The sequence below is a fragment of the Orbaceae bacterium lpD04 genome (assembly GCA_036251935.1).
Taxonomy (GTDB): domain Bacteria; phylum Pseudomonadota; class Gammaproteobacteria; order Enterobacterales; family Orbaceae; genus Orbus; species Orbus wheelerorum.
This window is the reverse complement of sequence record CP133967.1, coordinates 346,029-461,371: the sequence shown is the minus strand read 5'-3', so window position 1 is coordinate 461,371 and position 115,343 is coordinate 346,029. Positions and strand designations below refer to the sequence as shown.

The following is a 115,343-nucleotide window of genomic DNA, read 5'->3' as shown; positions in this document are numbered from 1 at the left end:
TCGCTATTTCACGCTCTAAGCTACGAACACCTGCTTCCCTTGTATAGTACCGAATAATCGCCATAAGTGCAGAGTCATCAATGATAATTTCTCCCGCTTTAAGTCCATTATTATCAATCTGTTTTTGCAATAGATGCTGTTTAGCAATATTCAGTTTTTCATCCTCGGTATAACCCGATAAACGAATAACTTCCATTCGATCAAGTAATGGGGCTGGAATATTCATTGAATTGGCTGTTGCAACAAACATGACATCAGAGAGATCATAGTCCACTTCTAGGTAATGATCATTAAAAGCATTATTTTGCTCAGGATCAAGAACCTCTAATAATGCAGAAGCCGGATCACCTCTCATATCTGATGACATCTTATCAATTTCATCAAGCAAGAATAATGGATTTTTAACCCCAACTTTAGCCATACGTTGAATCAATTTGCCAGGCATCGAGCCAATATATGTTCTACGATGCCCACGAATTTCAGCTTCATCACGCACGCCACCAAGCGCCATGCGAACATATTCACGCCCAGTTGCTTTAGCAATCGATTGACCTAACGATGTTTTACCAACACCAGGAGGACCAACTAGGCAAAGAATAGGGCCTTTAATTTTATTAACGCGGCCTTGAACTGCTAAGTATTCTAAAATTCGATCTTTAACTCTCTCAAGACCATAATGATCATGATCGAGTACTTTTTGTGCTTCTTTAATACCTTTTTTAACTTTCGATTTTTTCGCCCATGGAACTTGCAACATCCAATCAATATAACCGCGAACAACCGTTGCTTCAGCCGACATGGCTGGCATCATCTTAAGTTTATTTAGCTCTGCTAAAACTTTATCTAGAGCCTCTTGAGGCATCTTAGCTTGTTCAATTTTAATTTTGAGATCTTCATACTCATCGGGTTTATTTTCAATGTCACCGAGTTCTTTATGAATTGCTTTGATTTGCTCATTCAGATAGTATTCTTTTTGAGCTTTTTCCATTTGTTGTTTTACGCGTTGACGAATATTCTTTTCAACTTGTAGCAAGTCAATTTCAGACGCCATCATAGAAACTAAAAACTCAAATCGTTTTTCTAAATCTAAACAACCTAAAATTTCTTGTTTTTGCTCAACTTTAATAAATAAAGTAGCAGCAATAGAGTCAGCTAATTGTGCCGGCTCTTTAATTAGTCTAATTGAATCAACAACTTCTTGTGTGATTTTTTTATTTAGTTTTGAATACTCTTCAAAATTAGATAATACAACCCTAACTAATGCTTCATTATCTAAATCACTATTAGGCTCTTTTACTTGAGAAATATTACCGATAAAAAATTCATCATCATCTTGCTCAACTATATTGACCAGTTTTGCTCTTTCAATACCTTCAACGAGCACTTTTATTGTACCGTCAGGTAATTTTAATAATTGTAATATATTAGCTATTGTACCAATAGAAAATAGATCATTTTCTTGTGGATCATCTTGAGTTGCATCTTTTTGGGTAACCAAGAAAACTTGCTTATCCATCTCCATTGCTCTTTCTAAACAACGAATAGATTTGTCTCGACCAACAAACAATGGAATAACCATGTGAGGAAACACCACAACATCTCGTAGTGGTAGAACTGGCATTACCTGTTTTGGTTGTTTTGTTCTCATATCGCGCTCTCTGACAGTATCAATTTCATATTCAATCTATATAGGGTCTAATTATTAATATTCAACCCTACTTATATTTACAGTATTAACGCAGTGCATATTGTGGTTGAAAATAGGGAAGTAAATAGAGTATTTATACTTACTTTTTAGTAATAACGATTAACAGTAAGAGCAAATAACTTAGTGCTACGTTATTAAATTGAATAGCTTTATTTATAATTTAGATTAGTTAATCATATTTTTTTGTGACAAAATCGCATTTAAGATTAAGAACCTGCATTCTTATTATAAAAAGAATGCAGGTTAGGATTATTTTTTATAAAGAATCTCAGGAAGCATTTGTTTTTCAATTGTATCTTTTGTCACGAGAACTTTATCGACATTTTTTAATGACGGTAAATCATACATAATGTCCAACAAGATATTCTCAACAATTGAACGTAAGCCCCTAGCACCTGTTTTTCGTTTCATCGCTTTGTCAGCAATCGCTTCTAATCCATCTTTAGTAAATTCTAAATTAGCATTCTCTAAATCAAATAATGCCTGATACTGCTTAGTTAATGCATTTTTGGGTTCTGTCAAAATTTGGATTAAAGCCGCTTTATCAAGCTCAGTAAGCGAAGCAATAACAGGGAGTCGACCAATAAACTCCGGGATCAAACCAAATTTAATTAGATCCGTTGGCTCTATTTGAGCTAAAAGCTCTGATTCAGTGGCTTTTTGTTTTTCAACTTTAACTTCCGCACCAAAACCAATACCTGAGTTAATCGAAACTCGGTTAGCAACCACTTTATCAAGCCCTGCAAACGCACCACCACAAATAAATAATATTTTAGATGTATCAACTTGCAAAAACTCTTGTTGTGGATGTTTTCTTCCACCTTTAGGTGGAACAGATGCAACCGTTCCCTCGATTATTTTCAATAATGCCTGTTGAACACCTTCACCTGAAACATCTCGAGTAATTGAAGGGTTATCTGATTTACGAGAAATTTTATCGATCTCATCAACGTAGATAATACCGCGCTGTGCTTTTTCAACATCATAATCACAATTTTGTAATAACTTTTGGATAATATTTTCAACATCTTCACCAACATAACCAGCTTCAGTTAATGTGGTTGCATCAGCCATCGCAAAAGGGACATCAAGGAAGCGCGCAAGCGTTTCAGCGAGTAATGTTTTACCACTACCGGTAGGTCCGATAAGTAATATATTACTTTTTCCTAACTCCACACCATCTTGAGATTTAGTCGCACGTAAACGTTTATAATGATTATACACGGCGACAGAAAGAACTTTTTTCGCTCGCTCTTGCCCAATAACATACTCATCTAAGTGCGCTCTAATTTCATGTGGAGTTGGCAGTGGCTTCGTCGATATTTGCTCTTGATGAGTAAATTCGGTCTCATCACTTTTTAGCATTTCATTTAAAGAGTTAATACACTCATCACAAATATAGATTGATGATGAACATTCAATTAATCTCTTTGTTTCATGCTGGCTTCTACCACAAAAAGTACAGTAAAGTAATTTTCCTGACTTCTCTTTATTCATTTCACTCACCTGTTATTAGAATATACTTAAAATAACTGAAATAGCCTGTTCAAGCGCTAATAATATTATGGTCTTTTATCAAAAATAGCGTCAACTAATCCATAGTCAACAGCTTGCTGTGCTGACATAAAATTATCGCGGTCAGTATCTTTCTCAATAATTTCTAATTTTTGACCTGTATGTAATGCCATTAATTCATTCATTCTATTTTTTACTTTTAAAACTTCTTTAGCATGAATTTGTATATCAGAAGCTTGCCCCTGATATCCACCTAATGGCTGATGAATCATTACTCTTGCATTAGGCAAACAATAACGCTTACCTTTAGCCCCAGCCGTTAGTAAAAATGCCCCCATAGAACACGCTTGACCAAGGCAAATCGTACTGACATCTGGTTTAATAAACTGCATCGTATCATAAATAGACATACCTGAAGTTATCACGCCACCAGGAGAATTTATATAAAGATAAATATCTTTTTCAGGGTTTTCTGCTTCTAAAAATAGCATTTGAGCAACGATCAAATTTGCCATATGATCTTCAACTTGCCCTGTCATAAAAATAATACGTTCTTTTAAAAGCCGAGAATAGATGTCATATGCCCTTTCACCTCTAGAACTTTGTTCTACAACCATTGGTACAACGCTCATTCTTTCCTCAAATGAATTATTGTTATAAGACATTTTTCCTCCTAACTAAATAAAACAGCCCAAAAAAGAGAACTCTTATTTTGGGCTATAATTTGATTAAAAAATCAACTCACATTATGCTGGTTGTTGATTCATTAATTCCGAAAATGAATATGACTTATCGGTTACTTTAGCTTTTTCAAGTAGTAAATCAACAACTTGATCTTCTAATGCGACTGATTTTAAGTTATCTAACGCTTTTTTATCTTTACTATAATAGGCAACAACTTCTTTTGGATCTTCGTATGCTGTTGCTATTTCATCGATAAGTTCTTTCACTCGGCTGTCATCAGCTGTTAGTTTATTACTTTCAATGATTTCACTAAATAGTAATCCAATAACTACACGGCGCTTAGCTTCAACTTCAAATAACTCTTTCGGTAATTCCATCGCTTGAGGAGCGTTGTTACCAAAACGTGTCATAGCTTGTTGACGTAAGACATCAATTTCACGATCAATAAGTGGCGATGGAACATCAATTTCATTATGTTTGACAAGTCCATCAATCACTTGTGCTTTGATTTTATTACGTACAGTCGCTTTCAACTCTCTTTGCATATTTTTGCTTACTTCAGCTTTTAAGCTATCAAGCGTACCATCAGCAATACCAAAACGTTTAATCACATCAGTCGTTAATTCTGGTAATTCTAACTCTTCAACTTTTTTCAAGGTTGATGCAAATTTTGCAGGTTTACCTTTTAAGTTTTCAGCGTGATAATCATCAGGGAACGTTACATTAATATCAAAGCTATCGCCCGCTTTATGACCTAAAATAGCGTCTTCAAACCCAGGGATCATTCGTCCTTGACCTAATACAAGCGCAAAATCAGTCGCTTTTCCGCCTTCAAACTCTTCACCGTCAACAGTACCTAAAAAGTCAAAAACAACACGCATTTGATCTTGGGCATCTTTGGCTACTTCTTTCCAAGTTCCTTGTTGTTTACGTAATGTCTCAAGCATTGTTTCGATATCAGCATCAACAACTTCAACAACTGGTTTTTCGACTTCAATCTTATCAAGATCTTTAATTTCTACTTGAGGATAGACTTCAAATTCAACAGTAAATGGATAATCTTCACCTTCTTTATATTGTGTTGGAATATAATTTGGAGAACCTGCTGGATTGATTTTTTCTTGAATAATCGCTTCGATAAAATTACGTTGCATTAATTCACTCAAGGCATCTTGTAAAATCGATGCTCCATAGCGCTGCTCAACAATTTTTAATGGAACTTTACCTTTACGAAATCCGTCAATACGGACTTTTTTCGCAGTATTAGTTAGCTCTTTACTAATCGCTTTTTGGATATCTTCTGATGGAATAGTTATCGTTAAACGTCGCCCTAATCCTTGTGTTGTTTCCACCGAAACTTGCATCTTTGAACCTCAGAATCATGAGTTAAATTGTGTTTTTGCAATCAAAAGGACTTGCCCCTACAAGGTAAACACAAAAAAGTTTATAAAATAGCCATGCATTATACAGGCCGATATAGCTTACGTCGAGAATTTTAATAGCTTCTTCTCTAACGATTTTAATCGTTTATTCATCTCATCAATATGTAATACTAATGAGGCTGTTTTACGCCATACTTTGTTTTCTTGCAAAGGAATTCCTGAAGAATAAATCCCCGGTGTGGTAATGGGCCGCATCACCATACCCATTCCCGTGACAGTAACTTTGTCACAAATTTCCATATGACCATTGATGACACTTGCACCACCAATCAAACAATATTTACCAATTTTTAGACTACCGGCCATAATCACACCACCAGCGACAGCAGTATGTTCACCAATATAATCGTTGTGGGCAATCTGGCATTGATTATCAATAATAACACCATCACGAATAATCGTATCATCAAGTGCTCCGCGATCAATTGTCGTCGATGCACCAATTTCAACGTTATTACCAATAATAACTCGGCCTAATTGAGGAATTTTGATCCAGTTTCCACGATCATTTGCATACCCAAACCCATCAGAACCAATTACTGCGCCAGATTGAATTAGGCAATTATCACCAATTTGAATATTATGATAAACGGAAACATTAGCCCATAGTTTGGTATTTCTACCAATCTTACTATTTTGACCAATAAAGCAGCCGGCACCAATAATCGTATTATCACCAAGCTCTACACCACTATCAATAACTGCATTAGCACCGATAGCAACATTTTGTCCTAAAATAACATCATTTGCGATCACCGCAGATGATGCAATTTCTTTTGCTGGCAATGGCGTAGTATCAAGTAACTGAGCAAGCCTTGCATATGTTAAGTAAGGATTACTCACGACCAACGCTGCGCCATTCCAATAAGGTAAACTCTCTTCAGTCAAAACAACAGCGGTCGCCTGACAAGTTTGTAACTGATCTTGATATTTTTTATCAGATAAAAAAGTAATCTGGCTTTGCTCTGCATTAGCCATAGACGCAATACTAGTAATAATCGTATTTTCATCACCAACTAAAACAGCATCTAATTTTTCCGCTAATTCCTTTAACTTATACACATGCATTATTTTTTGACCTGTGCCAAAACTTGACTTGTTATATCAACAGAGTCAGTTGCATAAAAAGCAGCTTCAGCTTTTAAAACTAAATCATACTTTTGTTCAGCTGCAACTTTTTTCACGGCTTCGCCAATTTTTGCTAATAGTTTGCCTGCTTCTTCATTTTCGCGTTTACGATAGTCAGCAGAAAAACCTTTTGCTTTATCTTCAAATGCTTTAATAAGATTAGCTAGTTTCGTTTTTTCTGAAGCCGATAACGTCATGCCTTCTTTTTGTAATTTTTGGTTAGCATCATAGGCCTTTTTCTCTTCTTCTTTCAAAACCTTAGCTCGTGATTCAAACTCTGCATCAAGCGCTTTGCCAACAGATTCTCTTTGTGGCATTTGTTGTAAAATTGAAACCACATCAACAACCGCTACTTTTGTGTCAGCAAAAGCCATACCACTTAATAATACTAAACCTAATCCCATAACTGATATAAATTTTTTCACTCTAATCACCTTTTATATTAAATACTAACAATTTACCAAGTAGAACCAATATTAAACTGGAACTGCTGCGAAGAATCACCATCAAATTTCTTGATTGGCTGAGCATAAGAGAACACTAATGGGCCTAATGGTGACATCCATTGTACGGCAAGCCCGGCTGAAACACGAATATCAGATGGCGAACTATAATCAGGCATATTATTTCCTTTCATATCCCATTCGGTATCCCATACAGTACCGGCGTCAACAAATAGCGATGTTCGAATACTATTTGAATATTTTTCACTAGCAAATGGTGTTGGTACAATTAACTCACCACTAACAAAGGCTAATGCGTTACCACCAACGGCATCTGATGATACTCTACATTGGCTCTGATTGGATAAATTACAATTCGGGTTATTAAAGTAGATAGCTTTTGGCCCTACGGTATTTGATTTAAAGCCCCTTAATATAGATGAGCCACCGGCATAAAAGTTTTCATAAAATGGTAACTCTTTACCACCAAATCCAGTACCATAGCCTAAACGGCCACGCGCTAATGCAACCCATTGATGGTCAGTATCTAAAGGATAATAATAAGAACTATCAGCAACAAACTTGATATATCGATTATCAAATACTGGTGTCGTCACTTTTGCATTAGCACTGACTTTTAATCCTTCGGTTGGGAAGAAACCTCGGTCTAATGTATTGTAGCTCCAGTAAGCATTTATTAATAGGTCGTTGGTATCATAACTTGCATCAGATGTTTTACCCCTGACATTTTCACCCATTGATTCTAAATAACGCCACATACCATATTGCGCTTTCATATCACTTAACGAGTGATTAGCAAATTCAGTCCCAAAACGGATAAAGTTGGTCTCACTAATAGGGAAACCTAAGTTGGCTGTAGCTCCCCATGTTTTACTTGAGTATTCTGATACATCGCCATTCTCTTTATCTGCTTGATATGTATTATAATAAAGACTACCACCTAAGCTAACTCCATCAATGGTAAAATAAGGGTTAGTAGCAGAAAGAGACGCCGTTTTATCTGAATCAGTGGTATTTACATCAAATGAAACGCTATTACCTGTACCTAGCCAATTTTCCTGTGAAATACCAGCATTAAAGCTAAGCCCACTATCAGAACCGATACCGACACCAAATTTTATGCTACCCGTATTTCGTTCAGCAACCTTATAGGTAATATCAACTTGGTCATCAACGCCTGGTACTTTTTGTGTATCCGTTTCAACTGTATCGAAAAATCCTAAACGATTTAGCCTTGTTTTGCCTAGCTCAACTAAGTTATTACTTAACCAAGCAGCTTCCATTTGGCGTAGTTCTCGGCGAATAACTTTTTCACTAGTAACTGAATTACCAACAATATTAATTTTTCGAACATAGTAACGAGGGCCAGATTCAACAAATACGATTAAGTTAACCGTGTGGTCAGTATCGTTAATTTCTGGATGAGTTATCACTCTAGGGTATGCATAACCATAATCGGCAAGCATTTTTTTGATTTTATCTTCAACCAGCGTAATTTTTTTACCATTATAAAGCTGACCTTGATGAATTTGCTCAGTCAGAATTTGATCAATTTTATCTTTATAACCAGCATAGCTACCTTTAAGCTCTACTCCAGAAAAATTATATTGTTCACCTTCATGGACATTAATAGTGACATAAATCCCTTTTTTATCTGGAGTTAAACTAACTTGTGTCGATTCAATATTAAAACGAGCATAACCTTTATCAAGATAGAAACCCTGTAGCTCATCTAAATCCGCGGCTAATTTTTGTTTTTGATATTTTCTATCGCCTAGCATATTCCACCAAGGAACTTCATCTCTTAGTGAGAAACGAGAGATTAGTTCATCTGAAGAATAAGCCTTAGCCCCTACAATATTAATCTGATCTATTTGTGCAGATACGCCTTCAGCGATATCTAACTTTAAATCAACACGATTACGAGACAATGGCGTTACAACCGCTTTAACTTTAGCGTTATATTTACCAATACTGTAGTAAAAGTCTTCAAGGCCTTTTTCAATAGCGGATAAGGTTGTGCGATCTAATGACTCACCAACTCTCACTCCAGAGCTATCTAAATTTGATGTTAACATGTCATCTTTTACTGACTTGTTACCTGAGAATGTGATGCTTGCAATAGTAGGACGTTCTTGTACATTGATAATTAATATATTACCATCACGAGAAACCGTAATATTTTCAAAATTGCCACTGGTATATAGCGATTTAATAATATTACCCAGATCCGACTCGTTTACATAATCACCCACTTGTACGGGCATTTTTAATAACGCAGCACCAAGTGTTACGCGTTGCAATCCTTCGAATTTTATATCTTTTACCTGAAAATCATCAGCAGCAAATGCCACTTGGCTATACGTAAAAGAACTAAAAAACAAAGACGCTATGAGCAATTTACTAATTCTCATTTGTGAGGCTCACCTTTCATTATATGTTACTCCATTTAATCACAATCATAAGCGTACAAAATCGTTAAATAACGCAGTACCCATTATAATCATCAATAAAATAAAACCTACCCGATAAAACACTTCTTGTACTTTATTTGACACTGGCGACCCTTTTATTTTTTCAATTAACAAAAATAAAAGATGCCCACCATCTAACATCGGCAAAGGAACAAGATTAATTACACCTAAACTAATACTAATAAATGCTAAAAAAAATAAATATGGAACAATACCATAACTCGCTGTTTGTCCTGCGCCTTTAGCAATCGAAATAGGACCAGATAAATTCTTAATGCTAATAACACCCGTCACTAACTGATAAAATGACCTTGTTACCTGCTTTATTGTTAATCCTGTTTGCTCAAATCCTTTAACAAATGCGCTTACTATATCATACTGTTTTACGATTGTGTTATTGCTTGGATAAATTCCTGCAATTCCAACCGTTTCTCCTTTTTCATTAACACTAAGTTTTGGCTGTAAATTGAGTGTGAAAATCTCATTTTTACGCTTTATTGTTAGTGTTATCAGATCCCCTTTTTTTATTAATTGAGAAAAATTATTCCAATTATCATAATCTTGGTTATTATAACGAATAATTTCATCGTTAACTTCAAGGCCTGCGGCAATTGCGGCTGAATTATCAACAATTGCGCTAATAATTGGATAAATTGCAACCTGCTCGGGTATCAACCCAAATGCCGTAATAGGAGATTCTTTTTCTATATCAAATTGCCAATTTTTAATATTAACTATTTTATTGTGTAATTTATCACTATTTGTTGTATAGCTGAGATCAATATCACTATTGCCCATTTCACTAATAAGCGCAGAATTAACATCTGCCCAACTTTCTATTTTGATGCCTGCAATAGATTTTAGTTCCGCACCTTGCGGAATATTTACAATTGATGCTGGAGTATTGATTATAGTTCCAGCAATTTTCACAGGATAAGTCATAATACCGATTTGAAAAATGACCCAGTATACAATAATCGCTAGAATAAAATTAGCGATTGGTCCCGCACTAATAATTGCAGTTCGTTTAATAATTGATTTATGGTTAAAAGCAAATTTTTTTTGCTCTTCATTTAATGGTTGGTTACGGCCATCGAGCATCTTAACATAACCGCCTAACGGAATAGCCGAAAGTGTATATTCTGTTCCTTTTTTACTGGTATGTGACCAAAGTTTTTTACCAAAACCAACAGAAAAATACTCTACTTTGACCCCACAAAATCTAGCGATAATGAAATGCCCAAACTCATGTACGGTAACAAGTATACTGATAGTGATTAAAAATATTATCGTAGACCAAATCACATTAAGGCCCTACAAAACATAAAGAGAAATCGCAGCAAAAACAGGAATTGCAGCAGTAAGGCTATCAATACGATCTAAAATCCCACCATGACCAGGAATTAAATGCCCGCTATCTTTGATATTGGCTTCACGTTTAAACATACTTTCAGTTAGATCACCTAATACTGATACTAATATCGCAAATATAGAGCTAACCATCAAATTATATAAAGAGATAGTAAAATAATTACTTAGATAAACAATTACGCTAATCAGTAATGACAAAATAACACCGCCAAGTAGCCCCTCTATAGTCTTACCCGGTGAAACTTTTGGCGCTAACTTATGTTTACCAAATGCCCTTCCAGCAAAATAAGCACCTGAATCTGTTGCCCACACTAAAACTAATACATAAAGTAACCAAAATGCACCTTGAAATGAATCATGGCTATAATTAATCTGCCTTAACTCAACCATGCCGATGAAAAAAGGCACTAATGTGAAACAAGCAAATAGCGTCTTAATACACTTATTTTTCCAGATCCGAACTGAATTGGGATAACTAATTACTAGCAGTAAAGCAACTAACCACCAAATTAAAGACGCCAGCAAAATATATTTAAATATGCTAGCTTGGCTACTAATAAGAGTCGATAAGTAATAAATAATAGCGATAAAAAGTGTAAATATCAGCGCAAATAGAAGCCGATTTTTAATCGTTTTTATTTGTAAAAACTGAGCCCATTCCCATGCACAAAGACCACAAATAATTACCATAATAGAGATAAACCCCATCAATGGTAAGAAAAACAAACATAAGATAACGAGAGGAATTAATACAATAGCTGCCAATATACGCTGAATTAACATTATGAGTCCTATTTTTTAACAATCAATAACTTGACCAAAACGTCGCTCTCTTTTATTGAAGATCGAAATAGCTTCGTCAAGTGAATCTAAACCAAAATCAGGCCATAGTATATCAGTAAAATAAAATTCAGAATAAGCAATTTGCCACAGTAAAAAATTACTAATTCGATGTTCACCGCCAGTTCTTATCACCAAATCAATCGCCGGTAAATCATGTAATGAAAGTTGTTCATTTACGATATCTTCATTAATTTCATCGATCGATAATAAATTGTTATCAACTTTACTAATAATTTGTTTAATTGCTTGGGTAATGTCCCATCGTCCACCATAATTCGCTGCAATATTTAATACTAAGCCCGTATTATTACGCGTCATATTTTGAACATCAGCAATCATTGCCTGTAATTGAGCTGAGAAACGCGAAATATCGCCAATAATATTTAAACGAATATTATTTTTATTGAGTGTTTTTGCTTCTCGATTCAAAGCATAGACAAATAAGGACATCAATGAGGAAACTTCTTGCTCTGGTCTTTTCCAGTTTTCACTACTAAAAGCATACAGGGTTAACGCCTTTATACCGATAAAACTAGCATGGCGAACAACTTTTCTTACTGCTTTTAACCCTGCTCTATGCCCAACAACTCTTAGTTGATTTCGATTTTTGGCCCACCGCCCATTTCCATCCATAATAATTGCGACATGATTGGGAATATGTTTTTGTTGCGACATGCCTTTCCTATTTATATCATTATAAAATGATTATCGAGTACCATAAACAACAATAGTTTTGCCATGGGCAGAAATTAAATGTTGTTCTTCTAGCATTTTCAGAATTCGTCCAACTGTTTCTCTTGAACAGCCCACAATCTGACCAATTTCTTGACGAGTGATTTTAATTTGCATCCCATCTGGATGGGTCATTGCATCAGACTGCTTAGCGAGATTTAATAAAGTTTGGGCAATTCTACCTGCAACATCAAGAAATGCTAGATTGCTTACTTTTTCTGAAGTTATTTGCAAACGACTAGCCATCTGTGCGGCAAGTTTCATTAAAATATCGGGGTTGACTTGAATAAGCTGTTTAAATTTTTTATATGATATTTCAGCAACTTCACAACTGGTTCTAGCCTTAACCCAAGCACTTCGTTCCATTCCATCTTCAAATAAACCAAGTTCACCAATAAACTCACCTTGATTTAAATAAGATAAAATCATCTCTTTACCTTCATCATCCTTAATTAAAACTGCAGCAGCGCCTTTTACGATATAGTATAACGTTTCGGCTTTTTCACCTTGATGAATTAATGTACTTTTAGCGGGATATTTGTGAATATGGCAATGAGATAAAAACCATTCTAACGTTGTATCGGATTGTTGTTTACTAATAATCATTAGGTCCTACTCCAGTTATACAATTTCTAGTTATTATGCGGTACTACTATACCAAATTTATCTACTGAATAATATATCAAAATTAATTTTACTCATGATAATGCTTACTTCTCATTGTGTTACACTAATTCATTAGCCTGTTTTAAATCAATGGTTTCATGTAACTCTGACCAAATAATAACGATTTTACCTTGCTGCAGTTGTTTACTAACATCATCAACTTTTTCAGCTAATGTTTTTTCTGCAAAGCCGTAATCCGTACCTTCACGCAAAACGAAACTTTCAATAATGTTGAGTAATGTATCTTGTTCTAAATCTTGCCAAGGAATGATCATTATATAGGCCAACAAATTCAAGTAGTCTATTATTATTAGCATTAAAATGAAGAAATGCAACTATTCCATCAATGATGTTTCCTGCATTAACAAAATATCAGTATAATCAAATTGGCGATATTTTATACTATAATGGCACCTTACAACAAAAAAATAACGAAAAACTCAAAAAAAAACCACTCAAGAGAGTGGTTTTTATATACGGTTAAAGCTTATGCTTCATCAGTTGAATTAAGTAATTCAGCTAAATTAGCTGTTGCTTCTTCAGCAGTCACAATCGAATCTGGTGTAACATGAGTATCAGTGACTAATGCGCGTTTACGTGCACGCTCTTTATGGTATGCATAACCTGTTCCTGCTGGAATTAATCGTCCAACAATAACATTTTCTTTCAGACCACGAAGTTCGTCATTTTTACCTGCGACTGCGGCTTCAGTTAACACTCGTGTTGTTTCCTGGAATGACGCTGCAGAAATAAATGATTCAGTCGTTAATGACGCTTTAGTAATACCTAATAAATCATGCATATAAGATGCAGGCTCTTTACCTTGCGCTTCAAGTTCACGGTTCATTATCTTAATGCGAGAAACTTCTAGTTGCTCACCTTCTAATAAACGAGAATTACCTGTATGACCGATAGTTGCTTTACGTAGCATTTGGCGAACAATTACTTCAATGTGTTTATCATTGATTTTTACGCCTTGTAAGCGGTAAACTTCCTGAACTTCGTTCACAATATAACGTGTTACCGCATTAACGCCTCTTAAGCGTAAAATATCATGAGGAGATTCTGGTCCATCAGAGATTACATCACCGCGTTCTACATGCTCACCTTCAAATACGTTAAGTTGACGCCATTTAGGGATCATCTCTTCATATGGCTCACTACCATCGGCAGGCGAAATAACCAAACGTCGTTTACCTTTTGTTTCCTTACCAAATGAAACAATACCATCAACTTCAGCAAGAATAGCTGGCTCTTTTGGTTTACGCGCTTCAAATAGGTCTGCAACGCGTGGTAAACCACCGGTGATATCTTTAGTACCAACAGAAGCTTGAGGAATACGCGCTAAAACATCACCGATATTAATTTGAGCACCATCTTCTAATTGCACTAATGCTTTTCCTGGTAGGAAGTATTGTGCAGGCATTTCAGAGCCAGTAACAATTACATCTTTACCCTTAGCATTGACAATTTTAATTGCTGGACGCAAATCTTTACCAACAGTTGCCCTTTCAGCAACATCAAGTACCACAATTGAAGATAAGCCAGTTAAATCATCTGTTTGACGTGTAATTGATTGACCATCAACCATATCAACAAATTTGATAAAGCCTTGTACTTCAGATACGACTGGCATCGTATGCGGATCCCAGTTTGCAACTGTTTCACCAGCTTTAACTGTACTACCAGTACCTTTAGTTAAAATCGCACCGTAAGGAACCTTATAGGTTTCTTTCATTCGACCTAACTCATCGATAATCGTTAATGCAGTATTACGCGAGGTAATAACAAGTTTCTTCTCTGGATTGATAACAAATTTCGCATTAGATAATTTGATAATACCGTTATTTTTAACTTGGACACTTGACTCAGCTGCGGCTCTCGATGCGGCCCCACCGATATGGAACGTACGCATCGTTAACTGCGTACCTGGTTCACCAATCGATTGCGCTGCAATTACACCAATTGCCTCACCTTTATTAACTAAGTGACCACGGGCTAAATCACGACCATAACAGTTAGCACAAACACCGAAATCAGTATTACAAGAAACCACTGAACGAACTTTAACACTATCAATCAATTCTGCTTCTAATAAATCACAGAAACTTTCATCAAGTAATGTATTACGTGGAATTAAAATATCAGCAGATCCTGGTTTTAACACATCTTCAGCAGTAACTCGTCCTAGCACACGCTCACGAAGTGGCTCTTTAACATCACCACCTTCAATAACTGGAGTCATTACAACGCCTTCATGAGTACCACAATCGTCTTGAATAACGACAAGATCTTGCGCAACGTCAACTAAACGACGAGTTAGGTAACCTGAGTTAGCTGTTTTTAATGCAGTATCGGCTAAACCTTTACGTGCACCATGGGTAGAGATAAAGTACTGAAGTACGTTCAACCCTTCACGGAAATTTGCAGTAATTGGCGTTTCAATAATCGAGCCATCTGGTTTTGCCATTAAACCACGCATACCAGCAAGCTGACGAATCTGCGCAGCAGAACCTCGAGCACCAGAATCGGCCATCATATAGATACTATTGAAAGATGGTTGTGACTCTTCCTTACCTTCTCTATTGATAACTTTCTCTGTTGATAAATTATCCATCATCGCTTTAGCTACGCGTTCGTTAGCCGCAGCCCAAATATCGATAACTTTATTATAACGCTCACCAGCGGTAACTAAACCAGACTGGAACTGCTCTTGGATCTCAGCAACTTCCGCTTCAGCTTCGGTAATAATTTCAACTTTCTTAGCTGGAATGACCATATCATCAATACCAACAGATACACCCGAACGAGCAGCATATGCAAAACCAGTATACATAACCTGATCAGCTAAAATAACAGTTTCTTTCATACCTAATTGGCGATAGCAAACATTTAGAATTTTTGAAATCGCTTTTTTACCTAACGGCTGATTGACAACAGAGAATGGCAATCCTTTTGGCATAATTAACCATAAAATGGCACGGCCAACAGTCGTATCGACTAATGAAATAGAAGGAACCCATTCATCAGCGTCATTACGACTATATTCAGTAATACGAACTTTAACACGAGCATGAAGTTCAGCTAATCCAAGTCGATAAAGTTTTTCAGCTTCTTTTGGCCCAGTTAAAACCATGCCTTCGCCTTTAGCATTGACTCTATCACGAGTCATATAGTAAAGACCCAATACAACGTCTTGTGATGGGACAATAATTGGCTCACCACTCGCTGGAGATAGGATATTGTTCGTCGACATCATTAACGCACGAGCTTCAATTTGAGCTTCTATCGTTAATGGAACGTGAACAGCCATTTGGTCACCATCGAAGTCAGCATTGAATGCCGCACAAACTAATGGATGCAACTGAATTGCTTTACCTTCAATTAATATTGGCTCAAAGGCTTGAATACCCAATCTATGAAGTGTTGGCGCTCGGTTTAATAAAACGGGATGTTCACGAATAACTTCATCTAAAATATCCCAAACAATAGCATCTTCACGCTCAACCATTTTCTTAGCAGCTTTGATGGTTGTAGCATAACCACGACGCTCTAATTTGCCGTAAATAAATGGTTTAAAAAGTTCAAGTGCCATTTTTTTCGGTAAACCGCATTGGTGTAGACGTAAATAAGGACCTACTGTAATTACAGAACGACCAGAATAGTCAACACGTTTACCTAACAAGTTTTGACGGAAACGACCTTGCTTACCTTTAATCATATCAGCAAGTGATTTTAATGGGCGCTTGTTTGAACCAGTAATTGCACGTCCACGACGGCCATTATCTAATAGCGCATCCACAGATTCTTGTAACATACGTTTTTCATTACGTACAATAATATCTGGCGCAGCTAAGTCTAATAAACGTTTTAAACGGTTATTACGGTTGATCACTCGACGATATAAATCATTAAGATCAGACGTTGCAAAACGACCACCATCTAACGGCACTAATGGACGTAAGTCAGGTGGAAGAACAGGTAATACATTTAAGATCATCCATTCAGGCTTATTCTCAGAAAGAATAAATGCCTCTAGGATCTTAATACGTTTTGTTAGTTTTTTACGTTTCGTTTCAGAATTCGTTGTGGTTAACTCATCACGTAATAGTTCACATTCCGCATTCAAATCTAAATTACGTAATAATTCTTGAATAGCTTCAGCACCCATACGTGCATCGAATTCATCACCGAACTCTTCAAGTGCATCTAAATATTGCTCTTCAGTTAGAATTTGACCACGATCAAGATTAGTCATTCCACCATCAAGAACCATAAATGATTCAAAATAAAGTACTCGCTCAATATCACGTAGTGGCATATCAAGTAATAAACCAATACGAGATGGTAACGATTTTAAAAACCAAATATGCGCAGTTGGTGAAGCAAGCTCAATATGGCCCATACGCTCACGACGGACTTTAGCTTGAGTAACTTCAACACCACATTTTTCACAGATCACACCACGGTGTTTCAAACGCTTATATTTACCACATAAGCATTCATAATCTTTAACTGGCCCAAAAATTCTTGCACAAAATAAACCATCACGCTCAGGTTTAAATGTACGGTAATTAATGGTTTCTGGTTTTTTAACCTCACCAAATGACCACGAACGGATCATGTCTGGTGACGCTAACCCAATTTTAATAGCATCAAACTCTTCAGTTTTAGTTTGTGCTTTTAGAAACTTTAATAAGTCTTTCACGAATTGGCTCCTATGGAGTTAAACCAACGGGGTAATCGTTATATAGCTAACGATTACCCGTATAAATAGCAAATCTTTAAATTAGATAAAATTACTCTTCATCTAATTCAATATTGATACCAAGCGAACGAATCTCTTTTAACAATACGTTAAATGATTCAGGGATCGCAGGTTCCATACTATGATCGCCATCTACGATATTTTTATACATCTTCGTACGGCCGTTTACATCATCTGATTTTACTGTCAACATTTCTTGTAATGTATATGCAGCACCATAAGCTTCAAGTGCCCACACTTCCATCTCACCAAATCGCTGACCACCAAACTGAGCTTTACCACCAAGAGGTTGCTGAGTAACTAAACTATATGAACCTGTTGAACGTGCATGCATTTTATCATCAACAAGGTGATTTAGTTTGAGCATATACATGTAACCAACCGTTACTGGACGCTCAAATTTTTCACCTGTTCGACCATCATATAAATTAATTTGGCCTGATGTTGGAATATCACCTAATTCAAGTAATGCTTTGATTTCCGACTCTTTAGCACCATCAAATACAGGTGTTGCAAGTGGCATACCATTACGAAGATTTTGTGCAAGCGTCATCACTTCTCGATCAGAAAAATCTGCAACATTGACTTCTTGAGCAGCACCAAGTCCAAGGTCGTAAGCTTTTTGAATAAATTCACGAAGCTTAGCAAGTTCTTGTTGCTCTTTAAGCATAGTATCAATTTTATTACCGATACCTTTAGCAGCCATCCCTAAGTGAGTTTCCAAAACCTGACCGATATTCATACGTGATGGAACACCTAATGGATTTAGAACTAAATCGACAGGGCATCCATCTTCATCATATGGCATATCTTCAATTGGATTAATTTTTGAGATAACCCCTTTATTACCATGACGACCGGCCATTTTATCACCAGGTTGAATTTGGCGTTTAACAGCTAAATACACCTTAACGATTTTTAATACACCAGGCTGCAGATCATCACCTTGAGTGATTTTCATGCGTTTAGCGTCAAGTCGTTTATTGAAATCAACTTTAATCTCATCGTGCTGAGCTGCTAACTCTTCTAGCTTAGCTTGCTTATCTTCTTTAGATAAACCGATAGTCAACCATTTTTCACGAGGTAATGCGTCAAGTTTACTTGCTTCAATGCCACCTGAAACTAAAACATCTTTGATTTGCGCAAACAATGCGGCTTCTAAGATTTTCAACTCTTCAGTTAAATCTTTTTTCGCTTGTTTTAGCTGCATATCTTCAATTTCAAGTGCACGTTTGTCTTTAACAACACCATCACGTGTAAATACTTGAACATCAATAACCGTACCGGAAACACCGTTTGGTACACGTAATGAAGTATCTTTAACATCAGACGCTTTTTCACCAAAGATAGCTCTAAGTAATTTCTCTTCAGGTGTTAGCTGTGTTTCACCTTTTGGCGTTACTTTACCAACTAAGATGTCACCGCCTTTAACTTCTGCCCCGATATAAACGATACCTGATTCATCAAGTTTAGAAAGCGCTGACTCGCCTACATTTGGAATATCAGCAGTAATTTCTTCAGCACCTAATTTAGTATCGCGAGAAACACATGATAATTCTTGAATATGAATAGAGGTAAAACGGTCATCTTGAACCACTTTTTCAGAAACTAAAATAGAATCCTCAAAGTTATAACCATTCCATGGCATAAATGCCACTCTCATATTTTGACCTAATGCAAGTTCACCTAAATCCGTTGACGGACCATCGGCTAACACGTCACCACGATCAACTTTTTCGCCTAATTCAACACATGGAATTTGGTTAATACATGTATTTTGGTTTGAACGAGTATATTTAGTTAAATTATAGATATCAATGCCAGCTTCGCCTGAATACATTTCATCTGAATTAACATTAATTACGATTCGTGATGCATCAACGTATTGTACCGTACCGCCACGACGTGCAACGGCAGTAACACCGGAGTCAACAGCAACAGCTCGCTCCATACCTGTACCTACAAACGGTTTTTCCGCTTTCAAAGTAGGCACTGCCTGACGTTGCATGTTCGCACCCATTAAGGCACGGTTAGCATCATCATGCTCAAGGAATGGAATTAATGATGCACCAACAGAAACGATCTGTTGAGTTGAGACATCCATATAATGAACTTGATCAGCATTATACAAACCTGACTCACCGTTTAAGCGACAAGTAACTAAATCTTCTTTAAAACGACCATCATCATCTAGATTTGAGTTAGCCTGAGCTATAACATAAGTGCTTTCATCAATAGCAGATAGGTAGTTGATTTCATCAGTAACTACACCATCAATAACTCGACGGTAAGGTGTTTCTAAGAAACCGTATTCATTAGTTCTTGCATAAACCGCTAATGAGTTAATTAAACCGATATTTGGACCTTCTGGCGTCTCAATTGGACAAACACGTCCATAATGAGTTGGATGTACGTCACGCACCTCAAATCCAGCACGTTCACGTGTTAAACCACCAGGACCTAATGCAGAAATACGACGTTTATGCGTAATTTCAGATAATGGGTTATTTTGATCCATAAACTGAGATAATTGGCTTGAACCAAAAAATTCACGAATCGCTGCTGAAATAGGTTTAGCATTGATCATATCTTGTGGCATTAAAGCATCAAGATCACCTAATGATAAACGTTCTTTAACTGCGCGCTCTACACGAACCAAACCAATTCTAAATTGGTTTTCCGCCATCTCACCAACGCTACGAATTCGACGATTACCTAAGTGGTCAATATCATCGACATCACCATGACCATTACGAATAGCAATAAGTTTTCTCATTACTTCAATAATGTCTTCATTACTTAAAACGCCGCTACCTTCAATTTCTTCACGATTTAATGAGCGGTTAAATTTCATACGACCAACAGCCGATAAATCATAACGCTCTTCAGAGAAGAAAAGATTAGCAAATAATGACTCAGCAGCTTCTTTTGTTGGTGGCTCACCAGGACGCATCATTCGATAAATTTCAACAAGTGCGCCTAACTGATCATGAGTAGGATCTACATTTAAAGTTTCAGAAATAAACGCACCATGATCAAGATCATTAGTGAATAATGTTTCTATCTTTTTATAACCAGCTTGAGTTAACTCAGCAAGTAGCTCTAATGAAATTGGCGTATTAGCTGGAGCAATTATATCGCCCGTACTTTCATTAATATAATTTTTCGCCAGAACTTTACCGATGATATATTCAACAGGTACATCTATTTTTGTAATATTATCTTTTTCTAATTGTCGAATGTGTCTTGCTGTGATACGACGACCTTTCTCTATATAGATTTGGTCTTTTGACTCGATATCAAACAGGGCTGTCTCACCACGAAGACGCTCAGGAATAAGTTCTAATTTTAATTTAGATTTAGCTACTTCAAAGATACTTTTTTCAAAGAAAATATCTAAAATTTGCTCAGTTTCAAAACCTAACGCTCTTAAAATGATCGTTGCTGGTAATTTACGACGGCGATCGATACGAGCAAATAAGTTATCTTTAGGGTCAAACTCAAAGTCTAACCATGAACCACGATAAGGAATAATTCTAGCATTATATAGAACTTTACCAGATGAATGTGTTTTACCTTTATCACTATCAAAGAACACACCTGGACTACGATGCAACTGAGAAACAATTACTCGTTCAGTACCATTAATAACAAATGTCCCATTATCAGTCATAAGAGGGATTTCACCCATATAGACATCTTGTTCTTTAATATCTTTTACAGTCCCTTCTGGAGCATCTCTGTCATAAATAACTAAACGTAATTTAACACGTAATGGCGCAGAATAAGTGATCCCTCGGATTTGACACTCTTTAACATCAAAAACAGGCTCGCCCATTTTAAATGAAACATACTGAAGCTCTGCACTGCCACTATAACTCTTTATAGGAAAGATTGAACGAAAAGCGGCTTCTAAACCATATTGACCTTCAGGATCTTGGTCAATAAACTTTTGGAACGAATCAAGTTGAATAGAAAGAAGATAGGGTATATCCAACACTTGTGGACGCTTACCAAAATTCTTACGAATTCGTTTTTTCTCGGTATAAGAGTAAACCATTAGTTCCTCAACTTGCTGATCAGCCTCGATATATAATTTAATATCATATCGGCTTTATTAAATATTCATCAGATCTTAATTATTCAATTAAATCTGACACCTGCTCGAAATATTTATAAATATCAATTGATTAGGTTTTTAATTATATACTATTTCATTTGTAGCTAAGTAATAATTTTTTTCACATCTATACAGACGCAAAAAGGCTGGAGATATAAACCACCAGCCATCAGCCCTAATAGGGCTGTATATAATTGTATCAAACTTATTTAAGTTCGACAGTCGCACCAGCTTCTTCAAGCGCTTTCTTAAGTGCTTCTGAATCATCTTTGCTAGCAGCTTCTTTAACTGTAGCTGGAGCTGATTCAACAAGGTCTTTAGCTTCTTTTAAGCCTAAACCAGTTGCACCACGAACGGCTTTGATAACGGCAACTTTGTTAGCACCGATGTCTTTTAAGATAACATCAAATTCAGTTTTTTCTTCTGCTGCTTCAGCTGGACCAGCTGCTGCAACTGCTACAGCTGCTGCTGCAGAAACACCGAATTTTTCTTCCATCATTGATACTAGTTCAACAACGTCCATTACAGACATTTCAGCAACTGCATCTAAAATTTGTTCTTTAGTGATAGACATAATATAGTTTCCTAAATATAGAATTTTTTAAAATTAGTAAATTGTTCAACAATTAAAATAATCTGCACTTTTGCTAAAAGCAAAATTAAGCAGCTTCTTTTTGATCGCGAACCGCTGCAAGTGTACGAACCAATTTGCCAGCTGCGGCTTCTTTCATGGTCGACATCAAGCGAGCTAATGCTTCTTCGTAAGTCGGTAATGTTGCTAAACGGTCAATATTAGCCGCAGTAATTAACTCACCTTCAAAGGCTGCTGCTTTAATCTCAAATTTATCATTTTCTTTGGCAAACGCTTTAAAAATTCGCGCTGCAGCACCTGGGTGCTCATGAGAAAAGGCAATTAGAGTTGGACCAACAAACGTATCTTTTAAGCACTCATAAGGAGTACCTTCAACTACGCGACGCAATAACGTGTTACGAACAACACGCATATAAACGCCAGCTTCGCGAGCTGTTTTACGTAATGCAGTCATTTTTTCTACAGTAACGCCACGAGAATCCGCGACAACTGCAGACAGCGCACCTTTGGCAACTTCGTTAACTTCAGCAACAATCGCTTGTTTATCTTGAAGATTTAATGCCATTAGTTTTGCTCCTGAATTAAACTAGGTTTTCACCTAGACTCTCACTATACCAACTATTGCAAGCAATAATTAGCCTATTTACGGTGAGCAGAGTCCTGTTAATTCAACTATATTTATCTAATTAAAATAACGTTTAGGTTCTGTCACCGTCTACGTAGGAATATTAAGTAATGACTTTAAATAGTCATCACACCTACGGTCTTGGACGGGGTCTGGATTAGGCCAGACACCAACCGATTCTTTCTTACCTGTAAGGCAAGTTAGAAAATTAAACTGTTGCGCTCAAACTTGTTTGATCGACAGCAACACCTGCACCCATAGTAGTTGACAGACTAACTTTCTTAATAAAGATACCTTTAGATGACGCTGGTTTTGCACGTTTTAATGCAACAAGTAACGCTTCTAAGTTTTCTTTTAATTTGTCAGTATCAAAGTCTACTTTACCAAGAGTAGTATGAATAATACCATTTTTGTCGTTACGGTAACGAACCTGACCAGCTTTAGCATTTTTAACTGCCTCAGCGACGTTCGGTGTTACTGTGCCAACTTTAGGATTTGGCATTAAACCACGAGGGCCTAAAATTTGACCTAATTGACCAACGATACGCATAGCATCTGGAGAGGCAATAACAACGTCAAAATTCATTTCGCCTTTCTTGATTTGCTCAGCAAGATCTTCCATACCGACAAGTTCTGCACCAGCAGCTTTAGCAGCTTCTGCATTAGGACCTTGAGTAAATACAGCAACACGTACGCTACGGCCAGTACCATTTGGAAGTACAATTGCACCGCGAACATTTTGGTCAGATTTACGAGCATCAATACCTAGGTTAACAGCAACGTCAACACTTTCAGTAAATTTAGCTGTAGCTAACTCTTTTAATAAAGTGATAGCTTCATTGATTTCATATTGTTTAGTAGCATTAACTTTTTCACGGATAAGTTTAGCTTTCTTAGATAGTTTAGCCATTGATTAACCCTCCACTTCCAGACCCATTGAGCGAGCTGTTCCTTCAATAGAACGCATTTTCGTCTCAATAGTTGCACCATTCATATCCGCAGCTTTTAATTCAGCGATTTCGCGAATCTGCGCACTTGTAACTTTACCTACTTTTTTCTTGTTTGGTTCGCCAGAACCAGACTTGATTTTAGCAGCTTTCTTCAATAGAACTGCTGCAGGTGGAGTTTTAGTAACAAATGTAAATGAACGGTCAGAGTATACGGTAATAACAACTGGTGTTGGTAAACCTTTTTCTAAACCTTCTGTTTTAGCATTAAACGCTTTACAGAATTCCATAATATTAACACCATGTTGACCAAGTGCTGGACCAACCGGTGGACTAGGATTTGCCGCACCAGCTGCAACTTGCAACTTGATATAGGCTTGTACTTTCTTTGCCATGTTAGCTTCCTTCTTTGGGTACTAGCGCCCTGTTAACCCGATAACAGACAGCTCCCCTAAGTTAAATAAGGGCAACATTTTCCTATAAATATAAAAAAATTGCAATAATTATTTCAAGTACTACCGAACATTTTATTTAATATTTATAAATAAAATTTATCAAAAAAGTATCTAATGGCTAATTTATAGCATATATTCACTTGATACGATGATTAATCGAACTTCGTTCATGCAATAAATTAGATTACAAGCACTAAAATGGTGTTTTATATTTAATGCAAGTAACCTATCTTTATTTTATAAAATCGTTACATTATGAATTTAGTATTTAACGCACATAGCATATGCACTATCAAATTCAACAATCACATTACCTTCAGCAGTACCAACACTATAATTCATCCCTGCTGTTTTAGATGGTTCGTTGGTAAAATAGAAGTCATAATCAAATAATCTTCGTAAGTTCTTAACATCTTTCATCATATCTCGCGCATTACCATCCCCTGGTGCATAATAGAAAATCTTACCCCATTCAGCCATCACTCCTTCACCTATAGCGCGGCTAAATCCATTATTTCTTAAATACCAATTACCATGACTTAACGAGTCAGCAAAATCAATAAAAGTATAAGGTGAGTTGCTGAGTTCTTTTCGACTTGGCAGCCGATCACCTTTGCTAGCACAAAGATATTTTGCCTGAGTAAGGGTTATCCAATTCCCCTTTTTAGATGCGACATAAACCCAGTTACTGATAGAAAAACGATAATAAAATTGCCCCTTTGTACGACTATTTTTTACCAAAAAAACATAATCAGCATTTTGTGTTGGCGTGATATCTCTAAATTTAAACTCACTTTTAGAACTTGCATTAGATGATCTCACATCACTCACTAAAGCAGAATTTGGATTTTTTACTATCTGGTATGTATAGTTAGATATGTTACCAAAGGGAATGATTCTAAAGCGAGCATCAGGAAAAGCCGTTGTAGGAAAAGATTTTCCATTACTATTTTTTGCCCACGCATTAAATCCTTTACTTCGAGTAAACTGCTCAGCATTGTATGGATCGGCACTTCTATTTACCCAATCACTCCCTGCCGAAGCATTATTGCCGCCTTCAGGCCAGCCATTTGGAATATTTAAAGCCAAAACACCTGGTTGTATATAACAGATGCCATCATTCGCATTCACTTTAAATGTTTTAGATATTACTCTTTCACCTAAACGTGGTAGGCCATACTCAGTATTAGCTTGTATCGTAAAAGAAACAGTTATGCTCGAGTCGCCTTTATAAGAAGACTTACAAATATTACCGCCTAGCCAATCTGTTGAGCTTGTTGATATGATATTATTGTTAAAGTCCTTCCACTCATAGCTAATATTTTTGACCTCAAGGCCATTTACCGCAGCTAAATAATCTTCGTCAATATCATGGATATCACTAATATCTAATCCAGAAAAATCAATCGTTGCAGACAACGAACTTGGTGTATTTGTGTAAGACACATAAATTGTATCATCTGAACCGGGTATAAACTCATAAGATTCACCCACATCTGATAAAATATTAAATTTAATTGTGTTTAATATTTTATTATCAACGGTTGGTAGAATTTCAGGCGAATTTCCATATATATAACTGGCAGTAGACGCAGACAAAGCAGCATAAGTTACAAATGGAATAACAAGAATTATGGTAATTAAAGACTGTGCTATAAACAAAAATAACGGGAGCAGTTTAGACAAAATAACTTTATCATATATTAATGTCACAATGAAACTGTGACAAGTAGAATAATTTTTCATCAGTTTTTATTTCCTTGTTAATATTATTTTTATAATAATTTATATCCTAACTAGTTGATTAATTTAACCTAACTTAAAGCCAACTCCTTTTTTGACATTTTTGCCACATTCTATTATTGATATGGCCGATCAGTCAAATAACCTTCAATAGTCAATAGTTATCAAATAACATGATTTTTATAGGTTTATTCGATAACCGATATAGGTAATCGATCGAGTTAACTATTTAACAAGCTGTTTAATGTAGATGAAACAAATATAACAATATGATTTTAAATTAATTATTTTGTAATTATAAAAGTATTTTACCTTTTATTTGAATGGTTCTTTATCAAAAATAAAGATAAAAATTATTAAATATAAATATGATATTTTTGTTAAGAAATGTAAATTTTAACTTCAAGAATCGACTAAATTGATATCACTTTACCTAGATAAAATAGAATTTTTGATCGAGTATTCTTCATTAGAAGAAACTCATAACGAATAAAACTAATCGGAACAATCTTAAAATTAGGTATAATTCTACCTATCTAATTTTAAGATTATTTAATAAAAGCGATTAAATCTTGATAAAAAATCTTAGCACTTTCAATATAGCCTTGTTTTGTTAAATGGACTAAATCTGGGCGAGCTAAATCTAAAAGTAACCACTTTTCTATAATGCCTTCTCCTCCCATGGCGGTCTGCCAATCCCAATATAACGTTTTTTCTTGTTTTGCTACATCTTGCTGTATTTGCCGAATTTGATAATAATTAGCCGGCCTACGATCGACAAGATTATCACTTTGAACTGTTCTTAACAGTGTGTCAGGTGAACTCATCAACAATACGGCTGCATGAGGAAGCGTTTCTCTTATTCTTTTTATATTTTCGACAAGATTTTTACGATACTCAGTTAAATCTAAAAGGGGATCAAAAGCTTCGTTAGTACCATATTCTAAAATCACCATATTACTTTCAGTTATTGTCAGCTGAGGATACCAATTTGGAGACCATTTTTGCCAAATAGACTGCTTCGCGCCATTAGTTCCAATCATCGAAACTATCACACCTGATTGCTGAGCCCGTTGCAACCAAATACCACCGAGTTCAGCCTCACCTTTATTGGTGCTAATCGTAAATGGTGCATCAATTTTTATTGGTGAAACCTGCCATTGACCAATTTTATTTTTTTGATTAAATACAATTTGATGAACTTTTTGCTTAGCGTCTAATAATTTTACCTTAGTTAATTTTTTGAGTGGTTTAATAATTAATTTAGCTAACCATATATTATTAGTGTCAATATTTTTGGGTATCACTTCGATATAACCATTATTTTTATTTGGTTCAGCGATATAACCTCCCATTGGAAAATCACGATCACTGGTATTTCGGCTACTGAAAAGTTGCCAATTACGACTTTTCCATGTCACACAAGAATGATATTGACCCGAGGCATACATTGGCGTTACCCAACCGATCCCTGCATCACCATATTTTGCTTGCAATAATGTTCTTAGCTCTCCAGTAAAAAAATCTGCTGCAGAATGTGAGTCACCAAACTGAGTTATTGTTACCACATGCATAGTGCGGTTTGGCTTATCCAATTGGTTGAGTGCATTTTTAAACGTTTTAACGTTTGAATCACCAAAATCAATAATTCCATGAAAAGAATCACCTTGCTTTGCTAAAGCTATATTGACTGTACTTAATAATATAGCGATGACTAATATCATAATATTGATTATAAATTTATCTATATTAAAGACTTTCATTATTCTATAGCCTTATTTTGGTTAGGCGCTTCGATGATCATTTCATTAATAATTCTATTGGCAAGAATTCGCTGACCAGAAACCGTAAAATGGATACCATCATCAATACGGACTTTAGTATTTCCATTACCATTCGTAACAAAGTTGGCATAATTGTTATCACTGCATCCTAACAATTCACTGGTAGGAACATAGTGCCCATTCATTTTTTCCACTTCAGATTGATATAGCGTGTTCAAGTACAACATATCATTGTGTAACTTTGTTTTTCGCATACAAGGCGCACCAAGCCAAATAACATTAGTGTGATTTAATTGTGCCGCGCTAAGAATACGATTAATTCGATAGCGATAAGTTGCTTCCCATTGTGATGATTTAAATTGCAAATATTTTGTATGCCCTTTAACGGGATAATCCCAAGGATCATTTGGCCCAAGAAAAACTACTAATACTTTTATTGAGGGATCTTGCTCTAACGTATCTTCAACAGTCTTTGGCCAATTAAACGCACCGGGATATGATAATCCTGTACTTTGTTTACTCAAATCAAGGCTTTCAATATTATATTTTTGATATAATGCACGTTTAACTCTTGGTGCAACGCCCTGCATCAAAGAGTCACCAATAAATAAAATTTTATCTGTTGGTTGAACCATAATTGGGGATGCTTTTTTAACTGCCTCTAACTGATTTATTGATGATTTTTTTTCATTTTCGGCATCAGCTAACGCTTCATTTTCAGTTTTAATTTTATTGCTAACTTCATCACTCGTTTTTGATGAAGTGTTAGTTGTACTACCTTTCTGTGTTTGAATAAAAGTAGATTGTGATGGTATTTCTTGCTGCTTAACAGCAGGGATCTCTTTTATTTCATCTTCAAGGCTAAGGTCATTGTTTGATTCATTATTATTAACAACTTCACTATGATTTTGTGATAAATCATCTGTTATTATCAGATGATTGTACTGTTCAACCATTTGAATATTAATATGTTCAACGGCTGAAAAATAGACGTCCTCTTTATTTAAGAGCCATTGATTTAATTTAGCAATTGATAAGAAAAATGGCTTTTCTTGCCAGCTTGATAATGGCATAGCTTGATGGTAAGTTTGTTGCCAATATACCGCAATTGATTGCTGGTATAGCAAGAGTAACCCTATTAATGTGGCGAAAAAAACATAACAAATTCTAAAAATATTCATCATACTGCCTAAAATCCTGCATAAATAAAATTAGGAATTCCCGATGGGGCAAAACTAATTACTATCCATAAAATGAGAATAAAGATAATTGGCAGAAATAACCAATGTACTCTACGCATATATTTGATTGTATTATTTTGTAAATTAGTAGCTAATGGGTATAAGTAATATCCCACAAGTAACAATAATATATAAACTAAAGAGTTAAAATGTAGTGAAACATCCGAAAAGTTATTCATTATTGCCGAGAGGTATTCTATTGACTCAGAAAAGCTACTACTTCGAAAGAAAATCCAAGCGAAACAGACATATTGGAATGTAATAAGTTTAGCCAAGAAAGCAAATCGATTAGCTAAAAAATTGCGCCCAAAATATTTATCGCCGATATTAAGTAGCACCATACCAACGCCATGCACGCCTCCCCAAATTAAAAAATTTAAGCTAGCGCCATGCCATAATCCTGATAGTAACATTGCTATCAACAAGTTAACTTGTGTTCTAAAAAAACCGCAACGACTTCCGCCTAAAGGAATATAAACATAATCACGGATCCAACAAGATAAACTAATATGCCAACGTTGCCAAAAATCTCGCAAATTAATGGCTAAATATGGCAAATTAAAGTTAATTGGCAATTTAAATCCAAGCAACAAGGCAATTGCGGTTACTAAATCAGTATAACCTGAAAAATTTAGATACAATTGGATCGCATAAGCGTATAAAGCGAAAATGAGATCTAATGAATTATATTCAGCTGGGCTTGAAAAAACAGGGTTAACCCATGTATCAGCTATTGCAGAACTTAACCAATAAACTTTCACAACTGCAAATAAAATTAATGTAAATGCGCGGTAAGGCTCTAATAATTCACGGCAAGTTTTAACTTTAATTTGCGGTAAAAAATCACGAGCCCGATTAATCGGACCTGCAACAATACTCGGGAAAAAAGATAAGAAGAGCATAAACGATATAAAATCAGTCTGTTTAATTTCCCTTCGTTTCACTGAAACAATATAACTAATCGAATGAAAGGTATAAAATGAGATCCCTATCGGCATAATAATTTCGGTGCTTGGAATTAACACACCTAAGCCTAGATCATTGATAACCGCTTGTAATGCATTACTAAAAAAGTCAAAATACTTGAAAATAGCAAGATTTACCATTGCCGCAATAATTGAAATACTAAACCAAAACCGCTGATATTTTGTCTTTTCAATCAAAAGAGATAAAACGAAGATTACCGTTGAGTAGCCCGCTAAAATTAATGCAAAGGTATAGTTAAATGAAGCTACAATGCCATAACTTGCAATTAGTAGCATATAATTTTGTAATACTGGCCATTTTCGGCAAGACCAATACAAACACAAAAAAATTAAAAACAGAACCGAAAATTCAATCGATAAATAACTCACACGAACCCTACTTAATATATTGCTGACTAACTCAGCTAAAATTAACGATTACATTATTAGAATATAAAAATTAAGATATAAAAACTAAATCCCTAATTTATCCCAGATTTCATCAATATGAGCGACAACTTTAACATCTTTTTTAATAATCGTCCCCCACTCGCGCATCGTCTCTCCTGACCATTTATTCGTCGCATCTAAGCCAACTTTGGAGCCTAATCCTGAAACAGGCGAAGCAAAATCTAAATAATCAATGGGTGTATTTTCAACAAAAGTAATATCTCGTTTAGGATCCATTCGAGTTGAAACCGCCCACATCACATCCTTCCAATTTCTTGCATTAATATCATCATCGCAAATAATGACAAATTTTGTATACATAAATTGACGTAAGTAAGACCATACCCCCATCATGATGCGTTTAGCGTGCCCTGCATACTGTTTTTTTATTGTTACAACAGCAATTCGATATGAGCATCCTTCTGGTGGTAGGTAAAAATCAACAATTTCTGGAAACTGCTTTTGTAAAATAGGAATAAAGACCTCATTAAGTGCAAGCCCCATAACTGAAGGTTCATCTGGTGGTCGACCAGTATAGGTAGAATGGTATATCGCATCTTTACGGCGAGTCAAATGAGTAATGGTAAAAACAGGGAACCGCTCAACTTCATTATAATAACCAGTATGATCACCATATGGCCCTTCTAACGCGGTTTCATCTGGGTCAATATAGCCTTCTAATACTATTTCAGCGCTGGCTGGAATTTGAAGATCACATGAAAGTGCTTTAACAACCTCCGTGCGATGACCTCGAAGTAACCCAGCAAATGCATATTCAGATAATGTATCTGGCACTGGTGTTACTGCACCTAAAATTGTAGCTGGATCTGCACCTAGCACCACAACCACTGGGAATTTCTCGCCTGGATGCGCTTTTTTCCACTCTTGAAAATCAAGCGCGCCGCCGCGATGTGACAACCAACGCATAATCAATTTATTTTTAGTAAGGCGTTGCAGACGGTAAACACCAATATTTTGTCGTTCTTTATAAGGCCCCTTCGTGATGGTTAAGCCCCACGTCACTAATGGTGCCACATCATCAGGCCAACAATGCATAATTGGAACTTGCATTAAATCAACCTCATCATCCTTTAACACCACATCTTGACAAGGTACTGAAGAACGCTGCTTTACAGGCATATTTAATACTTGCTTATATTTTGGTAGCTCAGAAAAAAATCCTCTGATACCTTTTGGTGGATCTGGCTCACGTAAAAATGCTAATAGATGCCCTACGTCTCGTAGTGCTGTGACATCTTGTTCTCCCATCCCCATAGCAACTCGCTTTGGTGTCCCAAATAAATTACACAATACTGGCATATCATAACCAATCGGGTTTTCAAATAACAAGGCAGGACCTTCTTTACGTAAAACACGATCAGCTATCTCGGTGATCTCTAAATGGGGATCGACTGGATAACTAATTCGCTTTAATTCACCCTGTTTTTCTAATTGGGCAATAAAATCTCTTAAATCTGTATATTTCACGTTTTATCTCAAAAGATGGATTCGAACTTACTTTAATTTATCTCACAACTAACATCAACTTATAAATAAAAACTATAAGTATATATAAATATATTATTTAACCTATTTTTGTCTACCTTATATTATAATACCAAGCTTTATACAATAAATATGATAACTAAATTATGCATAAACTTGCTGACAGGCTTGACCATTTTTCAGACTCTATTATTCGTCGCATGACTCGCATTGCAAATCAGTACGATGCAATCAATTTATCACAAGGATTTCCTGACTTTGACCCACCACCTGAACTCATTACGGCATTAAAACAGACTGCTGATAGTGGCCCTCATCAATATGAGGTCACTTGGGGTTCTGCTGAATTTAGACAGCTTTTAGCTAAAAAGCAGCAAAAACTGATGAATATCGCTGTCGATCCGAATGAAAACATACTTGTCACATGTGGCAGTACCGAAGCGATGATGTGCGCGGTTATGACCGTATGCAATCCAAAAGATAAAGTCATTATTTTTTCGCCATTTTATGAAAACTATGGTGCAGATGCGATCTTATCAGATGCGACACCAATTTATGTGCCTTTGATCCCACCTACATTTGAATTTAATAAAGAGCAGTTACGCCAAGCGTTTGCACAAGGTGCTAAAGCGCTCATATTATGTAACCCCAGTAACCCGTGTGGTAAAGTGTTCACTCGTCAAGAATTAGAATATATTAGTGAGCTTGCCATTGAATTTGATACTTATATTATCACTGATGAAGTTTATGAACATATAGTTTATGAGCCTTATCAGCATCTTTATTTAGCTAGTTTTCCGGGTATGAAAGAACGTACAATTACCTGCAGTTCATTATCAAAAACATATTCAATTACAGGTTGGCGCCTTGGGCACATTATTGCTGATAAAGCGATTATAGATGGTTGTAAAATGATTCATGATTTCTTAACTGTTGGCGCCGCTGCCCCACTACAAAAAGCAGCTTGTGCAGGCCTTGCTTTCAATGAAAACTATTATCATCAATTAACTAAAACATACAGCCAAAAGCGTCAACTTTTTTTAGATGGGCTTGATAAACTAGGTCTTACCTATTATCCGCCGCAAGGAGCCTACTATGTACTAGTTGATATATCAGCATTTAATCCATTTGCAACCGATCTTGAATTTTGCGAATGGTTAATAAAAGAAATTGGCGTCGCCGCAGTACCTGGTTCAGCATTTTTTAAAGAGCCCGAATATCGTTATATTCGTTTTCATTTTGCTAAAAAAGAATCGACATTACTCGCAGCATTAGGAAAATTATCAAAATTAAAGGAAAAATTACCATGTTAAAAAAAATCATTAGCTTATGCTGCGTGGTTATTCTAGCTACTCTCACTCTTACGGGCTGTGATAGTCATAAAAATGAAAATAAATTAGTTGTCGGCGTTGCAGCAGGCCCTTACGGTGATATGTTTAAAAAAGCGATTGCGCCTAGTTTAGAGAAGAAAGGTTATCAAATTGAAATTCGTGAATTTAGCGACTATGTTCAGCCCAACATCGCTTTAGACAATAAAGATATTGATATTAATCTATTTCAGCACTTAAATTATCTAAATAATTTCAAACAATCGCATAATCTAAATCTAACGGCGATTGCATTTGTACCGACAGCGGGTGCTGGTATTTTCTCCAACAAAATTAGTGATTTTTCACAACTAAAAGCTGGCGATCAAGTCACGATAGCTAATGATCTTACTAATGAAGCCCGTGCGTTAAGAATTTTACAAGAAGCAAGATTAATTAAATTAGACCCAGCAGTAAACCCTGCTGATGTAACACCTAAAAATATTATTGAAAATCCTTATCAGCTCGTTATTGTACCGATTGAAGCACCACAAACACCTCGTTCACTTGATAGCGCTGTTTTATCTGTCGTAAACGGCAATTATGCCATTGGTGCCGGTTTAGATTTAGCAAAAGCACTTTATACTGAAACACTTGATAAAAATTATAAAAATGTAATTGCAATTAGAACTGATTCTGTTGACACGTTAGGTAAAGATATTATTGATGTCCTTAATTCAGATGCGTTTACTCAAGTCATTGATGATAAAAATGGAATTTTCTACACATTTCAAAAACCAGATTATCAACTATATTAACTTATAATATAATTATCAATAGCATAACATCACTCAAACCTATAATTATTAATGGTTATAGGTTTTTTACCAATAAATTATTATAATAAATATAGAGTTATTATGAACAAACCACTTATTCAAGTCGACAATGTGTCGGTCTCTTTTCAAGTTAAAGATCACATTGTTGATGCAGTTAAAAACGTCTCATTCAATGTCTATGAAGGGGATATTTTTGGCATAATAGGTTCGAGCGGCGCAGGTAAATCGACTTTAGTTAGAACACTAAATCGTTTAGCATCCCCCACCTCAGGTCAAATTTACGTTAATGACACAAATATCGCGAGCTTATCAGGCAAATCATTGCAACATTTTCGGTTCAATGTTGGTATGATTTTTCAAAACTTCAATCTCGCATACTCAAAAACAGTTTACGAAAATATTGCTTTTGTACTAAAAGCAGCCGGAAAACGAGGCGCGGTAGTAAAAGAGCGCACCACGGAATTATTAAATTTAGTTGGCTTAAGTGATAAAGCATTCGCTTACCCAACCGAGCTAAGTGGTGGGCAAAAACAGCGCGTTGGCATTGCTAGAGCACTAGCAAACGATGCAAAAATATTATTATGTGATGAAGCAACTAGTGCCCTTGATCCACAGACAACAGCAGCAATTCTTGAACTTTTAAAACAACTGAATCGGGAGTTCAAATTAACGATTGTATTAATCACTCATGAAATTGATGTGATCAAAAAAATTTGCAATCGAGTTGCTGTTATGTCACAAGGTGAAATAGTAGAACTCAATAATACATTCGACCTTTTTGCCTCTCCCAAAAAAGATTTCACTCAATCATTTTTAGATATTGATAAAAACACAGATTTGCCTGAAAAAATAAAAAATAGCGTAAAAGGTAAATTAGTCCGATTACGTTATATCAATGAAAATGCAACAGAACCGGTATTATATCAATCGGCAAAACAAGCCAATGTAGCTTTTAACATTTTACATGGATTTATTGAATATTTTAATGACCAAGCATTAGGAAATCTTGTCGTAGAATTAATTGGAAATAATCAAAATATTAATGAGTTAATTCAGTCATTAAAAAATCATGATGTCATTGTTGAGGATATATACTAATGGGCAAATTAACCTATATAGAATTTATTGAATTATTATGGAACGCAGCAAAGGAAACCTTTGTAATGGTAGGTTGGTCACTACTAGCGGCAATCATTTTTGGTACTTTAATTGGTTTATTCCTCTACTTAACATCGAATCGATTATTTTTCAAAAATAAAATAATTAATCAAATATCGGGTTTTATTATCAATGCTACTCGCTCAATTCCTTTCTTAATTTTACTCGTTGCAATACTACCTGTAGGTGTTTATTTAGTTGGCACATCGATTGGACCCAAGGCGGTCATATTTCCTTTATCTATTGCGGCCATTGCGTTTTACGCACGGCTTGCTGAAAATGCGTTTAGCCAAGTAGATAACGGTGTTATTGAGGCTGCAATATCAAGTGGTGCCGCCTATTGGCGAATTATTACGGGGATCTTATTTCCCGAAGCATTTGCACAATTAATTCGACATGCAACAGTTACAGTCATATCCTTAATTGGTTACAGTGCTATGGCGGGAATTGTTGGGGGTGGCGGAATTGGTGATTTAGCTATTCGTTATGGATATCAACGTTACTATACCGAAATGCTAATCGTATGCATTGTGATATTAATATTAGTGGTACAATTGTTACAATTTTTAGGTGATACTATCGCAAATAAACTCGACAGACATCACAAATAAGAACTATCAATAGTGAAAGCTTAATATTTTCTATAATTTATGGCTGTTACTTGCTACACTACCAACGTTTTTAATTGATACTAAATTCATGTTTAGTATCAAAAAATAAATTAGGTACGTACAAAATACATTTTCACTGTATCAATACGTTTTACTAAGGTAAAAAATGGACGCAAAGAATCGCAATAAACTACTGCAATATGGCCGAGAATTGCTTGAACTAGAGCTACACGAAGCCCAAAAACTGCCAAATCGCCTTGGTGATGATTTTGTTAAAGCCTGTGAATTAATATTAGCAATAAAAGGCAAAGTCATTGTATCTGGGATTGGCAAATCAGGTCATATTGGTAAAAAAATTGCAGCATCACTCGCAAGCACAGGGACACCATCATTTTTTATGCACCCATCGGAAGCATTGCATGGTGATTTAGGGATGGTAACGGCAAATGATATCGTGATTCTAATCTCTTATTCTGGCAGAGCAAAAGAATTTAATCTAATCTTACCACTGCTAAAAGAGATGAAAGTACCTGTGATCGCAATTACCGGAGGTATTAACTCTCCTTTAGCTTCTGCTGCTGATTCTGTTCTAGACATTAGTGTAGAAAAAGAAGCCTGTCCAATGGGGCTAGCACCAACATCAAGTTCGACTAATACGCTACTAATGGGCGATGCTCTTGCGATTGCCTTGATGCGAATAAAAGAATTTAAAGAAGAGGACTTTGCTCGTTCGCATCCAGCAGGAAGCCTTGGGGCAAAATTACTTAACCATGTAAAAGATGTCATGCGAACAGGAACAATTGTTCCGCGTATCAATCATGATGCAACTGTTTTTGATGCTATGTTAGAATTAAGCCGCACAGGTTTAGGGCTTGTTGCTGTATGTGATTTGAGTGATAGTATCATAGGTGTATTTACGGATGGTGACTTACGTAGATTATTACTCAACAATGGGACGCTACAAGACTCAATTATTCAAGTAATGACAAAGCCTGGCTACCGTCTACCTGAAGAGTGGAAAGCTATCGAAGCACTAAAATCATTTAACGATCATAATATTACTGCAGCACCGGTCGTAAATAATGAGGGTAAATTGGTTGGTGCATTAAATATTCACGATTTACATCAAGCTGGGATTTATTGATAATTTGAAACAATTGAAAATCAAATTTTCATTGGCTATTTTAACAAATATGTTATCATTTTTTGATATAAAGCAATATCAGAAAATTCCTATTGCAAAATAGTACAATCTCCTGCGATAATCATCGCCCTAAATTTTTGTCGTTAGACGGAGACTATGACTAACTATTACAGTTAATCTTAATTTTTAAAAGATAAATTGTATATTTTTTAACCAATACAGATGATGAAATTATAATGGCAGAGAAGCGTAATATCTTTTTAATTGGCCCAATGGGCGCAGGTAAAAGTACTATTGGTAGGCAGATCGCTCAGCAACTTGGGATGGACTTTTTTGATTCAGATCAAGAGATTGAAAAACGAACCGGTGCAGACATTGCATGGATTTTTGATCTGGAAGGCGAAGATGGATTCCGCGCAAGAGAAGAAAAAGTCATTAATGAGCTAACCGAAAAGCAAGGTGTTGTTCTTGCAACTGGTGGTGGTTCTGTGTTATCAAAAGAAACAAGAAATCGTTTATCTGCTCGTGGGATTGTTGTTTATCTAGAAACGACTATCGAAAAACAGATGGCTCGTACGCAAAAAGATAAGCGCCGCCCATTACTTCAAGGTAGCGAAACACCTAAAACGCTTTATCAAGAGCTAGCAGAAGAACGCGTTCCTTTATATGAAGAAATTGCAGATATCACAATAAAAACTGATGAGCAAAGTGCTAAAGGTGTAGCAAGCTACATTATTGAAAAAATAGAGCAAATATAATATATCAAGTAATTGAAAACGATTATACTTGCTAAACTGAGCACTTGGGGTGACAAGGAGAAAATGTGAACGAATCAATCCGTCCTGAAAAGGAAGATCGCTATACTGTGGATAGTTCAGTAAAAAAAACCTTATCGCCTAAGCTCAATGGTCCTATACTATCAAAAAAGAAATGGATTATTCTGATTTTAGCATTGTGCGTTATTTTAATGCTATTAAGTTTTGCAATATTTAGCCCAGCATCCAAAGAACAGTTACAAACGACATCAGATGTAACTGATTCTACGGCTAGCAATACTTCAGTTCAATCCAATGAATACCAATCGCTAACACCACCTAAAATATCACGATCAGCAACAGAAACAAAACAAGAGAATTCAGCGACTAAAGAACGGTTAGAAGTTCCAGGTGAAGTTACTGATATTTTGGCTGATAAAATTTCAGAACTTAATGATAAAAATCAAGCATCTGATTCTATATTGCTAGAAGGTAAAAATAATAATATTGATAAAGAAATCAATGAGCAACCTTTGCAAAAAAAATTAGCGAATGATCACTATACAATTCAAATCAATTCTTCATCATCCCTTGAAAGTATGATGGCATTTGTGAAACAACATAAATTAACTAATTACCAAATTTATGAAACTCGTCGCTCACAAAAACCATGGTACGTGCTTATCAAAGGCGACTATGCGACCATTAAAGATGCAAAAAATGCCGCAAAATTATTACCCCAGGAATTACAGAAAAGTAAGCCATGGATTAAATCAGGTGAAATAGTTAATAAAGAGAAATCATCAAAATGATGATTTTTTCATCTAAATTTAATACCGATATGCGAGGTCTTATTTGAAAAAGCAACGCGCTTTTCTTAAATGGGCCGGTGGAAAATATACGCTTATTGAGAACATTATCAAACATTTACCTGAAGGCGACTTATTAATAGAGCCTTTTGTTGGTGCAGGTTCAGTATTTCTTAATACCAATTATGAACGTTATATCTTAGCTGATATCAACCAAGATCTTATTTCATTATTCAATATCATAAAAAAACAACCTGCTCAATTTATAGAAGATGCAAAGTTGCTATTTACTGAACATAATAATCAAACCACCGCATACTATGAATTGCGTGAATTATTTAATAGCAGTAAGGTTCCCTACCAAAGAGCACTACTTTTCCTCTATTTAAATCGTCATTGTTACAATGGACTATGTCGTTATAATAATAGTGGTCAATTTAACGTCCCATTTGGTCAATACAAAACTGTCTACTTCCCCGAAAAAGAGATAATTGCTTTTTCACAAAAAGCACAAAGAGCAGAGTTTATCTGCGCGCCTTATAACAAAGTCATGGCCAAAGCGAAACAGGGCGCGGTGATTTATTGCGATCCACCTTATGTACCGCTGTCACAAAGCGCTAATTTTACGGCCTACTATTCAATAAATTTTAGTATGAAAGATCAAAAACGTCTCGCAACATTAGCTGAAAAATTGGCAAAAAAAGACGTGCCAGTCTTAATTTCTAATCATGATACAACACATACTCGAGATTGGTATCAAAAAGCAGATCTTTATTTAGTTGAAACAAGGCGTTCAATTAGCTGCAATCAACAAGGCCGTAAAAAAATTGATGAATTATTAGCACTTTATTTATAATATTTACACCATATTTAATAGTCGTTATAACTTGAATATAATATAATTATTTCCCATTTTACCGATTATTCAATATGAATCTTTAAGAGGCTACAAATAATGAAAAAATTTTTAATTGCACCCTCAATACTATCGGCAGATTTTGCTCGGCTAGGAGAAGATACTCAAAAAGTATTAGAATGTGGTGCTGATGTCATCCATTTTGATGTCATGGATAATCACTATGTACCCAATTTAACTATGGGGCCAATGTTTTGCAAAGGTTTACGTGATTACGGCATTAGTGCACCGATTGATGTACATTTAATGGCCTCCCCTGTTGATGAATTAATTCTATCTTTTGCTAAAGCTGGCGCAAACAATATATCAATCCATGTAGATTCAACAAGACACCTTGATCGCTCAATACAACTAATTAAAGAGCAAGGCTGCACAGCTGGGATCGTATTAAATCCTGCTGTTTCACTTGATTGCCTTGAGTATATTATTGATAAGATTGATTTAATTCTTATTATGAGCGTTAATCCTGGTTTTGGCGGGCAATCGTTTATTCCCTATATTTTGAAAAAAATCACACAAACTCGAGAGCTCATTAATAAGAGTGGACGAAATATTCGCCTTGAAGTTGACGGCGGGGTAAAAATTGAAAATATAGCCGAAATAGCTAAAGCCGGCGCTGACATGTTTGTTGCTGGTTCAGCCATTTTTAGCCAGCCAAATTATCAAGTCGTTATTGATGCAATGCGTAAACAACTCGCGACAGTAGAGTAATTAAAATGAATAAAATAACCGATATTCAAGCAATCGCTTTCGATCTCGATGGCACCTTAGTTGATAGCCTTCCAGGTCTGTCACTAGCAATACAAAGAATGTTAACCGATTTATCCCTGCCGACGGTGAGCGCTGAACAAGTAAAGAACTGGATTGGTAATGGCGTTGATATCATGATAAAACGTACGTTCAATTGCGTCGGGGCACCTGACTCACTATTTGAACAAGCAAAGTTACTATTCAACCGTCATTATGATCAAGTCATCAATGATGGAACTAAAGTATTTCCAAATGTTATATCGACACTTGAGATCTTAAAAAAAAATAACTATCCAATGGCGCTAGTTACAAATAAACCTGCTCAATTTTTACCAGCACTATTAAAAGAACTCAAGCTTGATAGCTACTTTTCATTAATCTTAGGTGGTGGAGATGTCGTCAAACTCAAACCACATCCAACACCTTTATATCAAGTAATGGCAACATTTGGTTTATATCATGACCAATTACTATTCATTGGGGATTCAAAAAATGATATCTCCGCTGCTAAAAATGCGCAATGCCTAACCGTTGGCTTAACCTATGGTTATAATTATGGTGAATCAATTGCAACAAGTGAACCAGATTATATTTTTGATCACTTTGAACAAATATTAACATTATTACCGTGCCCGAAAGCTGAGCCAAAAAAATAATAAATTGAATTAAAATTAAATAGGGAAATATTATGAGTAAACCAATTGTATTCAGTGGCGCACAACCTTCAGGAGAATTATCACTAGGTAACTACCTAGGAGCATTAAAAAATTGGGTTAGCCTACAAAATGATTATGATTGTATCTATTGTATTGTTAATCAACATGCAATAACAGTGCGCCAAGATGCCGAAAAACTAAAAAAAGCAACACTAGACACATTAGCACTTTATTTAGCGTGTGGAATAGATCCAAATAAAAGCACGATTTTTGTTCAATCTCATGTACCGGCTCATGCTGAACTTGCGTGGGTACTCAATTGCTATACCTACTTTGGTGAACTTAGCCGCATGACACAGTTCAAAGATAAATCAGCAAGACATGCCGAAAATATTAATGCAGGTTTATTTGATTACCCTGTGCTCATGGCTGCTGATATTTTAATTTATCAAACTAATTTAGTTCCAGTTGGTGAAGATCAAAAACAGCACTTAGAACTTTCACGTGATATCGCATCTCGTTTTAATGCTCTATATGGAAATATATTTAAAGTACCAGAGCCTTTTATCCCTAAAGCAGGTGCAAGAGTAATGTCATTACAAGATCCGACTAAAAAAATGTCTAAGTCTGATGATAATCGTAATAACGTGATTGGATTACTTGAAAACCCAAAAGATGTTGAGAAAAAAATCAAACGCGCTGTTACGGACTCTGATGAGCCACCGGTCGTTCGTTATGACATTAAAAATAAGGCTGGAGTATCAAATCTACTCGATATCCTAACTGGGATCACAGGCAAATCGATTGCGACCTTAGAACAAGAGTTTGAAGGCAAAATGTACGGTCACTTAAAAACAGAGGTTGCCACGCAAGTTTCTAAGATGCTTAGTGAATTACAAGAGCGATATGCTCACTATCGTAATGATGAAAAAGCACTCTATGAAATTATGCGAGAAGGTGCGAAAAAAGCGGACATAAGAGCAAGAGAAACACTGAATCATGTTTATGATGCAATTGGGTTTGTTAGATAAAATGTTGGTTATATAAAAGTGGTTAAATTATGAAAATCATTATTCTTGGTGCAGGTCAAACAGGTAGTGCGCTTGCTGAATATCTTGTTACTGAACACGAAAATGATGTAACCGTTGTTGATGAAGCGGCTGATCAGTTACAGTCGCTACAAGAGCGCTTTGACTTAAGAGTGATTCAAGGTAAAGTTTGTCATCCACAAGTATTAGAAAGTGCTGGGGCCGAAAATGCAGATATGCTTGTTGCAGTAACTAACTCAGATGAGTCAAATATACTTGCATGCCAAATCGCACATTCACTTTTTAATATCGAACAAAAAGTGGCTCGCATCAGGGCTGTTGAATATAGTGATGATAAATATCAACTTTTCTCTATTGACAATGGTATTCCAATTAACCATATCATTTCACCAGAAAAATTAATTACCCAGCACATTAGTCAATTAATTCAATATCCAGGTGCATTACAAATTGCCTCATTTTGTGATGACAGAGTCTATTTAGTTGCGGCAACAGCTTACTACGGTGGAGCACTGGTCGGCAGTGAGCTCTCTGAGCTTAATGAACATCTACCTCATGTTGAGGTTAAAATTGTGGCCATTTATCGTCAACATAAATTTATCAGACCAATTGATTCAACAATTATTGAAGCGGGTGATTTGGTTTATTTTATCACTGAGCCTTCAAACATAAAGGCAGTAATTAGCGAGCTACAAAGGTTAGAAAAGCCATATAAACGAATTATGATAAGTGGTGGTGGTAGCGTAGCTGTGGCACTGGCTAAACGATTAGAAAATGATTATCAAGTTAAATTAATTGAACGTAATGCACAAAAGGCAGAGCTAATTGCCGATAAGCTAATAAATACGACTGTTTTACATGGTGAATCAGCAGACCAAGAACTACTCTCTCAGGAACAAGTTGAGCTAACAGACCTGTTTATTGCTGTCACCAGTGATGATGAGTCAAATATCATGTCATCAATGCTTGCTAAAAGAATGGGGGCTAAAAAAGTGATTGTCCTAATTCAGCGTCAAGCCTATTTGGAACTCATTAATGATAGCGTGATTGATATTGCAATCTCGCCACAATTAGCAACTATTTCTGAGTTATTAAGTCACGTAAGGCAATCAGGTATTGCCAAAGTGGTATCCTTGCGTCAAGGTTCATCGGAAGTAATTGAAATTATTGCGCATGGTGATAAACAAACCTCAAAACTAGTAGGTCGTTCGATTAATGAAATTAAACTACCATCAGGAATAACCATCGGCGCAGTAGTTAGAGGCGATGATGATGTTATTATTTCTCAAAATGAGTTAGTTATAGAAGATAATGATCATTTAATTATCTTTTTGCCAGATAGAAAAGCTATCAGTGAAGTAGAAAAATTACTCTGCACTTAGTAACTAAGTGCATTACTCCGTACCAATATGAATAAATACTAATTAAATATTATGCCTTATATACAATACCTACTCTTTATTTTATGTTCTATTTTCCCTTCCTTCTGTTTCGCTGATACTGTCTGGATGAAAAACGGTGATCAAATAACAGGTTCAGTAAAAGTCATTGATAGTAATAAAATGGTCATGGAAACAAAATATGCCGGAACGATTACAATTAAAGCAACAGAAGTAAAAACGTTTACTATTGATAAGCCAGCTGTTGTCAAAAATGATCTTTATGCAGAGAAATTTTTTATAAATGAGATAAAAGCATCAGAAGAAACTGGCGCAATTATTATCGTCGATAAAAAAAATGAAGAACAAACGGTATCAATCACAAATAATCTGATTTTATATAAGCAAAAAATAAATGAATTTATGGATGAAACAACCTTTAACGGCAATATTAAAGGTGGATTTTTCTTCGATAAAGGAACTAAAAAAACCGAACAATATATGCTTGATACGAATATTGTTGTTAAACATAATTTATGGCGACACAATGCTTCAACTAACTTTCGCCGCAGTTTAAAAAATGATAGCGTGAGTACTTATTATTATGTCGGACAATATAATTTAGACAAATTTATTACACCTGAGTTTTTCTGGCAATCAAGCGTTCAATATCGTCATGACTGGATTGAAGATATCTCGTCTAAAAAAAGCTTTGGTTCGGGTCCTGGTTATCAACTTTGGGACAACGAATTAGGATCATTTTCAGTTGCTCTACTTTTAAACTACCAAGAAATGCACTACCAAAATGGTGAACAATCTCGTCATCCCCTTAGCAATATGCGTTGGGACTATCAGCGCTTTTTTAACGGTAAAGCGATTCGCTTATTTACAAATGGCTCAATCGGTAGAAGTTTTAATGACTCAGTATCATTAGATCTTAGCGCCGCAATAGGCGCATCATATAAGGTCACTGATTGGTTTATTGTCAGTACTACTGTAAATAAAGATAGAGATAAAACCAAAGATGGTGATAGTAAAAATATTAATTACAATTTAGGCTTTGGTGTAACTTGGTAATGTTTATCAGCTAAGCAATTTAGCTGATAAAATCATCAATTTTATTTTGAATATCAAACCACTCTATTTCACTTTCATCAAGTGCAGCTTTAGTTTGGCTCTGCTTTAATAATAGCTGCGTCAGCATTTCTTTTTGTGCTTGTTCATAAATTGTGGGATCAGCAAGCTTTTCTTCAATATCTTTAAGCTCACAAGCTAGCTTATCCATCATTGCTTCAGCTTTTTGTAACAATTTTTTTAACGGTTGTAACTGAGCTCTTAACTCTGCTTCACGTCTTTTTTGTTCTTTCTTATCTTGAGCCGAAAGATTAGTCGTCGTTTCGTTTACAACACTGACTGATGTTATTTTTTGATCTTCCGCAAGCCACTTTTGATAATCATCTAAATCACCATCAAACTGCTCAACAAGTTGGTTATCAACTAAATAAAATTCATCTGTCGTTGAGCGCAGTAAATGCCTATCATGAGATACTACAACCAATGCTCCCTCAAAATCCATCAATGCCTCGGTTAAAGCTTGACGCATATCAAGATCTAAATGGTTCGTTGGTTCATCTAAAAGTAATAAATTAGGTCGCTGCCACACAATTAGTGCTAATACCAAACGTGCTTTTTCACCGCCAGAAAAAGTCCTTACTGGCTCAGTTACTTTATCGCCGCGAAAATCAAAACCACCAAGGTAGTTACGTAGAGCCTGCTCAGTATTTTTAACATCAGCAATTTGAGTTAAATGCCAAAGTGGTGATTCATCAACTCGTAAATACTCTAATTGATGTTGAGCAAAGTAACCCAATTGTATCCCTTTAGCTAATTGCATCTTACCTGATAATGGCGCTAACTCTCCAGCAAGTAACTTAATTAATGTTGACTTTCCGGCGCCATTTCGACCAAGTAAACCAATACGAGATCCTGGTACAAGATTTAATTTAATTTTATCTAATATAATTTTATCACCATAACCGGCAACGACTTTTTCCATCGTCAACAATGGGCTTGGTAATGAATCTGGTGCTCGAAATGAAAAATGAAAAGGATTATCGACGTGAGCAGGCGCAATTTGCTCCATTCGCTCCAACATCTTAATTCGACTTTGTGCCTGTTTAGCTTTGGTTGCCTTGGCTCTAAAGCGATCAATATAATGTTGTAAGTGAGCGACTTTTTGCTGTTGATGCTCATAAAGTGATTGTTGCTGAGCGAGTTTTGTTGCACGCTGGAGTTCAAATGAAGAATAGTTACCCGAATATTCAAATAGCGATTGCTGCTCAATATGAATAATTTTATCGACTAAAGGGTCTAAAAAATCGCGATCATGCGAAATCAGTAACAGGGTTCCGTTATAACTTTTTAGCCACTTTTCAAGCCACATAACTGCATCAAGATCTAAATGGTTAGTTGGTTCATCTAGCAATAATAAATTGGAACGGCACATCAGTGCCTGCGCCAAGTTAAGCCTCATTCGCCAACCACCCGAAAAAGACTTAACAGCCTCAGTAAGTTGTTCTTGAGAAAAGCCTAATCCATTAAGTAAAGCAGACGCTCTTGCTTGAATCGTCCAAGCATCAATAACATCAAGTTTACTATGAATTAAGGCGATTTGATTACCATCATTTTTTTCATTAGCTATAGCAAGTTCATTTTCTAAGCGGCGATACTCCCTATCTCCATCAATCGTATACTCAATAGCGGGAATATCAATTGCTGGCGTTTCTTGATTCACCCATGCAAGTTCCCAATGATTCGGGATCGAAAGCTCGCCAGCATCAGCGACAATTTCACCTTTTATTAATGCAAATAAAGTTGACTTACCAGAACCATTTTTACCTACAAGCCCGACTTTCTGACCTGGGTTAATTTTTGCTGATGCATTATCCAATAGTAAATTAATACCACGGCGGATTTGTATTGAAGAAAGGGTAATCATATTCTTATTTCTAACTTAGCTTTTTAGCTGTCTATCCTAACAAAAAAACAGTTAAATAACGACTAACTTCACACTCTTTTATCAACAATCTTGTGATGAACACCCAGAGGTATATGATATTAAAATTAAAACTAAAGTGGTGATCTTTAAAGATTATAGATAGCCGCCACGACAAAAATTAACTAACATTGAGATATTTTGTAATGCATAGTTATAATCTAACAAGCCAATTAGCCCAAGAAATTGTTGACAGAACCATGAAAATAATTGATTGCAATATTAATGTAATGGACGGTGATGGTCGCATTATTGGCAGTGGTGATTTAGAACGAATCGGTGAAATTCACGAAGGCGCAATGCTTGCCATTTCGCAAAAAAGGGTTGTATCAATCGATAGTGCCACCGCACAGCAGTTACACGGGGTTAAACCAGGCGTAAATCTTCCCTTACATTTAAATGAACGGGTAGTGGGTGTTATTGGCTTGACAGGTAAACCAGAAAATATTACTCAATTTGGTAAGCTTGTTTGTATGTCAGCTGAAATGATGATGGAGCAAGCTCAGTTATTACATGAAATATCACAAGATAATCGTATAAAAGAAGAGCTTATCTTATCTTTAATCCAATCAGATAATTTAAGCGCAAATCTCTCAGAATGGGGAAGAAAACTCAACATCGATCTAGCATTACCCCGCGTTGTTGCTATCGTTGAAATAGAAAGTGGCCAATTGGGCATTGAAAGTGCAATAAGTGAGCTACAAAACTTACAAAATGCATTACAATCGGTTACTAAAAATAGCTTAGTAGCAATTAAATCGTTAACAGAAATTGTCGTGTTAATCCCAGCCTTAAATCGATTTAATCGTTGGGAGCTCAATGAGCATCAAAAAAAATTAGAAAACCTAATAATACAAATTAAAAACTCTATTCCTCTTGAGATCCGTATTGCACTAGGTAATTTTTTTCCTCAAGGGATCGATAACATTGCAAAGTCCTATCAAACAGCGAAAGCAACAATGCTAATTGGTAAGCAAAGAATGCCAGAACTGCGTAATTATTACTATCAAGAACTTATTCTACCCGTATTATTACATGGTTTAAGCTATGATTGGCAAGCAGATGAGCTTTTGCTTCCCCTAAAAAAATTGAAACAATCAGATCGAAATGGCGTACTACAAAAAACATTACTAACATGGTTTAATCACAATTTACAAAATAGTGAAACCGCTGATAAGTTATTTATTCACCGTAATACGCTGGAATATCGCTTAAATAAAATTGCTAAATTGACTGATCTTAATCTAACCAAATTTGATGATAGAATGTTACTTTATATCGCACTACAATTAGATAAATAGCTATTTTTTATACCATAATAGGCCGTTACAACAAAAAAATAACGAAAGTATTGTGAGTTCATACGCCAACAATGCTATGTTGCCAAATAATCATCCTAAGAAAAAAGATAATTATTTGGCAACATCAATGCTTACGTTATTGGCGCGGGATTGAAGATAGCAAGAGGATTATGTAATCCCCAATGATCAGACCACGGTTTTTTACCGCTTGCGGTGGCTAAAATAAGATGGAAAAGCCGCCACCCGATATCTTCAATCGTCGCCTTACCAATAGCAATATCACCAGCACTAATATCGATTAGATCAAACCACTGCTCTGCGACAACATTACGACTAGACATTTTAATGACAGGAACCATTGCAAGCCCATAAGGCGTACCTCGCCCAGTTGTAAACACTTGTACAGTAATACCAGATGCAACTTGCTGAGTGCCACAAACAAAATCGCTGGCAGGTGTTGCTGCAAAAATCAAACCTTTCTTAGTTGGTTTTTGACCAGGAGAAAGTACTTCAACAATAGCGCTTTTACCTGATTTAGCAATCGATCCCATTGCTTTTTCAACAATATTATTAAGGCCGCCTTTTTTGTTACCTGGCGTAGTATTTGCACTTCTATCAACCTTCCCTGCGGCTAAATAATCATCATACCACTGCATCTCACGAATAAGCGCTTTACCCACTTCCTCATTAGCAGCTCTTGGCGTCAAAAGATGAATACCATCACGCACTTCTGTCACTTCTGAAAACATCACCGTAGCCCCTGCTCGAACAAGTAAATCTGAGGCAAAACCTACCGATGGATTTGACGTAACACCAGAAAACGCATCACTACCGCCACATTGCATTCCGACAACCAGTTCTGATGCTGAGACCGTTTCACGATGACGAAGATTTAATCGCTTTAAATGTTTTTCGGCAACAGCTAATATACGTTCAACCATTGACTTAAAACCATGTTCATCTTGTAAAGTAATTACATCATCACTACTTTGTAATCGAATGGGAATCGTATCGGCAGTGCCTTTTAATAACCTTGCTGGTTGAAATTTTTCACAGCCAAGGCTGACAACCATAATTTCACCGCCAAAATTAGGGTTTTTAGCAAGATTATGAATAGTACGAATCGGAACTATGGCAGCCGGCGCATCAATAGCCACGCCGCAACCATATAAATGAGTTAAAGCAACTACACCATCAACATTAGGATATTTAGGTAATAATTCCCGTTCAATAATTTTAGCAACATACTCAACAACGCCAGACACACAATTAACACTCATTGTGATCCCTAGTATATTACGCGTACCAACTGATCCATCAGCATTACGATACCCCTCAAAAGTATAACCATCTAAAGGGGGAAGAGAAGCAGGCACTTTAGTTGCAATAGGGAGTTCATGTAATTCTGGCGCTGTTGGCATTTTAGTTATTGACTCATTAATCCAACTGCCCTTTGCAATATCGACCATTGCATAACCAATAATTTCACCATAACGAATGATTGCTTGATCTCGATTAATATCACTTAATGCAACTTTATGTCCTTGTGGGATATCGTCGATCAATGTTAATCCATCTGCAAAGGTCGTTCCTTTTGTTAACCCATTATCATTGACAATAATAGCAACATTATCTAATTCATTTATCTTAATATAAAGTGGCTTGTCTAAACGATTACCCATTACATGCTCCAAATATTATTTATAAGGCTTTGACTATCCACTGCTTATTTATTAACTGATCGATTATGTGATAATTAAATTAGTGCCAACTACAATATATTTGTTCATAGCAAAAATGCCCTATCGTAAAATTTAGTGCAATATCACAAATCGTAAGCAATGAAAGACGTTTATTACGCTATATTAGGTAAAAATAGATAAAATAGCATTGTCAGAAAGCCAGTTTTTCAGAGCAAAATGAAGCTAATTTTGTGAGATTGACTATATGTAAGTGATAGATGTCACATAAAACAACTTATGAAATTATTTTATGTGAAGAAGTTAACATTATTTTGTAACTTACCACATAAATAATCATTTAAACCCTCGTTATTTTATACATTTGCCCAATGACCTTTATTAATTATCTCTCCATACTAATTCCCCAATAGGATTTAGATTAGAGTTATTAATTCATTTATTTTCTAGCTCATCGATACCCAATAAAAAATTTTAAAGTTAATAAGTTTAGGGGTTAAAAATGGAAATAAGCAACAAAATAAAGCTACAGAAAAAAAGCAATGCTCGTTGGATGATAGTCGTATTTTTATTTATTGTTACAGCTGTTAATTATGGCGATAGAGCAACTCTTGGCATTGCAGGAAAAGCAATGCAAGGTGAGCTTGGTTTTAATGCTGCAGATATGGGCTGGGTGATGTCTTCATTTGGTATTGCCTATGTTATTGGGCAATTACCAGGAGGTTGGTTACTTGACCGATTTGGATCTAAACGAGTCTACTTTTTAAGTATTGCATTTTGGTCTATCTTTACGCTATTACAAGGTACTGTTCACTTTTTTATTGGTGCTTGGGCAATTATTATGTTGTTCACTTTTCGTTTTCTAATGGGGTTTGCCGAAGCGCCTTCATTTCCGGGAAATAGTCGGATCACCGCGGCATGGTTTCCAGCTAAAGAAAGAGCAACAGCTGTCGCTATTTTCAACTCGGCACAATACTTCGCTACCGTTATTTTTGCACCAATTATGGGATGGCTTACCCATGAATATGGCTGGCAGTCAGTTTTCTTTTTTATGGGAGGCGTTGGCATCATTGTAAGCGTTGCAACATTATTAGTTATTCGTAATCCCAAAGATCACCCTTGGGCAAATGAAGCCGAAGTGCAATACATCAAGGAAGGCGGCGCACTAATTGATATGGACCAGAAAAAAGATAATGGTAAAAAACAAGGTCCAAAATTGAGCTACCTAACTCAGCTCGTCACTAACCGTATGTTATTAGGGGTATATTTAGGTCAATATTGTATTAACTGCTTAACATTTTTCTTTATTTCATGGTTTCCCATTTACTTAGCAACAGAAAGAGGAATGAACATTAAAGCAGTCGGCTTTGCAGCGGCAGTCCCTGCCATCGCTGGATTTATTGGCGGTATAAGTGGCGGCGTATTTTCTGATTACTTAATGAGAAAAACCAATTCACTTTCAATTGCACGAAAAACACCAATTGTTATGGGTATGTTACTTTCAATGACAATGATCTTTTGCAACTATGTTGATTCAATCGCATTAGTTATTTTCTTCATGTCTTTAGCTTTCTTTGGTAAAGGTGTCGGTGCATTAGGCTGGGCAGTTATGGCCGATACGGCACCAAAAGAAATGAGTGGGCTTGCTGGTGGGTTATTTAATATGTTTGGTAACGCATCCAGTATTATTTCACCTATCGTCATTGGGTATATTGTTGCATGGACTGGCCGTTTTGAATGGGCATTAGTCTTTGTTGCAGCGCATGCTTTAATTGCCGCATTTAGCTACTTAGTTTTGGTTGGTCCGATTAAACGTATGGAACTTAAAAAATAGCCATCATTAATGATAATTATGATAAGAGGTAATTTACTATGAATACACAATCGGTACCAACTATCACCTCTATGCAAGTCATTCCTGTTGCAGGTTATGACAGTATGCTAATGAATATTGGCGGCGCTCATGGCCCTTATTTTACTCGAAATATTGTTATATTAAAAGACAATGCAGGCCATACTGGTGTTGGCGAAGCCCCCGGTGGGGCAACAATAGAAAATGCATTAAACGCGGCAGTTTCTCGAGTGCAAGGGCAGCCAATATCACTACTTAATCGTATAGTTAATGATATGCACCAAGGCTACCTTGATGATGATTATGATAGTTTTGGCAAAGGGGCATGGACATTTGAATTAAGAGTTAATGCGGTAGCCGCCTTAGAAGCTGCCCTACTTGATCTTGTAGGACAATTTTTAAATGTCCCTGTCGCAGAATTACTCGGCCCAGGTAAACAAAGAGATGAAGTAACCGTACTCGGCTATCTATTTTATATCGGTGATAATACAAAAACAAATTTAGCCTATGACAAACCCAAATCAGACAGTCATGACTGGTATAAAATTCGCAGACAACAAGCGATGAATACACAAGCAGTTATTGAACTTGCTGCTGCAGCTAAAGATCGTTATGGGTTTAAAGATTTTAAAATGAAAGGAGGCGTTCTCGCTGGTGAACAGGAAATAGCAACCGTTAGCGCTCTCAAAAAGCATTTTCCTGATGCTCGAATTACACTTGACCCAAATGGCGGGTGGCGACTTGATGAAGCTATCGAGCTTTGTAAAGGTATGCAAGAAGTACTCACTTACGCAGAAGATCCTTGCGGTGCGGAAGATGGCTACAGTGGCCGCGAAATCATAGCTGAATTTCGAAGGGCAACGGGTATACCAACTGCAACTAATATGATCGCAACCAACTGGCGAGAAATGAGTCACGCAATTATGCTTCAAGCGATCGATATTCCACTTGCCGATCCCCACTTTTGGACATTAACAGGTGCGAGCCGCGTCGCCCAACTTTGTAATGAATGGGGATTAACATGGGGCTGTCATTCAAATAACCATTTTGATATTTCACTCGCTATGTTTAGCCATGTCGGCGCATCAGCACCGGGAAATCCAACCGCACTAGATACACATTGGATCTGGCAAGAAGGCCAAAACCACTTAACCAAAGAACCACTACAAATAATTAATGGCAAAATTAAATTACATAATAAACCAGGGCTCGGAATTGAACTTGATATGCAACAAGTTGAAAAAGCACACCAATTACACCAAAAACTGGCTAATGGTAGCCGTAATGATGCAGTGGCAATGCAATACTTAATACCGGGCTGGCAGTTCGACAAAAAGCGACCTTGTATGGTTCGATAATGCATAGTTTATAAAAATTTATAATAAATGAGGTAAATCAATATGACATTCTCAACACCTATTATCACCGAAATGCTCGTATACCCCGTTGCAGGATACGACAGTATGCTACTTAATTTAAGTGGTGCCCATTCACCCTACTTTACCCGAAATATTGTCATATTAAAGGATAATTCAGGTAATACCGGCGTTGGTGAAGTCCCTTGTGTTGGTAGCGTGACACAAACGCTAGAAGATGCTAAATCGCTAGTCATCGGTAAAACAATTGGCGAATATAAAAATGTAATGAATACCGTCCGTAATCAATTTGCTGATCGTGATATTGGTGGCCGAGGTAATCAAACATTTGATCAACGATCAACTATTCATGTTGTAACCGCTATTGAAGCCGCGATGCTAGATCTTCTTGGCAAGCACCTTGGCGTTAGCGTTGCCTCCCTTTTAGGTGATGGTCAACAGCGTGATGAAGTTGAAATGCTTGGTTACTTATTTTATGTCGGCGATAGAACAAAAACCGATTTACCTTATCAAAGCCAGCCAAACGAAAAATGTGAATGGTATCGAGTTCGTCATAATGAGGCATTAACCCCAGAAAAAATTGTGCATTTTGCAGAAGCAACTTTTGAAAAATATGGCTTCAAAGATTTTAAACTTAAAGGTGGTGTATTATCTGCTGAAGATGAGGCACAGGCGGTTATCGCAATTAAGAAAAAATTTCCAGATGCCAGGGTCACATTAGATCCAAATGGTGGATGGAAATTAGATGAAGCAATAAAAATAGGTAAATACCTAAAAAATACATTAGCTTATGCAGAAGATCCTTGCGGCGCAGAACAAGGTTATTCGGGTAGAGAGATAATGGCAGAATTTCGCCGCGCAACAGGCTTACCAACTGCAACAAATATGATTGCGACAGATTGGCGACAGATGGGGCATACCCTATCTCTACAATCAGTCGATATTCCACTAGCCGACCCTCACTTTTGGACGATGAATGGTTCCGTTAGAGTCGCTCAAATGTGCCATGAATTTGGCCTGACTTGGGGATCGCACTCTAATAATCATTTTGATATTTCACTCGCCATGTTTACTCATGTCGGCGCGGCTGCACCCGGTAATCCTACCGCAATTGACACGCACTGGATCTGGCAAGAAGGCAATCAACGCTTAACCAAAGAGCCATTACAAATTGTAGCTGGAAAAATAAAAGTACCGGAAAAACCAGGATTAGGGGTTGAAATAGATATGGATCAAGTAATCAAAGCCCATGAATTATTTAAAAGGATGGGACTTGGTAATCGTAATGATGCAATGGCGATGCAATATTTAATACCTAACTGGACATTTGATAATAAAAAACCTTGCTTAGTGCGTTAATCACATTTTATGTCTAAAAAATACGAAGGTAAATTATGAAAAAAACGACATGTCATAATCAATTTAAACAAGATATATCGGCGCGTAAAACATTAATTGGCTGTTGGGCGGCACTAGGCAATCCTATTGCGACTGAAATATTAGGTATTGCCGGATTTGATTGGCTGTTATTAGATGGCGAGCATGCAACAAATGATGTTTTAACTTTAGTGCCCCAATTAATGGCACTAAAAGACAGTATTAGTGCGCCAGTAGTAAGGCCAGCGTGGAATGATCAAGTATTGATTAAACGGTTATTAGATATCGGCTTTTATAATTTTTTAATTCCATACATTGAAACTGCGCAGCAAGCCAAACAAGCGGTATCTTATACTCGTTATCCACCCGATGGAGTACGAGGCGTTTCTGTTTCACATCGCAGTAATGCTTTTGGCTCAATTAAAGACTATTTTGAAAAAATTAATCAAAATATTTGTGTCATGTTACAAATTGAAACACAGCAAGCAGTCGATAACGTTGAAGAAATTACAGCAATTGAGGGCGTAGATGGCATTTTCGTCGGCCCTAGTGACCTCTCGGCATCACTAGGTCATTTTGGTAACCCACAACACCCAGAAGTTCAAGCTGCAATCAAAAAGGTCTTCGATGTAGCCAAAAAATATGGCAAAGGGTGTGGAATATTGGCTCCACTAGACGCTGACGCAAGAAAGTATTTGGAAATGGGGGCAACATTTATTGCAGTAGGCAATGATCTTGGGCTGCTACGCAATGCAACACAAGCATTAGCAGACAAATTTTTAAAATAAATTAGATAATGTTAGTTGAATAAAATAGAGGAGCTTAAAATGAAAATCGGTTTTATTGGTTTAGGGATCATGGGTAAACCTATGAGTAAGAATCTATTAAAAGCAGGTTATTCACTTGTAGTATGTGATAGAAATCAAGCCTCGGTAGATGAAGTCGTTGCTGCTGGCGCGATAAGCGCTGTAAATGCAAAAGAAGTCGCTAAAGCATGCGATGTAATTATTACGATGTTACCTAATTCTCCCCATGTAAAAGAAGTGATCCTTGGTGAAAACGGCGTAATTGATGGTGCAAAATCAGGTACCACCATTATTGATATGAGCTCAATTGCACCTTTAGCAAGCCGTGAAATCTGCACTACAGTGGCTAAAAAAGGCATAACGATGCTAGATGCACCTGTCAGCGGTGGGGAACCCAAAGCAATTGATGGTACATTATCGGTTATGGTCGGTGGTGATAAAGCGGTGTTTGATAAATATTATGACATAATGAAAGCAATGGCAGGTTCAGTTGTCTATACTGGCGAAATTGGGGCTGGTAATGTAACAAAGCTGGCAAACCAAGTTATTGTTGCTTTAAATATTGCAGCAATGTCTGAGGCGCTAGTGCTTGCAACCAAAGCAGGCGTAGATCCTGAACTCGTTTATCAGGCCATCCGCGGCGGACTTGCTGGTAGCACCGTACTTGATGCAAAAGCGCCGATGGTATTAAATCGTAATTTTAAACCCGGCTTTAGAATTGATCTACATATCAAAGATCTACAAAATGCGTTAGATACCTCACACGGTATAGGAACATCATTACCATTAACTGCTGCAGTAATGGAAATGATGCAAGCCTTACGCACTGATGGAATGGGTGAATGTGATCACAGTGCACTTGCTCGTTATTATGAAAAATTAGCTAATGTAGAAATTAAATAAACTCGATTATTATTGAGTATGCAAACATACTCAATAATCTTTAGTTGCTCTGAAAGGATATGTATGAAAATCATAATCGCACCTGATTCATTTAAAGAAAGCCTGAAAGCCTCTGATGTTGCAAATGTAATAAAAGCAGGATTCTCTCAAATATATCCTGATGCGCACTATACTCTATTACCGCTTGCCGATGGTGGTGAGGGAACGGTAGAAGCAATGGTTGATGCTCTTGACGGCGATATAATTAACGCCATAATTACCGATCCCTTAGGCGATAAAGGAAACGCCTTTTATGGTATATCAAAAGATAATCAATACGCGATTATTGAAATGGCAGCAGCTAGCGGTTTAGAGCGAGTCCCTATAGATAGGCGCGATGCTAAAATAACTACCTCTTACGGTACTGGTGAATTGATTTATCATGCGTTAGAAAAAGGGGCAAAGAAATTTATCATTGGTATTGGTGGAAGTGCAACTAATGATGGCGGCGCTGGCATGCTACAAGCATTAGGTATCAAGCTTCTTGACAGAAATGGAAAACAAATTGGCTACGGTGGGCAAGCACTAGCTAATTTGAACCAAATAGATATTTCACAAATGGATCCGAGATTACAACATTGTGAATTTGAAGTTGCATGTGATGTCACTAATCCATTAACTGGTAAAAATGGTGCTTCTGTTATTTTTGGTCCACAAAAAGGCGCAAATACCGCAGATATTAAATTACTCGATAATAACCTAAAACATTTTGCCCAAATTATAAAACGCGATCTCGGTATTGACGTTGAACATATACCAGGAACAGGTGCAGCAGGCGGAATGGGAGCAGCGCTCCTTGCTTTTTTAAATGCGAAACTTAGACCTGGCATTGAAATTATTACCGAACTACTTAATTTTGATTACCTGATAAAAGATGCTGATTTAGTGATTACTGGCGAAGGCCGTTTAGATCATCAAAGCATTAACGGCAAAGTACCTATCGGCATTGCAACAATTGCGAAAAAATATAATAAGCCAGTAATTGCAATTGTAGGCAGCCTTGGTGATAAGGCAGAAATCGTATATCCATATGGTATTTCAGCGATGTTTAGTATTTTATCAAAAGTTTCAACACTAGCCGAAGCACTCGATTCTGAGGCTGCAAAATATAATCTCTATTTGAATGCAAGAAATATTGCAGCAACACTAAAAATAGGTATGCAATTCAAATAATCCATAGGCAGTGTGAATTAATTATACTGCCTTATTCTGCCCACTATAAAACAGTTAATGTTTCCGCTAAATGGTTCAATATTTATTATTGAAAATATGCTGTATAAAAAATGAAGCCCTAATCGCTAACCACTTGTCGTATCAAATAAAAAGCGTAAAATGCGATTACATTTTTTCTTAAAATTTTTAATTTTCAAGGATCAAGTTAGATGAAAAAGTTAATCAAAACAATACCACTATTAATGGCATCAATAGGATTTGCATCTTCTGCATTAGCAGGAGTTCATTGGGGATATGAGGGTAATGAATTACCTGAAAATTGGGCACAGTTATCACCTGAGTATCAAATGTGTGGTTTAGGTAAAAATCAATCACCTGTCAATATTTCTGGTGCAATTAAAGCACAAATAGGTCAATTGAAAACCCATTATGGTCAAACATCTGGTGAAATCGTTAATAACGGCCATACGGTTCAAATTACAGAAAAAAATCCAAATGATTATGTTATTGTCAATGGTGAAAGATATGACCTAGTACAATTTCATTTCCATTCGCCAAGCGAAAATAAAATTAACGGTAAATCATATCCAATGGAAGGACACTTTGTACATGCAAACAAAAATGGCGATCTTTTAGTTATGGCGGTAATGTTTGATGAAGGAGCTGAAAATACGTCTGCAGAGCAATTACTTTCATTATTAAGCGAACAAGAGAACAATCCAACTAATTTTGACAGCATCAATATTGCATCTTTCTTACCAAAAGATAAGAGTTATTATCGTTTTTCAGGCTCGCTTACAACGCCACCATGTTCAGAAGGCGTAACATGGATTGTACTGAAACACCCAATGACCTTATCTAAAACTGAAATAGATAAATTTTCTCATGCATTTAAACACCATAATAATCGACCAATTCAACCATTAAATGGCCGTATAATTATATCTAATAACTAAGTTATTATTAAATGACCTATTTGATATAGGTCATTTTTTTATACGTCTTATCCACAATTACTAAACTTTTTTATCTAAATTCGGTATACTACTCTCCTAATTTAACCTTCAAAGTCTATTTGGAGTAAATTGTATGCAACCGGATCGCCCTATTCGTCGAGCCCTACTAAGTGTGTCAGATAAATCAGGCATTGTTGAGTTCGCCAAAGCCTTATCTGACCGTAATGTTGAACTCCTATCTACTGGCGGAACAGCAAATCTCCTAATACAAAATAATATCCCTGTAATTGAAGTTTCTGATTATACTGGTTTTCCAGAAATGATGGATGGCCGAGTAAAAACACTACACCCCAAAATACATGGTGGCATTCTAGGTCGCCGCGAACTTGATGAAAACATCATGGCAGATCACCATATTAAGCCTATAGATATGGTTGTAGTCAATCTATATCCCTTTGCCAACACTGTTGCGAAAACCAATTGCACACTAGCTGATGCGGTTGAAAACATCGATATTGGTGGGCCGACTATGGTACGATCTGCGGCTAAAAATCATAAAGACGTTGCGATCGTTGTTGATAATAAAGATTATCAAATCATTATTGATATGATGGATAGCGGTCAAAACGCGTTAACTTTTGATTATCGATTTAATCTTGCAATCAAAGCCTTTGAGCATACTGCTCAATATGACGGTATGATTGCTAATTATTTTGGTAAATTAGTTCCGCCTTATTTTGGTGATACAGATACACCTTCGGGTGAATTCCCCCGTACACTCAATTTACAATTTATTAAAAAACAAAATATGCGCTATGGGGAAAATAGTCATCAAAATGCCGCTTTCTACATCCAAGAAGAGATAAAAGAAGCAAGTGTTGCAAGTGCACTGCAATTACAAGGTAAAGAACTTTCTTATAACAACATCGCCGATACTGATGCAGCGCTTGAATGTGTAAAAGAGTTTAGTCAACCTGCCTGCGTTATCGTTAAACATGCCAATCCATGTGGCGTTGCGATAAGTGATTCAATATTAAATGCTTATTTGCATGCTTACCAAACCGATCCGACGTCTGCCTTTGGTGGCATTATTGCATTTAACCGCTGCCTTGATATACAAACAGCTAAGGCAATTATTGAAAGGCAATTTGTTGAAGTGATCATTGCACCAAAAATTGATAATGATGCACTTGCAATACTTGGAGCGAAAAAAAATATTCGTGTATTAACCTGCGGTGAGTGGCAAACTCGTACTTCAGGGCTTGATTTTAAACGTGTTAATGGTGGGTTATTAGTACAAGATCGAGATCTTGGTATGATAACAGAGCACGATTTTAATATTGTCAGTAAACGAAAACCGACACAACAAGAGTTAGAAGATGCTCTATTTTGTTGGAAAGTTGCAAAATATGTAAAATCCAATGCGATTGTCTACGCCAAAAATAATATGACAATTGGTATTGGTGCAGGGCAAATGAGCCGTGTTTACTCGGCTAAAATTGCAGGAATAAAAGCGCAAGATGAAAACCTACAAGTTGCTGGCTCAGTTATGGCTTCAGATGCTTTCTTTCCATTTCGAGATGGAATTGATGCAGCAGCAAGCATGGGAGTAACGTGCGTTATCCACCCTGGCGGCTCGATTAGAGATGAAGAAGTCATTCAAGCTGCGAACGAACATAATATTGCAATGCTATTAACGGGAATGAGGCATTTTCGTCACTGATATTAAACAAAAAGAATATTAACTAGTTACGTTTTATCTAAATGAGGATTGGTATGAAAGTATTAATTATCGGTAATGGTGGACGAGAGCATGCATTAGCATGGAAAGTAGTACAATCACCGTTAGCTACAAAAGTATTTGTAGCGCCAGGTAACGCAGGAACAGCACTTGAAGACAATCTTGAAAATGTTGCTATAAGTGCAACCGATATTGATGGATTAATTACTTTTGCTAAGAAAGAAAAAATAGGGCTCACTATCGTTGGCCCCGAAGTCCCATTAGTAATGGGGATCGTTGATAGATTTCGGGAAGAAGGTTTAAAAATATTCGGCCCAAGTAAAGCTGCAGCGCAGCTTGAAGGTTCTAAAGCTTTTACCAAAGATTTCTTAGCCCGCCATAAAATTCCAACTGCCGAATATCAAAATTTTACTGAAATTGAGCCCGCGCTTAGCTACTTACGTCAAAAAGGAGCACCAATTGTAATTAAAGCTGATGGACTTGCTGCTGGTAAAGGTGTAATCGTTGCAATGACATTACAAGAAGCCGAAGATGCAGTACAAGACATGTTAGCAGGTAATGCATTTGGAGAAGCGGGCCATCGGGTCGTTATTGAAGAATACCTAGACGGTGAAGAAGCCAGTTTTATTGTCATGGTTGATGGCCAGCACATTGAGCCAATGGCAACTAGCCAAGATCACAAGCGAGTTGGCGATAAAGATAGCGGACTTAACACTGGAGGCATGGGCGCTTATTCCCCGGCGCCAGTGGTTACTGATGATGTTTTTGAGCGGGTGATGAAACAAATAATTTATCCGACTGTCGCAGGAATGGCTGCTGAAGGAAATATCTATACTGGATTTTTATATGCTGGCTTAATGATCGATAAACAAGGTAATCCAAAAGTTATTGAATTTAATTGCCGCTTTGGTGATCCTGAAACGCAGCCAATTATGATGCGTTTACAATCGGATCTAGTTAAACTATGCTTAGCGGCAATCGATGGCAAACTTAATACTGTTCATTCTAATTGGGATTCAAGGCCGGCTTTAGGCGTCGTTATGGCTGCTGGCGGCTATCCTGGCAACTATAAAACAGGCGATGAAATTACTGGTTTACCAAAGCAAGATAAAAATGATTGTAAAGTGTTTCATGCAGGTAGTGTACTTAAAGATAACAAAGTTTACACTAATGGCGGCAGAGTACTTTGTGTTACAGCACTGGGGCTCTCAGTCGCCGATGCGCAGCAATATGCTTATCAGCAAATTAAAATGATTAATTGGGATGGTTGCTTCTATCGTCACGATATTGGTTATCGCGCAATTGAGCGTGAGCAAAAATAACTTACTTAAGTTAGTGATAACAGATGATTAGCAAAAGTCAAAATAGGCTTTTGCTAATCGATTAAATAGTTATTTAGATTCAGCAGGAAGTTTAATAATACGCTTCACATCAATTTCAATTGATTTCCAGTCTTTATCAACTTTACCTTGAATTTCAACTAAATCATTTGGTGTAATAACTTGGCCTCGCCAAGACTTATGATCAATTTCGACTTGAATTGTGCCACTATCATCTTTAAATAAATAATCTTCATCACCTAAAGATTGAGTAATGTATCCTCTTAAGACAACTTTTTGATCATCGCTCATCTGCTTAACTTGCTCAATTGAACTAATTGAGAGCGAAGGACCTTGGAATCCGCCCTTTTGCGCTACATCAAAACGAGCGCAAGTCGTATTGGTTGAATTATCGCAAGACTCTTGAATAGCCGAATCACCAACAAAGCCACCTGAATTTAATGGTGCTGGTTTAGCAATTGCACTACTGGCTAAAAATAAAGTTGCAATGGTAAATAATGGAATAATTTTCTTCATCTACTTTCTCCTTAATCTAATTTATGATGTTATTAAACGACAAAAAGATTAACCAAATATTAAGCATTCTAATTTTATTTATTTTTAATATTATAGGGTAGTGATTTCCATATATAAATTGTTAATAAAAATAATAAGCTACCGGCAGAAATCAAAATTGCTTTATGCGCTTGTGAAAATGCCAATTTTGCAGCCGCGATAATTTGCTCACCAAGCTCAGGAATATCAATATTATTGGCAACTTTAAATGCCTGAGTAATAGAATTTCTGGCTTCTTCTTGAACAGATTCACCTAGCTCAGAAGGTAAATCGATATTATAACTATATATAATTGTTATCATTAAGCCAAAAATAATCACACCAAATCCTGCACCTAATTCATAAGCCATACCCTCTATTGCTCCGGCAGCTGATGATTGCTCGCTTGAGACACAAGACATAATTGAAGATGTTGAAGATAATAGTGCAATATCAATACTCAAACCTAATAAAATAAAAACTATCCAAACTAAATACGTTTGAGTCATAAAATCAACGAAAGAGAGCGCAAAAAAACAAATCGAACTCATACCAATACCAAAGCTGGCAAGAATTCTTAATGATACTCGGCTTGCAAGCCAACCAGCAACAGGTCCACCAATGCAGCTTGAAAGCATTAATGGTGCAATAAAAACCCCGGCTTTTAATGGCGTAAAATTATAAACTAACTGTAATTCTTGTGTCATTAATAGCTCAAATCCAACTAATGTTATCATCGATACAGCCGCAATAATCGTTCCAACCGCTAATACTTTCATTTTGAATAGATGAAAATCGATCATTGGTGTGGCGGATTTGAGCTCTTTTTTAATAAACAAAGTGAGTAAAATAATACCGGTAAATCCGATAAGCACAGAAAATAATAATTCACCATCAAATTTCAAGCCAGACTTTAATCCATAAACAATTAATAAAATAGTTACAAGTAGAAAAATAGCTTTACCCAATGGCCATGGCTGATTAGTATTTCGATTTTGCCTTGGAATAAAAAAAATAACACCGATTAATACCATAATTACGATTGGAATATTAATTAAAAATACGGATCCCCAATGAAAATGTTCTAATAAATAACCACCAATTAAAGGCCCTATTGCCGCGCCAGATACACCAATAGTCGTCCATAAACCAAGTGCCATCGCGCGTTCTTTTTCTTCTTCGAATGTTCTTCTAATACCAGAAAGAGTTGCCGGTAATATCATTGACGCACCGATAGCAAGTAAAGCCCTCGCAGCAATTAGCATCATTGCAGAAGTCGATAGTGCTGCTAACAAAGATGCTAAGCCAAATATAATTAAACCAATAATAACCAGTGTCTTATAACCTAGCCTATCGCCTAACGCTCCCATAGGTAAAAGCATTCCAGCCATAACAAGCGAATAAATATCGATGATCCACAGCAACTGATTGGGCGCTGTTGATAATTCACTTGCCAGTGTTGGCACAGCCACATGCAGTATTGTCGCATCAAGTGACACGGGTAAATACATTAAAATAATTAATGTAAGTATTATCCATTTAGATTTCATGTTTCCTCATAATGAACGCACGTTCAGGAAATAGATTTTATATTTTTCTTGAACATATGTCCAATTTTATTGCATAATGCGGTAATCAATCAAAATTTAGGCTATTTGATGAATTATTTAAAAAAGAATCAGCGCTATGAACAAATTCTAAATGTAGCAATCGAGGTTCTGATTAATGAGGGGATTAGTGCAATAACGGCTAGAAAAATTGCCGCCAAGGCAAATATTGCCGTTGGCTTAATTCACAATCATTTTAAATCGATTGGCGAACTAAAAAGTATTGCACTAATAAAAGTTACCGACCAATTGCTTGAGCGACACCAAGCAAAAACCGGTGATAAAACCCACGTTGAAAAAATTATCAATGCCGTTAGCCCAATACATGGCGAAGATGGTGCTATTTTAAGGCAAATTTGGAACGAGGCCCTCTTTTTATCAGAACGTGATCTCGATATAAAACAGGCTTATCAATGTTCAACTAATGAATGGCATGAGTACGTTGCAAATTTAATTAATGCAGCGGTTGAAGATGGAGCATTAAATACAAATATTCCATCTGATTTAGCATGGCGATTAATCGCCTTATGTTGTGGCTTTGATAATTTATCGATTATTAACGAATTTGACCAATCAACCATTAATGATCACATTTTAGCATTACTCGCGCCGCCAATAACTGATTAGGCCTTATGAGTTAACTAATAGCCTTGCTCGTACAAAAATATTTTGCAAGGCTGATTATTTAAATCAACTAATCGTATTTTGTTATAGCACAGAAAAAACTAATTTCCCTTGCTCAACGCGGATATTTGATACACTTTTAAATGCGAGATTTTCAAGTTGATTGCTTTTATCTAATTGATATATCGGATTATTTTCAAAATATAATTGTAACGCCTGATTAAGGTAAGGTAATAAAACACTTGAACTTATCGAACCTAGGCTAGAATCAATTTGATAATCGGCTATTTCAACTTGCTTTAGATAAATCGCATCTTGTTGCTCATTAATTTCGGGCAATGCACTTAGATTTAATTTAATATTAACGTTCTCAGTGCCCAGTGGTGTTTGAATTGACGCCTGCGCAGTGCCGTTTGCCGCAACTTTATTCGCTTCTTCCTGACCAATATTTAACTTGAGTGAATTAAAATCTAATTTCATTTTAAATAAATTACTCGCATTAACACTTTGGCTATATTGACCGAGTTTTTTTTGTAAAGCACTATTGAGTACTTGCTCAGATAAACTATATTGGCCGATTTGCTGACACGCAGAAAGTAGCCCTATAATTAAAAATAGTATGATAAATTGTAATCGTTTTTTCAATTGCATTGTTTAGCTCGTTGTTAATAATGTTAATAATGTTAATAATGTTAATAATGTTAATAATGTTAATAATTAGTTATTATACAAGACTATAAAAGTATATCTATCAATAATTTAGATAAGATTACGCCTTACGTTGATGACGAAATTCACCTGGCGTTACCCCCATTAGTTTACGAAACATACTAATAAACGCCGATGAGCTCGAATAGCCAAGCTCTAATGCAGTTCGCTCAACCGAAAAACCTTGATTAAGCATAGCCGTAGCTTTGACAACACGTAAACGAAGTTTCCATTCCATCAAAGACATCCCCAAACTTTTAATTGCCCGCCTCATTAATGTCCGTTCGGTTGTATTAACAATTTTAGCAAGTTGTTTTAGTGATTTATCATCAGCAAGGTTGGTATTGAATAAATCAAGAATGGGGGCAATCATCGGATCGTTAGAGCCAGGCAAATAATTATCACTGCTTGATGCTTGCAATAATTGGTCATAAGCAACTTGTAATAACCGTTGATTGCTTGGTATATCAAGCCTATCTTGTGGCTGGTTATGCAAATAGCCTAAAACTGATTGCATTAAAGATGATACCGTTAATACACAGACTTTATCTGAAAGAGCCTTGGCCCAAATAGGATCAATATGTAATGTCAAAAAATGGACCTCATTTTGACAGATACAATAATGCCACGTATTTGGTGGTAACCATATACAGTGATGCTTTGGTGCAATATAGTGTTGTCCATCGATCATTAGCTCCATCACACCATGCAAAGAATAGTATAGCTCACCATAATCATGGGACAGCCCAATAAAATCTTGTTTAGGTACAATCTTTCGGCTCATCAAACGAATGGGTAAAATCGGTGTCATATTGTCCATTTACACAGATAAAATGTCATAATAAAAGTATATCAATAAAAACTGACAGGTGCATACTATATACCAAAGTGAAATCAAGATGCTTGATTTCTGAGTTTTAACTTTAGCGTTGTTATAAACAGAGTGATCATAGGCTTCGCTTCTCGCCTGCGTTTTAAAAGGGCTGAGGACGAAGTCCTGAGATCCCCCAGCTTTTAGTTTTCAGCGCTATTTTCGAGCATCTTCATTGGTCACGAGTATATACATAATCTACGAATGGCAAAGATAACGCCAAAATAGGGGAAACATGAACATGAAACAAGTTGGCATAATTGGTGTTGGTCATTTAGGTTCAGCATTAATAAGCGGTTTACTAAAAAGCCAATACCTTGATCCTAAAAATTTATTTATCAGCGGTGGTTCAAGTGATAGAGCGCAAAAATTAGCACTGCAATTAAATTGCCATTTTTGCGCAGATAATAGCGAATTAGCAAGCAAGGCAGATATTCTAATTTTGGCTGTGATCCCACAAATACTGCCTGAAGTACTTGAGCAAGTAAAGCCCGCTATTAAAGACGATACAATTATCATTTCTGTCGCATCATCATTCACCTTAGCACAATTTTACCAATACTTACCAAAGCACGCAGCCATTGTACGGGCAATTCCTAATATTCCAAGTGCGATATGCCAAGGCATGACGGCGATAACGCCATCACCGTCGATTAAATCACTACAGCTTGAGCAAGTAAAACAGCTATTTCTGGCCATTGGTAAAATTGCATTAATTAAAGAAAAAAAATTAGAAATTAGCGGCACCGTTGCAGGGTGCTCCCCCGCTTATGTTGCATTATTTATCGAAGCATTAGCCGATGCTGGCGTATTAGCTGGCTTATCACGAGATGAAGCGTATTTATTTAGCAAGCAAGCTGTTTTAGGTGCGGCAAGTATTCTTTTAGAGCAAGATATGCTACCTGCTCAACTTAAAGATGCCGTTTGTTCGCCGGGTGGAACGACTATTCGTGGCGTTGCACAACTCGAAAAATTTGGCCTACGCAATGCAGTTATTGAAGCCGTTAAAGCTTCTGCCAAGATTAAGGATTAAGGTTGCAAAACTAGCCGATAAATTAATACCGCTCAATAACTTGGCGGTATTAATTATTTAGCACTTTTTTTTCACCAAAATAATATGTTACAACAACATTTTAACGAACTGATAGGCAAATACACTAGCAATAAAAGAAGCTAAATTTTATTGATAAACTGTTCATCATTAAGTACTCGCAATGGTTCCATATCACTCTCACCTTTTATAACAAGAGAAGTGTCCGCTCGTAAACAAGTCCCCCCATAATGTCCACCAACCGTAAAAGTACAGACTTGAACATATTTATTAGCAATTTTTGGCAAACACCATAACTGCTGATAGATATTTTCTTGCCGTTCAAACTGCCCCATTGTTTTTCCTAATACTTGTTCGTCATGGCTAACTAACTCAATATTATTACCACAGCGACCTGCAATCGGTTTAATCGCATAACCTTTTTCAATTAAACTATGATTTAACTCAAATGTTGATTCAAGCAAATAGCGGTGATTTGGAAACAATGACCAAAGAACCGGTAAAATTGCTTTATTACTTGGAATAACGGTCCAAAGAGGTTCAAAAACATTCACTTCTGGTCGTAATAACACATCAATTAATCGTACTTGATTTTCTGGATGGCCGGTTCGAATAGGTGGCGCTGAAAATTGAGATGCACTCTCTTCTCTAAGCTGCTCAAGTACCGTCTCCCAAGCCCAAGTTTTCCAAACACAGTTTACATTCCGATTATCACTATCCACTAATTGGCCGCGTTTATCCCAATGCAAATCATCTAAGCCGTGTAAAATTTTACTATCAAAACCCGCTTGTGACAGGGCTTTTTGCATAAATAGTGCATGATAATTCTCTTCATTATCATTATCTTGCATTAGATGCACAAAGGGTTTTGCATCACTATGTTTCCAACTATTAGCCAGTCCATTAAGTAGACCATCTCCTGGATTAGTACCAATATTAAGGCCGGCTTGCTGTGCCCATTTTTGTAGAATAATACCCGTTTCGGTGTGGCAAGATGCGGAGTCGGCATTATATTCATAGACTTTTAAACCGCGTTCATCCATACAAAAATCTAGCCGCCCCGTTATCATCTGATAGCGTCTATTTTTCCATGATAAACGTATTCGTGGCCATAAAATTTCTGGCACATTAAAATTACGCAGTAACTTATCATCTTTTAATACTTTATCAGTTGCATGCAAATACATAAGGTGCAATTCATTGGTCGCTCGAATCAGCTCTTGCCGAGCACTTTCTGATATCATAAAGTATTGGTACGCATCATGACTATTAACACAATGCCCATTAGCCGCAATATAAGCTTGTTCCAGCGGATCTTGAGCATTAAGCCATTCACCGTCAAATTGCCCCTTATCAATGACCTGACCTTGATGAATTGACCGGTATTGAAGTGATGTAATTGGCTGAGCTAAACTGTGAGTTGTATCCGCAGTTTGTATCATCCATCCTAAAATGACCGTATCAGTAAATGTATCTTCTAGATGATACAAACCATTAATAAATGATAGCGGTAACTCCCGCGTCCATTGTTGCCCTGCTGGTAAACGCTGATGTATCACATTTTGCTCAACAATTCGGACTTTATCGGCAAACACTTCAGTAATAATTGCAACATGACCTGTGCGCTTAAATACACCGCCTTCTTGCCAAATTAATAGCGCCCCAGCTACAGGCGCCTTTTTACAACCATTAGCAAATGCTTGTAATGGTAATAGTTCCTCATCAACAACATGACGTAAAATGCGTAACGAAAATATTTCATATGCCATGCCAACATCAGTAAATTCAACACCATAATTAAGGTATAAAAATCGCCTTGCAAACTCAACGCATTGCCACTTATAACCCATGTATTCATGTCCAACATAACTGCGAAAAGAAGCATCATCAGGATAATCCTCTTTATTTGCGGTATCATAATCAGACGAGTATATCGCAACGCCACCTGGCGCGTAGCCTAGCAATGTACCAAATGGTTCATTTTGATCGGGTGTATTTACAGACATTATTTTACCTTACATTAATGCTAACAAAATCAAGTTACTATCATATTCCAATTTATATGCGAACTCTAGGTTAAGCAAAATAAATTAAACGATTTTATGATATAGCCTATTATCATTAACAAATTTAAGGGGTATGATAATAAAATTATTCCCTAATATTTTTATATACCATGCATGAACTCACTTTATGCTACCAAACTTATGAAATGGTTGAACAAAAAGCCAAAGCGATGGGAGCTAAACGAATTAACGCTATCTGGTTAGAAATTGGGGCACTTTCATGCGTTGAAATTGAAGCAATTAATTTTTGTTTTGAACTTGTCTGTAAAGATACAATGGCTGAAAATTGTAAAATACATATCCATCAACAACCAGCCAAAGCATGGTGTGATAAATGTCAGCAAAAAGTAGCCATTAATAATGTATTTATACCCATATGCAAATTATGTGGAAATAGTGATATTATTGTCGATGCAGACGACAAAGTATGGGTTAAAAAAATCCAAGTTGACTAATGCTGTTATGCTATATTTAGTACCGAGTAAAAACTTATTTATAAAAATAAATATACCCATAAATTGATGAAATCATCTCTTTAAATCGAGACACTAAAGTACACTAACAAACGTTTTATCATAGGATCCGTTAATTAGCGTATCTTTACATCTACTTGCTGATAAAGAGAGTAAATGAGGAGTACAATGCTATGTGTGTTACTTGTGGCTGTGATTTAGAGCATCAATCCGATGATGTTAATAATAAAAATACGAATAGAAATCAACCTTATATAATCGAACATCATTACCACCATCAAGGCAACGTCCATCATCATTACCACTTTCATGATAGTTATAATGGTACTCAATTCGATCAGCAACATGCTCATTCCCATGAACATGAACATGAACATGAACATGAACATGAACATGAACATGAACATGAACATGAACATGAACATGAACAGCATACAACAGATATCAATAAAACTTCGCGATTAATTGAAATAGAGCAGCATGTTTTAGCCAAAAATGATCATGTCGCTATGCATAATACCCAGCATTTTAATGAACGAAATATTTTGGCGCTAAATCTTATGTCAAGCCCTGGCTCAGGCAAAACAACGTTACTTATCCAAACACTTACTCAAATTAAATCAAAAACCGATTGCTTTGTTATCGAAGGCGATCAACAAACGAATAATGATGCACAAAGGATAAAAGCCACTGGTATTGCTGTTATTCAAGTTAATACAGGTAAAGGTTGCCATTTGGATGCACAAATGGTTCATCGCGCATTGCATGAACTCGCTCCGACTAATAACAGTATTTTATTTATCGAAAATGTCGGTAATCTAGTTTGCCCTGCAAGTTTTAACTTAGGTGAAAAAAAGAAAGTTGTTGTGATTTCAGTAACCGAAGGTGATGATAAACCCCTTAAATACCCTCATATGTTTTTCGCAGCAGATTTAATGATCATCAACAAAGTCGATCTATTACCTTATGTCGATTTCAATATTGATATCTGCATTGCTAATGCAAGGCAAATTAATTCCGACCTAACGACAATTTGTTTATCTTGTAAAACGGGTGAAGGACTGGACGAATGGTTATCTTGGTTGGAGATGCAGCAATGTGTATAGGGATCCCTTGCCAAATTGTAAGCATTGATAAAAATTTACCTCATATCGCAATTGCAGAAGTAAATGGTATTGGGCGTGAGATCGATATTTCACTCGTTACAAGTAACAATAAACCTATCACTATCGGCCAATGGGTTTTAGTTCATGTTGGTTTTGCAATGAGTATGTTAGATGAAGATGAGGCAAAACAAACACTATCCTTCCTTAATGCTATGCAAGAAGAAGAACCTGATGTCGGTGTATTATTCATAGGGAAGGAGTAATATTGAAATGCAGTTTATTGATGAATTTAGAGCACCTAATGCAGTCAAATCATTATTAAACCAAATTAATGCATTAGTAAAAAAGACGGTTTTTACCAAAGATTCTCCGCTTAATATTATGGAAGTTTGTGGGGGCCATACGCATGCTATTTTTAAATTTGGCCTAGACCAACTACTTCCGCCAGAGATTAATTTTATCCATGGGCCTGGCTGCCCTGTTTGCGTGTTACCAATGGGAAGAATTGATACCTGCATTGATATAGCAAAGCAGCCTAATGTAATGTTTTGTACCTTTGGTGATGCAATGCGAGTTCCTGGTCAACAAGGTTCATTGTTAACAATAAGAGGGGAAGGTCATGATATTCGTATCATTTACTCGCCACTCGATGCATTAAAACTGGCAAAACTTAATCCTGAAAAACAGATTGTTTTATTTGGCTTAGGATTCGAAACGACAATGCCAGGCATTGCATTAACCATTTTGCAAGCCAAACAACTACAGTTAAGCAATTTTAGTTTACTTTGCCAGCATATTTGTATTATACCAACCTTAAAAGCATTATTAGCATTGCCTGACATCAAAATTGATGCTTTTTTAGGCCCAGGTCATCTGAGTATGATAATTGGTATTAAGCCTTATGAATTTATTAGCCAAGATTACGCTAAACCCGTTGTAATTAGCGGCTTTGAGCCAGTTGATATATTACAAAGTGTGATCATGATTTTAATGCAATTAATCAAACAGCAATACTTGGTAGAAAACCAATATCGACGAATTGTTGCAGATAAAGGCAATACCGCGGCCCAAGCAGTAATTAACCAAGTATTCACCTTACAAGGTAACGATGAATGGCGTGGACTTGGTAAAATATTAGATTCGGGTGTTCGACTAAACGAAAAATATCGAGAATATGATGCTGAATTACGTTTTAATACCAAACGTCATTGCCAGCAAGATGATCCAAATGCCCGCTGTGGTGATGTGTTAACCGGCCGCTGTAAACCCATTAATTGTCCCCTTTTTGGTCAAACATGTACACCAACGTCAGCTTATGGCGCGTTAATGGTCTCTTCTGAAGGGGCCTGCGCTGCTTATTATCAATATCGACAAAGTGATCTTATATGATAAAAACAATCTCACTTGCTCATGGTAGTGGTGGCCTTGCATCAACCGAATTAATCGATCAAATTTTTATGCGCGCTTTTGATAACTCATTCCTACAAGCACATGAGGATCAAGCAAAGATAAAACTAACCGAATTAACTCAGCTTGGTGATCGCATGGCATTTAGCACCGATAGCTATGTTATCGACCCGATTTTTTTTCCTGGTGGTGATATAGGTAAATTAGCGGTTTGTGGCACTGTTAATGATCTTGCCGTAGGTGGCGCAATCCCTCTTTATTTATCATGTGGATTTATTCTTGAAGAAGGATTACCCATTTGCACTTTACAAGAAATTGCCGATAGTATGGCAAAAACAGCTAAAGAAGCAGGTGTAACTATTGTAACTGGAGATACTAAAGTCGTTCCCAACGGCGCGGTAGATAAAATATTTATTAATACCGCAGGTATTGGAGCTATCCCAACTCAAATTAATTGGGGTATGGCGCATATCAAAGAGGGTGACAAAATTATTGTCAGTGGCACCCTTGGTGATCACGGCGCAACAATCTTAAATATTAGAGAAAAACTCGGGCTGATTGGCGCACTAAGCAGTGACTGTGCACCACTTTATTCGTTAATACATCATCTACATACAATAGATGGTGTGCGCGCGATAAGAGATGCAACTCGAGGGGGCGTTAATGCGGTATTACATGAATTTATGCAAGGTAGCGGTTATGGTATGAAAATCATAGAAAGTGAGCTTCCACTCCAATCTACAGTAAGAGGACTTTGTGAATTATTAGGTTTAGATCCGCTTAATTTTGCCAATGAGGGTAAAGTTGTCATTGTTGTATCGCCAGAATGTGAGCTTCAAGTACTGCAATCCTTACATCGCCACCCATTAGGTATTAATGCTAAATCAATTGGTGAGGTTGTTACAAAAAGAAACGTCACATTACAAGGATTATATGGCATTGAACGTTTATTAGATTTACCACATAACGAACCATTGCCACGTATTTGTTAAACGAATAATAATTGATAAAGGTCCTTTAATGGCAACTAGTAACGGCATTATGGTTCGGGTAAAAGGAAAAGTTCAAGGGGTTGGATTTCGTCCTTTTGTCTGGCAATTAGCTAACCGATATCATCTAGTTGGCCATGTTTACAATGATGGTTCCGGCGTTTTAATTAAGCTTTGGCAAAGTAACAATATAGACCTTTTCTTACAGTCCTTAACAGATGAATTGCCAACGCTTGCTAGAATTGATGAAATGAGTTGTGATAGTTACCACTGGCCATGTCAGCCAGCAGATTTTACGATTATCAAAAGTCAATTAAATACCATTGATACGTTAATTGTACCTGATGCAGCGACATGCCCTAACTGCTTAGCTGAACTCGAACAAAATCAAGATAGACGTTTTCACTATCCTTTTATTAATTGCACTCATTGCGGTCCAAGATTTACCATTATTAAAGATATTCCTTATGATAGAACAAATACTACGATGCAGGACTTCGAGCTGTGCATAAACTGTCAAAAAGAGTATCACGACCCAACTGATCGGCGTTTTCATGCTGAGCCAACGGCTTGTCCTATTTGTGGGCCACAAATATGGTGCACTGGCACTGATGGTATAGCCCTTGCACAAGCCGAGTCAGCTTTAGATTTAGTTGTCGAATATCTAAAGCAAGGTAAAATAATTGCAATGAAAAACTTAGGTGGTTTTCATCTTGTGTGTGATGCGCAGCAAATAGATACCATCAATTTACTACGTAAACGCAAAAACCGTCCGCATCAACCTTTCGCCGTTATGATCCCAAATATTGATTGGTTAGATGCATGCGTAGATCCTTCGGTTAATGTGATCAAAATTAAACAGATATTAACGAGCCAAGCTGCACCTATTGTATTACTTCGAGCAAAACACGATATTCCTATTCACGAGGCTGTTTTTCCTGATCAAACCGATATCGGTTTGATGTTACCGGCTAACCCATTACAGTATTTACTTGCTAAAAAATATGCTCACCCATTAGTTATGACATCGGCAAATGCCAACAGTCAACCCCCAGCTTTAGATAACCAAAGTGCACTAACTGAGTTAGCTCGAATAGCTGATTACTGGCTTTTACATGATCGAAAAATTATTCAACGCGCTGATGACTCGGTTATTCGCCTTCAGCCACAAAGCATTGAAACTATAAGGCGCTCAAGAGGTTATGTGCCAGATCCCTTAGCGCTTCCTATCGGACTTGAAAATGCACCAACAATACTTGCTGTAGGCGCTGATCTTAAAAACACATTTTGCCTCGTCCATAATCAAAAAGCGTTAGTTAGCCAGCACTTAGGCGATCTTATTTCTGCATCTGCAATAAAACAATGGCAAGATACCATAAAAAAATGGCTCGAAATTTATCGGCCAACATTACAATGCATTGTTGCCGATGCGCATCCAAACTATATTAGCCACCAATATGCTCAGCAAATGAGTCAAGAGCTAAATATTCCACTTATCAAAACGTTACATCACCATGCACATCTTGTTTCATGCTTAGCTGAACATAATTATCCACTAAATGGTTCTAAAGTTATCGGCTTAGCACTTGATGGGCTTGGTTATGGTCAAGATGGCAAGCTTTGGGGCGCGGAATGTGTCTTGTTTGATTATATTAACTGCCATAAATTAGGTGGATTACCTGCTGTTGCCTTACCCGGCGGCGATTTGGCATCACGCCAGCCATGGCGTAACTTATTAGCACATTGCATTAGCTTCGTGCCAGAAAAAATACCGCAGATAATAAATAGTTTGATTGATATCGATGCCAATACCCTATCTTTAATTGAGCGAAGTATAAAACAACAAATTAATAGCCCACTTGCTTCATCAGCAGGCCGACTATTTGATGCCGTTGCTTGCGCATTAGGTATCACGCCTAAAACATTGAGCTGGGAAGGTGAAGGCGCATGTAAACTTGAAGCGATTGCTACCAGTTATCAGGGGCAAACCATCCCATTATTAACCATGCCGGTAAATGAAAATATGACGCTAAATTTAGCTTATTTTTGGCGCCAATGGTTTAACTGCCAAGATAGCCAAGCTGCTAAGGCTTACGCTTTTCACCATGCTTTCGCTTATGCAATGGCCGATTTAGCAAAGCGGGCAAGTAAGCAAAATAAAAGTGATATTATCGTCCTTAGTGGCGGCGTACTGCAAAATAAACTATTACGTAAGCTACTCTTACAATATCTATCAAACTATACGGTTTTACTGCCGCATAGTTTACCATGTAATGATGGTGGGATCTCATTTGGGCAATCAGTTATTGCCGCAGCAAAATTGAGTAATAAAACGATAAAAACTGATGTTTAACCTTATTAAACATATTGGTTTTTTTAACCTGAGTTATATCACAAATGTGATGACAATAATTTTTAATGCCATTAACTAATATGATATATTACCGATATAACAATAGAAATAAAATTGATGAAAAAAGAGACCATTTTGGCAATGCAAGAGTGTTCAAAACAACCATTCAATTTAAATACTGTTAATCAAACAATTAAAAACTGTCTTGATAATGTTGCGGCATTGTCTAATAAATTTAGCAGTATCGATCAGATCAATATTATCGTTGAATTGTTTAATCTCAATATCACTATCTTGGCGATGGTTAATCTCCGATCAGGTCAAACATACTTACAACATGAAAAACGATGCCTTGATACCAAGGTAAGTTTGATTAGCAACCAAGTCAACTATTACAACAAAGCATCACCGAAAGCTAATAATAAAATACCCGAATCATTCTATCGCAATGATTATTGTACTTATCATATTCCGTTGTATTGTGATGACCATCTCCGCTCAGCTATCGAATTTATCAATGTATCAAATCAAGACTTTAATGCAGCCGATATCATCGTTTTTAGCCAAATAGCCCATTTAATTGAAAATATATTTAAGGGATTTTCAATTATACAACATCTAAGTGAAGAAAATATTGTTCTAAATAAAGCTCATCTTGAAGATCATATTTTGGTCGATATTACTAATATTATTGTCTCAACGCATCATTTAGACACCATAATGCAGTTATTATCCAAAGCGATTATTGAATTTTTTGATATCGACTATGTTGGTTTTATACTGCCGTCAAATCATAAACCAAATGTGACACCATTTTATTCAACCTATAATACGATAAGAACGCCAATCAAAACGACTTGTACGCCTATCAAACAAAATACCTTAATTAGTCAATTAGATGCACTAAATGAGCCTAAATTGTTCAATATTGATGCTATATGTATCGATAATTCAGATATTGATTATATTAAAAACTTACAAGATCACTGTTTGACCGATCTATTTTGCATTCCATTACTACTTAATGGCCGTAAAAAAGGGTCATTTCTATTAGCGCATAAAAATAATCAATTATTTACGGCTGAAAATAATAAATTATTTCAACACATTGCGGATCGAATTCTTGTTGCTATCAATAATATTCAAATCTATAAAAATATACATGCTTTAAATAACTCTCTAGCGAATGAAAACTTGTATCTAACCGAAGAGATTAAATCGATTGATACATTTGAAGAGATTATTGGTGAAAGCCTAGCTATTAGGCGAGTTTTCGAACAAGTTGAAATGGTTGCTAAAAGTAATAGTTCGGTACTGCTACTTGGTGAAACAGGCACGGGTAAAGAATTATTTGCTAGGGCAATTCATCAACATAGCCTGCGCAGCGATAAAAGAATGATCAAAATAAACTGCTCAGCAGTGCCTGCTAATTTGCTTGAAAGCGAGCTTTTTGGTCATGAAAAAGGGGCTTTTACCGGCGCAACGACGCAACGAATTGGTCGCTTCGAGCTTGCTCAAGGTAGTACTTTGCTACTTGATGAAATTGGTGATATTCCGCTAGAATTACAACCCAAATTATTACGAGTATTGCAAGAAAGGGAAATTGAACGCCTTGGTAGCAATAAATCGATTGCTGTTGATGTACGTGTTATTTCCGCCACCAATTGTGATTTAACCCAAATGATTATCGATAAACGATTTAGAGCTGATCTATTTTATCGTTTAAATGTATTCCCAATTATAATCCCGCCATTAAGAGAACGTGATGGTGATATAGCCCTACTCGTACAGTTTTTTATTGAAAGATTTTCTCAGCAGATGAAGCGTAATATTGATAGTATTTCATCACAATCATTAAAATTGCTTAGTGAATATCACTGGCCTGGTAATGTTCGTGAATTAGCCAATGTTATTGAGCGCGCCGTAATCATTAATAAAGGGCCGACATTACATATTAATCGTTCTTTTTTAAGTTTAGATGATAAATATACCCCCTCAAATTCGGTACCGAACAAAAGCGATCTTGTAATAAAATCATTGCAGCCGATTAATCAATCTCATGATCAGCAACTTAAAGAACAAATTATCAAAATTCTAAAAGAAACTAACGGTGTGGTAGCCGGCCCACGTGGCGCAGCTAATCGTTTAGGTATAAAACGCACAACACTATTATCGCGTATGCAGCGTTTAGGCATTTCAGCAAAAGATATTAGCCTTGAAGAATAAGCCTTACTAAATAACTATCGCGACAATAAAAAATAAGGTTGCCATTTACACTGTAACATTATTTGATGGTGAAGTGATAATCATGCAAAAGGTGTTAAGGCAAAGACTTACTAACTAAAAATGTGCAAAATTGCGTGTTAATAACATCAAATCATACAGAGAAAGCCTAGAGTGTACTTCGCTTAATGAATACATTTTTAGCAGTGATAAACATCAATCGATAACATTTTGTTAACTTTCGCCCTGTTAACTAGCCCTTTCAATCAAACATATAGATTTAAAATATCCTTGATATTAGGCACCTATTTACAAAATAGGCGATGTTTAAGATACGCCTAAATGATTAATCGCATTTGATTCTATGGTAAAAAAGGCCAGTTTATGTTAAAAGTATTAAATAATTCGAGTGGTTATAACTTTTGACAAAACGAATGTATTTAAAAATTGATATTTACAGATAGCACACACAGAAAATAAAATAGTCATAAATTATATATGGATAATTAAGAGCAAATGTTATTTACGAAAAAACTAAAAAAATCCTATTCATGGGCTATATTCAAGCGCTTATGGCCTTATATTAAGCCTTATCGTCATGCATTAATTTTTGCAATCATAGGGTTAGTATTAAATGCTGGCGCAGAATCTGGGTTATTAGCACTAATTAAACCGTTACTTGATAATGGGTTAATGGATAAAGATTATTCACTTATTATCTGGATTGCAATTGGCATTGTTATCTTAATTACCTTGCGAGGATTAACCAACTATGCATCAACCTATTGTTTATCATGGGTATCGGGTAAAGTTGTGATGAGCTTTCGCCAACAGGTTTTTTCTCATTTTATGCGTAGCCCTGTCAGCTACCACGATAAAAATTCGGTGGGCGACTCCGTTTCAATAATCACGTTTAATGCTGAAATGGTATCACAAGCCTCATCTGATGCACTCATAATTATTGTTCGTGAAACAATGTACGCAATAGGCTTATTAATCGTCATGTTTTATGGCAGCTGGCAGTTAGCGCTTATTGTTTTAGTGATTATTCCTCTGGTTATGTTAACTGCACATTTTATTGCCAAAAAATTTAAAGATATTATGAAAACCTTGCAGCGATCGATTGGCACAATTACAACCGTTACCGATCAAATGCTTAAAGGTCATAAAGAAGTCTTAATTTATAATGCAAAGCAGCAAGAAAAAGATAATTTTAAAGAAACCAGCGAAGTTGTTCGCAGCGGCATGTTAAAAATAATGGCAATATCGAGTTTATCATCGCCAGTTACGCAGTTAATTGCAGCCATTGGCTTAGGTATAGTATTGTATATTGTCGCAAGTAGTTATATTGATATTAGCCCTGGATCTTTTACATTAGTCTTCTCTGCAATGGTTGCAATTATGCGGCCAATGCGTGAACTCACGTCAGTTCATGTGCAGCTACAACAAGGGTTTATTGGTTGCGAATCATTATTTGCTGTGCTTGACTCCCCACTAGAAAAAGATACCGGCACGATAGAAGTTGATAGAGTAAAAGGCAATATTGAATTTAAACATGTTACGTATACTTATCCAACGCAAAATAGCCCAGCACTTAATGATATCAATATTGAGATTAAAGCTGGTGAAACAATTGCTTTAGTTGGTCGTTCCGGCTCAGGAAAAACAACCATTACCAGCTTGTTAACTCGTTTTTATGATATTGAAACGGGTAATATTATGATTGATGACATCAATATTAGCGACTATACCCTAGCGTCATTACGTTCACAAATAGGATTAGTATCACAGCAAGTACACCTTTTCCATGACACGATTGCAAACAATATCGCTTATGGGCGAACAGAGCATTATACTCGAGAACAAATTATCGATGCGGCTAAAAGAGCCAATGCAATGGATTTTATTGAGCAAATGGAGTATGGACTTGATACTATCGTTGGCGATAATGGCACGCTATTATCAGGCGGTCAGCGGCAAAGGCTTGCGATTGCGCGTGTATTACTGCGCGATAATCCTATCATCATTTTAGATGAGGCAACCTCAGCGCTAGATACTGAGTCAGAAATTGCTGTGCAATCTTCATTTAATGAATTATGTAAAAATCGAACGACCCTTGTTATTGCTCACCGCTTATCAACTATTCAAAATGCGGATCGTATTTTGGTTATCGATAATGGAAGAATTATTGAACAAGGTAATCATGCACAGCTATTAGTTAAAAATGGTATATATGCAAGAATGCATGATACGCAATTTAATGGTGTATCAAATTCATTGTTGGCTGAGGAAGAATTATTAGCTGACAATAATTTAAATAGTAATAGGACTGATAATGAAAGTTGATCATGAAGTATTAGACAAGGATGTCTCAACAATTAAAACATTTAAACGGTTGTTACCTTATTTAGTCTCGTTTAAATTAATTTTATTTGTAACAATTATTTGTTTAATATTAGCCGCAACATCTGATACATCACTAATATCACTGCTTAATCCATTACTCAATAAAGGATTTGCTGCTGGTGATCGCGATTTTTTATTAGTTGTCCCTTTTTATATAGTTGGGCTAGTTTTGTTACGTGGTGTAACCAATTATATCGCATCTTATTGCTTAACTTATATATCAGGTAAAGTTGTCACCAAAATCCGCCAGCAATTATTTAACCATTTGGTTGAATCACCAACGAGCTTTTTTGACCAAAGCTCAACGGGTAAATTACTATCACGTATCACTTATGATACTCAGCAGGTCGCCTCTGCAACATCAAGCTCACTAATTACCATCGTTCGTGAAACTGCATTTATTATTGGCTTAATAACTACCATGTTTTTAAATAGCTGGCAGTTATCACTCGCTTTGATTGTCGTAGCACCGATTGTTATTGTATTGATCGCCTTAATTTCCACTCGTTTTCGGAAATTAGCAAAAAATATGCAAAATTCAATGGGAGGTGTTAGCGCCTCAGTTGAACAAATGCTTAAAGGGCATAAAAATATTATTCTTTTTGGCTCTCAAGAAGTTGAAGATAAAAATTTCATAAAAGCAAGTAACCATTTTAGACGTAGCGGGATGCGAATGGTCGCCGTTACAGCGCTATCAACACCGTTAATTCAAGTTGTTATTTCATTTGCTATTGCCTTTATGCTTTTTATGGCTGCAAATCCAAGTATTGATATTTCGCCAGGTGCATTCACCGTTGTTTTTTCGTCAATGATTGCGCTGATGCAACCAATTAAAAACCTGACCAATGTTAACGCGCAATTTCAAAAAGGAATGGCGGCCTGCCAAACATTATTTGCGATATTTGATTTACCGATTGAAAAAGACGACGGCCATTTAAATATTGATAGAGTAAAAGGTAATATAGGCTTTAAAAATGTTACATTTACCTATCCAACTCGCCAACAACCCGCGTTAAAAAATATTAATTTTTCAATTGAAGCAGGTAAAACCATTGCTTTAGTTGGGCGTTCGGGCTCAGGAAAATCTACCATTGCAAGTCTTATGATGCGTTTTTATGATATTGAGCAAGGTGAAATCTTACTTGATAACAAAAATATTAAAGATTACACCTTATATAGTTTAAGAGAACAAATTGGCTTCGTATCACAAAATGTCCATTTATTTAATGATACTATCGCCAATAATATTACTTATGGTTGTAGCAATAAATTTACGCGAGAACAAATCGAGCAGTCAGCTCGACATGCTTATGCTTATGATTTCATCATGAAAATGGAAAATGGTTTTGATACTTGGGTAGGTGAAAATGGCGTGCTACTATCTGGTGGACAACGGCAACGCATTGCAATAGCTCGCGCACTATTAAGAGATAATCCTATTTTAATCTTAGATGAAGCAACTTCAGCTCTTGATACCGAATCAGAAAGAGCCATTCAACAAGCATTAGAAGAGTTACAAAAAAATAGGACGTCAATTGTGATTGCTCACCGGCTATCAACGATTGAAAAAGCAGATGAAATCCTTGTCATTGATGATGGTCATATCCTTGAACAAGGTAACCATCAACAATTATTAAATAAAAATGGTGCCTATGCTAAGTTATACTATTCAGGGATGCCAATTGGTTAAGGATAAGGATAATGCTAGTAAAGATTAGTTAGATGCTCAGTTAGAATAAAATGTTTCATTGTGATATATGGCATTTTATTTAAAAGTATTGGTTTTAAGGGTAAATCAAAATTGTTAACTTGGTGGTATTATCACCAAGTTAACATTAACTAAATGAAGTTTAGACCCATTTATCTGTTACGATAATAATTAATTATCGCTTGCAACGTCTGGTTGGTAATGCTTTTTACCATAAAAATGGTAGATTAAAAACGGCACCGCAACCATCGCAGCCCAGCAAATCACTAATATCGCAAAATAAGATAAATCTGATATATTTCCACCAATATTAGCTGGTGGGAAGAATGAGATAAAGAATGCAAAAATAGTAATTACGAGCCCAACTAAGGCAATAATTGTTTTACCAAACTTACCGCCAGGGATCCTAAATGCTCTCTCTTTCTCTGTTTGTTTATATGTTAACTTCAAATAACCAATAAACATCAAGGTATATGCAACAAGATAAATACAAACAGTTAAGGCAATAGCAATAAAGAATGATAAATTGCCGCCACCGCCGCCTAATGTTAGCACACAAGCCCAAATCGAAACAACAACACCTTGAATAATAACAAGATTAACCGGAACGGCAGCTTTGTTTGTTTTTGCTAATGATTTAGGCAATAACCCTTTTTCCGCGGCATTTAACAGTGCTGCTGATGGCCCAACAACCCAACATGCAATTTCCGCAATAACACCGATACAAATAATAATTGCAATCGCACTAACAATCCAAGCTGCGCCACCAAAATAGCTAATTAAATATTCAAATGCCTGAATAACACCGGTATTTAATCCAAGCTCACTTTGTGGAATTGTCGCGGCAATCGTAAAACCACCTAAAATATCAATCCCAATGGCAACAATAACTAACAATAACATCGCTAATGGGTAATCCCTTGCTGGATTTTTCATTTCATTTGCATGACTTGCTGATGATTCAACCCCACAGTAAGCTAAAATGAATGACACAAAAATAACTAAGGTGTTAAATTTTGAAAAATCAGGGATCCAAGCATCAGCGCCGAAAGATACTTGAATATCGCCACCTTGCAATATATAAATGATAGCAAGTACGAATAATAAAATACCTGAACCAAATACTCCGAAAATAAAACCGAATTTTGCAATAATTTCAGTCCATTTCGTTCCCCAAAATTGTGATATAGTCACGACCCAAAAGATAACAAGGACTGCCGCAAGTTTAAGCCATGGATCACTATTTAGCTCACTCCAACCAAAGGCCATCGAAAATGCGCCGATAATAAAGTAAATCATTGTGATAAAGCAAACCGTTATTTGGAACCATTGATAAAACACAGCGGCAAATCCCCATTTAGGGCCGAGAGTTTTTTCAACCCATGTAAAAATCCCGCCTTTTTGCCACCCTTTAACCGTTGCCATTTCAGCTGAAACAAGTGAAACAGGAATAAACCACAAAAATCCAGCAACCAAAAGATAAAAAACTAAATTCATCTTCGATACAGCAAAAGCTGGATATTCATATACGGTTAATACCATTGAAGCTGTGATGGCAAAGAAGCCAAACAAGCTTAATTTTTTTACAGTATTTGTATTGCTCATTATTTCATCTCGTAAATAAAATCATTAATACGCTGATTAAAATCGATAGTTATGCTAAATAAATTAGACATTAACCATGATTAAACCCACTCGCTTCTTTTTCTGAAAGAGGATTTGTCACTGGGTGCTTAGCAAAATAATCCAGTGCACGTTTCATATCATCTAACAGCAAATTAGCTAAATCGCGACTAACACCATGACGAACTAATATTCGTTGAACAACGAGATCTTCTCTATTTGCTGGCATTGAGTAGGCTGGAACTTGCCACCCGCGGATACGTAAACGATCGGCTAAATCATAAAGAGTATATCCACCAATAGTTGAGCCATTTTTTAATTTCCATGCTAAAGCGGGGATCCCTTTTTGAGAATCGCCATCAAATAGAATCTCAAATGGCCCTAATTTGGCAATTTCGGCAGAAAGATATTGAGCAGTGCTATAACAAGCATTATGAATTTTTGCGTAACCTTCTTTACCTAATCGTAAGAAGTTATAATATTGGGCAATAATTTGTCCACCAGGGCGAGAAAAGTTAAGGGCAAATGTTGGCATATCGCCGCCTAAATAGTTAACTTTAAACACTAACTCCTCAGGCAAATCTTTTGCTTCACGCCATACAACCCAGCCTGCACCTAATGGCGCTAAACCAAATTTATGTCCGGAGCTATTAATTGATTTGACTCGCGGTAAACGAAAATCCCACGCAATGTCTGGCGCACAAAACGGCGCTAAAAAACCACCACTCGCGCCATCGACATGAATTGGAATGTCTAAACCAGTATCTTTTTGTAATTTATCTAATGCATCACTAACTGCTTTAACGGGTTCATATTGACAAGTAAATGTCACCCCTAATGTTGGTACAACGCCAATGGTATTTTCATCTACACGTTTTAACACTTCTTCAGCATTCATAATTAGGCGCTCGCCTTCTAGTGGAATTTCTCGTAACTCCACATCAAAATAACGCGCAAACTTATGCCAACAAATCTGTACTGGTCCGCAAATCAAATTGGGTTTATCCGCAGATTTTCCTTCGGCAATTCGTTTTTTACGCCATTGCCATTTTAAAGCAAGCCCACCAAGCATTGCCGCTTCCGATGAACCAATGGTCGAACATCCCATTGTTGTATCAGGTGTTGGGGAGTTCCAAAGATCGGCAAGCATTCTAACGCAGCGCGCTTCGATTTCAGCCGTTTGTGGATATTCATCTTTATCGATCATATTTTTATCGATAGATAAATCCATTAATTCACGAACTTCATCTTCAACCCAAGTTTGACAGAAAGTCGCAAGATTTTGTCTTGAATTACCATCAAGCATTAGCTCATCACGTACGGCATTAAAAATATGTTGTGGATTTTTTTCTTTGGCTGGAAATTTATTTTTTGGTAATGATGAGACTAATTCTGATGAACCATAAACATCATCAATTGCATTTTCTGAATCCGAACTATGATTTTTGACGTTACTCATAAAAGCTCCTATAAAATAATTAACTTTATTAACTGGATCAAATCAAATTAAAAACGTGTAATTCTTTTTTTATAATATTCCCGGCTCGAAAAAAAGCAACACCGGGCCGTAAAATTGAGCACTAAAAGATAACCAATGAATTGAATGATTAGAGTTATTTATATGGGTTACCATAACAGATTAACTAATTAATATTATTTAATCAACAAATTATCTAAAATAATACAATGAATTAGTCAGTTTTTATGGAAATTTGAGAGGGATTTGACGGTCCTTTTCGATATGTTTTATATAGCCATCATGTTTTAAGCAATTCAATAATAGCTTAGCCGACAATCGCTTGTCGTTTATTAAGTTTACAGACAGCGGCATCATCAGCTTTATTGGTGCATATGATAAAACTGCATTTTAATCGGTAATGGTTATATAATATCCTAATTACAGATATTATTAATCATTGAGATCTTAGCTCTAACATTGATTGAATAAGAAAATTTTGCCTATTCTAAACTGAGTTTTGATAAATAATAGCAATACTCAAATTGGCAACATTACGTTTAATCATAGATGTTTAATCAAAGGTAAGGATTAGATAATGTTAACATTTGAAAATATCGCTATCGATATTGCTCAATTTAAGTGGTTAGGCGTTAAAACTTGGCAACCTTTATTGAAGGATATAACTATTGGAATTAATCCAGGGGAAGTTGTCGCACTAATTGGTGGTAGTGGTGAAGGTAAGAGTATATTTTTGCAAAATACCCTCGGTTTATTACCTAACAATATGCGCTCTAGTGGCCATATTTCAATCAATGGTCAGGTAATAACTGAAGCAAAAAAAAGCCAACTACGCGGTAATACGATTTGTTATGTTCCTCAAGGTGTTAGTGCACTTAACCCTCTTATCCGCATCGGTCCACAATTAAAACGAACGACTAAACTAAGTGGGGTACAAAAGCACTCTCATGAAGTTTTACATCTTTTACAGCAATTTGAATTACAAAAAAATATTGTCAATTTTTATCCAAGGCAGTTATCGGGTGGAATGGCAAAAAGAGTATTAGCATGTAACGCAACATTAACCCATGCTCAGTACATATTGGCTGATGAAATAACGTCTTGGCTTGATGACAAGCATGCAATGCAATTGCTAACGTACCTAAAAAAATTATGTGAACAAGGCCGAGGGATCTTATGGGTTACGCATGATCTTGCCATGGCAGCTAAATTTGCAGATCGGATAGCCGTTTTACATGGTGGTAGACTTGAAGAAATCGTAACGCCAAGTCAACTAAAGAGGCGGCAAGCAAGTGAGTGGTCACTATGTTTATGGGATGCATTGCCTGAACATAAATTTATAGGCTAATATAATTCAGTCACGAGCATCATCAAAATAGAGAATATTGGTACAGACTTTTTGTAATAATGTTTTATTATGACTAAAAATTAGCATTCCTAAAGGGCGTTTGACTGATTCATCAATTAAAATTTGCCAAATTTTTGCTTGAATATAAGCATCAAGTTGCGCAGTGGCTTCATCGACAATCAAAAATTGAGTACGCGGATCTAACGCTCGCAATAAAGCAATTCTAGCAAGCTCACCACCAGATAGTTCGCTTGGTCTGCGCGCCAACCATGTTGATTTAATCGATAATTTATCAAACCAACAAGGCGCAGGGTTCCATGCATCATATAAGCTCGCCTGCAAAGTGCGATAAGGATTAAAACTTCGTTCAGGGTGTTGATTAACTAACTGAATAGGGCAATAACCTTTAGTTGAGATAACATTACCATCAAGCAAAATGCTACCCGATGAGACTTTTTGCCAGTGTGCAATAACTCGCCCTAGTGTACTTTTACCAAAGCCGCTTGGCGCTGAGATCCCTAACCTATCGCCGCTTTGTAAGCAAAAAGAGAGATCTCTCCATAGCGTCTTATCACCTTGCTTTATCGTTAAATTATCTACTTTAATTGTCGATTTTATTAAGCTACTCATCATTTATACCTTAATTTTAACTTATCCACCTGCAACGTAAATTATTATAAATAAAAAAACCAAGAAAAGTAGGTTTTCTTGGTTTTTGGTGTTGCTGATATAAATACTTATTTATAGGATGGAAATGTTGCGTTTTCAGTTTGAGAACGAAGACGGTGTTTTAATTGATGATATTCTTCTAGCACATAACCTTCAGCCCACTGTTGATCATTAATTGACGTCAATTTAACCGGTACATATTTATACTCGGGCGTTCGGCTAATAGGGCTTAAATGCTCGCCAATAAGTTCATTACAAGCCCCTATCCACCATTGATAAGTCATGTAAACGGCCCCTTTATTGGTTCTATCACTGACACTTGCACGCGATATCACTTTTCCACGGCAAGATTCAATCCAAACCAACTCATCATCCTTAATATTAAGTGCTTTAGCATCTTGAATATTTATTTGTACATAGCCAGGCTCATCAGCTAAGATTGCTAAAGCTCGGCAATTACCCGTCATCGAGCGGCAAGAATAGTGCCCTACTTCGCGCACTGTTGTTAAAATAAGTGGATATTCATCATTAGTTCTTTCTACTGGATGTGCCCAATCACAGGTAAATAACTGCCCTTTACCATTTGGCGTGTCAAATTTAACGCCGCCTTGCCCGTCACTATATAAATAACGAGAGCCCGGTGAGTCAAGCGTAGGGCACGGCCACTGCACATAACCTAAGCCGCCATTAGCATCCATTTTTTCATAGGTTGCACCATAATATTGAGGGCACAGCTCACGCAGTTCATCCCAGATTTCTTGAGTATTATTATAATGCATCGGATAACCTAAAGCACTTGAAAGCAAGCTAATAATTTCCCAATCAACTTTGACATCACCAACCGGCTCAACTGCTTTATAAAAACGCTGGAAACCTCTATCGGCTGCAGAATAGACGCCTTCATGCTCCCCCCACGTTGTTGCAGGCAATATAACATCAGCTACTGCGGCGGTTTTCGTCATAAATACATCTTGCACAATTAGTAGATCAAGCTTACTAAAGCCATGTCTTACCGCCGATAAATCAGGTTCGGTTTGCAAAGGATCTTCCCCCATGCAATAAAATGCTTTAAGTAAGCCTTGCTCCGCTTTCATCGCAATTTCGGTAAGATACGTTCCAATCGTATCAGGAAGTTTTTCAACCCCCCATGCTTTCTCAAACTTAGCTCTTGCTTCTGGATCGGTAACATTTTGATAACCAGGAAACTGATTAGGTAATGCCCCCATATCACAGGCACCTTGCACATTATTTTGGCCTCTAACAGGCCCTAATCCTGTATTTGGCCGGCCAATTTGGCCGGTTAATAACGCTAAGCTAGCCAATGCTCGCACGGTCTCAACCCCCTGATAAAACTGGCAAACCCCCATTCCCCAAAAAATTCCAGAAGTGGGAGAGGTTGCATACATTCTTGCAACTTCACGAACAACGAAAGGATCAATTCCTGTTATTGCCTGCGTTGATTCAGGTGGGTATTGCATAATGATTTGTTTAAATTGCTCAAAACCATCAGTATATTTATCAATGAATGACCGATTTATAAGATTTTCTTCCAGTAAAACGTAAGCAACAGAATTTAAAAATGCAATATTACTACCATTTTTTAATGGTACATAAATATCAGCGATCCTTGCAGTTTCAATCTTACGCGGATCACAAACAATGATTTTTGCACCATTTTCTTTGGCTCTAAGTATACGTCGAGCAATAATAGGATGTGATGTTGCGGGATTCCAACCAAAAATAAAAATACACTTAGTATCATCAATTTCAACAATTGAATTACTCATAGCGCCGCCGCCGACTGAAAGCTGTAGACCTGCGACAGATGGGCCATGACATACTCTTGCACAGCAATCGACATTATTAGTACCAATCGCAGCTCTAGCAAATTTTTGCATTACATAATTGGTTTCATTGCCCGTGCTACGAGAAGAGCCTGAGCACATAATCGCATCTGCGCCATATTGCTCTTTTATTGCTTTAAATTTTTCTGTGATAAATGCAATCGCCTCTTGCCAAGAAACGGCTTCAAGCTCACCTTTTTTCTCACGGCGGATCATTGGATTTTTAAGTCTAGGCGTTAAAATTTTAGTGTCATGAATAAAATCCCAACCGTATAATCCTTTCAAACATAATTCACCTTCATTTGTTAATCCATTAGCACCGCTAGCTCCGATCACTTTACCATTGTTAATGCTCAAATTAATTTTGCAACCAGAGCCACAATACGGACAAACTTCAATAACATTTTTCATTCGATTACCTCTTATATTCTATAAGATAAAATTTGATAAAATTAATTTATCGAATCGCTAAAACACTATCACGCTGGCGCTTTTCTTGAATTTTTATCAAATCATCAAGATCAACTAAAGATAATGCTTTGGTCGGGCAAGTACGTACACATGCAGGGCCGTTTGGATCGGAATAGCAAATATCACATTTAATCGCTTGAGCCTTATATCGTTTTCCTCTTGCATGCCCAGCAACTATTAAGTCTTCAATTTTTAACTTTACCTTCATCGCACCAAATGGGCATGCTAAAACACAGGTTTTACACCCAATACATTTTTCTTGTAAAACTTTAATATGATTGTTTTGACGAATAATCGCCCCATTAGGACAAGCAAGCATACATGGTGCATCTTCACATTGATGGCACATAACAGGCACCGTGATATCACCAACTTCAATCACATCTAATCTTGAATTAAAATGAGCACTTTCTATCGTTCTAATTTCTTCCCCATGCGCAAGTACACATGCAATTTCGCAGGTTTTACAACCGATACATGCGCTGGCATCTGCATTAATAAATTTATTCATAATTTATCCTTATTGCACTACTTAGATTTAATAATTTAAATTCGTAACTATTTTTCATCGCCTCGTTGCGAACTTAGAATGCTAGGCACTTTGCCCTATATCATCTATTTGTAATTGATTAAATGATGTCGTAATATCGTTTTTTTGTAGTGCCTGATATACCGTTTCAACCGCGTTAATAACTGCATGAGTCATCGGATAATAAAAGCCAACAATATCAGGCTCAATACCAAGAAATAAAATGCGTTCAACATCAGGCTTTAATTGCTCAACTAAAAAATTGAGTGGCATATTATGTGTATTCATTAAAAACATCTCGGCTATCATATCCACATCAATAAATCTGATTTCGCCGGGATTTAACCCCATCACGGTTGCATCAATAATAAGTAAAAAATTGGGTTTAATTCGCCGAATAATATGAGCCATGTTCTCAGGTGAACTTCCGCCATCAATAACTTGCCAATCTCTAATTGGATTTTCCGTCATTTTTTTTGCAAGTAAAGGACCTGCGCCATCGTCTCCCATCATAGAGTTACCAACAGTAAGCACGACTTTTTTTTGCATAATTAATTCCGCCCAATGTGTTTAATCATTAAGTACATAGCCGGCTCTTTTGTCATCGCCTGAAATAACGAGAGTAAAGTATCGGTCCAAGTTTTAAATGGCTCATCGATTAACTTGTATTTGGCTAAAAAAGCATTAGCTAATAAATTAACATGGGAAATATCAACCGTAATTTCGCCAAACTTAAATAGCCTATCAAGCTTTGCATGAGCTTCCCTTGAATCCTCAATATAATCAATCCACTGTTTATACTGCGCAATTGGACAGTTAATTACTGCTTGAAAACAATCGATTACACCAACATGATGGCCTATTGCTAAAGAGTAATACATCACTTGCTGGGCATGCTCGGGAATATCGTTTTCTTGCTCAACAAATTTTTTATTTAAAGAATAAAATAAAACATGCTCAGTCATTGTCTTTCACCTTGTAGCGCTTTTGCGCAGGTCTCTTTTAATGCGATGACAATTTCTGTCAAACGAGGATCACTTTCTTGCGACAACCATTGACTAATTTGATTGTCAAATTCGTAAGGGGATGATGACCCTAATATCTGCATAATTTTATCGCTAATTTGCTTGCCTTTATAATAACCAGCTAAAATTCTTGCTTCACGTTCAACGGTTACTCGAATTGATAAAGGAATATCAGAGTAAATCAATGAGGGATGAGTTATGTGAGTCTGATCGTTGGTTTTGCCATGCAATTTTTGTTCGAGTAAACCAAGCGCCATTGCAAAACCGTATATTGTTGCAGCGGGGGTTGGCGGACAGCCTGGAATATAGACATCTATCGGCACAATATTATCACTCCCGCCCCAAACGCAATAAAGATCATGAAAAATTCCGCCACCACAACCGCATGCGCCATAAGAGAGACAAATTTTAGGATCAGGAGCACTATGGTAAGCGCGTAAAGCCGGCATTCTCATTGAACGTGTTACCGCGCCAGTAAAAATTAAAATATCAGCATGCCTAGGGGATGGAACGACTTTTATACCAAATCGCTCTGCGTCAAAAAGTGGCGTTATTGCAGCAAAAATCTCAATTTCACAGCCATTACAACCACCGCAGTCAACCCGATAAACATAGGCTGAACGTTTGATTTTTTTTAATAATGTTTCTTTTAATTTTTTAGTGTGTTCATCAATGGTTATTGGCGTTAAACGATGATGATCATAATTTGAATTTAATTGATTATTTTTCATATTCATAGCTTAACTCCTAGCTCAATATGTTGACTTAAAATAACATTTTCTTCACCAACAACATTTTGCCTACGCTTACAATCAGGACAGGTTTCAAATTGGTCCCGACGACTTTCAATTTCATTAATATCCATACCAGATTGAACGAGTAAAGCCATCACATAGTCGATCTCTTTTTGCGGGGCAAAGTAGCGCCGACATACTCGGCAAGATGTTAAACTAAATATTGCTGTTTCATACAGATCTTGCTTATTGGTCACGGCTAATTCAAATTCTTGAGATAATTCAATTGCTCTTGTTGGACATACTTCTTCACACCTAGCGCAGAAAATACATCGACCAACAAAAAGTTGCCACGTACGCGTTCCAGACTTTAGATCCGTTTCCATCGTTAACGCATTAGCAGGGCAAGCCGTCGTACACGCAGCACAAGCAATGCATTGATCCGGTTGGTATTTTGGTTTACCCCGAAAACCATCGGGTAAATCGAGTGGTTTAAACGGATATTTAACGGTAACATCACCTGTTTTGGCGAGAATTTTTAGCAATTTTAACATCGTAGCCTCTCTATCCTTTAACCGGAGAATTTACTCGCTCAATTCCATAACGTTCAATTTCTTTGTAAGGAACCGTAACCGATTTTTGTTTACGTACGTCAACAAGTGTTACGCGGTCTGTACAAGAGTAACAAGGATCAAGACTACCAATAATTAATGGAGCATCTGAAACCGTATTACCACGTAGCATATATTTAAGTACTGGCCAGTTGGCATAAGTTGCCGCCCTACAACGCCAACGGAATAATTTTTGATTATTCCCTGTCATGCTCCAATGGACATCTTCTCCTCGAGGAGCTTCAGTAAATCCTAAAGCAAATTTATTTGGCTTATACGTAAAACCTTCAACTAATAGTGGCCCCTGCGGTAAATTATCTAAGGCATATTCACACATCGCAATTGAATCTAATGTCTCTTCGATGCGAACAAATACCCGCGCCGCTACATCACAGCTATCATAACTAATTAAGTTTTTTGGCAGCAATTGATAACCAGTATAAGGGTGATCAAAACGGACATCGCGTTTAAAACCGCTGGCTCGAATTAATGGCCCTACAGGGCTAAAGTCGCGGGCAATTTTTTTATCTAAAATGCCAACACCTTTCGTTCGCTGTTCAAAATTAGGCGTGCTCACTAACATATCGACTAGTGTCATCACTTCTTTACGCATCTCTTGCAAGAGTAATATTGTTTCTAATCGTGCATCTTTTAATATGTCACGGCGGATCCCTCCAATAAGATTCATACCATAAGTTTTTCGAGCGCCAGTGAGGAGTTCGGCTATCACCATGGCTTTTTCTCTCACACGAAAAAACTGCTGAAAACCGCCATCAAAACCCGTAAAATGACAGCTCAATCCTAGATTAAGCAAATGACTATGCAAGCGCTCAACTTCAAGTAACACACTGCGGATCATTTGGCCACGCATCGGCACTTCGATCCCCAGCGCATTTTCAATTGAATTAGCATAAGCAACGCTATGCGCATAGCCACAAATACCACAGACGCGATCAGCTAAAAAAGTGACTTCATTGTATCCCATCCGATTTTCAGCTAACTTCTCCATTCCACGATGAACATAAAACAATCGATAATCAGCATCAATAATCCGTTCACCATCAACAAATAACCTAAAATGCCCTGGTTCATCAGAGGTAATATGCATTGGGCCGATCGGAACAATACGATTACTCTTATCGCCAAGTTCATTTAAAAAAGGATAAGTATCGTTGTCCGTTGTTGGTGCTGGCCTCTGACGATAATCCATCGAATCTTTACGTAATGGATAAAGCTCATCAGGCCAATCATCTGGCAAAACTAAACGGCGCGCATCAGGGATCCCAACTGGCTCTAAACCATACATATCACGAATTTCACGCTCCCCCCAGACTGCAGCAGGAACAAGCGGCGTTACAGATGGAAATTCAGCGCTAACAGGATCAACGAATGCTTTAACAACTATCCAACATTTTTCACCTTGTTCCATTGATAAGGCATAATAAATAGCAAAATTACCGTGTAATGACCTTTCATCGTTACCAAAAAGCACCGGTAAAAAACCGCCCAAATCATAATAGAGATAAGCAACAATCTTCGGTAAACTATTTAGATCAACGGTGATGGTGAGCTGATTATAAGTTTGCCTTTCTTCATCTAAAATCGCATGTGGAAAACGTTGCCTAACACTAATAATGTAGCTATCACCCAGGTTTTTATCTCTAGAATTATGCCCTGTTTGTCCTAAATTTTTCATCACTGCGCGCTCCCTTGTCCTAATGACACTAGCTCTAATTTTGATAAATTAATTTGATTATGAAGCGGTTGTTCGCTAGCTTTAACTAGCTCAAATTGAGATGAAATCATAATGATCTCTGTCGCTCGATGGATATAATCTTTTACTGAAGGGGGAATATAGGTGCCCATTAATAACATTAATGCTAACAATATCGCCATTGGTGCAACAGCCATAAAGCCAAGCTCTCCTTTAGAAACTGCCTCGGGAGGTACACCAAAACTGACTTTAGCAGCCATTTTAACTAAGCCGCCAAGTACCACCGTCAATAAAAGTAATAACAATACCGTTAGCCATATTGAACCTGATTGAATGGATGCAATAACCAGCATAAATTCACTAACAAACACATTAAAAGGCGGCATTCCACCAAGCGCTAAGGCACCAGCAATAAATAATACTGAGGTTATTGGCGCTATTTTTAATAGGCCTTTGACTACCGACATATCACGGGTACCATATTTTAATAAGATATTACCCGATCCGCAGAACAGTAAAGTCTTAGCTAAACTATGGTTAATGGTATGCAATAATGCTGCAAAGGTCCCTAATGGTCCCCCTATAGCGATTGCTATCGCAATTAATCCCATATTCTCAACACTGGAATAGGCGAGCAACCGTTTGATATCACGCTGGACAATAATAAAAAATGCAGCAAAACCAACAGATAAAAACCCTAATATTAGAAGTAACATTTTTGGAAAACTATCGCCAATAACACCAGCAATAATAATAAAATAACGCAATACAACTAATAGGGCACAATTGAGTAACACAGCAGATAACAATGCACTTGCTGGGCTAGGAGCTTCACTATGTGCATCAGGAAGCCAAGCATGCATTGGGAATAACCCCATTTTTGTACCAAACCCGAGTAATATAAAAACAAAAGCAATATGCATTAATGTTGGGTCAAAAATTTCAGGATACTTGACAACTTCGGTCCAAAAAACAGCTAGGCTCGGATCGGTCATTAAACTTGCCGCATCGGCATACACTAATACTGTGCCATAAAGCCCAAATGCCACACCAATCGTACATATAATGATATATTTCCATGCTGCTTCTAAAGACGATTTTTGCCCATATAATCCAACTAAAAAAGTCGAACTAAGTGTTGTCGCCTCAATGGCAACCCACATCACAATCAAATTATTGGTTGTGATTGCAAGTAACATAGTGAATAAAAATAGCTGGAAAAAACCGTAATAACAGCAAAGGCCGCGGACAGAAATTTCACCATGACGAAGTTCATGGTTCATATAACCAATCGAGTACATTGCGGTAATAAAACCGATTATACCTAAAAGCGCGATGAATATGCCGCTCAAAGCGTCAACGTGCCACCATAAGTTAGCTGATAAAATCTGACCTTCACAAAAAATGATATAAACGGTTAATCCAGATAAAATCAATAATACCAAAACACCGATAAAATTGATTAACGTCACCAAACTCGTTGCCAATTTACCGAGTAAACAGGCTAAAAAGGCTAACGTTGCAAACAATAATGGGGTTGCAAGTAACAGATAGATAATTTCAGTTCCGTTCATAACAACTATCCTTTTAATACATTAAGTTTATTTGCATCTAATGTTCTTAAATCTCGATAAATGCGTTTAGCAAAATACGACATAATGATGACGGCAAAAATGGCATCAGTTGTGACGCCAATTTCAACTAGCTCGGGTACGCGAAACGCTAATAATGACAGCGTTAAGTGCGAGCCATTTTCCATTAAACAATAACCAAAAATTTGTTTAACAATATTGCGTTGACTAATAATGCACATAAGCCCAATAAAGAACAGTGCTAGCGAAACGGCTAAAACGGGTTTTAATGTTTGCGTTAAAGGGAGTTTTACTGGCGCAACAACAAAGTAACAAACCAGTAAAATGATTGCGGCTAACAAAATGATAATGGGAATTGGTATCGCCTTATAGCTAGCATTGCTCTCTTTTATCTTATGAAAAGCTAAATAAAGAATTGAGGGAACTAAAATGACTTTAGTCACAATTGAGGTTATCGCCCAGCTATATAACTCATGCGCATCCATAAAATAGGCGATAACGAAAAAAATCGTGACTAATATCGCTGACTGTAGTGAAAATACGATAATTGATGTGATCAATCGCTTGACCAAAATAAGCAAAATCGATGTCACAACCAACATACCAGCTAAATTATTGATAATAAAAGATTCAGTCATGCTTAGTTTTCCTTTTAATTTAACCAGAGTGAGGCAATCACACTTGAGCACAGTGACATAACAATAAGAATAATAATTACCGCCTTCATCGCAAAAGGAACCGGTGATGCGTTAGCAACGTCATCAGATGGTTTACCTGGCACGGCTTTACCAAACCAATATAAAAACCAAGCAAAACTGCCAACTGATTCAATTAAAATAATGATTAATAATGCCATAATGAGCCAATTACCATTAAATAGACCAAAACCCGCTGCAAAAATAGGGTATTTGCTAAAGAAACCATTAAAAGGCGGTACACCTGAAATTGCGAGAGCTGCAACGCAAAAACCAATACCAAGTAGCGGTAAAACGGTAATAATACCTTTTAATTTAGGTAACATTCGCGTGCCACAGCTAAAGCTTAGCGCCCCTGCAACTAAGAAAAAGAGACTTTTAGCAAAAGCATGGTTGAAGATATACACAATGCCGCCTTCAAAAGCCATTTTTCCATATACTGTGCCAAAACCATAAATAGCTAAAGAGAAAGCGAAAAAGATATAGGAAAGCTGGGTGATTGTTGAATAGGCTAACAAACGCTTCATATCTGTTTGTGGTAGATACATCACAAATCCATATACCAAGCTAATCGCGGACAAGACCATACCAACTTCACCAATAATTATCGGAATATGACCCGATGACATAATTGCCCTAGCAAAAATATAGACACCGACTTTAACCATTGACGCAGCATGTAAATAAGCACTTACGGGCGTTGGTGCTTCCATCGCATCAGGTAACCAAACATGTAATGGTAGCTGTGCTGATTTTCCCCACGCAGCAAATAAAATGCCGCCAACAATAATAATTTTAGCGGTATCATTAACTTGAGCAATCGATGTTAAAGCAAAGGTACCCGTTTCAACAAATAACCATGAGGCGGCTAAATAAAGGCCTAATGCGGCAACATGAGTAACAAGTAATGCTTTAAGTGCTGAGCGCTGTGATTTCGCTGTTTGATAATAGCCAATTAATGCCCAGGAGCATCCTCCCGTAATTTCGAAAAATAGTAATTGACCAACTAAAGTTGATGAAAGAACTAATCCCGCCATCGCACCAATAAATACCATTAATAAAGCGTAATAGCGCTTTGTTCCTTCATGGGGATGTTCTCGATTTTGTTTAGTCAGGTAAGCGGTGGAATAAACACAAATAAGAAATCCCAAAAAGACCACCGCAAATCCAATTAAAGTACTGACTTTATCGGCGACAATACCTAAAACTTCAGTCTCACCAATATTAAGTAGTATAAAGTGATAACTTACTTCATGACTGTTTAAGAGTATATAGCCTAATAGCGCGATCCCAATTGATGCAAATAAAGAGACTACTACGCCTAAAAAGCGAGACATACTATACGGTAAACAAGCGATAATAAATGCGCCGATAAAGGGGCCAAGGACCGTTAAAATTGCAATATTTTCCATATTATTTTGATCTCCTTTTTATAAGCTTACAAGGTAAAAAACATAAGCTAATACTGACACGCCAAAGCCCGTCCACGTAACTCTTGACGTCAGTAAAAAGCGCCCTCGACATAAGCTATTTTCAATCAGGCAAGCGATCACAAAGACAACGAATAATTTAATTAAAAATAGCCCTAGCAAGAAAAAAATATTGACGTCAGGTGATGGGAAAAAAATCGCTAAAAATAAGCTCACAATAACAATTTGTTTTAGGCTTAAACCAATTTTAACTAATGCAAGGCTTGCACCTGAATACTCTGTTAATGGCCCTTCTTGTAACTCTTGCTCAGCCTCAGCATAATCAAATGGAATTTTACCCATCTCAATAAACACTGCAAATGCACATGCAGCTAAAGCGAGTATAGCCGCGGTTGGCGCTTGACCGCCCCACTGCTCAATAAAAAAGAGGTTTATTTGTGTGACATTAGTTGTGCCAGCGATAATTGCAACGACAATAAGAGCAAGCATTAAAATTGGTTCAACCAAAATACCTAACATTAACTCACGGCTAGCACCGATCCCAGCAAATGGGCTACCCGAGTCAAGTCCTGATAACGAGAAAAAGAAACGAAAGATGGCAAATATATAAATAATCGCGATAAGATCAGCAATCGAGCCTAAGGGTGAACCGACTGTGATTATCGGTAAAATAGTTGCCAGTAATAGCATCGAACCAATTACAATAAAGGGCATTACTCTAAAAATAAAACCGGCATTCTTCGGCGCAACATCTTGCCTTGTAAATAGTTTAATAATATCTCGATATTCTTGTAATATGCCTGGGCCTCGCCTTGACTGCATACGAGCTTTGATTTGCCGAGATATGCCAGCCATTAAAGGCGCAATAATTATCAATATTAATCCTTGTAATAATCCAATTAGCAGCCAACATAGAGATGTTAAATCAAAATTCATGCTTTTCTCCCCCTATAACATGGTTAGCAATAGTAAAATAACTAAAGCAACGACGATATATAGGCTATAAATTCTATAATTCCCTTGCTGCAATATTTGTACTCTCTGTCCAACAACTTGGACAAAATTGACCACTCTATCGATAATTTTTCCATCCCATAATGGCTCAATTTTTCTTGCCCAATCGGTCAACTTATCAACACAAACCTTAGACCAAGTACCAAAGTCAAAAAACTGGCGTAGGCGGTAAAGCGGCGCAAACATAAAACGCAGCGGCTGAGTAAAATTACCTGCCGACTGCGCCATATCATTTTCATATTGATAGCCACATGCCCATGGATCACCTTGATGGCGAAACGCTAGGCGGTAACGACGTGTTATGCCATAAATAATAAGCGGTAAAATAATTAATCCAGTTAATAGAACAAAAATTAATACAGGTGAAAGCTGAGCTTGTGCAACGTCGCCAGGGATCAGCATTGTCCCGTGATTAACAACAATATTATTAGTACCTTGCAACATATGAGGCGTAACTAATTGTATGGCAATATCTGAAATCAGCGGCGCAACCATAAAAGCCCCAATACCAAGTGCAAGGCATAGTAGAGCTAACAGCAACATTGCACTAATCATAGAAAATGGCACTTCCGTTGCTTTAGCGGCTTGTTCTGTTTTAGGATTGCCACAAAAACAGATCCCATAGACTTTAACAAAGCACATTGCAGCGAGTGCGCCAGTTATTGCTAACATGACAATTGCGATTGGACCTGCAATTTTGAGAAATAGATGACTTGCGTTAGTTAGACTAAAAAGCGATTGATAGGTATACCATTCACTAATAAAGCCATTTAAAGGAGGGAGAGCAGAAATAGCCATACAGCCAATTAAAAATGCCATTGCGGTATAAGGCATCATTTTGGCTAGCCCTCCCATTTTTTCCATATCTTTAGTGTGTAAGCGATAAATAACAGCCCCAGCACCTAAGAATAGTAATCCTTTAAAAATTGCGTGGTTTAATAAATGATATAGTGCCCCTAATAGACCAAGTACCGCTAATATTGGTGAATTGAGTGAAATGCCTATCATACCAACGCCAACGCCCATTAAAATAATACCGACATTTTCAACGGTATGATAAGCAAGCAAACGTTTTATGTCATGCTCAGCTAATGCATACAAAACACCAAGTACGGCAGAAATAGAGCCAAATGCTAATACCACAATCCCCCACCATAGCTGCGTTGCACCTAATAAATCGATACCAACTTTTATAATGCCAAATACCCCTATTTTAACCATCACGCCAGACATAAGTGCTGAGGCATGAGAAGGGGCTGCTGGGTGAGCTTTGGGTAGCCAACCATGTAGTGGCATCATGCCAGCTTTAGCACCAAAGCCAAAAAATGCTAACAAAAAGACTATTGAAGATATAGCAGGTGAACAATCTAATATACGAAAACTGGCAAAATTAAAGCTACCTGATTGTTGATAGAGTAAAAAGAACGATGCCATAATTAGCACTGAGCCAGCATGCGCAATAAGAAAATAGATAAATCCAGCTTTAATCGCCTTTTCATCTTGTTCTGAAATAACAAGAAAATATGACGCAAGTGACATGATTTCAAAAAAAATAATAAAATAAAATGCATTATCCACCACCATCAATATCACCATTGATGCGATAAATAAATTCATAAAAAAGCCCATCGCACTAGCGCCCTTACCAATATATTCTTGAACGTAAGATAACGAGTACAACGAAGTGATTAACGCTAATAAAGAGATAACTGCAATCATAAAGGCAGCAAGCCGATCGAGTAATAATGGACAGTCAGAAAAAGCAAAAGGACTCGTTAAAGAATACTGATAAATATCACCAAAAAGCAGTGTTGGAAAAACAGCAAGCAATCCGACCACAGCTGCCGTTATACCAAAAATACCGGCAAGGTAGATGGAGGCTCGTTGCTGTTTGGTAAATAAAAGCGAACCGAGCGCGCCGAGCCCATAAATAACAATAGAGAGTAATAATAAGCTAAAACTTGATGGCATAATTAGTCCCCTTTCAACTTAACAACGTTGTCATCAACTAATTGAGCTGAAAGGGCAACGGTTTGTTGTTTAATTTTAGCCACGTTATCAATCGTATCATTGCTAACTAGAAAAAGTGCATCAGTTGGGCAACTCTTTATACAAGCAGGTCCTGATGGCGAAAAATGACATAAATCACATTTGACAGCTATGGTCTTTTTACCTGCATTCCAAACCAAAAAAGGGCTCATTGACGCAGGACTTGAAGGTAATTGATTAAGCATCGACTCAGGTATATATTGCTCATAACATTGGGGTTTATCGACAGGATCGCTTGCCGCTGGGGTAATTGCGCCAAATGGACAAGCAAGTCCGCATAATTTGCAGCCAATACATAAACTTTCATTCAATAAAATAGTGTGATCAAAATGTGTTATCGCATTCACGGGGCAAACTTTTGCACAAGGCGCATCCTCACAATGACGACATAGCACGGGAGCGGTTCCGTTGTTGTTATCTCGCACGACTGTCAATCTTGCATGATCAACGAGCCCGACCTCTTTATGAACTTCAATACAAGCCGCCATGCAAGTATTACAACCAATGCATTTCCTTGGCTCTGCTATCACAAAGCGATTCATAACATGAATACTCCTTTATTTTAGTTTGAGTTTTTGCTTATGGTAACTAACTAATATAGATAGCAAAATTTATACCAATTTTAAAAATGAGTACTGCGTGCTTTAATTAATAGCAAAATTATGAGCAGAAAAAAGAGGCTAAGATTATTTTATAGTTAATATTAACCATAAAATAATCATAATGTTAAAGTTAAAAACTGGCAGCATAGGGGATGATTTTTAAATCTAATAAACGATTCGATGGAGCACTAAAACTAACTTAAGAAAATAATAGTAGATGCTTTTTTTAGATTAAAAAAATGACATTTCGACATTTTTGCTGATTTTATGTCATTTCATATGACATTATCGACACTTGGTATTAAAATTGATAAAACGAATAAATAATAACCGGTCTCTTTCACCTAAATCATTTTTAAAATATAATCAATTATGCCAATCCATTTTAATTCAGGAGATATACCACTATGTTTGGAAATAAAGTTAACCGTCAAGTCATCATCTGGACAACGATTATTGGTGGCTTTTTCAGCTCGTTAGTAAAATGGGGCTCTGAGGTTAATATGCCACCTCGTGTTCCTGGCGAAATCTCCCCTCCTGCAGCCCATATCGATGCTTGGCTTGGTTGGTTAGGCATTAACTCTCACTCCCTTGATTATGTTTATCAAGGAGGGTCAGTGCTTGGCGCTGTAACACTTTATCACTGGTTATTCAGCTTTGCTTTTGCATTTGTCTATGCTGCTGGTTCGTTTTATTGTAACAAAGTAAGATTATGGTACGGTGCTTTATTTGGCCTGGTTATTACGGTTGTTATGCATGGTTTTTTAATTCCATTATTAGGCTTTAGAAACCCAGTATATGATAGTGGCGCAACAGGTTGGTTATGGAACCTTAATGGCTATGAGCTATGGAGTGAAATTCTTGGTCATATTTATTGGGGTGTATCGATTGAAATTTGTATGATTGCCGTCCTTGCCCATTTTGCAAGACCAATTAGAGGTGTATGGCGCCAATAATTGGTATAAAGTAAAATATAAAGCGGATTTAACTATCAGCTCAGTTATTTTGCTCAGTGCTTGCGAAATTAATATATTTAGATTTCGCAAGCAGCTTTTATACCAAAAGTAATCCATTTCCAAGCCATTACACGTGTAAGTTTAGAAAAAACATTTCTCGGTATTGATGGTTTTACTCAAACCATTGGATTTTAAGGGCACTGCCAAATGAGAACTTAACTGGTTAATTCAATTTTAAGTAAAATAGTGAAAATATTATTATTACCGACTCGTCAACATTTGGCCAAATTCACTCTTACTCTTTCTATCGATCGATTAAACGCATTATTACTGTTCAAGATATCAACATTAAAGATGAACAATTTTCAATCAAAAATAATATCTTTTTAGACAACATCGACTAAGTTAGGAGCAGTAGATCCTTAGCTTATTTATTCTGTAATAGAGGCTTTTATTCGTTATTTTTTTGTTGTAACGCCTTAATATAGTGAAAATTTTACATCAATTGTTATCAGATAAGAACAAGCAGAGACAAATAAGCCTAATGCTAATTAACCACGAATTTTCAGTGTTAACCCTTTTAGAAAATAACGTAATAACTGATCGCCACATTTACGGTAGTTTTTATGATCTGCTTTACGAAAGATAGCACTTAATTCTGGCTTTGAAACACGAAAATCGACCGAAGTATATATATCAATAAGATCGCAATCTTTTAGAGCAAAAGCCGCTCTTAGTTTTTTCATAATGATGTTATTGGTAACCGTTGGCTCGACTTCTGGAATAGGAAAACGATCATCTTTGCCTCGACGAAAAATAATTAAACCATTTAAAAAGTGAACCATTACATAATCTGAACATATTTTATAATCAGGTGCATCTTCAGGTTTTAGCCAAGCATTCATCTCAAGAATATCAACCTCTAATCCAGCTAACTTAATAATATCAAGCATTTGAGCATCACTAAGATTAAGCATATAACGCACACTGCGTAATGTGTCATTGTTTTCCATCATTTTTCCTATTTGAACAAATCAAACGCGAGATTTGTTATCTTTATGTGGCCGACATACTAGATTGGAATAAAGGGAAACTCAATAAAAAAATGCGATAATAATATTCAAAAGATTTGAAAGGGAACTAAAGGTGACATAACTAAAGATGAGCAACAAAAATTTTTAAATATTTGCCTATGATTATATATCCCACCAAAATTGAAGGTACTCATCCAATCTTGGTGGTAGTCATTTATTAGATAGGGACTATTTAATAAATAATACTTAACCTTTATAGAGTGGTGAACGCTGTCCATACATAAAACAACGATTTGATTCTGGATTAAATAACGTAGAATTAGCCATTCCAGCCATCGGATAGTACTTATCACTTATGGTATCAAATACTCGATTAATCAAAAGCCCAAGGAGATTAAAATAACTGGTACTATCACCTTGAACAGTGATTTGGTTATTCCATATTGTTTTACCGGTTCTTAAATCAACTAAAGTGCCGGACGCCGCGACCTCTGGTGCACCAGCAAGTACTCCATAGCTATAACCATATTGATTAACATCTAAATACAAAACAGCGTCGGCGCCAAAAATTTGACGTAATTTTTCGGTACTCACATTGCGCATTTCACCTGCAACCGTGACACCATTTTGATAAAAAGTTTCCTCAACTAAAGCAATTGGAAATACATAATAGCCCGCCTCGGATAATGGCCGAGTTAATTGCGAAAAAAATGCATTAGTTGCATCAATATTTGCCGTTTTATTTTCGGGCAATAATACTAAGATTGACTTTGGTTTACTTTCATTAAATGCACTGTAATCACAAGGTTTAGCACATCCAGTTAAAAAAACAGCTATTAGTATCCCTAGAAAAATAATTCCTTTTTTCATTTTATATTTCTCGTTCCTTGATTAAGTAATAAGTCCATAAACGTCGTCGATTCAACAAATAGCTGTTTTTCTATTTCAAATTGATTTTTCGCTTCATCTATCTTACCAATATTACTATAAAGCAAACCAAGGTGAGCGTGTAAACCCGGTGGTGATAATAGTGATTTTGCGCGTGACTTATCAATATTTTTTTCTAATAATACAATTTGTTCTTCGGTATTAACCTTATCTTGTTGGTGATATAAATATAACGTAGCTTCATAATCATCCCAGTTATAGATATCTTTTTTTGCGCAGCCAACAACCAATAAAACGAGTAGTAGTGGTAATAATTTTTTGATAAACATTCAAACTATCCTTGTAGATTACTTGACTGGGCTCCATGCTCCAGATTCAATTCCTGATACTAAATCACTCACAGCCTCATTAATAGCTAAGTCAATTACCTTATCATTTAGCGTTGCATCGTAACTTGCTTTACCACCAAAACCAATAATTTCACGGTTTGATAAACTATACTCACCAGCACCAGGCGCTGTGTAAACAACAGCCGAAGTCTTAACATCTACAACATTAATAATAACTTTGGCATAGGCAACTTGCGTTTTTCCACGGCCAAGAATCCCCCACAATTGGTTGTCACCGACTTCTTTTCGACCAAATTCGGTAATATTACCCGTAATAATATATCGAGCCCCTATTAAAGACTGGTTTTTAGCACTAATTGTTGACTCATTTTTAAGCTCTTGCATATTAGAGCGATCAAGCACCGTAAATCTTCCAGTTTGTTGTAAATGGCTAATTAAGATTGTTTTAGTTTGGTTTCCTAATCTATCAACACCATCAGAGAAAAGACCATTTTGATAATTTGAACGATTTTCAAATTTACCGATGGCAATAGGGCTTTTAACACCTTGATAATTAGAGCTATAAGATTGAGTTTTATTTACGGCTACAACTCGTGAAGATTCCGTTGCACAACCAGTTAATAATACTACTGGTAATAGCACCAAACATAATATATTTTTTTTATCAAATTTCATGAGGCATCCTTATTAAATTAATTTTCATCCATTTTCTTGTTTAAGAATAGATAATCAAGTAACTACTTTATCCCTAAATACGACGCTTATTTTCAAAATAAGTTCATACTCCATTATTTCCCAATAATAATTGGCGGTGCAGTATCTTTTTTTTAATTATCACTGTCAAGTTAGATAAATCTAATTTATATCCAATAATGCATTAATAATAAAAATGATAAAAAATTAATCATTTTTTTGCTTTTATACTATACTTTACCAATAGAGTTTTATTGCGATATGTTCCTAAACAGTTAATTACTGAATAATGTAATGATGTCACGATAAAGCAAAGTAAACTTGATAACTGATTGAATAATATTATGTCTAAAGATACCGTTAAACAAAAAGAGCGTGTCATCATTCATAAAATTGATACTCTACAAAATAGAATGCCCTTTGTGGTTATTTTTATTGCTGGCATTATTGGCATGGTGACAGGGTTTGTAGGTTCACTCTTTCAATATGCGGTCAGTTGGGTTTCGCGCTCACGTGTTGAATTAAGCCTAAATTTATTTAGTAATCACTGGGCAACCTATATTTGGTCATTTTTTATTGCCGCCTTAATGGGGATTTTTGCCTATTATTTAGTTCAGCGTTTCTCGCCAGAAGCAAGTGGTTCAGGTATTCCAGAAATAGAAGGTGCACTTATTGATAAAAGGCCGGTTAGGTGGTTACATGTTTTACCGGTGAAATTTTTTGGCGGGCTTGGTGCGTTGGGCTCAGGCATGGTTTTAGGCCGTGAAGGACCTACTGTTCAAATGGGCGCTAATTTAGGTCAGTTAATCGCTAAATTATTTAGAATCGACAATAAAGAGAGTAAACATACCTTTTTAGCAACAGGCGCAGCTGCCGGAATAACAACGGCATTTAATGCGCCATTAGCCGGAATTTTATTTGTAATCGAAGAAATGCGAGAGGAGTTTACCTATAGCCTATCATCAATCAAAGCTATTTTTATTGGCGTGGTTGGTGCATGCATTATGTATCGAGTGATGATAAGTACTGCGCCAATATTTAATTTTAGTATGTATGCCGCAGTGCCACTAAGTTCATTATGGATCTATTTTATCTTTGGAGGCATTCTTGGTTTAATTGGCGCAATTTCTAACCAAGGTGTGCTAAAGCTTCGAGATAAATTGCAATCATTTTATCAATTAAAGTCTTACTATTTTTTACTAGTAGGAGGCCTACTTGCCGGAATATTTGGCTTATTAAGCTTATATTATCCGGCTATTACTGGTGGCGGGTTTGATATTATTCCAAATGTAGTAGACCAATTATATGGATTATGGCCATTAGTTGCGATCTTAGCTATCAGGCTTATTGCGACGATTTTATGTTTTAGCTCTGGAGCTCCAGGTGGAATATTCTCGCCAACCTTAGCACTTGGTGCAATTGTCGGTGTATTATTTGGCCTAGGCTTACAATCACTTTTTCCTTATTACCAAGTCGAATTAGGTGCCTGCGCAATTATTGGTATGGCCGGATTATTTGCCGCAACGATTCGAGCCCCATTAACAGGAATTGTATTAATAATGGAAATGACAGGTAATTATCTGCTGATCTTGCCACTTATTATTACCTGTTTAGCCGCAATATTTATTGCACAGTCTTTAGGTCAAAAACCGCTATATACGGCAATTTTAGATAAGCTAATTCACCGTTAAAATGGATAAGACACGGTCAAACCTTGTTAACTTTCACGCTGTTAACTAGCCTTTTCAATCAAAGTTAATGCTGGTATTTAACATAAAAATAAACTCAGCAAACGTCATTGAGTTTCATTAAATAAAAGGTACTGAAACTAAAATAGCGTTATTTATTGATAAACAATAGTGAACGTTGCTGAGGCATTGGCTTTTCCTGCAGTAACGGTATTTGCAACTTGAACATACCTCGCTTTGAGTGGTAATACCACATTTGTACCTTGTTGCGTGCCCATCGACTGAGGTGAAGCCAATTTAAAAACCGAGCCATCACTTTTTAAAATCTGGATCCCAACGCCTGTTGCCACGTCAGATGTTTTATTCAGAGATAATGCCTGTAAATTTCCAGCGACGATATCACCATCAATTTGTAATGAAATTGGTGTTGGGGTATTGCTACAGCTTAAACCGATAGAAAAATCACTCGTTGTCGACGGCCCAGTCAAAATACCTTGAAACATTGTAGTTTTAAACGATCCCATATTTACATTTACCGTTGGGGTTGTAACACGACAAGATGCACGCATCGGACTTATCGATACATAAATAGGAAATTCCGTAAGTTTTTGTGATTTATTGACTAAAGCATAAGTGTAACCAATTTTTTTAGTTGATGAATGTGATTGTGTGGTGCTTATCGTTTTACCTAATGAATATAATTGGATTTTGGGCGCAACTTTGATTTCACTTGGAATATTTTTACCATATAATGTGCAAAAAAGGTTATTCTGAACCCCGGAACCACTAGCTACCCACCCTTCCTTAGAGCAGCCTCGTCCTGATGCTCCAATCGAAAAGCCGACTCCTGTTATACTGGTTTCGTATACAAATCGACCATCAGGATTACCATTAGGTAATGAAACTTGTTTACCAGCAGCATTAATAGAAATAACCAGATTATCAGTTGAACTCATATTTGAGCACTTGGCGATGGTTCCCATCGTTGCGGAATATTCAGGCCCTATCTTATTACCCGATGATTGCATTAGATCAAGATAGATAGTATCAACAAAAATATCAAATGTAATACCTGATGTGGCTGTGCACCCTGCATTAGCTATATTTGGTAATAACCAAAATGGTGAAGAGATAAAAAATAACACTAAAATACGCATAATGACTCCATTTAATCACACGTAGCAGATAAAAAATGAATATCTGCATCAAAATTAGTTAACTTATATGGTGCGATACATTGCCCATTAGACCATGTTACTTGAATATCCCCCTCTACTGGCGCGCCACTTAAGTAAACCACCTGCCCATCATCAACGATACCATTTGATTGATAACCTTCATTTTTAAGGGTTGTTAAAGCACCAAAAGGAATATTAACGCCCGTTAACTTTACAAAAATCTTGTAACCAATTTGCGTTGGATAATCAGCTAGAACTATCGCACCTCTAGTTGGTACAACCGTTTTAACGTTAGAGATCAAATCAATTTTCGGGCCCATATTCTTGATATCTAAAGATAGGGTATTTTTTTCGTAGGGAGAAGTATAAGGAACAATCGCATTTCCCTGTCCATCAGTATAAATACCGGTATAATTCATGACAGCCAAATTATGTGCATTTTTAGCTCTAATTAAAGCAAATGTTTCCGCTATCGGCTGCCCAAATGTTAAGCCATAAGGATGAAGAACAACTGAACCATTAGCAGAATAATTAAGCTGCTTAACTGTTTTGTCATAATTATAACCGACTTGATATTCACCAAAACTGCGTCGATAGTTCATTGATAAACTACCGGACGAACTATCATTTGTTTTGGACGCATAAGCTGCCTGCATATTGTAATATAGCGAATTATCATCAAAAACATTGCCAGAAAGCCCTACCGATGAGCGCGTTTTATTATTGTCATCAATACTACTTGATACGCTGATATTTGTTGTCGGAGAAAACACATCAAAGGGGATCGAGAGTGATAATGAAAAGAGTTTTGATTTATTACCACTAGCGTCGTCTTTGGTATAAGAATAATTAAGCGCATAACTTATACCCTGATAAATATTATTATAACTAGCGTTTATATTTTGTGATTTACCTTTTTTATTCCAATAGCGCTCTTGATAACCCGTTAAATGAAAATTACCTAAATTTTCACCAATATTTTGATTAATATCGAACTGAAATTTATCTTTCCTATTTTGGCTATACTTCCAATAGTTATATGTATAATCATTTACGTCTGAAAAATCTCGATACTTTGCCGTTGAATAGCGATAGCTCGTAAATGAAAAGCTTGTTCCTGTTACGAGCACATCTTTCGAATATTGAAAACGTAAAGAGCTGCCTGTATCAGTTTGATTTTCCAAGGTCGATTTTGCTGTGCTTACGTCGAAAGAAACCGAACCAAAATCAGCTAAACTTTTACCTAAACCAACTAATAGTGACTGATAGTCCTTTGAGATAATTGAACCATTATAAATAGTCGTGTCATAAGGTAAACCATAAATCCCGGTAGCTTGAATAAAATATGGCGTTTTTATATTGTCGGTACCGACTTTTCGATATTCACCAGCTGCTAATGAATATTTAAAGTTCCCTTCCCGTAACATAATTGGGACTGATGAAAACGGTTGAATAAAAGTTCGAGAACTCCCGTCAGCCTCTTTGATGGTAATTTCCATATCGCCGCTTGTTGCTGTTGGATACAGATCATCAATCACAAATGGGCCAGCTGGCACGTAGGACTGCCTAATAATCACGCCATTTTGGCGGATCGTAATTTCAGCATTACTTTTTGCGATATTACGAATAACAGGAGCAAAACCTCGCTGGCTAGAAGCAAGCATCGCATCATCAGAGGTGAGTTTGATACCACGAAATGAAAAACTATCAAACATCTCTGAATTAGTATAACTATCACCAATCGTTAATCGGCTTTTAAGCGAAAGAATATTTCTTTCAAGATAGTTGCTCAAATTATTCCATTTACTAATATTACTTGAATGCACATAGGTACTATAGTTACGAAGCCGCCAAGCCCCCAAATTAATACCACTTTTCAAATTTAAATAGCTATTATTCGTCGTTTCAGATTGTCCTCGATATTTTGTTGTCGCCCCTGAATAATAATAGCTAGTAAAAAGAGCATTAATGCCCTCATTCCATAGTTTTTCATCAACTTGGCCAAGAACGGTCCGATTCATATATATTTGAGGAATTGATAAGTCTAATTTATTTTGGTTAAAGTCATATTTAAAAAAGGTACCAGGGATCACCTGACTAAGATCACCAATCGTATCATCATCGGCTAAAGCACTAAAATTAGGTGTTGCATCCTTACGTACACCAAATTCGATATACTCTTTCTTGGTTAATAAAGGAGATAAAAAATCTTTATTATCGATATATTCATACTTTACATCTGTATTTGTAACTAAATTTTGATTTAGATAAATACTCGTAAAATAAGTACCAGCCAATTGACCGCCCTTTCTAGAAAAAACGGACAAATCTATTGGTGTACTAGTATCTAAATTACCTTCAATAAGGCTAGGGTCAAAATAATCATCAGCTATACTATGGTTAATATTTAAGGCAGAACAAATAACAACGCATAAGATTGTGCATTTATTAAAATATTTTTGCATTTTATTTTATTTTATTTTTTATTTAGTTTGCTTACTTTATTATTTTGGTCGTCTCAACGGGTGTTATACCACCATAATCATTGATTACAGTCCAAGTTACCATTTGACCGAGAGCAACATTTTTATTGATAGTTTGTGTAGAAAAAGGCAATACCATAACGGCATCTTGTAACAAAATACCATTTATTTTTATTTCATTAAAAGAAACTGAAAATGCCGTTGGATTATCAATGACGAGTTTGTCATTTCTGACTAAAAATTTAATCTGTTTATAAGCACGAGATGGATCACCAGGTAAGTCAATTGGCCGATAAAATAATTTTATTTGCGATTTTATCGCGATTACTAAGGTATTATTATTGGTTTTTTCAGTTGATGGAATTGACTTCACATTAAGCCAAAAAACACTTTCTCTGTCTTGTGGCAATAAGTTACCGATATACATAACTCGTACAGAATTTTTTGAGTCCGGTTCAAGTCGAAATAGCGGCGGAGTCGTAATAAATAAGCTGTCTTCTTTAGATTTACTTTCTGGTGTTTTAGACACCCATGATTGGATTAAATATGCTCGGTTATCGGAGTTCATAATACCAATTGCCGTTTGACTTACACTCGCATTATAAATCATTCTTGTCGAGCCTAAGGTTATACCGGTATTAGGCTCGGCATAAACGTGACTTACACCAACAGTTAAAAATAGAAATACACTTAAAATTTTTCTAAACATGCCATACCTTTAAATGAAAAAAGAATTAGCACCATTATCTGGTGCTAATATTTAACCAACTAATTTATAGCCTAAGTAACGAGTATAATTAGCTTACAACTTATTGATAGGCAACTGCAAATGTTGCAGATGAATTTGCTTTACCGACCACGATGCTTGCATTAGTTGCTACATATTTAGCAACAAAGTTAAATGCTCCCGCACCGTTACTAATCGTAACAGCCCTAGATTTAGTAAATAATGGAAGCTTAGTTGTGCCATCGGCTTCATAAATACCGATCCCAACACCAGATGCACCGCCAGTAACTGCTAATAACGATGAGTCAGTTGAATCACTAGCACCATCAAAACTAACTTGAGCTTTTGTAATTGCATTATCACAGCCACTTAAACCAATAGTAAACATTGTCGCTGATGCCGTTGCGCCAGGTGCTGGTAAAGCTGATTTATTAATTTTACCAAGTTGTACATCAACCGTTGAACCTGACGAGCCTGCTACGGTACAAGTTGCAGCAACAATTTCACCAGTAAAGTTAATCGTTCCATCATCAGCATTAGCCATAGATGCAAATAGTAGAGTTAACGCAAATACAGCAATACCTTTATTTTTTATTTTCATAAATTTCTCGTTTATAACATAATTTAATATGATTAAAGCAAGTTATATCTATTTTAAAAATTTGAATATCGCGATAACAAAATAGTACCAGAACAAAAATCACGTACTCAAAAAATCGTCACTATAATAAATTAGCATTGTTTCTTTGATATAAATTGCATAGTTAATACCTCTCCATCCATGAGGGAGGAGGCCGGAGTTTACTCAAAAAAATAAATTAGTCAATCACATGTAGGGCTAGAATTTACGGTGTTTTTCATAAGAAAAATACGATTTTGATAATCGATATAATATATAAAAAATAAATTAATTTACTCAATTAAATAATAGTAAAAATATTAAAAAATTTTATATATAACTGATAATTTAAATAAAATGAAAATTTAAACATCTATTTTATGGCATTAAAAAGATAATCGTATTGACTGCTTTTTTCATTTAAATTTATTTTATTAATAGACAAAAAAAATTAAATACCGACAACTAAGTGATCAAAAAACGATCAATAAAAAGCTAGAGATGAAAATTTAAACAATAAAACTACCGCTTATAAAACAAGAAATTCATAATAAAAATAGCACCGTAAAAACAAAGATTTATCTCGTTATTAAAATTCAAGCTTATTTAAAGCATAAAACCTCACAACATAAATCAATGTTATTGACGTTATAAAATTAATGGATTACCGTAAACTTGATCATTAATAATGAAGATCGTTATCAGATAATTCAGGAAGTTATCATGATAACAAAATCATATTAATTAAATTAATAAAATTTAAGTAAGGAAAATATTATGAGTGAAGTGAAAGTTTCCCGGTTTGTTTGTTTAGTAATGGCGTTATTCCCTGCTTTATGGGGATTATTTAGCTTTTTAAATAATTTAGCTGGCTTTTCAGGTACGGTACAATATGCTGTAGCGCCATTATTATCAATGGAAAATACAGCAAATAATAGTTGGTTAATGTGGCGAGCAATCGATCTACCTTGGGCCGGCTATGTTGGACTTGCGCTAATTACGACCATGGAAACGCTAGGTGGAATATTTGCAAGCTTAGGATTAATTGTCATGGTTAAAAATTTCAATAAATCATATCTATTATTTAGCAAAGGAAAAGCATTGGCGATGCTTGGAGCATCTTGTGCAGTCTTAGTTTGGGGCGTTGGTTTTATGGTTGTTGCTGGCGATTGGTTTATGGCTTGGCAAGCAAAAGTAAATCCATTAAATACTCAATTAGGGGCAATGATATATGCACTTCCTTGTATAACTGCAATTATTGTATTATTAGCTCAAAAAGAAAACCATCAACAGCGTTAAGCAATTTAGGGCATTGATAGCGTTTTTATCAAGATCTGTGTATATAGGTAACTATTCATTGGCACATATCATATTATTGCCAATGAATAAAACTCATTTTACCGATTAAGATTTAGGCTAGCAACAATGCTAAAATCCTCTAATATTGAAAAGATTTATCATCTAATTCATCATAGTCTAACCTTGATACGATGTATCACTTAATTGAGTTTATGCCGATATTACGTTACATCAAGATAAGCATAAAAAATCCGTTCTAAACAATGATCTTATTAAAAATCATCAATTTAATTTATCAAATAATTATTACAAATAATCAATGACGGCCATTTAAGACTAGTAAAATACAATAAGTCGATTTATTATACGATTAAATAGCAACAAACAATGCCGCCTTTAAATAGCAAATAAGTAAGATCTAAGATAAGACAAATAAGTTATATTTATTCAAATAGATAATTTTGATTAGTACTATATACGACTATTTCATATTGGAGAATTTATGGAAAATATACTATCGTTTTTAGATGTTCCTAATACCGCATTTATACTACTTTGCACAAGTCTCGTCATGCTGATGACTCCAGGGCTTGCTTTTTTTTATGGGGGATTAGTTTCTCGTAAAAGCGTAATTACGATTATGTCACAAAGTTTTTTTTCTATGGGATGGGTTGCTATCATTTGGTTTGCTGTTGGGTACTCGCTATCATTTGGCCCCTCTATCAATGGTATCGTTGGTGATCCCTTTTATTATGCATTTTTAAATGATGTTGCGCCGCATACGATGTATACAGGTAATAACGGCGGCTTGCCGCTGCTAGTCCATTTTGGCTATCAAATGATGTTTGCAATAATCACTCCCGCTTTAATTACCGGCGCCTTTGCTAATAGAGTTAATTTTCCTGCTTATTTGATTTTTTTAACATTATGGACACTATTTGTTTATTGCCCTTTTGTCCATATGGTATGGAGCCCTGAAGGTATTTTAGCTAAATGGGGAGTGGTCGATTTTGCAGGTGGTATTGTTGTTCATGCAACCGCAGGATTTGCCGCTATTGCATCAGCAATTTATGTTGGTAAAAGAGTAATTCGCTCTGATGGTACTCATAATATTCCTTTTGTAGCTTTAGGCGCAGCATTACTTTGGTTTGGATGGTATGGATTTAATGCGGGTTCCGAATTAAACGTTAATGTTGTTACCGTTTCAGCTTTCCTTACAACCGATATTGCAGCTGCATTTGCCGGCATTACTTGGTTTATTATCGAAAAAATTCATACTGGTAAACCTAAATTAGTTGGATTTTTAACTGGCGCCATCGCAGGGCTTGCAACCATCACGCCGGCCTCAGGATATGTTTCAATCAGCTCAGCTGCAATTATTGGTATTATTGCAAGTATTGTTTGCTACTGCGCTGTCTTTTTAGTTAGACGTCATTTCGATGATGCGCTCGATGTTTTTGGCGTGCATGGTGTTGGCGGTATAACTGGCTCGATACTAGTTGGGATCTTCGCATCAACTATTTGGAATGATAAAGGCCCTGCTGGCTTATTAGAAGGCAATGCAATGCAAGTTGTAAAACAAATAGTTGCTGTCGTATTTACCAGTGTTTGGTCTTTTGTTTTCACCCTGATTATTTTATGGATCATCAATAAATTTACGCCAGTTAAAGTGAATCAAACTGCTGTCGGTAATAATTTAGATATTAATCAATTTGGTGAAGATGCCTATACAGAAAAAGCTGAATAACAATCTTCTGTTAATTTATTAAGATCGATAACTACGGCCAATCGCAATACTCGTGGCGATTGGTTGTGGTGTTTGTTTTGACGCAAGCAGAATAAAAAGCACTATTGCAAACAATATCAGTATATTCAACACACCTTTTGATTCGTAATAGCGATATTACAAAAACGTATGTCAGCTTACCGCTGATAAAATAACTAAAAATAATATAAATTATTTGATGACGAGTAAAAGACCTCTAAAAATTAGGAGAGAAGAATGATAAAGAAAAAGATCTTAATCGCGATTCAAACTATTTTCTTTGTAGGGCTTTCGATACAAGCCTATGCAGCCCAATCAAAACCTGAGCAAACTTTACGTTTAGCCATTGGCGCAGAGCCAACTGAAGGGTTTGACCCGATGTTAGGTTGGAGCCATGGTAGTTATCTACTTCTCCATAGCCCATTACTGAAACAAAATGCAGATTTATCATGGCATAGTTATTTACTTGAAAACTATCAACATAGTGATGATGGCATGCAATGGCTACTTAAACTAAAAGGTGGCTTAAAATTTTCTGATGGCTCCCCCTTAACCGCAAAAGATATTGTTTTTACCTATAATAATGCAGCGCTCAGTGGCGGAAAAATTGATATGGGTAATTTTGATAAGGCTGAGCTTATCGATCCCCTAACGGTAAAAATCACATTATCATCACCGCAAAGTACCTTTATCAATGTGCTAGGTTCATTAGGCATTATTCCAGCCGATAAATATGATGCAAAAAAATATGCACATAATCCGATAGGAGCGGGCCCATATCGTTTAGTCGCTTTTCAGCCCGGGCAACAATTACTCGTTGAAAGAAATCCATACTATGCAGGCCCAAAAAATGATTTTGGTAAAATGGTATTCGTTTTCCTTGATGAAGATACTG

General features: G+C 36.4%; 94 protein-coding genes (2 of these 94 cut by a window edge). 40 read left to right on the top strand and 54 right to left on the bottom strand.

Going from position 1 to position 115,343, the window contains the following annotated elements; all coding sequences use genetic code 11:
- The 23 genes from lon to ubiD form a co-directional block, all read right to left on the bottom strand.
- A protein-coding gene (lon, locus tag RHO14_02015) for an endopeptidase La (GenBank protein ID WVD72488.1) crosses the window boundary here: on the bottom strand, nucleotides 1–1,621 show its 5' portion. It extends 773 nt beyond the left edge of the window; 1,621 of the gene's 2,394 nt are visible here — the first part of the coding sequence; it begins with the start codon at nucleotides 1,619–1,621; its stop codon lies off the left edge, out of view.
- 336 nt (nucleotides 1,622–1,957) lie between these two features.
- The gene (gene clpX / locus RHO14_02010; GenBank protein WVD71585.1) at nucleotides 1,958–3,205 is read right to left on the bottom strand and encodes an ATP-dependent protease ATP-binding subunit ClpX; all 1,248 of its coding nucleotides are present in this window, start codon (nucleotides 3,203–3,205) and stop codon (nucleotides 1,958–1,960) included.
- Nucleotides 3,206–3,270: 65 nt separating this feature from the next.
- Nucleotides 3,271–3,888 carry an ATP-dependent Clp endopeptidase proteolytic subunit ClpP gene (gene clpP, locus RHO14_02005; protein WVD71584.1) on the bottom strand — a complete coding sequence of 206 codons (618 nt, stop codon included), beginning with the start codon at nucleotides 3,886–3,888 and terminating at the stop codon, nucleotides 3,271–3,273.
- An 81-nt stretch (nucleotides 3,889–3,969) separates the two neighbouring features.
- Complete coding sequence (gene tig, locus RHO14_02000; GenBank protein ID WVD71583.1) at nucleotides 3,970–5,271, bottom strand: trigger factor; 1,302 nt, start codon at nucleotides 5,269–5,271, stop codon at nucleotides 3,970–3,972.
- Between the two features lie 117 nt (nucleotides 5,272–5,388).
- On the bottom strand, nucleotides 5,389–6,417 hold the full coding sequence (lpxD, locus tag RHO14_01995) for a UDP-3-O-(3-hydroxymyristoyl)glucosamine N-acyltransferase (GenBank protein ID WVD71582.1): 1,029 nt from the start codon (nucleotides 6,415–6,417) through the stop codon (nucleotides 5,389–5,391).
- Nucleotides 6,417–6,902, bottom strand: a complete 486-nt coding sequence (locus RHO14_01990; protein ID WVD71581.1) for an OmpH family outer membrane protein — start codon at nucleotides 6,900–6,902, stop codon at nucleotides 6,417–6,419. The genes lpxD and RHO14_01990 overlap by 1 nt, the downstream gene beginning before the upstream one ends.
- Nucleotides 6,903–6,934: 32 nt before the next feature.
- Nucleotides 6,935–9,355, bottom strand: coding sequence for an outer membrane protein assembly factor BamA (bamA, locus tag RHO14_01985; protein ID WVD71580.1), 2,421 nt, complete (start codon nucleotides 9,353–9,355; stop codon nucleotides 6,935–6,937).
- Between the two features lie 45 nt (nucleotides 9,356–9,400).
- Nucleotides 9,401–10,720, bottom strand: a complete 1,320-nt coding sequence (gene rseP, locus RHO14_01980) for an RIP metalloprotease RseP (protein ID WVD71579.1) — start codon at nucleotides 10,718–10,720, stop codon at nucleotides 9,401–9,403.
- 9 nt (nucleotides 10,721–10,729) lie between these two features.
- The gene (locus RHO14_01975) at nucleotides 10,730–11,569 is read right to left on the bottom strand and encodes a phosphatidate cytidylyltransferase (protein WVD71578.1); all 840 of its coding nucleotides are present in this window, start codon (nucleotides 11,567–11,569) and stop codon (nucleotides 10,730–10,732) included.
- Between the two features lie 15 nt (nucleotides 11,570–11,584).
- On the bottom strand, nucleotides 11,585–12,304 hold the full coding sequence (locus tag RHO14_01970; protein ID WVD71577.1) for an isoprenyl transferase: 720 nt from the start codon (nucleotides 12,302–12,304) through the stop codon (nucleotides 11,585–11,587).
- A gap of 30 nt (nucleotides 12,305–12,334) precedes the next feature.
- The gene (crp, locus tag RHO14_01965; GenBank protein WVD71576.1) at nucleotides 12,335–12,967 is read right to left on the bottom strand and encodes a cAMP-activated global transcriptional regulator CRP; all 633 of its coding nucleotides are present in this window, start codon (nucleotides 12,965–12,967) and stop codon (nucleotides 12,335–12,337) included.
- Nucleotides 12,968–13,086: 119 nt separating this feature from the next.
- On the bottom strand, nucleotides 13,087–13,302 hold the full coding sequence (locus tag RHO14_01960; protein ID WVD71575.1) for a YheU family protein: 216 nt from the start codon (nucleotides 13,300–13,302) through the stop codon (nucleotides 13,087–13,089).
- Nucleotides 13,303–13,514: 212 nt separating this feature from the next.
- Nucleotides 13,515–17,735 carry a DNA-directed RNA polymerase subunit beta' gene (gene rpoC / locus RHO14_01955; GenBank protein ID WVD71574.1) on the bottom strand — a complete coding sequence of 1,407 codons (4,221 nt, stop codon included), beginning with the start codon at nucleotides 17,733–17,735 and terminating at the stop codon, nucleotides 13,515–13,517.
- Between the two features lie 91 nt (nucleotides 17,736–17,826).
- Nucleotides 17,827–21,855, bottom strand: coding sequence for a DNA-directed RNA polymerase subunit beta (rpoB, locus tag RHO14_01950; GenBank protein ID WVD71573.1), 4,029 nt, complete (start codon nucleotides 21,853–21,855; stop codon nucleotides 17,827–17,829).
- A gap of 265 nt (nucleotides 21,856–22,120) precedes the next feature.
- Complete coding sequence (rplL, locus tag RHO14_01945) at nucleotides 22,121–22,489, bottom strand: 50S ribosomal protein L7/L12 (GenBank protein ID WVD71572.1); 369 nt, start codon at nucleotides 22,487–22,489, stop codon at nucleotides 22,121–22,123.
- Nucleotides 22,490–22,574: 85 nt separating this feature from the next.
- The gene (gene rplJ, locus RHO14_01940) at nucleotides 22,575–23,072 is read right to left on the bottom strand and encodes a 50S ribosomal protein L10 (protein ID WVD71571.1); all 498 of its coding nucleotides are present in this window, start codon (nucleotides 23,070–23,072) and stop codon (nucleotides 22,575–22,577) included.
- Between the two features lie 268 nt (nucleotides 23,073–23,340).
- Nucleotides 23,341–24,042: a 50S ribosomal protein L1 gene (rplA, locus tag RHO14_01935; GenBank protein ID WVD71570.1), complete on the bottom strand. Its 702-nt coding sequence runs from the start codon at nucleotides 24,040–24,042 to the stop codon at nucleotides 23,341–23,343.
- A gap of 3 nt (nucleotides 24,043–24,045) precedes the next feature.
- Nucleotides 24,046–24,474, bottom strand: coding sequence for a 50S ribosomal protein L11 (gene rplK, locus RHO14_01930; protein ID WVD71569.1), 429 nt, complete (start codon nucleotides 24,472–24,474; stop codon nucleotides 24,046–24,048).
- A gap of 321 nt (nucleotides 24,475–24,795) precedes the next feature.
- Nucleotides 24,796–26,280 (bottom strand): hypothetical protein, encoded by a 1,485-nt coding sequence (locus RHO14_01925; protein WVD71568.1) that lies wholly within the window; start codon nucleotides 26,278–26,280, stop codon nucleotides 24,796–24,798.
- 545 nt (nucleotides 26,281–26,825) lie between these two features.
- A complete protein-coding gene (locus RHO14_01920; protein ID WVD71567.1) occupies nucleotides 26,826–28,040 on the bottom strand; it encodes a GDSL-type esterase/lipase family protein in 1,215 nt (404 codons plus the stop codon).
- Entirely contained in the window at nucleotides 28,040–29,245 is a 1,206-nt protein-coding gene (locus RHO14_01915; protein ID WVD71566.1) for an SGNH family hydrolase, read from the bottom strand. Before RHO14_01915 ends, RHO14_01920 begins: the two co-directional genes overlap by 1 nt.
- Nucleotides 29,246–29,250: 5 nt before the next feature.
- A complete protein-coding gene (locus RHO14_01910) occupies nucleotides 29,251–30,657 on the bottom strand; it encodes an MBOAT family O-acyltransferase (GenBank protein WVD71565.1) in 1,407 nt (468 codons plus the stop codon).
- 84 nt (nucleotides 30,658–30,741) lie between these two features.
- The gene (gene ubiD, locus RHO14_01905) at nucleotides 30,742–32,205 is read right to left on the bottom strand and encodes a 4-hydroxy-3-polyprenylbenzoate decarboxylase (GenBank protein WVD71564.1); all 1,464 of its coding nucleotides are present in this window, start codon (nucleotides 32,203–32,205) and stop codon (nucleotides 30,742–30,744) included.
- Between the two features lie 164 nt (nucleotides 32,206–32,369).
- Between ubiD and RHO14_01900 the strand changes: the two genes are divergently transcribed.
- From RHO14_01900 to RHO14_01840, 13 genes are all read left to right on the top strand, one after another.
- On the top strand, nucleotides 32,370–33,536 hold the full coding sequence (locus RHO14_01900) for a pyridoxal phosphate-dependent aminotransferase (GenBank protein WVD71563.1): 1,167 nt from the start codon (nucleotides 32,370–32,372) through the stop codon (nucleotides 33,534–33,536).
- Complete coding sequence (locus RHO14_01895) at nucleotides 33,530–34,348, top strand: MetQ/NlpA family ABC transporter substrate-binding protein (protein ID WVD71562.1); 819 nt, start codon at nucleotides 33,530–33,532, stop codon at nucleotides 34,346–34,348. The genes RHO14_01900 and RHO14_01895 overlap by 7 nt, the downstream gene beginning before the upstream one ends.
- 102 nt (nucleotides 34,349–34,450) lie before the next feature.
- On the top strand, nucleotides 34,451–35,467 hold the full coding sequence (locus RHO14_01890; protein ID WVD71561.1) for an ATP-binding cassette domain-containing protein: 1,017 nt from the start codon (nucleotides 34,451–34,453) through the stop codon (nucleotides 35,465–35,467).
- Complete coding sequence (locus RHO14_01885; GenBank protein WVD71560.1) at nucleotides 35,467–36,138, top strand: methionine ABC transporter permease; 672 nt, start codon at nucleotides 35,467–35,469, stop codon at nucleotides 36,136–36,138. The genes RHO14_01890 and RHO14_01885 overlap by 1 nt, the downstream gene beginning before the upstream one ends.
- A gap of 166 nt (nucleotides 36,139–36,304) precedes the next feature.
- Nucleotides 36,305–37,282: an arabinose-5-phosphate isomerase GutQ gene (gene gutQ / locus RHO14_01880; GenBank protein WVD71559.1), complete on the top strand. Its 978-nt coding sequence runs from the start codon at nucleotides 36,305–36,307 to the stop codon at nucleotides 37,280–37,282.
- A 236-nt stretch (nucleotides 37,283–37,518) separates the two neighbouring features.
- The gene (aroK, locus tag RHO14_01875; protein ID WVD71558.1) at nucleotides 37,519–38,040 is read left to right on the top strand and encodes a shikimate kinase AroK; all 522 of its coding nucleotides are present in this window, start codon (nucleotides 37,519–37,521) and stop codon (nucleotides 38,038–38,040) included.
- Nucleotides 38,041–38,105: 65 nt separating this feature from the next.
- Nucleotides 38,106–38,849, top strand: a complete 744-nt coding sequence (locus RHO14_01870) for an SPOR domain-containing protein (protein WVD71557.1) — start codon at nucleotides 38,106–38,108, stop codon at nucleotides 38,847–38,849.
- Between the two features lie 43 nt (nucleotides 38,850–38,892).
- Nucleotides 38,893–39,702, top strand: a complete 810-nt coding sequence (gene dam / locus RHO14_01865) for an adenine-specific DNA-methyltransferase (GenBank protein ID WVD71556.1) — start codon at nucleotides 38,893–38,895, stop codon at nucleotides 39,700–39,702.
- A 99-nt stretch (nucleotides 39,703–39,801) separates the two neighbouring features.
- On the top strand, nucleotides 39,802–40,473 hold the full coding sequence (gene rpe / locus RHO14_01860; protein ID WVD71555.1) for a ribulose-phosphate 3-epimerase: 672 nt from the start codon (nucleotides 39,802–39,804) through the stop codon (nucleotides 40,471–40,473).
- Between the two features lie 5 nt (nucleotides 40,474–40,478).
- The gene (locus RHO14_01855) at nucleotides 40,479–41,168 is read left to right on the top strand and encodes a phosphoglycolate phosphatase (protein WVD71554.1); all 690 of its coding nucleotides are present in this window, start codon (nucleotides 40,479–40,481) and stop codon (nucleotides 41,166–41,168) included.
- A gap of 32 nt (nucleotides 41,169–41,200) precedes the next feature.
- Nucleotides 41,201–42,199, top strand: coding sequence for a tryptophan--tRNA ligase (trpS, locus tag RHO14_01850; protein ID WVD71553.1), 999 nt, complete (start codon nucleotides 41,201–41,203; stop codon nucleotides 42,197–42,199).
- Nucleotides 42,200–42,228: 29 nt separating this feature from the next.
- Nucleotides 42,229–43,599: a Trk system potassium transporter TrkA gene (gene trkA, locus RHO14_01845; GenBank protein WVD71552.1), complete on the top strand. Its 1,371-nt coding sequence runs from the start codon at nucleotides 42,229–42,231 to the stop codon at nucleotides 43,597–43,599.
- A 126-nt stretch (nucleotides 43,600–43,725) separates the two neighbouring features.
- Nucleotides 43,726–44,673 (top strand): DUF481 domain-containing protein, encoded by a 948-nt coding sequence (locus tag RHO14_01840; GenBank protein WVD71551.1) that lies wholly within the window; start codon nucleotides 43,726–43,728, stop codon nucleotides 44,671–44,673.
- A 19-nt stretch (nucleotides 44,674–44,692) separates the two neighbouring features.
- Here RHO14_01840 and RHO14_01835 read toward each other — a convergent pair whose 3' ends face one another.
- Nucleotides 44,693–46,594 (bottom strand): ABC transporter ATP-binding protein, encoded by a 1,902-nt coding sequence (locus RHO14_01835; GenBank protein ID WVD71550.1) that lies wholly within the window; start codon nucleotides 46,592–46,594, stop codon nucleotides 44,693–44,695.
- A gap of 203 nt (nucleotides 46,595–46,797) precedes the next feature.
- On the opposite strand from RHO14_01835, the gene RHO14_01830 reads away from it, so the two are divergent.
- Nucleotides 46,798–47,952 carry a sugar diacid recognition domain-containing protein gene (locus tag RHO14_01830; protein ID WVD71549.1) on the top strand — a complete coding sequence of 385 codons (1,155 nt, stop codon included), beginning with the start codon at nucleotides 46,798–46,800 and terminating at the stop codon, nucleotides 47,950–47,952.
- 131 nt (nucleotides 47,953–48,083) lie between these two features.
- Here RHO14_01830 and garD read toward each other — a convergent pair whose 3' ends face one another.
- The gene (garD, locus tag RHO14_01825) at nucleotides 48,084–49,634 is read right to left on the bottom strand and encodes a galactarate dehydratase (protein WVD71548.1); all 1,551 of its coding nucleotides are present in this window, start codon (nucleotides 49,632–49,634) and stop codon (nucleotides 48,084–48,086) included.
- Between the two features lie 520 nt (nucleotides 49,635–50,154).
- Between garD and RHO14_01820 the strand changes: the two genes are divergently transcribed.
- The 9 genes from RHO14_01820 to purD all read left to right on the top strand — a co-directional run bounded on the left by RHO14_01820 (nucleotide 50,155) and on the right by purD (nucleotide 61,197).
- Nucleotides 50,155–51,486 (top strand): MFS transporter, encoded by a 1,332-nt coding sequence (locus RHO14_01820; GenBank protein WVD71547.1) that lies wholly within the window; start codon nucleotides 50,155–50,157, stop codon nucleotides 51,484–51,486.
- 38 nt (nucleotides 51,487–51,524) lie between these two features.
- Nucleotides 51,525–52,862, top strand: coding sequence for an enolase C-terminal domain-like protein (locus RHO14_01815; protein ID WVD71546.1), 1,338 nt, complete (start codon nucleotides 51,525–51,527; stop codon nucleotides 52,860–52,862).
- Nucleotides 52,863–52,904: 42 nt separating this feature from the next.
- Nucleotides 52,905–54,239 carry a glucarate dehydratase gene (gene gudD / locus RHO14_01810; GenBank protein WVD71545.1) on the top strand — a complete coding sequence of 445 codons (1,335 nt, stop codon included), beginning with the start codon at nucleotides 52,905–52,907 and terminating at the stop codon, nucleotides 54,237–54,239.
- Nucleotides 54,240–54,274: 35 nt separating this feature from the next.
- Nucleotides 54,275–55,045 (top strand): 2-dehydro-3-deoxyglucarate aldolase, encoded by a 771-nt coding sequence (gene garL, locus RHO14_01805; protein ID WVD71544.1) that lies wholly within the window; start codon nucleotides 54,275–54,277, stop codon nucleotides 55,043–55,045.
- 39 nt (nucleotides 55,046–55,084) lie between these two features.
- Nucleotides 55,085–55,966, top strand: a complete 882-nt coding sequence (gene garR / locus RHO14_01800) for a 2-hydroxy-3-oxopropionate reductase (protein ID WVD71543.1) — start codon at nucleotides 55,085–55,087, stop codon at nucleotides 55,964–55,966.
- A 63-nt stretch (nucleotides 55,967–56,029) separates the two neighbouring features.
- Entirely contained in the window at nucleotides 56,030–57,178 is a 1,149-nt protein-coding gene (locus RHO14_01795) for a glycerate kinase (GenBank protein WVD71542.1), read from the top strand.
- A gap of 209 nt (nucleotides 57,179–57,387) precedes the next feature.
- The gene (locus tag RHO14_01790) at nucleotides 57,388–58,134 is read left to right on the top strand and encodes a carbonic anhydrase family protein (protein ID WVD71541.1); all 747 of its coding nucleotides are present in this window, start codon (nucleotides 57,388–57,390) and stop codon (nucleotides 58,132–58,134) included.
- A gap of 133 nt (nucleotides 58,135–58,267) precedes the next feature.
- Nucleotides 58,268–59,857, top strand: coding sequence for a bifunctional phosphoribosylaminoimidazolecarboxamide formyltransferase/IMP cyclohydrolase (gene purH / locus RHO14_01785; GenBank protein WVD71540.1), 1,590 nt, complete (start codon nucleotides 58,268–58,270; stop codon nucleotides 59,855–59,857).
- 53 nt (nucleotides 59,858–59,910) lie between these two features.
- Complete coding sequence (purD, locus tag RHO14_01780) at nucleotides 59,911–61,197, top strand: phosphoribosylamine--glycine ligase (GenBank protein ID WVD71539.1); 1,287 nt, start codon at nucleotides 59,911–59,913, stop codon at nucleotides 61,195–61,197.
- Nucleotides 61,198–61,266: 69 nt separating this feature from the next.
- On the opposite strand, the gene RHO14_01775 is transcribed toward purD, so the two are convergent.
- Entirely contained in the window at nucleotides 61,267–61,731 is a 465-nt protein-coding gene (locus RHO14_01775) for a NirD/YgiW/YdeI family stress tolerance protein (GenBank protein WVD71538.1), read from the bottom strand.
- Between the two features lie 74 nt (nucleotides 61,732–61,805).
- Nucleotides 61,806–63,299: an MFS transporter gene (locus RHO14_01770; GenBank protein WVD71537.1), complete on the bottom strand. Its 1,494-nt coding sequence runs from the start codon at nucleotides 63,297–63,299 to the stop codon at nucleotides 61,806–61,808.
- A 108-nt stretch (nucleotides 63,300–63,407) separates the two neighbouring features.
- Between RHO14_01770 and RHO14_01765 the strand changes: the two genes are divergently transcribed.
- A complete protein-coding gene (locus RHO14_01765) occupies nucleotides 63,408–63,983 on the top strand; it encodes a TetR family transcriptional regulator (protein WVD71536.1) in 576 nt (191 codons plus the stop codon).
- 81 nt (nucleotides 63,984–64,064) lie between these two features.
- On the opposite strand, the gene RHO14_01760 is transcribed toward RHO14_01765, so the two are convergent.
- Nucleotides 64,065–64,631, bottom strand: a complete 567-nt coding sequence (locus RHO14_01760) for a DUF1439 domain-containing protein (protein ID WVD71535.1) — start codon at nucleotides 64,629–64,631, stop codon at nucleotides 64,065–64,067.
- A 118-nt stretch (nucleotides 64,632–64,749) separates the two neighbouring features.
- Nucleotides 64,750–65,499, bottom strand: coding sequence for a helix-turn-helix transcriptional regulator (locus RHO14_01755; GenBank protein ID WVD71534.1), 750 nt, complete (start codon nucleotides 65,497–65,499; stop codon nucleotides 64,750–64,752).
- Nucleotides 65,500–65,794: 295 nt separating this feature from the next.
- On the opposite strand from RHO14_01755, the gene proC reads away from it, so the two are divergent.
- On the top strand, nucleotides 65,795–66,592 hold the full coding sequence (gene proC, locus RHO14_01750; protein ID WVD71533.1) for a pyrroline-5-carboxylate reductase: 798 nt from the start codon (nucleotides 65,795–65,797) through the stop codon (nucleotides 66,590–66,592).
- Between the two features lie 140 nt (nucleotides 66,593–66,732).
- Here the strand turns inward: proC and gss are convergent, their stop codons facing one another.
- Nucleotides 66,733–68,616, bottom strand: coding sequence for a bifunctional glutathionylspermidine amidase/synthase (gene gss, locus RHO14_01745; GenBank protein ID WVD71532.1), 1,884 nt, complete (start codon nucleotides 68,614–68,616; stop codon nucleotides 66,733–66,735).
- 170 nt (nucleotides 68,617–68,786) lie between these two features.
- Between gss and hypA the strand changes: the two genes are divergently transcribed.
- From hypA to msbA (RHO14_01700), 9 genes are all read left to right on the top strand, one after another.
- Complete coding sequence (gene hypA, locus RHO14_01740) at nucleotides 68,787–69,131, top strand: hydrogenase maturation nickel metallochaperone HypA (protein WVD71531.1); 345 nt, start codon at nucleotides 68,787–68,789, stop codon at nucleotides 69,129–69,131.
- A 191-nt stretch (nucleotides 69,132–69,322) separates the two neighbouring features.
- Nucleotides 69,323–70,255 (top strand): hydrogenase nickel incorporation protein HypB, encoded by a 933-nt coding sequence (hypB, locus tag RHO14_01735; GenBank protein WVD71530.1) that lies wholly within the window; start codon nucleotides 69,323–69,325, stop codon nucleotides 70,253–70,255.
- On the top strand, nucleotides 70,246–70,518 hold the full coding sequence (gene hypC / locus RHO14_01730; GenBank protein ID WVD72487.1) for a HypC/HybG/HupF family hydrogenase formation chaperone: 273 nt from the start codon (nucleotides 70,246–70,248) through the stop codon (nucleotides 70,516–70,518). The genes hypB and hypC overlap by 10 nt, the downstream gene beginning before the upstream one ends.
- A 7-nt stretch (nucleotides 70,519–70,525) precedes the next feature.
- On the top strand, nucleotides 70,526–71,644 hold the full coding sequence (hypD, locus tag RHO14_01725) for a hydrogenase formation protein HypD (protein WVD71529.1): 1,119 nt from the start codon (nucleotides 70,526–70,528) through the stop codon (nucleotides 71,642–71,644).
- Nucleotides 71,641–72,654 (top strand): hydrogenase expression/formation protein HypE, encoded by a 1,014-nt coding sequence (hypE, locus tag RHO14_01720; GenBank protein WVD71528.1) that lies wholly within the window; start codon nucleotides 71,641–71,643, stop codon nucleotides 72,652–72,654. The genes hypD and hypE overlap by 4 nt, the downstream gene beginning before the upstream one ends.
- A gap of 28 nt (nucleotides 72,655–72,682) precedes the next feature.
- Nucleotides 72,683–75,004 carry a carbamoyltransferase HypF gene (hypF, locus tag RHO14_01715; protein WVD71527.1) on the top strand — a complete coding sequence of 774 codons (2,322 nt, stop codon included), beginning with the start codon at nucleotides 72,683–72,685 and terminating at the stop codon, nucleotides 75,002–75,004.
- Nucleotides 75,005–75,121: 117 nt separating this feature from the next.
- On the top strand, nucleotides 75,122–77,230 hold the full coding sequence (locus RHO14_01710) for a sigma 54-interacting transcriptional regulator (protein WVD71526.1): 2,109 nt from the start codon (nucleotides 75,122–75,124) through the stop codon (nucleotides 77,228–77,230).
- 513 nt (nucleotides 77,231–77,743) lie between these two features.
- Nucleotides 77,744–79,573 carry a lipid A export permease/ATP-binding protein MsbA gene (gene msbA / locus RHO14_01705; GenBank protein ID WVD71525.1) on the top strand — a complete coding sequence of 610 codons (1,830 nt, stop codon included), beginning with the start codon at nucleotides 77,744–77,746 and terminating at the stop codon, nucleotides 79,571–79,573.
- Nucleotides 79,563–81,323, top strand: a complete 1,761-nt coding sequence (gene msbA / locus RHO14_01700) for a lipid A ABC transporter ATP-binding protein/permease MsbA (protein ID WVD71524.1) — start codon at nucleotides 79,563–79,565, stop codon at nucleotides 81,321–81,323. The genes msbA (RHO14_01705) and msbA (RHO14_01700) overlap by 11 nt, the downstream gene beginning before the upstream one ends.
- A gap of 189 nt (nucleotides 81,324–81,512) precedes the next feature.
- Here the strand turns inward: msbA (RHO14_01700) and RHO14_01695 are convergent, their stop codons facing one another.
- Together RHO14_01695 and RHO14_01690 are read right to left on the bottom strand one after the other, a co-directional pair.
- Nucleotides 81,513–82,946, bottom strand: coding sequence for an amino acid permease (locus RHO14_01695; GenBank protein WVD71523.1), 1,434 nt, complete (start codon nucleotides 82,944–82,946; stop codon nucleotides 81,513–81,515).
- Between the two features lie 70 nt (nucleotides 82,947–83,016).
- On the bottom strand, nucleotides 83,017–84,423 hold the full coding sequence (locus RHO14_01690) for a glutamate decarboxylase (GenBank protein WVD71522.1): 1,407 nt from the start codon (nucleotides 84,421–84,423) through the stop codon (nucleotides 83,017–83,019).
- 595 nt (nucleotides 84,424–85,018) lie between these two features.
- On the opposite strand from RHO14_01690, the gene RHO14_01685 reads away from it, so the two are divergent.
- Nucleotides 85,019–85,789 carry an ATP-binding cassette domain-containing protein gene (locus tag RHO14_01685; protein WVD71521.1) on the top strand — a complete coding sequence of 257 codons (771 nt, stop codon included), beginning with the start codon at nucleotides 85,019–85,021 and terminating at the stop codon, nucleotides 85,787–85,789.
- A 6-nt stretch (nucleotides 85,790–85,795) separates the two neighbouring features.
- Here RHO14_01685 and RHO14_01680 read toward each other — a convergent pair whose 3' ends face one another.
- The 14 genes from RHO14_01680 to RHO14_01615 form a co-directional block, all read right to left on the bottom strand.
- Nucleotides 85,796–86,419 (bottom strand): ATP-binding cassette domain-containing protein, encoded by a 624-nt coding sequence (locus RHO14_01680; protein WVD71520.1) that lies wholly within the window; start codon nucleotides 86,417–86,419, stop codon nucleotides 85,796–85,798.
- 107 nt (nucleotides 86,420–86,526) lie between these two features.
- Complete coding sequence (gene fdhF, locus RHO14_01675; GenBank protein ID WVD71519.1) at nucleotides 86,527–88,713, bottom strand: formate dehydrogenase subunit alpha; 2,187 nt, start codon at nucleotides 88,711–88,713, stop codon at nucleotides 86,527–86,529.
- Between the two features lie 46 nt (nucleotides 88,714–88,759).
- On the bottom strand, nucleotides 88,760–89,284 hold the full coding sequence (locus RHO14_01670) for a 4Fe-4S dicluster domain-containing protein (GenBank protein ID WVD71518.1): 525 nt from the start codon (nucleotides 89,282–89,284) through the stop codon (nucleotides 88,760–88,762).
- An 81-nt stretch (nucleotides 89,285–89,365) separates the two neighbouring features.
- Nucleotides 89,366–89,851: a hydrogenase maturation peptidase HycI gene (gene hycI, locus RHO14_01665; GenBank protein WVD71517.1), complete on the bottom strand. Its 486-nt coding sequence runs from the start codon at nucleotides 89,849–89,851 to the stop codon at nucleotides 89,366–89,368.
- Nucleotides 89,852–89,853: 2 nt separating this feature from the next.
- On the bottom strand, nucleotides 89,854–90,267 hold the full coding sequence (locus RHO14_01660) for a formate hydrogenlyase maturation HycH family protein (protein WVD71516.1): 414 nt from the start codon (nucleotides 90,265–90,267) through the stop codon (nucleotides 89,854–89,856).
- On the bottom strand, nucleotides 90,264–91,064 hold the full coding sequence (locus RHO14_01655; protein WVD71515.1) for an NADH-quinone oxidoreductase subunit B family protein: 801 nt from the start codon (nucleotides 91,062–91,064) through the stop codon (nucleotides 90,264–90,266). Before RHO14_01655 ends, RHO14_01660 begins: the two co-directional genes overlap by 4 nt.
- The gene (gene hyfH / locus RHO14_01650; protein ID WVD71514.1) at nucleotides 91,061–91,615 is read right to left on the bottom strand and encodes a hydrogenase 4 subunit H; all 555 of its coding nucleotides are present in this window, start codon (nucleotides 91,613–91,615) and stop codon (nucleotides 91,061–91,063) included. Before hyfH ends, RHO14_01655 begins: the two co-directional genes overlap by 4 nt.
- Nucleotides 91,616–91,625: 10 nt before the next feature.
- The gene (locus tag RHO14_01645) at nucleotides 91,626–93,368 is read right to left on the bottom strand and encodes a hydrogenase large subunit (protein WVD72486.1); all 1,743 of its coding nucleotides are present in this window, start codon (nucleotides 93,366–93,368) and stop codon (nucleotides 91,626–91,628) included.
- The gene (locus RHO14_01640) at nucleotides 93,368–94,960 is read right to left on the bottom strand and encodes a hydrogenase 4 subunit F (GenBank protein ID WVD71513.1); all 1,593 of its coding nucleotides are present in this window, start codon (nucleotides 94,958–94,960) and stop codon (nucleotides 93,368–93,370) included. The genes RHO14_01645 and RHO14_01640 overlap by 1 nt, the downstream gene beginning before the upstream one ends.
- A 5-nt stretch (nucleotides 94,961–94,965) precedes the next feature.
- Nucleotides 94,966–95,616: a hydrogenase 4 membrane subunit gene (gene hyfE, locus RHO14_01635; protein WVD71512.1), complete on the bottom strand. Its 651-nt coding sequence runs from the start codon at nucleotides 95,614–95,616 to the stop codon at nucleotides 94,966–94,968.
- A 14-nt stretch (nucleotides 95,617–95,630) separates the two neighbouring features.
- The gene (locus tag RHO14_01630) at nucleotides 95,631–97,085 is read right to left on the bottom strand and encodes a hydrogenase 4 subunit D (protein ID WVD71511.1); all 1,455 of its coding nucleotides are present in this window, start codon (nucleotides 97,083–97,085) and stop codon (nucleotides 95,631–95,633) included.
- 18 nt (nucleotides 97,086–97,103) lie between these two features.
- Nucleotides 97,104–98,039: a respiratory chain complex I subunit 1 family protein gene (locus RHO14_01625; GenBank protein WVD71510.1), complete on the bottom strand. Its 936-nt coding sequence runs from the start codon at nucleotides 98,037–98,039 to the stop codon at nucleotides 97,104–97,106.
- A 12-nt stretch (nucleotides 98,040–98,051) separates the two neighbouring features.
- The gene (gene hyfB / locus RHO14_01620) at nucleotides 98,052–100,088 is read right to left on the bottom strand and encodes a hydrogenase 4 subunit B (GenBank protein ID WVD71509.1); all 2,037 of its coding nucleotides are present in this window, start codon (nucleotides 100,086–100,088) and stop codon (nucleotides 98,052–98,054) included.
- Between the two features lie 2 nt (nucleotides 100,089–100,090).
- A complete protein-coding gene (locus RHO14_01615; protein ID WVD71508.1) occupies nucleotides 100,091–100,708 on the bottom strand; it encodes a 4Fe-4S dicluster domain-containing protein in 618 nt (205 codons plus the stop codon).
- 467 nt (nucleotides 100,709–101,175) lie between these two features.
- Between RHO14_01615 and RHO14_01610 the strand changes: the two genes are divergently transcribed.
- Nucleotides 101,176–101,724, top strand: a complete 549-nt coding sequence (locus RHO14_01610; GenBank protein WVD71507.1) for a DUF1440 domain-containing protein — start codon at nucleotides 101,176–101,178, stop codon at nucleotides 101,722–101,724.
- 551 nt (nucleotides 101,725–102,275) lie between these two features.
- Here the strand turns inward: RHO14_01610 and RHO14_01605 are convergent.
- From RHO14_01605 to RHO14_01590, 4 genes are all read right to left on the bottom strand, one after another.
- Nucleotides 102,276–102,737, bottom strand: coding sequence for a DUF1456 family protein (locus RHO14_01605; GenBank protein WVD71506.1), 462 nt, complete (start codon nucleotides 102,735–102,737; stop codon nucleotides 102,276–102,278).
- Between the two features lie 267 nt (nucleotides 102,738–103,004).
- Nucleotides 103,005–103,628 (bottom strand): DUF799 family lipoprotein, encoded by a 624-nt coding sequence (locus RHO14_01600; protein WVD71505.1) that lies wholly within the window; start codon nucleotides 103,626–103,628, stop codon nucleotides 103,005–103,007.
- Complete coding sequence (locus RHO14_01595) at nucleotides 103,625–103,975, bottom strand: DUF4810 domain-containing protein (protein WVD71504.1); 351 nt, start codon at nucleotides 103,973–103,975, stop codon at nucleotides 103,625–103,627. The genes RHO14_01600 and RHO14_01595 overlap by 4 nt, the downstream gene beginning before the upstream one ends.
- A gap of 18 nt (nucleotides 103,976–103,993) precedes the next feature.
- Nucleotides 103,994–104,671: a CsgG/HfaB family protein gene (locus tag RHO14_01590; GenBank protein WVD71503.1), complete on the bottom strand. Its 678-nt coding sequence runs from the start codon at nucleotides 104,669–104,671 to the stop codon at nucleotides 103,994–103,996.
- Between the two features lie 362 nt (nucleotides 104,672–105,033).
- Here RHO14_01590 and clcA point away from each other — a divergent pair, with 362 nt between their 5' ends.
- Complete coding sequence (clcA, locus tag RHO14_01585; GenBank protein ID WVD71502.1) at nucleotides 105,034–106,380, top strand: H(+)/Cl(-) exchange transporter ClcA; 1,347 nt, start codon at nucleotides 105,034–105,036, stop codon at nucleotides 106,378–106,380.
- A 152-nt stretch (nucleotides 106,381–106,532) separates the two neighbouring features.
- On the opposite strand, the gene RHO14_01580 is transcribed toward clcA, so the two are convergent.
- From RHO14_01580 to RHO14_01565, 4 genes are all read right to left on the bottom strand, one after another.
- Nucleotides 106,533–107,534, bottom strand: coding sequence for a fimbrial protein (locus RHO14_01580; GenBank protein ID WVD71501.1), 1,002 nt, complete (start codon nucleotides 107,532–107,534; stop codon nucleotides 106,533–106,535).
- A gap of 11 nt (nucleotides 107,535–107,545) precedes the next feature.
- Nucleotides 107,546–110,020: a fimbria/pilus outer membrane usher protein gene (locus RHO14_01575; GenBank protein ID WVD71500.1), complete on the bottom strand. Its 2,475-nt coding sequence runs from the start codon at nucleotides 110,018–110,020 to the stop codon at nucleotides 107,546–107,548.
- 31 nt (nucleotides 110,021–110,051) lie between these two features.
- Nucleotides 110,052–110,747 (bottom strand): molecular chaperone, encoded by a 696-nt coding sequence (locus tag RHO14_01570; protein ID WVD71499.1) that lies wholly within the window; start codon nucleotides 110,745–110,747, stop codon nucleotides 110,052–110,054.
- 100 nt (nucleotides 110,748–110,847) lie between these two features.
- Nucleotides 110,848–111,366, bottom strand: a complete 519-nt coding sequence (locus RHO14_01565) for a fimbrial protein (protein WVD71498.1) — start codon at nucleotides 111,364–111,366, stop codon at nucleotides 110,848–110,850.
- Nucleotides 111,367–112,161: 795 nt separating this feature from the next.
- Here RHO14_01565 and RHO14_01560 point away from each other — a divergent pair.
- From RHO14_01560 to RHO14_01550, 3 genes are all read left to right on the top strand, one after another.
- Nucleotides 112,162–112,683 carry a DUF2165 family protein gene (locus tag RHO14_01560; GenBank protein WVD71497.1) on the top strand — a complete coding sequence of 174 codons (522 nt, stop codon included), beginning with the start codon at nucleotides 112,162–112,164 and terminating at the stop codon, nucleotides 112,681–112,683.
- Nucleotides 112,684–113,185: 502 nt separating this feature from the next.
- Nucleotides 113,186–114,430: an ammonium transporter gene (locus RHO14_01555; protein ID WVD71496.1), complete on the top strand. Its 1,245-nt coding sequence runs from the start codon at nucleotides 113,186–113,188 to the stop codon at nucleotides 114,428–114,430.
- 255 nt (nucleotides 114,431–114,685) lie between these two features.
- Nucleotides 114,686–115,343, top strand: the start of a protein-coding gene (locus tag RHO14_01550; GenBank protein WVD71495.1) for an ABC transporter substrate-binding protein. The gene runs 932 nt beyond the window's last position; the window shows 658 of its 1,590 coding nt (coding positions 1–658); it begins with the start codon at nucleotides 114,686–114,688; its stop codon lies beyond the right edge, outside the window.

Excerpts from the sequence above, each read along its gene's own strand:
- RHO14_01610 (WVD71507.1), top strand. The coding sequence starts at position 101,176 with ATGTTTGGAAATAAAGTTAACCGTCAAGTCATCATCTGGACAACGATT.
- fdhF (WVD71519.1), bottom strand. The coding sequence starts at position 88,713 with ATGAAAAATGTTATTGAAGTTTGTCCGTATTGTGGCTCTGGTTGCAAA.
- RHO14_01600 (WVD71505.1), bottom strand. The coding sequence starts at position 103,628 with ATGAAAAAAGGAATTATTTTTCTAGGGATACTAATAGCTGTTTTTTTA.
- hycI (WVD71517.1), bottom strand. The coding sequence starts at position 89,851 with ATGCAAAAAAAAGTCGTGCTTACTGTTGGTAACTCTATGATGGGAGAC.
- RHO14_01920 (WVD71567.1), bottom strand. The coding sequence starts at position 28,040 with ATGAAAGTCTTTAATATAGATAAATTTATAATCAATATTATGATATTA.
- RHO14_01885 (WVD71560.1), top strand. The coding sequence starts at position 35,467 with ATGGGCAAATTAACCTATATAGAATTTATTGAATTATTATGGAACGCA.
- RHO14_01690 (WVD71522.1), bottom strand. The coding sequence starts at position 84,423 with ATGAGTAACGTCAAAAATCATAGTTCGGATTCAGAAAATGCAATTGAT.
- RHO14_01755 (WVD71534.1), bottom strand. The coding sequence starts at position 65,499 with ATGACACCGATTTTACCCATTCGTTTGATGAGCCGAAAGATTGTACCT.
- RHO14_01975 (WVD71578.1), bottom strand. The coding sequence starts at position 11,569 with ATGTTAATTCAGCGTATATTGGCAGCTATTGTATTAATTCCTCTCGTT.
- RHO14_01820 (WVD71547.1), top strand. The coding sequence starts at position 50,155 with ATGGAAATAAGCAACAAAATAAAGCTACAGAAAAAAAGCAATGCTCGT.
- msbA (WVD71525.1), top strand. The coding sequence starts at position 77,744 with ATGTTATTTACGAAAAAACTAAAAAAATCCTATTCATGGGCTATATTC.
- RHO14_01625 (WVD71510.1), bottom strand. The coding sequence starts at position 98,039 with ATGAATTTTGATTTAACATCTCTATGTTGGCTGCTAATTGGATTATTA.
- RHO14_01645 (WVD72486.1), bottom strand. The coding sequence starts at position 93,368 with ATGAAAAATTTAGGACAAACAGGGCATAATTCTAGAGATAAAAACCTG.
- RHO14_01695 (WVD71523.1), bottom strand. The coding sequence starts at position 82,946 with ATGAGCAATACAAATACTGTAAAAAAATTAAGCTTGTTTGGCTTCTTT.
- RHO14_01630 (WVD71511.1), bottom strand. The coding sequence starts at position 97,085 with ATGGAAAATATTGCAATTTTAACGGTCCTTGGCCCCTTTATCGGCGCA.
- RHO14_01555 (WVD71496.1), top strand. The coding sequence starts at position 113,186 with ATGGAAAATATACTATCGTTTTTAGATGTTCCTAATACCGCATTTATA.
- hypF (WVD71527.1), top strand. The coding sequence starts at position 72,683 with ATGGCAACTAGTAACGGCATTATGGTTCGGGTAAAAGGAAAAGTTCAA.
- RHO14_01915 (WVD71566.1), bottom strand. The coding sequence starts at position 29,245 with ATGATGAATATTTTTAGAATTTGTTATGTTTTTTTCGCCACATTAATA.
- garD (WVD71548.1), bottom strand. The coding sequence starts at position 49,634 with ATGGGTAATCGTTTAGACAAGCCACTTTATATTAAGATAAATGAATTA.
- RHO14_01770 (WVD71537.1), bottom strand. The coding sequence starts at position 63,299 with ATGAAATCTAAATGGATAATACTTACATTAATTATTTTAATGTATTTA.
- tig (WVD71583.1), bottom strand. The coding sequence starts at position 5,271 with ATGCAAGTTTCGGTGGAAACAACACAAGGATTAGGGCGACGTTTAACG.
- RHO14_01795 (WVD71542.1), top strand. The coding sequence starts at position 56,030 with ATGAAAATCATAATCGCACCTGATTCATTTAAAGAAAGCCTGAAAGCC.
- RHO14_01590 (WVD71503.1), bottom strand. The coding sequence starts at position 104,671 with ATGAAATTTGATAAAAAAAATATATTATGTTTGGTGCTATTACCAGTA.
- RHO14_01790 (WVD71541.1), top strand. The coding sequence starts at position 57,388 with ATGAAAAAGTTAATCAAAACAATACCACTATTAATGGCATCAATAGGA.
- RHO14_01575 (WVD71500.1), bottom strand. The coding sequence starts at position 110,020 with ATGCAAAAATATTTTAATAAATGCACAATCTTATGCGTTGTTATTTGT.
- RHO14_01900 (WVD71563.1), top strand. The coding sequence starts at position 32,370 with ATGCATAAACTTGCTGACAGGCTTGACCATTTTTCAGACTCTATTATT.
- rplL (WVD71572.1), bottom strand. The coding sequence starts at position 22,489 with ATGTCTATCACTAAAGAACAAATTTTAGATGCAGTTGCTGAAATGTCT.
- RHO14_01560 (WVD71497.1), top strand. The coding sequence starts at position 112,162 with ATGAGTGAAGTGAAAGTTTCCCGGTTTGTTTGTTTAGTAATGGCGTTA.
- RHO14_01680 (WVD71520.1), bottom strand. The coding sequence starts at position 86,419 with ATGAGTAGCTTAATAAAATCGACAATTAAAGTAGATAATTTAACGATA.
- RHO14_01615 (WVD71508.1), bottom strand. The coding sequence starts at position 100,708 with ATGAATCGCTTTGTGATAGCAGAGCCAAGGAAATGCATTGGTTGTAAT.
- RHO14_01855 (WVD71554.1), top strand. The coding sequence starts at position 40,479 with ATGAATAAAATAACCGATATTCAAGCAATCGCTTTCGATCTCGATGGC.
- rpoB (WVD71573.1), bottom strand. The coding sequence starts at position 21,855 with ATGGTTTACTCTTATACCGAGAAAAAACGAATTCGTAAGAATTTTGGT.
- proC (WVD71533.1), top strand. The coding sequence starts at position 65,795 with ATGAACATGAAACAAGTTGGCATAATTGGTGTTGGTCATTTAGGTTCA.
- RHO14_01670 (WVD71518.1), bottom strand. The coding sequence starts at position 89,284 with ATGAATAAATTTATTAATGCAGATGCCAGCGCATGTATCGGTTGTAAA.
- trkA (WVD71552.1), top strand. The coding sequence starts at position 42,229 with ATGAAAATCATTATTCTTGGTGCAGGTCAAACAGGTAGTGCGCTTGCT.
- RHO14_01840 (WVD71551.1), top strand. The coding sequence starts at position 43,726 with ATGAAAAACGGTGATCAAATAACAGGTTCAGTAAAAGTCATTGATAGT.
- aroK (WVD71558.1), top strand. The coding sequence starts at position 37,519 with ATGGCAGAGAAGCGTAATATCTTTTTAATTGGCCCAATGGGCGCAGGT.
- RHO14_01970 (WVD71577.1), bottom strand. The coding sequence starts at position 12,304 with ATGTCGCAACAAAAACATATTCCCAATCATGTCGCAATTATTATGGAT.
- clpP (WVD71584.1), bottom strand. The coding sequence starts at position 3,888 with ATGTCTTATAACAATAATTCATTTGAGGAAAGAATGAGCGTTGTACCA.
- lpxD (WVD71582.1), bottom strand. The coding sequence starts at position 6,417 with ATGCATGTGTATAAGTTAAAGGAATTAGCGGAAAAATTAGATGCTGTT.
- gudD (WVD71545.1), top strand. The coding sequence starts at position 52,905 with ATGACATTCTCAACACCTATTATCACCGAAATGCTCGTATACCCCGTT.
- garR (WVD71543.1), top strand. The coding sequence starts at position 55,085 with ATGAAAATCGGTTTTATTGGTTTAGGGATCATGGGTAAACCTATGAGT.
- garL (WVD71544.1), top strand. The coding sequence starts at position 54,275 with ATGAAAAAAACGACATGTCATAATCAATTTAAACAAGATATATCGGCG.
- trpS (WVD71553.1), top strand. The coding sequence starts at position 41,201 with ATGAGTAAACCAATTGTATTCAGTGGCGCACAACCTTCAGGAGAATTA.
- rplJ (WVD71571.1), bottom strand. The coding sequence starts at position 23,072 with ATGGCATTAAATCTTCAAGATAAACAAGCGATTGTTGCTGAAGTTAAC.
- RHO14_01815 (WVD71546.1), top strand. The coding sequence starts at position 51,525 with ATGAATACACAATCGGTACCAACTATCACCTCTATGCAAGTCATTCCT.
- rplA (WVD71570.1), bottom strand. The coding sequence starts at position 24,042 with ATGGCTAAACTATCTAAGAAAGCTAAACTTATCCGTGAAAAAGTTAAT.
- bamA (WVD71580.1), bottom strand. The coding sequence starts at position 9,355 with ATGAGAATTAGTAAATTGCTCATAGCGTCTTTGTTTTTTAGTTCTTTT.
- RHO14_01765 (WVD71536.1), top strand. The coding sequence starts at position 63,408 with ATGAATTATTTAAAAAAGAATCAGCGCTATGAACAAATTCTAAATGTA.
- msbA (WVD71524.1), top strand. The coding sequence starts at position 79,563 with ATGAAAGTTGATCATGAAGTATTAGACAAGGATGTCTCAACAATTAAA.
- hyfE (WVD71512.1), bottom strand. The coding sequence starts at position 95,616 with ATGACTGAATCTTTTATTATCAATAATTTAGCTGGTATGTTGGTTGTG.
- hyfB (WVD71509.1), bottom strand. The coding sequence starts at position 100,088 with ATGCCATCAAGTTTTAGCTTATTATTACTCTCTATTGTTATTTATGGG.
- hypB (WVD71530.1), top strand. The coding sequence starts at position 69,323 with ATGTGTGTTACTTGTGGCTGTGATTTAGAGCATCAATCCGATGATGTT.
- RHO14_01835 (WVD71550.1), bottom strand. The coding sequence starts at position 46,594 with ATGATTACCCTTTCTTCAATACAAATCCGCCGTGGTATTAATTTACTA.
- rplK (WVD71569.1), bottom strand. The coding sequence starts at position 24,474 with ATGGCAAAGAAAGTACAAGCCTATATCAAGTTGCAAGTTGCAGCTGGT.
- RHO14_01655 (WVD71515.1), bottom strand. The coding sequence starts at position 91,064 with ATGAATATGAAAAATAATCAATTAAATTCAAATTATGATCATCATCGT.
- RHO14_01760 (WVD71535.1), bottom strand. The coding sequence starts at position 64,631 with ATGCAATTGAAAAAACGATTACAATTTATCATACTATTTTTAATTATA.
- RHO14_01595 (WVD71504.1), bottom strand. The coding sequence starts at position 103,975 with ATGTTTATCAAAAAATTATTACCACTACTACTCGTTTTATTGGTTGTT.
- crp (WVD71576.1), bottom strand. The coding sequence starts at position 12,967 with ATGATTATTAGTAAACAACAATCCGATACAACGTTAGAATGGTTTTTA.
- RHO14_01830 (WVD71549.1), top strand. The coding sequence starts at position 46,798 with ATGCATAGTTATAATCTAACAAGCCAATTAGCCCAAGAAATTGTTGAC.
- rpe (WVD71555.1), top strand. The coding sequence starts at position 39,802 with ATGAAAAAATTTTTAATTGCACCCTCAATACTATCGGCAGATTTTGCT.
- RHO14_01895 (WVD71562.1), top strand. The coding sequence starts at position 33,530 with ATGTTAAAAAAAATCATTAGCTTATGCTGCGTGGTTATTCTAGCTACT.
- gss (WVD71532.1), bottom strand. The coding sequence starts at position 68,616 with ATGTCTGTAAATACACCCGATCAAAATGAACCATTTGGTACATTGCTA.
- RHO14_01890 (WVD71561.1), top strand. The coding sequence starts at position 34,451 with ATGAACAAACCACTTATTCAAGTCGACAATGTGTCGGTCTCTTTTCAA.
- RHO14_01685 (WVD71521.1), top strand. The coding sequence starts at position 85,019 with ATGTTAACATTTGAAAATATCGCTATCGATATTGCTCAATTTAAGTGG.
- RHO14_01775 (WVD71538.1), bottom strand. The coding sequence starts at position 61,731 with ATGAAGAAAATTATTCCATTATTTACCATTGCAACTTTATTTTTAGCC.
- hypD (WVD71529.1), top strand. The coding sequence starts at position 70,526 with ATGCAGTTTATTGATGAATTTAGAGCACCTAATGCAGTCAAATCATTA.
- RHO14_01710 (WVD71526.1), top strand. The coding sequence starts at position 75,122 with ATGAAAAAAGAGACCATTTTGGCAATGCAAGAGTGTTCAAAACAACCA.
- hypE (WVD71528.1), top strand. The coding sequence starts at position 71,641 with ATGATAAAAACAATCTCACTTGCTCATGGTAGTGGTGGCCTTGCATCA.
- hypC (WVD72487.1), top strand. The coding sequence starts at position 70,246 with ATGTGTATAGGGATCCCTTGCCAAATTGTAAGCATTGATAAAAATTTA.
- RHO14_01605 (WVD71506.1), bottom strand. The coding sequence starts at position 102,737 with ATGGAAAACAATGACACATTACGCAGTGTGCGTTATATGCTTAATCTT.
- purH (WVD71540.1), top strand. The coding sequence starts at position 58,268 with ATGCAACCGGATCGCCCTATTCGTCGAGCCCTACTAAGTGTGTCAGAT.
- gutQ (WVD71559.1), top strand. The coding sequence starts at position 36,305 with ATGGACGCAAAGAATCGCAATAAACTACTGCAATATGGCCGAGAATTG.
- clpX (WVD71585.1), bottom strand. The coding sequence starts at position 3,205 with ATGAATAAAGAGAAGTCAGGAAAATTACTTTACTGTACTTTTTGTGGT.
- RHO14_01565 (WVD71498.1), bottom strand. The coding sequence starts at position 111,366 with ATGAAAATAAAAAATAAAGGTATTGCTGTATTTGCGTTAACTCTACTA.
- RHO14_01660 (WVD71516.1), bottom strand. The coding sequence starts at position 90,267 with ATGACTGAGCATGTTTTATTTTATTCTTTAAATAAAAAATTTGTTGAG.
- RHO14_01580 (WVD71501.1), bottom strand. The coding sequence starts at position 107,534 with ATGCGTATTTTAGTGTTATTTTTTATCTCTTCACCATTTTGGTTATTA.
- RHO14_01570 (WVD71499.1), bottom strand. The coding sequence starts at position 110,747 with ATGTTTAGAAAAATTTTAAGTGTATTTCTATTTTTAACTGTTGGTGTA.
- RHO14_01925 (WVD71568.1), bottom strand. The coding sequence starts at position 26,280 with ATGAAAAATTATTCTACTTGTCACAGTTTCATTGTGACATTAATATAT.
- hypA (WVD71531.1), top strand. The coding sequence starts at position 68,787 with ATGCATGAACTCACTTTATGCTACCAAACTTATGAAATGGTTGAACAA.
- purD (WVD71539.1), top strand. The coding sequence starts at position 59,911 with ATGAAAGTATTAATTATCGGTAATGGTGGACGAGAGCATGCATTAGCA.
- RHO14_01640 (WVD71513.1), bottom strand. The coding sequence starts at position 94,960 with ATGAACGGAACTGAAATTATCTATCTGTTACTTGCAACCCCATTATTG.
- hyfH (WVD71514.1), bottom strand. The coding sequence starts at position 91,615 with ATGTTAAAATTGCTAAAAATTCTCGCCAAAACAGGTGATGTTACCGTT.
- RHO14_01960 (WVD71575.1), bottom strand. The coding sequence starts at position 13,302 with ATGATCATTCCTTGGCAAGATTTAGAACAAGATACATTACTCAACATT.
- clcA (WVD71502.1), top strand. The coding sequence starts at position 105,034 with ATGTCTAAAGATACCGTTAAACAAAAAGAGCGTGTCATCATTCATAAA.